This is a genomic window from Klebsiella pneumoniae subsp. pneumoniae HS11286 (assembly GCF_000240185.1).
In the GTDB taxonomy this organism is placed as follows: Bacteria; Pseudomonadota; Gammaproteobacteria; order Enterobacterales; family Enterobacteriaceae; genus Klebsiella; species Klebsiella pneumoniae.
This window is the reverse complement of record NC_016845.1, coordinates 4874016-4989358: the sequence shown is the minus strand read 5'-3', so window position 1 is coordinate 4989358 and position 115343 is coordinate 4874016. Positions and strand designations below refer to the sequence as shown.

Annotated in this window: 110 protein-coding genes (2 of these 110 cut by a window edge); 76 read left to right on the top strand and 34 right to left on the bottom strand. The window is 57.9% G+C overall.

What is annotated here, in order from left to right:
* From KPHS_49840 to KPHS_49810, 4 genes are all read left to right on the top strand, one after another.
* Positions 1 to 1046 carry the 3' portion of a cell division membrane protein gene (locus KPHS_49840; RefSeq protein YP_005229284.1) on the top strand. 478 nt of this gene lie to the left of the window's left edge, so only the last 1046 of its 1524 coding nucleotides appear in the window; its start codon lies off the left edge, out of view; the stop codon is at positions 1044 to 1046.
* Between the two features lie 2 nt (positions 1047 to 1048).
* Entirely contained in the window at positions 1049 to 1717 is a 669-nt protein-coding gene (locus KPHS_49830) for a cell division protein FtsE (protein ID YP_005229283.1), read from the top strand.
* Positions 1710 to 2765: a cell division protein FtsX gene (locus KPHS_49820; protein YP_005229282.1), complete on the top strand. Its 1056-nt coding sequence runs from the start codon at positions 1710 to 1712 to the stop codon at positions 2763 to 2765. Before KPHS_49830 ends, KPHS_49820 begins: the two co-directional genes overlap by 8 nt.
* A 269-nt stretch (positions 2766 to 3034) precedes the next feature.
* Entirely contained in the window at positions 3035 to 3889 is an 855-nt protein-coding gene (locus KPHS_49810) for an RNA polymerase factor sigma-32 (RefSeq protein ID YP_005229281.1), read from the top strand.
* A gap of 52 nt (positions 3890 to 3941) precedes the next feature.
* On the opposite strand, the gene KPHS_49800 is transcribed toward KPHS_49810, so the two are convergent.
* Positions 3942 to 5465: a GntR family transcriptional regulator gene (locus KPHS_49800; protein YP_005229280.1), complete on the bottom strand. Its 1524-nt coding sequence runs from the start codon at positions 5463 to 5465 to the stop codon at positions 3942 to 3944.
* Between the two features lie 118 nt (positions 5466 to 5583).
* On the opposite strand from KPHS_49800, the gene KPHS_49790 reads away from it, so the two are divergent.
* From KPHS_49790 to KPHS_49770, 3 genes are all read left to right on the top strand, one after another.
* On the top strand, positions 5584 to 6849 hold the full coding sequence (locus KPHS_49790; RefSeq protein ID YP_005229279.1) for a 4-aminobutyrate aminotransferase: 1266 nt from the start codon (positions 5584 to 5586) through the stop codon (positions 6847 to 6849).
* A 147-nt stretch (positions 6850 to 6996) separates the two neighbouring features.
* Positions 6997 to 8241 (top strand): aromatic amino acid transporter, encoded by a 1245-nt coding sequence (locus KPHS_49780; protein YP_005229278.1) that lies wholly within the window; start codon positions 6997 to 6999, stop codon positions 8239 to 8241.
* A 257-nt stretch (positions 8242 to 8498) separates the two neighbouring features.
* Positions 8499 to 9602 carry a high-affinity branched-chain amino acid transporter periplasmic binding component gene (locus KPHS_49770; protein YP_005229277.1) on the top strand — a complete coding sequence of 368 codons (1104 nt, stop codon included), beginning with the start codon at positions 8499 to 8501 and terminating at the stop codon, positions 9600 to 9602.
* Between the two features lie 393 nt (positions 9603 to 9995).
* Here KPHS_49770 and KPHS_49760 read toward each other — a convergent pair whose 3' ends face one another.
* Positions 9996 to 10379, bottom strand: a complete 384-nt coding sequence (locus KPHS_49760) for a putative acyltransferase (protein ID YP_005229276.1) — start codon at positions 10377 to 10379, stop codon at positions 9996 to 9998.
* A gap of 33 nt (positions 10380 to 10412) precedes the next feature.
* On the opposite strand from KPHS_49760, the gene KPHS_49750 reads away from it, so the two are divergent.
* Complete coding sequence (locus tag KPHS_49750) at positions 10413 to 10649, top strand: hypothetical protein (RefSeq protein YP_005229275.1); 237 nt, start codon at positions 10413 to 10415, stop codon at positions 10647 to 10649.
* Here the strand turns inward: KPHS_49750 and KPHS_49740 are convergent.
* The gene (locus KPHS_49740) at positions 10628 to 10771 is read right to left on the bottom strand and encodes a hypothetical protein (protein YP_005229274.1); all 144 of its coding nucleotides are present in this window, start codon (positions 10769 to 10771) and stop codon (positions 10628 to 10630) included. The two genes, KPHS_49750 and KPHS_49740, sit on opposite strands and share 22 nt — an antisense overlap.
* A gap of 31 nt (positions 10772 to 10802) precedes the next feature.
* Between KPHS_49740 and KPHS_49730 the strand changes: the two genes are divergently transcribed.
* From KPHS_49730 to KPHS_49620, 12 genes are all read left to right on the top strand, one after another.
* Positions 10803 to 11912, top strand: a complete 1110-nt coding sequence (locus tag KPHS_49730; protein YP_005229273.1) for a high-affinity branched-chain amino acid ABC transporter substrate-binding protein — start codon at positions 10803 to 10805, stop codon at positions 11910 to 11912.
* A 61-nt stretch (positions 11913 to 11973) separates the two neighbouring features.
* Positions 11974 to 12900 carry a high-affinity branched-chain amino acid transporter membrane component gene (locus tag KPHS_49720; RefSeq protein YP_005229272.1) on the top strand — a complete coding sequence of 309 codons (927 nt, stop codon included), beginning with the start codon at positions 11974 to 11976 and terminating at the stop codon, positions 12898 to 12900.
* A complete protein-coding gene (locus KPHS_49710; protein ID YP_005229271.1) occupies positions 12897 to 14174 on the top strand; it encodes a leucine/isoleucine/valine transporter permease subunit in 1278 nt (425 codons plus the stop codon). Before KPHS_49720 ends, KPHS_49710 begins: the two co-directional genes overlap by 4 nt.
* A complete protein-coding gene (locus tag KPHS_49700; RefSeq protein ID YP_005229270.1) occupies positions 14171 to 14938 on the top strand; it encodes a leucine/isoleucine/valine transporter ATP-binding subunit in 768 nt (255 codons plus the stop codon). The genes KPHS_49710 and KPHS_49700 overlap by 4 nt, the downstream gene beginning before the upstream one ends.
* A gap of 1 nt (position 14939) precedes the next feature.
* Entirely contained in the window at positions 14940 to 15653 is a 714-nt protein-coding gene (locus KPHS_49690) for a branched-chain amino acid transport system ATP-binding protein (RefSeq protein YP_005229269.1), read from the top strand.
* Positions 15654 to 15816: 163 nt separating this feature from the next.
* Positions 15817 to 16038, top strand: coding sequence for a type II toxin-antitoxin system Phd/YefM family antitoxin (locus tag KPHS_49680; RefSeq protein ID YP_005229268.1), 222 nt, complete (start codon positions 15817 to 15819; stop codon positions 16036 to 16038).
* The gene (locus KPHS_49670; RefSeq protein ID YP_005229267.1) at positions 16035 to 16403 is read left to right on the top strand and encodes a death -on-curing protein of phage P1; all 369 of its coding nucleotides are present in this window, start codon (positions 16035 to 16037) and stop codon (positions 16401 to 16403) included. The genes KPHS_49680 and KPHS_49670 overlap by 4 nt, the downstream gene beginning before the upstream one ends.
* 272 nt (positions 16404 to 16675) lie before the next feature.
* Entirely contained in the window at positions 16676 to 17992 is a 1317-nt protein-coding gene (locus KPHS_49660) for a glycerol-3-phosphate transporter periplasmic binding protein (protein ID YP_005229266.1), read from the top strand.
* A 106-nt stretch (positions 17993 to 18098) separates the two neighbouring features.
* Positions 18099 to 18986: a glycerol-3-phosphate transporter permease gene (locus KPHS_49650; protein YP_005229265.1), complete on the top strand. Its 888-nt coding sequence runs from the start codon at positions 18099 to 18101 to the stop codon at positions 18984 to 18986.
* Positions 18983 to 19828, top strand: a complete 846-nt coding sequence (locus KPHS_49640) for a sn-glycerol 3-phosphate transport membrane component (RefSeq protein ID YP_005229264.1) — start codon at positions 18983 to 18985, stop codon at positions 19826 to 19828. The genes KPHS_49650 and KPHS_49640 overlap by 4 nt, the downstream gene beginning before the upstream one ends.
* A 1-nt stretch (position 19829) precedes the next feature.
* The gene (locus KPHS_49630) at positions 19830 to 20900 is read left to right on the top strand and encodes a glycerol-3-phosphate transporter ATP-binding subunit (RefSeq protein ID YP_005229263.1); all 1071 of its coding nucleotides are present in this window, start codon (positions 19830 to 19832) and stop codon (positions 20898 to 20900) included.
* Positions 20897 to 21637: a glycerophosphodiester phosphodiesterase gene (locus KPHS_49620; RefSeq protein ID YP_005229262.1), complete on the top strand. Its 741-nt coding sequence runs from the start codon at positions 20897 to 20899 to the stop codon at positions 21635 to 21637. The genes KPHS_49630 and KPHS_49620 overlap by 4 nt, the downstream gene beginning before the upstream one ends.
* Positions 21638 to 21660: 23 nt before the next feature.
* Here KPHS_49620 and KPHS_49610 read toward each other — a convergent pair whose 3' ends face one another.
* Entirely contained in the window at positions 21661 to 21981 is a 321-nt protein-coding gene (locus KPHS_49610) for a DUF2756 family protein (RefSeq protein YP_005229261.1), read from the bottom strand.
* Between the two features lie 123 nt (positions 21982 to 22104).
* Here KPHS_49610 and KPHS_49600 point away from each other — a divergent pair, with 123 nt between their 5' ends.
* Positions 22105 to 23850 carry a gamma-glutamyltranspeptidase gene (locus tag KPHS_49600; protein YP_005229260.1) on the top strand — a complete coding sequence of 582 codons (1746 nt, stop codon included), beginning with the start codon at positions 22105 to 22107 and terminating at the stop codon, positions 23848 to 23850.
* An 89-nt stretch (positions 23851 to 23939) separates the two neighbouring features.
* Here the strand turns inward: KPHS_49600 and KPHS_49590 are convergent, their stop codons facing one another.
* Entirely contained in the window at positions 23940 to 24416 is a 477-nt protein-coding gene (locus KPHS_49590; RefSeq protein YP_005229259.1) for a putative acyltransferase, read from the bottom strand.
* A gap of 246 nt (positions 24417 to 24662) precedes the next feature.
* Positions 24663 to 25307 (bottom strand): polymer-forming cytoskeletal protein, encoded by a 645-nt coding sequence (locus KPHS_49580; protein ID YP_005229258.1) that lies wholly within the window; start codon positions 25305 to 25307, stop codon positions 24663 to 24665.
* Positions 25308 to 25571: 264 nt separating this feature from the next.
* On the opposite strand from KPHS_49580, the gene KPHS_49570 reads away from it, so the two are divergent.
* The 5 genes from KPHS_49570 to KPHS_49530 all read left to right on the top strand — a co-directional run bounded on the left by KPHS_49570 (position 25572) and on the right by KPHS_49530 (position 30587).
* Positions 25572 to 26609, top strand: a complete 1038-nt coding sequence (locus KPHS_49570) for a putative dehydrogenase (RefSeq protein YP_005229257.1) — start codon at positions 25572 to 25574, stop codon at positions 26607 to 26609.
* A 121-nt stretch (positions 26610 to 26730) separates the two neighbouring features.
* Complete coding sequence (locus KPHS_49560) at positions 26731 to 27426, top strand: pirin family protein (RefSeq protein YP_005229256.1); 696 nt, start codon at positions 26731 to 26733, stop codon at positions 27424 to 27426.
* Between the two features lie 114 nt (positions 27427 to 27540).
* A complete protein-coding gene (locus KPHS_49550) occupies positions 27541 to 28536 on the top strand; it encodes a gluconate (gnt) operon regulator (protein YP_005229255.1) in 996 nt (331 codons plus the stop codon).
* Between the two features lie 180 nt (positions 28537 to 28716).
* A complete protein-coding gene (locus KPHS_49540; protein ID YP_005229254.1) occupies positions 28717 to 29247 on the top strand; it encodes a gluconate kinase in 531 nt (176 codons plus the stop codon).
* Entirely contained in the window at positions 29247 to 30587 is a 1341-nt protein-coding gene (locus tag KPHS_49530) for a low-affinity gluconate transporter (RefSeq protein YP_005229253.1), read from the top strand. Before KPHS_49540 ends, KPHS_49530 begins: the two co-directional genes overlap by 1 nt.
* Here KPHS_49530 and KPHS_49520 read toward each other — a convergent pair.
* Complete coding sequence (locus KPHS_49520; protein YP_005229252.1) at positions 30584 to 30946, bottom strand: hypothetical protein; 363 nt, start codon at positions 30944 to 30946, stop codon at positions 30584 to 30586. The two genes, KPHS_49530 and KPHS_49520, sit on opposite strands and share 4 nt — an antisense overlap.
* A 103-nt stretch (positions 30947 to 31049) precedes the next feature.
* Between KPHS_49520 and KPHS_49510 the strand changes: the two genes are divergently transcribed.
* From KPHS_49510 to KPHS_49450, 7 genes are all read left to right on the top strand, one after another.
* Positions 31050 to 32156: an aspartate-semialdehyde dehydrogenase gene (locus KPHS_49510; RefSeq protein YP_005229251.1), complete on the top strand. Its 1107-nt coding sequence runs from the start codon at positions 31050 to 31052 to the stop codon at positions 32154 to 32156.
* Between the two features lie 238 nt (positions 32157 to 32394).
* Positions 32395 to 34581 carry a glycogen branching protein gene (locus KPHS_49500; protein ID YP_005229250.1) on the top strand — a complete coding sequence of 729 codons (2187 nt, stop codon included), beginning with the start codon at positions 32395 to 32397 and terminating at the stop codon, positions 34579 to 34581.
* Positions 34578 to 36554, top strand: coding sequence for a glycogen debranching protein (locus KPHS_49490; RefSeq protein YP_005229249.1), 1977 nt, complete (start codon positions 34578 to 34580; stop codon positions 36552 to 36554). Before KPHS_49500 ends, KPHS_49490 begins: the two co-directional genes overlap by 4 nt.
* A gap of 80 nt (positions 36555 to 36634) precedes the next feature.
* Positions 36635 to 37930 carry a glucose-1-phosphate adenylyltransferase gene (locus KPHS_49480; protein ID YP_005229248.1) on the top strand — a complete coding sequence of 432 codons (1296 nt, stop codon included), beginning with the start codon at positions 36635 to 36637 and terminating at the stop codon, positions 37928 to 37930.
* Positions 37930 to 39363: a glycogen synthase gene (locus KPHS_49470; protein YP_005229247.1), complete on the top strand. Its 1434-nt coding sequence runs from the start codon at positions 37930 to 37932 to the stop codon at positions 39361 to 39363. Before KPHS_49480 ends, KPHS_49470 begins: the two co-directional genes overlap by 1 nt.
* A gap of 17 nt (positions 39364 to 39380) precedes the next feature.
* Entirely contained in the window at positions 39381 to 41828 is a 2448-nt protein-coding gene (locus tag KPHS_49460) for a glycogen phosphorylase (protein ID YP_005229246.1), read from the top strand.
* A 259-nt stretch (positions 41829 to 42087) separates the two neighbouring features.
* A complete protein-coding gene (locus KPHS_49450; RefSeq protein ID YP_005229245.1) occupies positions 42088 to 42351 on the top strand; it encodes a type II toxin-antitoxin system RelE/ParE family toxin in 264 nt (87 codons plus the stop codon).
* Positions 42352 to 42712: 361 nt separating this feature from the next.
* Here the strand turns inward: KPHS_49450 and KPHS_49440 are convergent, their stop codons facing one another.
* Positions 42713 to 44221, bottom strand: a complete 1509-nt coding sequence (locus KPHS_49440; RefSeq protein ID YP_005229244.1) for a sn-glycerol-3-phosphate dehydrogenase — start codon at positions 44219 to 44221, stop codon at positions 42713 to 42715.
* A gap of 204 nt (positions 44222 to 44425) precedes the next feature.
* On the opposite strand from KPHS_49440, the gene KPHS_49430 reads away from it, so the two are divergent.
* The 3 genes from KPHS_49430 to KPHS_49410 are packed head-to-tail and all read left to right on the top strand — an operon-like array spanning position 44426 to position 46444.
* Complete coding sequence (locus KPHS_49430; RefSeq protein ID YP_005229243.1) at positions 44426 to 44755, top strand: thiosulfate sulfurtransferase; 330 nt, start codon at positions 44426 to 44428, stop codon at positions 44753 to 44755.
* Positions 44756 to 44805: 50 nt separating this feature from the next.
* A complete protein-coding gene (locus tag KPHS_49420) occupies positions 44806 to 45636 on the top strand; it encodes an intramembrane serine protease GlpG (protein ID YP_005229242.1) in 831 nt (276 codons plus the stop codon).
* A 49-nt stretch (positions 45637 to 45685) separates the two neighbouring features.
* Positions 45686 to 46444 carry a DNA-binding transcriptional repressor GlpR gene (locus KPHS_49410; RefSeq protein YP_005229241.1) on the top strand — a complete coding sequence of 253 codons (759 nt, stop codon included), beginning with the start codon at positions 45686 to 45688 and terminating at the stop codon, positions 46442 to 46444.
* 15 nt (positions 46445 to 46459) lie between these two features.
* Here the strand turns inward: KPHS_49410 and KPHS_49400 are convergent, their stop codons facing one another.
* Entirely contained in the window at positions 46460 to 49117 is a 2658-nt protein-coding gene (locus KPHS_49400) for a transcriptional regulator (RefSeq protein YP_005229240.1), read from the bottom strand.
* 672 nt (positions 49118 to 49789) lie between these two features.
* On the opposite strand from KPHS_49400, the gene KPHS_49390 reads away from it, so the two are divergent.
* Positions 49790 to 52180, top strand: a complete 2391-nt coding sequence (locus tag KPHS_49390; protein YP_005229239.1) for a glycogen phosphorylase — start codon at positions 49790 to 49792, stop codon at positions 52178 to 52180.
* 10 nt (positions 52181 to 52190) lie between these two features.
* Positions 52191 to 54284 carry a 4-alpha-glucanotransferase gene (locus KPHS_49380; RefSeq protein YP_005229238.1) on the top strand — a complete coding sequence of 698 codons (2094 nt, stop codon included), beginning with the start codon at positions 52191 to 52193 and terminating at the stop codon, positions 54282 to 54284.
* 102 nt (positions 54285 to 54386) lie between these two features.
* Here KPHS_49380 and KPHS_49370 read toward each other — a convergent pair whose 3' ends face one another.
* From KPHS_49370 to KPHS_49350, 3 genes are all read right to left on the bottom strand, one after another.
* Positions 54387 to 55703: a GntP family high-affinity gluconate permease gene (locus tag KPHS_49370; protein ID YP_005229237.1), complete on the bottom strand. Its 1317-nt coding sequence runs from the start codon at positions 55701 to 55703 to the stop codon at positions 54387 to 54389.
* A gap of 336 nt (positions 55704 to 56039) precedes the next feature.
* Positions 56040 to 56615, bottom strand: a complete 576-nt coding sequence (locus KPHS_49360) for a putative DNA uptake protein (RefSeq protein YP_005229236.1) — start codon at positions 56613 to 56615, stop codon at positions 56040 to 56042.
* 58 nt (positions 56616 to 56673) lie between these two features.
* On the bottom strand, positions 56674 to 57312 hold the full coding sequence (locus KPHS_49350; protein YP_005229235.1) for a putative gluconate transporter periplasmic gluconate-binding protein: 639 nt from the start codon (positions 57310 to 57312) through the stop codon (positions 56674 to 56676).
* Between the two features lie 122 nt (positions 57313 to 57434).
* On the opposite strand from KPHS_49350, the gene KPHS_49340 reads away from it, so the two are divergent.
* Both KPHS_49340 and KPHS_49330 read left to right on the top strand, forming a co-directional pair.
* Positions 57435 to 58160 (top strand): biotin biosynthesis, reaction prior to pimeloyl CoA, encoded by a 726-nt coding sequence (locus KPHS_49340; RefSeq protein ID YP_005229234.1) that lies wholly within the window; start codon positions 57435 to 57437, stop codon positions 58158 to 58160.
* A 120-nt stretch (positions 58161 to 58280) separates the two neighbouring features.
* Positions 58281 to 58550 carry a DUF1471 domain-containing protein gene (locus KPHS_49330; RefSeq protein ID YP_005229233.1) on the top strand — a complete coding sequence of 90 codons (270 nt, stop codon included), beginning with the start codon at positions 58281 to 58283 and terminating at the stop codon, positions 58548 to 58550.
* An 88-nt stretch (positions 58551 to 58638) separates the two neighbouring features.
* Here the strand turns inward: KPHS_49330 and KPHS_49320 are convergent, their stop codons facing one another.
* The 5 genes from KPHS_49320 to KPHS_49280 form a co-directional block, all read right to left on the bottom strand.
* On the bottom strand, positions 58639 to 58878 hold the full coding sequence (locus tag KPHS_49320) for a Putative Ferrous Iron Transport Protein C (Feoc) (RefSeq protein YP_005229232.1): 240 nt from the start codon (positions 58876 to 58878) through the stop codon (positions 58639 to 58641).
* A gap of 9 nt (positions 58879 to 58887) precedes the next feature.
* Positions 58888 to 61206: a ferrous iron transport protein B gene (locus KPHS_49310; protein YP_005229231.1), complete on the bottom strand. Its 2319-nt coding sequence runs from the start codon at positions 61204 to 61206 to the stop codon at positions 58888 to 58890.
* A gap of 28 nt (positions 61207 to 61234) precedes the next feature.
* Positions 61235 to 61372, bottom strand: a complete 138-nt coding sequence (locus KPHS_49300) for a ferrous iron transport protein A (RefSeq protein YP_005229230.1) — start codon at positions 61370 to 61372, stop codon at positions 61235 to 61237.
* 502 nt (positions 61373 to 61874) lie between these two features.
* Positions 61875 to 64205, bottom strand: coding sequence for an RNA-binding transcriptional accessory protein (locus KPHS_49290; RefSeq protein ID YP_005229229.1), 2331 nt, complete (start codon positions 64203 to 64205; stop codon positions 61875 to 61877).
* A 100-nt stretch (positions 64206 to 64305) separates the two neighbouring features.
* A complete protein-coding gene (locus KPHS_49280) occupies positions 64306 to 64779 on the bottom strand; it encodes a transcription elongation factor GreB (RefSeq protein ID YP_005229228.1) in 474 nt (157 codons plus the stop codon).
* 227 nt (positions 64780 to 65006) lie between these two features.
* Between KPHS_49280 and KPHS_49270 the strand changes: the two genes are divergently transcribed.
* Entirely contained in the window at positions 65007 to 65726 is a 720-nt protein-coding gene (locus tag KPHS_49270) for an osmolarity response regulator (RefSeq protein YP_005229227.1), read from the top strand.
* Positions 65723 to 67078 carry an osmolarity sensor protein gene (locus tag KPHS_49260; RefSeq protein ID YP_005229226.1) on the top strand — a complete coding sequence of 452 codons (1356 nt, stop codon included), beginning with the start codon at positions 65723 to 65725 and terminating at the stop codon, positions 67076 to 67078. Before KPHS_49270 ends, KPHS_49260 begins: the two co-directional genes overlap by 4 nt.
* Positions 67079 to 67155: 77 nt before the next feature.
* Here KPHS_49260 and KPHS_49250 read toward each other — a convergent pair whose 3' ends face one another.
* On the bottom strand, positions 67156 to 68778 hold the full coding sequence (locus KPHS_49250; protein ID YP_005229225.1) for a phosphoenolpyruvate carboxykinase: 1623 nt from the start codon (positions 68776 to 68778) through the stop codon (positions 67156 to 67158).
* 47 nt (positions 68779 to 68825) lie between these two features.
* Here KPHS_49250 and KPHS_49240 point away from each other — a divergent pair, with 47 nt between their 5' ends.
* On the top strand, positions 68826 to 68987 hold the full coding sequence (locus tag KPHS_49240) for a hypothetical protein (protein ID YP_005229224.1): 162 nt from the start codon (positions 68826 to 68828) through the stop codon (positions 68985 to 68987).
* 151 nt (positions 68988 to 69138) lie between these two features.
* Here KPHS_49240 and KPHS_49230 read toward each other — a convergent pair whose 3' ends face one another.
* Genes KPHS_49230 through KPHS_49200 form a run of 4 tightly spaced genes read right to left on the bottom strand, consistent with a single transcriptional unit; the run spans position 69139 to position 73313 of the window.
* Positions 69139 to 70023, bottom strand: a complete 885-nt coding sequence (locus KPHS_49230) for an Hsp33-like chaperonin (RefSeq protein ID YP_005229223.1) — start codon at positions 70021 to 70023, stop codon at positions 69139 to 69141.
* Between the two features lie 18 nt (positions 70024 to 70041).
* Positions 70042 to 70443, bottom strand: coding sequence for a ribosome-associated heat shock protein Hsp15 (locus KPHS_49220; RefSeq protein YP_005229222.1), 402 nt, complete (start codon positions 70441 to 70443; stop codon positions 70042 to 70044).
* On the bottom strand, positions 70440 to 71123 hold the full coding sequence (locus KPHS_49210; protein YP_005229221.1) for an HAD-superfamily hydrolase: 684 nt from the start codon (positions 71121 to 71123) through the stop codon (positions 70440 to 70442). Before KPHS_49210 ends, KPHS_49220 begins: the two co-directional genes overlap by 4 nt.
* A gap of 60 nt (positions 71124 to 71183) precedes the next feature.
* Complete coding sequence (locus KPHS_49200) at positions 71184 to 73313, bottom strand: putative dehydrogenase (protein ID YP_005229220.1); 2130 nt, start codon at positions 73311 to 73313, stop codon at positions 71184 to 71186.
* A 314-nt stretch (positions 73314 to 73627) separates the two neighbouring features.
* On the opposite strand from KPHS_49200, the gene KPHS_49190 reads away from it, so the two are divergent.
* Complete coding sequence (locus KPHS_49190; protein ID YP_005229219.1) at positions 73628 to 74194, top strand: putative NUDIX hydrolase; 567 nt, start codon at positions 73628 to 73630, stop codon at positions 74192 to 74194.
* Positions 74195 to 74247: 53 nt separating this feature from the next.
* On the opposite strand, the gene KPHS_49180 is transcribed toward KPHS_49190, so the two are convergent.
* Positions 74248 to 76677, bottom strand: coding sequence for a peptidoglycan synthetase (locus tag KPHS_49180; protein YP_005229218.1), 2430 nt, complete (start codon positions 76675 to 76677; stop codon positions 74248 to 74250).
* 247 nt (positions 76678 to 76924) lie between these two features.
* On the opposite strand from KPHS_49180, the gene KPHS_49170 reads away from it, so the two are divergent.
* The 11 genes from KPHS_49170 (at position 76925) to KPHS_49070 (ending at position 86875) form a co-directional block, all read left to right on the top strand.
* Positions 76925 to 77725 (top strand): hypothetical protein, encoded by an 801-nt coding sequence (locus tag KPHS_49170; protein YP_005229217.1) that lies wholly within the window; start codon positions 76925 to 76927, stop codon positions 77723 to 77725.
* On the top strand, positions 77709 to 78242 hold the full coding sequence (locus KPHS_49160) for a hypothetical protein (RefSeq protein ID YP_005229216.1): 534 nt from the start codon (positions 77709 to 77711) through the stop codon (positions 78240 to 78242). The genes KPHS_49170 and KPHS_49160 overlap by 17 nt, the downstream gene beginning before the upstream one ends.
* Positions 78232 to 78660, top strand: coding sequence for a hypothetical protein (locus KPHS_49150; protein ID YP_005229215.1), 429 nt, complete (start codon positions 78232 to 78234; stop codon positions 78658 to 78660). Before KPHS_49160 ends, KPHS_49150 begins: the two co-directional genes overlap by 11 nt.
* 305 nt (positions 78661 to 78965) lie before the next feature.
* On the top strand, positions 78966 to 80210 hold the full coding sequence (locus tag KPHS_49140) for an outer membrane porin (RefSeq protein YP_005229214.1): 1245 nt from the start codon (positions 78966 to 78968) through the stop codon (positions 80208 to 80210).
* A gap of 306 nt (positions 80211 to 80516) precedes the next feature.
* A complete protein-coding gene (locus tag KPHS_49130) occupies positions 80517 to 81002 on the top strand; it encodes a shikimate kinase I (protein YP_005229213.1) in 486 nt (161 codons plus the stop codon).
* Between the two features lie 166 nt (positions 81003 to 81168).
* Positions 81169 to 82152, top strand: coding sequence for a 3-dehydroquinate synthase (locus KPHS_49120; protein ID YP_005229212.1), 984 nt, complete (start codon positions 81169 to 81171; stop codon positions 82150 to 82152).
* A gap of 84 nt (positions 82153 to 82236) precedes the next feature.
* Positions 82237 to 83523, top strand: coding sequence for a cell division protein DamX (locus KPHS_49110; RefSeq protein YP_005229211.1), 1287 nt, complete (start codon positions 82237 to 82239; stop codon positions 83521 to 83523).
* Positions 83524 to 83601: 78 nt separating this feature from the next.
* The gene (locus tag KPHS_49100; protein YP_005229210.1) at positions 83602 to 84429 is read left to right on the top strand and encodes a DNA adenine methylase; all 828 of its coding nucleotides are present in this window, start codon (positions 83602 to 83604) and stop codon (positions 84427 to 84429) included.
* Positions 84430 to 84446: 17 nt separating this feature from the next.
* On the top strand, positions 84447 to 85124 hold the full coding sequence (locus tag KPHS_49090) for a ribulose-phosphate 3-epimerase (protein ID YP_005229209.1): 678 nt from the start codon (positions 84447 to 84449) through the stop codon (positions 85122 to 85124).
* Positions 85117 to 85878, top strand: a complete 762-nt coding sequence (locus tag KPHS_49080; protein YP_005229208.1) for a phosphoglycolate phosphatase — start codon at positions 85117 to 85119, stop codon at positions 85876 to 85878. The genes KPHS_49090 and KPHS_49080 overlap by 8 nt, the downstream gene beginning before the upstream one ends.
* The gene (locus KPHS_49070; protein YP_005229207.1) at positions 85871 to 86875 is read left to right on the top strand and encodes a tryptophanyl-tRNA synthetase; all 1005 of its coding nucleotides are present in this window, start codon (positions 85871 to 85873) and stop codon (positions 86873 to 86875) included. Before KPHS_49080 ends, KPHS_49070 begins: the two co-directional genes overlap by 8 nt.
* Before the next feature lie 72 nt (positions 86876 to 86947).
* Here KPHS_49070 and KPHS_49060 read toward each other — a convergent pair whose 3' ends face one another.
* From KPHS_49060 to KPHS_49040, 3 genes are all read right to left on the bottom strand, one after another.
* Positions 86948 to 88321, bottom strand: coding sequence for a siroheme synthase (locus KPHS_49060; protein ID YP_005229206.1), 1374 nt, complete (start codon positions 88319 to 88321; stop codon positions 86948 to 86950).
* Positions 88322 to 88474: 153 nt separating this feature from the next.
* Entirely contained in the window at positions 88475 to 88801 is a 327-nt protein-coding gene (locus tag KPHS_49050; protein YP_005229205.1) for a nitrite reductase small subunit, read from the bottom strand.
* Positions 88798 to 91341 (bottom strand): nitrite reductase large subunit, encoded by a 2544-nt coding sequence (locus tag KPHS_49040; RefSeq protein YP_005229204.1) that lies wholly within the window; start codon positions 91339 to 91341, stop codon positions 88798 to 88800. The genes KPHS_49050 and KPHS_49040 overlap by 4 nt, the downstream gene beginning before the upstream one ends.
* Here KPHS_49040 and KPHS_49030 point away from each other — a divergent pair.
* Both KPHS_49030 and KPHS_49020 read left to right on the top strand, forming a co-directional pair.
* Positions 91334 to 91504: a hypothetical protein gene (locus KPHS_49030; protein ID YP_005229203.1), complete on the top strand. Its 171-nt coding sequence runs from the start codon at positions 91334 to 91336 to the stop codon at positions 91502 to 91504. The genes KPHS_49040 and KPHS_49030 overlap by 8 nt on opposite strands.
* Positions 91505 to 91579: 75 nt before the next feature.
* Positions 91580 to 92902 carry a putative cytosine deaminase gene (locus KPHS_49020; protein ID YP_005229202.1) on the top strand — a complete coding sequence of 441 codons (1323 nt, stop codon included), beginning with the start codon at positions 91580 to 91582 and terminating at the stop codon, positions 92900 to 92902.
* Here the strand turns inward: KPHS_49020 and KPHS_49010 are convergent.
* On the bottom strand, positions 92899 to 94086 hold the full coding sequence (locus KPHS_49010; RefSeq protein ID YP_005229201.1) for an MFS transporter TsgA: 1188 nt from the start codon (positions 94084 to 94086) through the stop codon (positions 92899 to 92901). The two genes, KPHS_49020 and KPHS_49010, sit on opposite strands and share 4 nt — an antisense overlap.
* A gap of 276 nt (positions 94087 to 94362) precedes the next feature.
* On the opposite strand from KPHS_49010, the gene KPHS_49000 reads away from it, so the two are divergent.
* The 5 genes from KPHS_49000 (at position 94363) to KPHS_48960 (ending at position 97705) form a co-directional block, all read left to right on the top strand.
* Complete coding sequence (locus KPHS_49000) at positions 94363 to 94932, top strand: peptidylprolyl isomerase A (RefSeq protein ID YP_005229200.1); 570 nt, start codon at positions 94363 to 94365, stop codon at positions 94930 to 94932.
* Between the two features lie 106 nt (positions 94933 to 95038).
* Positions 95039 to 95206, top strand: coding sequence for a YhfG family protein (locus KPHS_48990; protein ID YP_005229199.1), 168 nt, complete (start codon positions 95039 to 95041; stop codon positions 95204 to 95206).
* Positions 95196 to 95798 carry a putative adenosine monophosphate-protein transferase Fic gene (locus KPHS_48980; protein YP_005229198.1) on the top strand — a complete coding sequence of 201 codons (603 nt, stop codon included), beginning with the start codon at positions 95196 to 95198 and terminating at the stop codon, positions 95796 to 95798. The genes KPHS_48990 and KPHS_48980 overlap by 11 nt, the downstream gene beginning before the upstream one ends.
* Before the next feature lie 32 nt (positions 95799 to 95830).
* Positions 95831 to 96394 carry a para-aminobenzoate synthase component II gene (locus tag KPHS_48970; protein YP_005229197.1) on the top strand — a complete coding sequence of 188 codons (564 nt, stop codon included), beginning with the start codon at positions 95831 to 95833 and terminating at the stop codon, positions 96392 to 96394.
* A gap of 90 nt (positions 96395 to 96484) precedes the next feature.
* Complete coding sequence (locus tag KPHS_48960; RefSeq protein YP_005229196.1) at positions 96485 to 97705, top strand: bifunctional N-succinyldiaminopimelate- aminotransferase/acetylornithine transaminase protein; 1221 nt, start codon at positions 96485 to 96487, stop codon at positions 97703 to 97705.
* Here the strand turns inward: KPHS_48960 and KPHS_48950 are convergent.
* Together KPHS_48950 and KPHS_48940 are read right to left on the bottom strand one after the other, a co-directional pair.
* Complete coding sequence (locus tag KPHS_48950; RefSeq protein ID YP_005229195.1) at positions 97695 to 99773, bottom strand: putative dienelactone hydrolase; 2079 nt, start codon at positions 99771 to 99773, stop codon at positions 97695 to 97697. The two genes, KPHS_48960 and KPHS_48950, sit on opposite strands and share 11 nt — an antisense overlap.
* A 51-nt stretch (positions 99774 to 99824) precedes the next feature.
* Complete coding sequence (locus tag KPHS_48940; protein YP_005229194.1) at positions 99825 to 100457, bottom strand: cAMP-regulatory protein; 633 nt, start codon at positions 100455 to 100457, stop codon at positions 99825 to 99827.
* Between the two features lie 414 nt (positions 100458 to 100871).
* Here KPHS_48940 and KPHS_48930 point away from each other — a divergent pair, with 414 nt between their 5' ends.
* Positions 100872 to 101168 carry an OsmC family protein gene (locus KPHS_48930; protein ID YP_005229193.1) on the top strand — a complete coding sequence of 99 codons (297 nt, stop codon included), beginning with the start codon at positions 100872 to 100874 and terminating at the stop codon, positions 101166 to 101168.
* A gap of 54 nt (positions 101169 to 101222) precedes the next feature.
* On the opposite strand, the gene KPHS_48920 is transcribed toward KPHS_48930, so the two are convergent.
* The 3 genes from KPHS_48920 to KPHS_48900 are packed head-to-tail and all read right to left on the bottom strand — an operon-like array spanning position 101223 to position 103303.
* On the bottom strand, positions 101223 to 102092 hold the full coding sequence (locus KPHS_48920) for a phosphoribulokinase (RefSeq protein YP_005229192.1): 870 nt from the start codon (positions 102090 to 102092) through the stop codon (positions 101223 to 101225).
* Positions 102093 to 102128: 36 nt separating this feature from the next.
* Positions 102129 to 102347, bottom strand: coding sequence for a YheU family protein (locus KPHS_48910; RefSeq protein YP_005229191.1), 219 nt, complete (start codon positions 102345 to 102347; stop codon positions 102129 to 102131).
* A complete protein-coding gene (locus KPHS_48900; protein ID YP_005229190.1) occupies positions 102344 to 103303 on the bottom strand; it encodes a putative enzyme with alpha/beta-hydrolase domain in 960 nt (319 codons plus the stop codon). Before KPHS_48900 ends, KPHS_48910 begins: the two co-directional genes overlap by 4 nt.
* A gap of 3 nt (positions 103304 to 103306) precedes the next feature.
* On the opposite strand from KPHS_48900, the gene KPHS_48890 reads away from it, so the two are divergent.
* Positions 103307 to 103507: a hypothetical protein gene (locus KPHS_48890; protein ID YP_005229189.1), complete on the top strand. Its 201-nt coding sequence runs from the start codon at positions 103307 to 103309 to the stop codon at positions 103505 to 103507.
* A gap of 62 nt (positions 103508 to 103569) precedes the next feature.
* Here KPHS_48890 and KPHS_48880 read toward each other — a convergent pair whose 3' ends face one another.
* Positions 103570 to 105474, bottom strand: a complete 1905-nt coding sequence (locus KPHS_48880; protein YP_005229188.1) for an ATPase — start codon at positions 105472 to 105474, stop codon at positions 103570 to 103572.
* A gap of 173 nt (positions 105475 to 105647) precedes the next feature.
* Between KPHS_48880 and KPHS_48870 the strand changes: the two genes are divergently transcribed.
* The 4 genes from KPHS_48870 to KPHS_48840 all read left to right on the top strand — a co-directional run bounded on the left by KPHS_48870 (position 105648) and on the right by KPHS_48840 (position 108896).
* Positions 105648 to 106211, top strand: coding sequence for a glutathione-regulated potassium-efflux system ancillary protein KefG (locus tag KPHS_48870; RefSeq protein YP_005229187.1), 564 nt, complete (start codon positions 105648 to 105650; stop codon positions 106209 to 106211).
* Between the two features lies 1 nt (position 106212).
* Positions 106213 to 108003, top strand: a complete 1791-nt coding sequence (locus KPHS_48860) for a glutathione-regulated potassium-efflux system protein (RefSeq protein YP_005229186.1) — start codon at positions 106213 to 106215, stop codon at positions 108001 to 108003.
* Between the two features lie 11 nt (positions 108004 to 108014).
* Complete coding sequence (locus KPHS_48850) at positions 108015 to 108215, top strand: putative cytoplasmic protein (RefSeq protein YP_005229185.1); 201 nt, start codon at positions 108015 to 108017, stop codon at positions 108213 to 108215.
* 93 nt (positions 108216 to 108308) lie between these two features.
* Complete coding sequence (locus KPHS_48840; RefSeq protein ID YP_005229184.1) at positions 108309 to 108896, top strand: FKBP-type peptidyl-prolyl cis-trans isomerase; 588 nt, start codon at positions 108309 to 108311, stop codon at positions 108894 to 108896.
* Between the two features lie 58 nt (positions 108897 to 108954).
* Here KPHS_48840 and KPHS_48830 read toward each other — a convergent pair whose 3' ends face one another.
* Positions 108955 to 109173 carry a protein SlyX gene (locus KPHS_48830; RefSeq protein ID YP_005229183.1) on the bottom strand — a complete coding sequence of 73 codons (219 nt, stop codon included), beginning with the start codon at positions 109171 to 109173 and terminating at the stop codon, positions 108955 to 108957.
* Positions 109174 to 109395: 222 nt separating this feature from the next.
* On the opposite strand from KPHS_48830, the gene KPHS_48820 reads away from it, so the two are divergent.
* The 8 genes from KPHS_48820 to KPHS_48750 form a co-directional block, all read left to right on the top strand.
* A complete protein-coding gene (locus KPHS_48820; RefSeq protein ID YP_005229182.1) occupies positions 109396 to 110226 on the top strand; it encodes an FKBP-type peptidyl-prolyl cis-trans isomerase FkpA in 831 nt (276 codons plus the stop codon).
* A gap of 168 nt (positions 110227 to 110394) precedes the next feature.
* Complete coding sequence (locus tag KPHS_48810; protein ID YP_005229181.1) at positions 110395 to 111117, top strand: putative regulator; 723 nt, start codon at positions 110395 to 110397, stop codon at positions 111115 to 111117.
* On the top strand, positions 111117 to 111503 hold the full coding sequence (locus KPHS_48800) for a sulfurtransferase complex subunit TusD (RefSeq protein ID YP_005229180.1): 387 nt from the start codon (positions 111117 to 111119) through the stop codon (positions 111501 to 111503). The genes KPHS_48810 and KPHS_48800 overlap by 1 nt, the downstream gene beginning before the upstream one ends.
* Positions 111503 to 111862 (top strand): sulfurtransferase complex subunit TusC, encoded by a 360-nt coding sequence (locus KPHS_48790; RefSeq protein YP_005229179.1) that lies wholly within the window; start codon positions 111503 to 111505, stop codon positions 111860 to 111862. Before KPHS_48800 ends, KPHS_48790 begins: the two co-directional genes overlap by 1 nt.
* Positions 111863 to 111929: 67 nt before the next feature.
* Positions 111930 to 112157, top strand: a complete 228-nt coding sequence (locus tag KPHS_48780; protein ID YP_005229178.1) for a sulfurtransferase complex subunit TusB — start codon at positions 111930 to 111932, stop codon at positions 112155 to 112157.
* 124 nt (positions 112158 to 112281) lie between these two features.
* On the top strand, positions 112282 to 112656 hold the full coding sequence (locus KPHS_48770; RefSeq protein YP_005229177.1) for a 30S ribosomal protein S12: 375 nt from the start codon (positions 112282 to 112284) through the stop codon (positions 112654 to 112656).
* Between the two features lie 96 nt (positions 112657 to 112752).
* Entirely contained in the window at positions 112753 to 113223 is a 471-nt protein-coding gene (locus tag KPHS_48760; protein YP_005229176.1) for a 30S ribosomal protein S7, read from the top strand.
* Positions 113224 to 113319: 96 nt separating this feature from the next.
* On the top strand, positions 113320 to 115343 hold the 5' portion of the coding sequence (locus KPHS_48750) for an elongation factor G (RefSeq protein ID YP_005229175.1). It continues 91 nt past the right edge of the window; 2024 of the gene's 2115 nt are visible here — the first part of the coding sequence; it begins with the start codon at positions 113320 to 113322; its stop codon lies off the right edge, out of view.

The following is a 115343-nucleotide window of genomic DNA, read 5'->3' as shown; positions in this document are numbered from 1 at the left end:
GCGATGAAGAGCTGGAAGCGCAGGCGCTGGCGGCCGAAGCGGCAGAAGAGGCGGCGGTAGTGGTGCCGGCGCCCGAGGACGAGGCGCCGCTTGAAGCGCTGGCTCAGGAGCAGGAAAAACCGACAAAAGAAGGTTTCTTCGCCCGCCTCAAACGTAGCCTGCTGAAAACGAAGCAAAATCTCGGTTCCGGATTTATCAGCCTGTTCCGCGGTAAGAAGATCGACGATGATCTGTTTGAAGAGCTGGAAGAACAGCTGCTGATCGCCGACGTCGGGGTGGAAACCACCCGCAAGATCATTACCAACCTGACGGAAGGCGCCAGCCGTAAGCAGCTGCGCGATGCGGAAGCGCTGTACGGCCTGCTGAAAGAAGAGATGGGCGAGATTCTCGCCAAAGTAGACGAGCCGCTGAACGTTGAAGGCAAAACGCCATTTGTTATTCTGATGGTCGGCGTGAACGGTGTGGGGAAAACCACTACCATCGGCAAGCTGGCGCGTCAGTTTGAACAGCAGGGTAAGTCGGTGATGCTGGCGGCGGGGGATACCTTCCGTGCGGCGGCGGTGGAACAGCTGCAGGTCTGGGGCCAGCGTAATAATATCCCGGTGATCGCCCAGCACACCGGCGCCGACTCCGCCTCGGTGATTTTCGACGCCATTCAGGCGGCGAAGGCGCGTCATGTTGACGTACTGATTGCCGATACCGCCGGGCGTTTGCAGAATAAATCGCACCTGATGGAAGAGCTGAAGAAGATTGTCCGGGTAATGAAAAAGCTGGACGTCGACGCGCCGCACGAGGTGATGTTAACCATTGACGCCAGCACCGGGCAGAATGCTGTTAGCCAGGCCAAACTGTTCCATGAGGCGGTAGGTTTGACCGGGATCACCCTGACCAAGCTGGACGGCACCGCCAAAGGCGGCGTGATCTTCTCGGTGGCCGATCAGTTCGGCATTCCGATTCGCTATATTGGCGTCGGCGAGCGTATTGAGGATCTGCGTCCGTTTAATGCGGGCGACTTTATTGAGGCACTTTTTGCCCGAGAGGATTAAGAATGATTCGCTTTGAACAAGTCAGCAAAGCCTATCTCGGTGGGAGACAAGCGCTGCAGGGGGTGACCTTCCACCTGCAGCCGGGCGAGATGGCGTTTCTGACCGGCCATTCCGGCGCAGGGAAGAGTACCCTGCTGAAGCTTATCTGTGGTATCGAACGGCCCAGCGCCGGGAAAATCTTCTTCAGCGGTCATGAAATCAGCCGTCTGAAGAGCCGTGAGGTGCCGTTCCTGCGCCGCCAGATCGGTATGATTTTCCAGGACCACCATTTGCTGATGGATCGTACCGTGTATGACAACGTGGCGATCCCGCTGATTATCGCCGGCGCCAGCGGCGATGATATTCGTCGTCGCGTCTCGGCGGCGCTGGACAAGGTTGGCCTGCTGGACAAAGCGAAGAATTTTCCCATTCAGCTCTCCGGCGGTGAACAGCAGCGCGTGGGAATCGCTCGCGCGGTGGTCAACAAGCCGGCGGTGCTGCTGGCGGATGAACCGACCGGCAACCTCGACGAGGCGCTCTCGGAGGGGATTTTACGTCTGTTTGAAGAGTTTAACCGCGTCGGGGTGACGGTACTGATGGCCACGCACGATCTGGGGCTTATCTCCAGTCGTCCGTACCGCGTGCTGACGCTTAGCGACGGCCATCTGCATGGAGGCATTCGGGGTGAATAAGCGCGACGCAATGAACCAGATTCGCCAGTTCGGCAGCAAGTTCGATCGCCTGCGCAACGCCGCGGGCGGCGGCGGCGGCGGGCGCAATGCGCCAAAACGGCCGAAAGCGGCGCCTAACCCGGCCTCGCGTAAGAGCAACGTATTCAACGAGCAGGTGCGCTATGCCTGGCACGGCGCGCTGCAGGATCTAAAAAGCACGCCGCTGGCGACCTTCCTGACGGTAATGGTCATCGCCATTTCGTTGACCCTGCCAAGCGTCTGCTACATGGTCTACAAAAACGTCAGCAGCGCGGCGTCCCAGTATTATCCCTCGCCGCAGATCACCGTTTATCTGGAAAAAACGCTGGATGACGATGCCGCGGCGCGGGTGGTGGGCCAGCTGCAGGCGGAGCAGGGCGTCGACAAGGTAAACTATTTGTCCCGTGACGAGGCGCTGGGGGAATTCCGTAACTGGTCTGGCTTTGGCGGCGCCCTGGATATGCTGGAGGAGAACCCGCTGCCGGCGGTCGCCATCGTGGTGCCGAAGCTGGATTTCCAGAGCACCGAGGCGCTGAATACCCTGCGCGATCGGGTATCGCGGATCCAGGGTGTCGATGAAGTGCGGATGGACGACAGCTGGTTTGCCCGTCTCTCCTCGCTCACCGGGCTGGTAGGACGCGTGTCGGCGATGATCGGCGTGCTGATGGTGGCGGCAGTGTTCCTGGTGATCGGCAACAGCGTGCGCCTGAGCATCTTCGCCCGCCGCGATACCATTAACGTTCAGAAGCTTATCGGCGCCACCGACGGCTTTATCCTGCGTCCGTTCCTCTACGGCGGAGCGATGCTGGGCTTTTCCGGCGCGTTTTTATCGCTGATCCTGTCGGAGATTCTGGTAATGCGCCTCTCGTCGGCGGTGACCGAAGTGGCGAAAGTCTTCGGCACCCAGTTTGAGCTGAGCGGCTTAGGCTTCGACGAGTGTCTGTTGATGTTGATCGTCTGCTCGATGATCGGGTGGGTAGCCGCCTGGCTGGCGACAGTGCAACATTTACGTCACTTTACTCCCGATTAATAAAAGCGTGATATAATCTTTCCCTGCTGCAATGAGTTCCTGTTCGCAGGGAAAGATACCGCAAGCTTGTTCCCCTTTTCCTGCCCTCACTTTTTCATCGTGGTGTCACATTTTGTGCGTAATTTATTCACACCGTTGCATGGAACTTGTGGATAAAATCACTGTCTGATACTAATGTGAGTGATATTCTCGTTGCTCATGAATGCTGGCATGCTTGTTGCCTGATGGGGACAAGAACGCGTCAGAAGATATCAATTGAGAGGATTTGAATGACCAAAGAAATGCAAACTTTAGCTTTAGCCCCCGTTGGTAACCTGGAATCGTACATCCGGGCCGCTAACACTTGGCCGATGCTGTCGGCTGATGAAGAGCGGGAGCTTGCTGAAAAGCTGCATTACCAGGGCGATCTGGAAGCAGCGAAAAAGCTGATTCTGTCTCACCTGCGCTTTGTTGTTCACATTGCTCGTAACTACTCGGGCTATGGCCTGCCGCAGGCGGATCTGATCCAGGAAGGCAATATCGGCCTGATGAAAGCCGTGCGTCGCTTCAACCCGGAAGTGGGTGTGCGCCTGGTCTCCTTCGCCGTGCACTGGATTAAAGCCGAAATTCACGAATACGTGCTGCGCAACTGGCGTATTGTGAAGGTCGCTACCACCAAAGCACAGCGTAAGCTGTTCTTTAACCTGCGTAAAACCAAACAGCGTTTGGGTTGGTTCAACCAGGATGAAGTGGAAATGGTGGCCCGTGAGCTGGGCGTGTCGAGCAAAGACGTCCGCGAGATGGAATCCCGTATGGCGGCCCAGGACATGACCTTCGACATGTCGTCCGACGATGAGTCCGACAGCCAGCCGATGGCGCCGGTCCTGTATCTGCAGGACAAAACGTCTAACTTTGCCGACGGCATCGAAGACGATAACTGGGAAGAGCAGGCGGCGAATAAGCTGACTGACGCGATGCAGGGCCTGGACGAGCGTAGCCAGGACATCATCCGCGCCCGCTGGCTGGACGAAGATAACAAGTCCACGCTGCAGGAACTGGCCGACCGCTACGGCGTCTCCGCAGAGCGCGTGCGTCAGCTGGAAAAGAACGCCATGAAAAAACTGCGTGCCGCTATCGAAGCCTGATACGCCACGCCTGCCTGATACCTGATATCAGGCTCCCCGATAACGCCCCGCCTCAGGTTGGGGCGTTTTGTTTTTCTGCGTCCTCCCGGAGCAGGAGCATCTGCGGGCAGTGCGTCTGCAGGCAGCCGAGTAAGACGCTGAACGCCGACGCCATCTGCTCTTCGGGCTGGCTGGCGAATCCCATCAGTAATCCTTTCTTGCGCGCCGCCGTCAGGTAGTAGCGCGACAGCGGCCGCACCAGAATGTGCCGCGCATTGGCCTCTCTGGCGATCGCCACATCGTCAGCCTCTGCGGGCAAATTGAGGATCAAATGCAGCCCGGCATTATCGCTGAAGTCAGACAGGGCGTACGGCATACAGTGCTGCTGGATAAGCTCAGTTAAAAAGGCGCGGCGACGGCTGTAGAGCAGCCGCATACGGCGGATATGGGCCGAATAGTGGCCGGCGGTAATAAACTCCGCCAGCGCCATCTGGATCAGCGAATGGCCGCCGCGGTAAAGCTCAGCATGGGCGTGCTTCAGGTCGCTGACCAGCGGCCGCGGGATCACCACGTAGCCCAGGCGCAGGCCGGGATAGAGCGTCTTGCTGAAGGTGCCGATATAGACCACCGGGGCGTCGGCGACCAGACCCTGCAGGGCGGGGATCGGCTGACCGGAAAAGCGAAACTCGCTGTCATAATCATCTTCGACGATCCAGCTCCCCTGCTGACGGGCGAGCGCCAGCAGCCGCTGGCGGCGCTCAAGGCTCATCACCGCGCCCAGCGGATACTGGTGGGAAGGCGTAACGAAGATCAGCCTCGGCGCATCGTCAACCGTCTCCGGCGGGCACAGGCCGTTGGCATCGACGGTCAGGGGCTCTGCCCGAACGTCGTTCATCGCCAGCACGTGGCGGATCCCCCAGTAGGAAGGCTCCTCCACCCACGCCAGATCGCCGTTATCACACAGCATGCGGGTGACCAGATCGATCGCCTGGTGGATCCCCTCGGTGATAAGAATTTGATCTGACTGACAGTGGACGCCGCGCGACACGCGCAGATAATCCACCAGCGCCTGCTGCAGTTCCGGAGTGCCGCCGTTGCAGCTATAGCTGAGCCGCTCCGGTTTGGGCCGACGGCTGATGCGGGCCTGGATCTTACTGAACAGCGGGTGGGGAAAGGCGTTAACGTCCGGCACGCCGGGTATAAACGCTCCCCACTGGCGCGGGCTGGCGCTGACCTGGCCGAGCAGATGTTGGCCTCGGCGTGAAAGATGCGCCGTCGGTGCTGCGATACTGCTGTTTTCTTGCTGACCTTTAGCCGTCAATGAGCTCTCAGGGGCGGTTTGGGCAACGAATGTTCCGCTTCCCCGACGGGAAACCACATATCCTTCCGCCAGCAATTGTTCATAAGTTGTTAATATGGTGTTTCTTGATACGCCAAGTTCGCCCGCCAGGTCCCGCGACGGCGGCAGACGGCTTTGCGGTGCCAGCGAACCGTCGAGGATCGCGCGGCGCAGCGCGTTATATAAGCGTTTGTGCAGAAGAGGATCCCGCTCTTCCTGCAGACGGACCAGCACCAGGTCACCCACCAGCGAACGCAATTGGATCCCTCAGATATTCAAAATTGGTACTCGATTATAGGGCCAACTCCTGTGTAAATAAACGACATCGTTTCTAATTTGTTGCGATAACGTGACATACACGACAGGAGATTCGCAGGTGAAAAGCTCAGAACTGAATCAACGTCGCCAGCAGGCGACGCCGCGCGGCGTAGGCGTAATGTGTAACTACTTTGTCGAGAAGGCGGAAAACGCCACGCTGTGGGATATCGAAGGCAATGAGGTGATCGATTTCGCCGCCGGGATCGCCGTGTTAAATACCGGTCACCGCCATCCGAAAGTGGTCGCCGCGGTTGCCGACCAGCTGCAGGCGTTCACCCACACCGCCTATCAGATTGTGCCGTACGAAAGCTATGTTTCGCTGGCGGAGCGTATCAACGATCTGGCGCCAATTGACGGGCCGGCAAAAACGGCTTTCTTCACCACCGGCGCGGAAGCGGTCGAGAACGCGGTGAAAATCGCCCGCGCTTACACCGGTCGTCCGGGGCTGATTACCTTCGGCGGCGGTTTCCACGGCCGTACCTTTATGACCATGGCCCTCACCGGTAAGGTCGCGCCCTACAAAATCGGCTTCGGGCCATTCCCGGGCTCGGTGTATCACGGCGTTTACCCCAATGCGGCGCATGGCGTGACCACCGCGGATGCGCTGAAAAGCCTGGAGCGCATTTTCAAAGCGGATATTGCGCCGGACCAGGTAGCGGCCATCATTCTCGAGCCGATCCAGGGGGAAGGCGGCTTTAACGTCGCGCCGGCCGATTTTATGCAGGCGCTGCGCGACCTGTGCGATACCCACGGCATTCTGCTGATCGCCGATGAAGTGCAGACCGGTTTCGCCCGCACCGGCAAGCTGTTCGCTATGCAGCACTATGAGGTGAAACCGGATCTGATGACGATGGCGAAAAGCCTCGCCGGCGGTTTCCCGCTGTCGGGCGTTGTCGGCCGCGCCGAGGTGATGGATGCGCCAGCCCCAGGCGGGCTGGGCGGAACCTATGCCGGTAACCCGCTGGCGGTGGCCGCGGCGCACGCGGTGCTGGATGTGATTGCCGAAGAGCAGCTGTGTCAGCGCGCTGAACAGCTGGGTAGCCATCTGCAGGAAGTGCTCAACCAGGCGCGCGCTACCTGCCCGGCGATCGTAGATGTCCGCGGCCGGGGGTCGATGGTGGCGGTGGAGTTTAACGATCCGCAAACAGGCGAACCGTCGCCGGAATTCACCCGCCTTGTGCAACAGAAAGCGCAGGAGAACGGCCTGCTGCTGCTGAGCTGTGGCGTCTACGGCAACGTGATCCGCTTCCTGTATCCGTTGACTATCCCCGACGCCCAGTTCTCGAAAGCGCTGGATATTCTGGCGCGCGTACTGAAGAGCTAACGTCTCCCCGGCGGGCTGCGGCGGCAGGGAAGCCGAACAGAAACAGGACGCCGCAGCCGGCTGTTTATGCTCAGCGTGAGTGGTTTATCACTCTGATATCACCTTTTTTCCGGCGGTGAAAACCGCCGGAGTAAAACGGAAAGTATTATGTCTGAAAACTCCACCTTTTCTCCCGTCCTCACCGGCCGGGAACGTACGGCTGTCCCTGCAAAATCTCTGAGCTTCGTCGAAGGGGTATCGATGATTGTCGGTACCAATATTGGCGCGGGCGTCCTCTCTATCGCCTATGCGTCGAGCAAAGCGGGCTTCTTACCGCTGCTGTTCTGGCTGGTGCTGGTGGGCAGCCTGACGACGGTGACTATGCTCTATGTCGCGGAATCCACGCTGCGCACCCGTAAACATCTGCAGCTCAGTGGATTATCGAAGCGCTACGTCGGCGGCTTTGGCGCGCTGATGATGTTTCTCTCCGTCTGCGTCAATAGCGTCGGGGCATTGACGGCGTATATGACCGGCAGCGGTAAGCTGCTGCACTCCCTGTTTGGCATCTCGCCGGCGCTGGGCAGCGTGCTGTTTTTCGTTCCGGCGGCAGGGGTACTCTACCTGGGGCTGAAGGCGATCGGCCGCGGTGAGAAATTTATCAGCATCGGCATGGTGGTGATGATCTCGGTGCTGGTGATTGCCACGCTGTTGAAAGATACCACCCGCGTCGGCTATCTGCTCGACGGCAACTGGCTGTATATGGTTCCGGTCTTCAACGTCGTGGCATTCTGCTTCTCGGCACAGTATATCGTGCCGGAGATGGCGCGGGGCTTCGCCGACAAACCGGAAAAATTGCCTAAAGCCATCATGGTCGGTATGGCGCTGACCTTTACCCTGCTGGCGCTGGTGCCGTTGTCGGTGATCTCGCTTAACGGTCTCGACAATATCTCGGATGTGGCCACCATCTCCTGGGGGCGGGCGCTTGGCGAATGGGCCTTCTTCTCAGCCAATCTGTTTGCGCTGTGCGCGATGCTGACCTCCTACTGGGGACTGGGCGGCAGCTTCCTGACCAATATCTTCGATCAGTTCCGCCTGGGGAATGACGAACAGCCCGCCCGGCGCCTGATGGTGCTGCTGGTGGTGGCGATCCCGCCGTTCGTACTGGCCTATAGCGGCATGGTCTCCTTCGTCAACGCGCTCTATTTTGCCGGGGTGTTCAGCGGCGTCATTTTATCGATTATGCCGATCCTGATGCTCAAGGGCGCCCGCCAGCGTGGCGATCTGACCCCGGGCTGGACCTGTCCGGCCTGGATGACCCATCCGCTTATCCAATGCTTCATTGTGTTGTTGTATCTTTGCAGCGCCGCCTACGCGATAGCATCCGCGGTGGGCTACCTACCCGCAGGCTGGTAATCAGGCTCTGTTTTGCACCGCGTCCGGTTCATGCTGGCGCGGTTTTTTTATTTGTCACTTATCTGTTACATAGCCCGCAATTTAGTCGTTTCAAATTCCTCAGAATGACGGTATGTTTAGCATAGTGTGCTGCAAAAGCGCGGGCAGCCCCCGGTTGATTAGCTATCATATGCTTTTCCTATCGGTATAAACAAAATAATGCGCTAATAAACAACATCACAACAAATGCAAAAACCATAATAATGGGGAGCCTCAGGATGAATATGAAGGGTAAAGCGTTACTGGCAGGATGTATTGCCTTAGTTATGAGCAGCGCGGCGCTGGCGGAAGATATCAAAATCGCGGTAGTCGGGGCGATGTCCGGCCCGGTGGCCCAGTACGGCGACCAGGAGTTTACCGGCGCAGAGCAGGCGGTAGCGGATATCAACGCTAAGGGCGGCATCAAGGGCAATAAGCTGCAGATCGTCAAATATGATGACGCTTGCGACCCGAAACAGGCGGTAGCGGTAGCCAACAAAGTGGTCAACGACGGCATCAAATACGTCATTGGTCACCTGTGTTCCTCTTCCACTCAGCCGGCGTCTGATATCTATGAAGACGAAGGCATTCTGATGATTACCCCGGCAGCGACTGCTCCGGAGCTGACGGCGCGCGGCTATAAACTGATCCTGCGCACCACCGGTCTGGACTCCGATCAGGGGCCAACCGCGGCGAAATACATTCTCGACAAAGTGAAGCCGCAGCGTATCGCAGTGGTACATGACAAACAGCAGTACGGCGAAGGTTTGGCCCGTGCGGTGCAGGATGGCCTGAAAAAAGGCGGGGCGAACGTGGTCTTCTTCGACGGGATCACCGCCGGTGAGAAAGATTTCTCCACCCTGGTGGCGCGCCTGAAGAAAGAGAATATCGATTTCGTCTACTACGGCGGCTATCACCCGGAAATGGGCCAGATCCTGCGTCAGGCGCGCGCCGCCGGTCTGAAAACCCAGTTTATGGGCCCGGAAGGCGTAGCGAACGTCTCCCTGTCTAACATCGCCGGCGAGTCGGCGGAAGGCCTGCTGGTAACCAAGCCGAAGAACTACGACCAGGTGCCGGCGAACAAACCGATCGTGGATGCGATCAAGGCGAAGAAACAGGATCCGAGCGGCGCCTTCGTGTGGACCACCTACGCGGCGCTGCAGTCGCTGCAGGCAGGCCTGAATCAGTCTGACGATCCGGCGGAAATCGCTAAATACCTGAAAGGCGCGACAGTAGACACCGTGATGGGCCCGCTGTCGTGGGATCAGAAAGGCGACCTGAAAGGCTTTGAGTTCGGGGTCTTTACCTGGCATGCGAACGGTACGGCGACCGACGCCAAATAATTTAACCGGCGCCTTTCACGCTGCAAATGCGTTGTCTGCGGCCCTCAACCCCGGTCACTTACTGATGTAAGCTCCCGGGGATTTCGGGTCTTGACGCCTTTTTGCAACGCGAAATGCTGGGTTAAATGGGGGGCGCCTTTCCCACTGCAAATGCGTTGTCTGCGGCCCTCAACCCCGGTCACTTACTGATGTAAGCTCCCGGGGATTTCGGGTCTTGACGCCTTTTTACAACGCGAAATGCTGGGTTAAATGGGGGGCGCCTTTCCCACTGCAAATGCGTTGTCTGACCCCGGTCGCGCTGCGCTTACCGGGGCTAGAGTCGCCAGGTAGCCCGGCTAAGCGAAGCGCCGCCGGGTTCTTCCTTGGTCATGCTCCGCTTATTGGGGCTACGGCTTAATGCTTTTCCCAACCATTCTGCTGGGCGCTAAAGCCGAGCGCCTGCATAAAGGCCGCCATCACGCCGCGGTCCTCCACCCCGTGGTCGGCGACGCGCCAGCTATTGATCGCCGGGTTATCACGCAACGTCTCTTCCACTAAGTATTGCCCGACGCCGCGGCGGCGGGTCACTTCACGCACGCACAGATCGCTAAGCTCACCTTCGACGCCGCGCAGGGTAACGCGCACGGCGCCCAGCAGGCGCTCGTTAAAGCGGGCGGCGTAGAGACGATGGTTTTCATCAAGGGTCAGCGTCGACAGATCCTGCGACGGCCAGATTTTCCCCAGATCAATGCGATCCTGATCGCTGAAGTGCTGTAAACGGATAATGGTCAGTTTCATGGGCGGCAAATCCAGTGCAAAACAGAGGCGCCAGTGTACCCAAAATTGCTGTCTGGCGGAGCGCTGTTTTTTGCGCGTACATCAGGGGATTCGTTTTCCTGGCGTTGTCAGGGTAGCGCAATCCGTCATGGATCGAAAAATAAGCAGAATTTTAACCTAATGTGCAGCGTTTTATTCCGCCTTATGTATCGTTATTTTATGCTGCAGGATGGACTTTTTTTTGTTTATCTTCACCAAAATACAGAATATTATCTTTGCTTAATCGACTGAAAAATAGAGGTTTTAATCTGTTTTTTAGTGAAAAACTGCGCTAAACCATTAAACTCAATGGTAAAAATGGCGTTGTTTAATAAAAGCACAGAATGCTTTTTAACCATAAAAATACAAAACATTTACACCACATCACGAACGGGGTTCTGCAGCATGAAAAGGAACGCGAAAACCATCGTCGCGGGCATTGTCGCATTAGCGATGTCGCACGCGGCGATGGCCAAGGATATTAAGGTCGCCGTGGTCGGCGCGATGTCGGGGCCGGTGGCCCAGTGGGGCGACATGGAGTTCAATGGCGCGCGTCAGGCGATTAAAGACATCAACGCCAGCGGCGGCATTAAGGGCGACAAGCTGGTGGCCGTCGAATATGACGACGCCTGCGATCCGAAGCAAGCGGTCGCGGTGGCCAACAAAATCGTCAACGACGGCATTCAGTACGTTATCGGCCACCTGTGCTCCTCTTCCACTCAGCCGGCTTCCGACATCTATGAGGATGAAGGCATCCTGATGATCTCCCCCGGGGCGACCAATCCGGAGCTGACCCAGCGCGGATACCAGTACATCATGCGTACCGCCGGCCTCGACTCCTCGCAGGGGCCGACCGCGGCGAAATATATCGTCGAGAAAGTCAAACCGCAGCGTATCGCCATCATTCATGACAAGCAGCAGTACGGCGAAGGGCTGGCGCGTTCGGTGCAGGACAACCTGAAGAAAGCCGGGGCCAACATCGTCTTCTTCGATGGCATCACCGCGGGGGAAAAAGATTTCTCCGCCCTGCTGGCGCGCCTGAAGAAAGAGAACATCGACTTCGTCTACTACGGCGGCTACTACCCGGAAATGGGCCAGATGCTGCGCCAGGCGCGCTCCGTCGGGTTGAAAACCGTGTTTATGGGGCCGGAAGGGGTCGGCAACGCCTCGCTGTCCAATATCGCGGGCGCCGCGGCGGAAGGCATGCTGGTGACAATGCCAAAACGCTACGATCAGGACCCTGCCAACAGCGCCATCGTCAACGCGCTGAAAGCGGAGAAGAAAGATCCGAGCGGACCGTACGTCTGGATCACCTATGCCGCCGTTCAGTCGCTGGCGCAGGCGATGGACAGAACCGGCAGCCAGCAGCCGCTGGATTTAATCAAAGATTTGAAAGCGCACGGGGCGAAAACCGTGATTGGGCCGCTGACCTGGGATGAAAAAGGCGATCTGAAGGGATTTGAGTTTGGTGTCTTCCAGTGGCACGCCGACGGCTCTTCGAGCGCGGCGAAATAAGCGCTGAAGACGAGTTATCCCTCCGCCTGCGAACCGCGGGCGGTTTGAAAAAGGTTACCTTATGTCCGAGCAGTTTCTCTATTTTCTGCAGCAGATGTTTAACGGCGTCACGCTGGGCAGTACCTATGCGTTGATCGCCATCGGCTATACGATGGTGTACGGCATTATCGGCATGATCAACTTCGCCCACGGCGAGGTCTATATGATTGGCAGCTATGTCTCCTTCATGATCATCGCCGCGCTGATGATGATGGGCATTGACACTAGCTGGCTGCTGGTCGCCGCCGGATTCGTGGGCGCCATTGTGATTGCCAGCGCCTACGGCTGGAGCATTGAGCGCGTGGCCTATCGGCCGGTGCGTAACTCCAAGCGCCTGATTGCGCTGATCTCCGCCATCGGGATGTCTATCTTCCTGCAGAACTACGTCAGCCTGACCCAGGGCTCCCGCGACGTGGCGCTGCCGAGCTTGTTTAACGGCCAGTGGGTCGTCGGCCACAGCGACAGCTTCTCCGCGACAATCACCACCATGCAACTGGTGATCTGGGTGGTGACCTTTATCGCCATGCTGGCCCTGACGCTGTTTATTCGCTACTCGCGGATGGGGCGCGCCTGCCGCGCCTGCGCGGAAGATCTGAAAATGGCCAGCCTGCTCGGGATTAACACCGACCGCGTCATTGCCCTGACCTTTGTCATCGGCGCAGCGATGGCGGCGGTGGCCGGCGTGCTGCTGGGGCAGTTCTACGGCGTGATTAACCCCTACATCGGCTTTATGGCCGGGATGAAGGCGTTCACCGCCGCCGTGCTCGGCGGGATCGGCAGTATCCCTGGCGCGATGATCGGCGGCCTGATCCTGGGTATTGCCGAGGCGCTCTCTTCCGCCTATCTCAGCACCGAATATAAGGACGTCGTTTCCTTCGCGCTGCTGATTCTGGTGCTGTTAGTGATGCCGACCGGCATTCTGGGCCGCCCGGAGGTGGAAAAAGTATGAAACCGATGCGAATTGCAATGGCGCTGCTCTCTGCCGTGATGTTCTTCATTCTGGCGGGCGTCTTTATGGGCGTGCAGCTGGAGCTGAACGGCACCAAACTGGTGGTCGATACCGCCGCCGATATTCGCTGGCAGTGGATCTTCATCGGTACCGCGGTGGTCTTTTTCTTCCAGCTGCTGCGGCCGCTGTTCCAGAAAGCGGTTAAGAACGTCTCCGGGCCGAAGTTTATTATGCCGGCGATTGACGGGTCGACGGTGAAGCAGAAGCTGTTCCTGATCGCCCTGCTGGTGATTGCCGTGGCCTGGCCGTTTATGGTGTCGCGCGGCACGGTGGATATCGCCACCCTGACGATGATCTATATCATCCTCGGCCTCGGGTTGAACGTGGTGGTCGGCCTTTCCGGCCTGCTGGTGCTGGGCTACGGTGGGTTCTATGCCATCGGCGCGTATACCTTTGCGCTGCTGAACCACTATTACGGTCTTGGCTTCTGGACCTGTCTCCCGCTGGCCGGCCTGGTCTCCGCGGCGGCCGGTTTCCTGCTGGGCTTCCCGGTGCTGCGTTTGCGCGGCGACTACCTGGCGATTGTGACCTTAGGCTTCGGCGAGATCGTGCGCATTCTGCTGCTCAACAATACCGAGATCACCGGCGGGCCGAACGGCATCAGCCAGATCCCGAAACCGACCTTCTTTGGCCTCGAATTTAGCCGCAGCGCCCGCGAAGGCGGCTGGGATACCTTCAGCAACTTCTTCGGCGTCAAATACGATCCCTCCGACCGGGTGATTTTCCTCTACCTGGTGGCGTTGCTGCTGGTAGTGCTCAGCCTGTTCGTCATCAACCGCCTGCTGCGAATGCCGCTGGGCCGGGCGTGGGAAGCGCTGCGTGAAGATGAGATCGCCTGTCGTTCGCTGGGCCTGAGCCCGACGCGCATCAAGCTGACCGCCTTTACCATCAGCGCCGCGTTTGCTGGCTTCGCCGGCACGCTGTTCGCCGCGCGCCAGGGCTTCGTCAGCCCGGAATCCTTTACCTTCGCCGAGTCAGCCTTTGTGCTGGCGATCGTCGTGCTGGGCGGGATGGGCTCGCAGTTCGCGGTGATCCTCGCGGCTATTCTGCTGGTGGTCTCGCGCGAGTTGATGCGTGACTTCAACGAATACAGCATGTTAATGCTCGGCGGCCTGATGGTGCTGATGATGATCTGGCGTCCGCAGGGGCTTCTGCCAATGACGCGCGTGCAGTTGAAGCTGAAAAACGGTCAGGCGAAAGGAGAGCAGGCATGAGTCAGCCATTATTATCCGTTAGCGGCCTGATGATGCGTTTCGGCGGTCTGCTGGCCGTCAACAATGTGTCGCTGGAGCTCAGAGAGCGCGAGATCGTCTCGCTGATCGGCCCCAACGGCGCCGGGAAGACCACCGTCTTTAACTGCCTGACCGGTTTTTACAAGCCCACCGGCGGCACTATTCTGCTGCGCGACCAGCACCTGGAAGGGCTGCCGGGTCAGCAGATTGCGCGGATGGGCGTGGTGCGGACCTTCCAGCACGTGCGCTTGTTCCGCGAAATGACGGTGATTGAAAACCTGCTGGTGGCGCAGCATCAGCAGCTGAAAACCGGGCTCTTCTCCGGCCTGCTGAAAACGCCGGCCTTCCGTCGGGCGCAGAGCGAAGCGCTGGACAGGGCCGCCACCTGGCTGGAGCGTATCGGCCTGCTGGAGCATGCCAACCGTCAGGCCAGCAACCTGGCCTACGGCGACCAGCGTCGGCTGGAGATTGCCCGCTGCATGGTGACCCAGCCGGAAATTCTGATGCTCGATGAACCGGCGGCGGGGCTGAACCCGAAAGAGACCAAAGAGCTGGACGAGCTTATCGCCGAGCTGCGTAACCATCACAACACCACCATCCTGCTTATCGAACACGATATGAAGCTGGTGATGGGCATTTCCGATCGCATCTACGTCGTGAACCAGGGAACACCGCTGGCCAACGGGACGCCGGAAGAGATTCGTAATAACCCGGACGTGATCCGCGCATACCTTGGTGAGGCATAAGATGGAAAACGCGATGTTAACTTTTGACAACGTCAGCGCCCACTACGGCAAGATTCAGGCGCTGCACAACGTCAGCCTGCATATCAAACAGGGCGAGATCGTCACGCTTATCGGCGCCAACGGCGCGGGGAAAACCACCCTCCTCGGCACGCTGTGCGGCGACCCGCGCGCCTCCAGCGGGCGCATTGTCTTTGACGGTAAGGATATTACCGACTGGCAAACCGCGAAGATCATGCGCGAGGCGGTGGCGATCGTTCCGGAAGGGCGGCGCGTCTTTTCGCGTATGACGGTGGAAGAGAACCTGGCGATGGGCGGTTTTTTTGCCGACCGCGATCAGTTCCAGACCCGCATCAAATGGGTGTATGAGCTGTTCCCGCGTCTGCATGAACGCCGTATTCAGCGCGCCGGCACCATGTCCGGCGGCGAGCAGCAGATGCTGGCGATCGGTCGCGCCCTGATGAGCCAACCGCGCCTGCTGCTGCTGGATGAACCGTCGCTGGGGCTGGCGCCGATTATCATTCAGCAGATTTTCGACACCATCGAGCAGCTGCGCGAGCAGGGAATGACGATCTTCCTGGTTGAGCAGAACGCCAACCAGGCGCTGAAGCTGGCCGACCGCGGCTATGTGCTGGAGAACGGCCACGTGGTGCTGGAGGACACCGGCGACGCGCTGTTGGCCAACGAGGCGGTGCGCAGCGCCTATCTTGGCGGTTAATTCATCGCAACCCGGCGTCGTTCATTTCGCCGGTTTGTAGCCCGGGCGAGGCGCTTGCGCCGACCCCGGGAGCCGATCGCACGAATACATTTAAAAGAGCCTGTTGGCTCTTTTTTTGTACATATATGTTGTACAATAAAAGAGTACAGCTTTGGAGGTTTTTATGAGAACGGTTAACTATAGCGAAGCCCGGCAAAATCTGGCCGATGTGCTGGAAAGCGCAGTGACAGGTGTACCTGTGACCATTACCCGTCGTGGGCATAAATCTGCAGTCATCATTAGTGCAGAAGAGTTTGAACGCTACCAGACGGCCAGAATGGATGATGAGTTCGCGGCTATCATGGCGGTTCATGGTGATGAGATCAGGGAGCTTGCGGATAAATGACGCTGCAGATTATCTCAGCGGAAGAGATAATACAGTTTCACGACAGGCTGCTCCGCGTCACGCCTGGCGTTGCCGGTATGCCCGATCCAGGGCGTGCCGAAGCGATAATGTATAGGGTGCTAAACAAAATTGAATATGAAGGTGTGACAGACGTGTGGCGACTCGCTGCGATGCATCTGCTGGCGATTTCTCGCGGTCATATATTTAATGATGGTAATAAGCGTACGGCACTGTTTATCACTCTGCTTTTTTTAAAGCGAAATGGAATTATATTGCCGGCGAATCCAGACTTCGTCGGCATGACCGTCGAGGCGGCAGCAGGGCAACTTACCCTGGAACAGATTGTCGCGCGCTTGCGCGGATGACGGTTAACTCGTTGCAACCCGGCGGCTTCGCCGGTTTGTAGCCCGGGCGAGGCGCTTGCGCCGACCCCGGGAGCCGACCGCACGAATATTATCCGTGTCTCAGCTCCCACTTTACTTCCCCCGTCCTTTCATCGGCTTGTCATCTCTCTGACCCGTTACTATCTTTTTTTTGTAATAAAAAAGTTATTTTTCTGTAATTCGAACATGTCATGTTACCCCGCGAGCATAAAACGCGTGAAATCGCGCATCCGGCACAACAAGAGAGATAACCGATGATATCGTTACGACATACAGCTTTAGGACTGGCGCTGAGCCTGGCTTTTGCCGGTCAGGCCCTGGCGGTTACCACCATCCCGTTCTGGCACTCAATGGAAGGCGAGCTGGGTAAAGAAGTGGATTCTCTGGCGCAACGCTTTAACGCGGCCAATCCTGATTACAAAATCGTTCCGGTATACAAAGGCAACTACGAGCAGAGCCTGAGCGCCGGTATTGCCGCCTTCCGTACCGGCAACGCGCCGGCTATCCTGCAGGTGTATGAAGTCGGCACCGCCACCATGATGGCGTCAAAAGCCATTAAGCCGGTCTACCAGGTGTTTAGCGAGGCGGGCATCAAGTTTGATGAATCGCAGTTCGTACCGACGGTGGCCGGGTATTACACCGATTCGAAAACCGGCCATCTGCTCTCCCAGCCGTTTAACAGCTCTACCCCGGTGCTCTACTACAACAAAGACGCCTTCAAAAAAGCCGGCTTAGATCCGGATCAGCCGCCGAAGACCTGGCAGGATCTGGCGGCCTACACCGCGAAGCTGAAAGCCGCCGGGATGAAGTGCGGCTACGCCAGCGGCTGGCAGGGCTGGATCCAGATTGAAAACTTCAGCGCCTGGCACGGTCTGCCGGTGGCCACGAAGAATAACGGCTTCGACGGTACCGACGCGGTTCTTGAGTTCAACAAGCCGGAGCAGGTGAAGCATATCGCGCTGCTCGAAGAGATGAACAAGAAGGGCGATTTCAGCTACTTCGGGCGTAAAGACGAGTCTACCGAAAAGTTCTATAACGGCGACTGCGCCATTACCACTGCCTCGTCCGGATCGCTGGCCGATATCCGCCAGTACGCCAAATTTAACTACGGCGTCGGCATGATGCCTTACGATGCCGACGTGAAAGGCGCGCCGCAGAACGCCATCATCGGCGGGGCCAGCCTGTGGGTGATGCAGGGCAAAGACAAAGAGACCTACACCGGCGTGGCGAAGTTCCTCGACTTCCTGACCAAACCGGAAAACGCCGCCGAGTGGCACCAGAAAACCGGCTACCTGCCGATCACTACCGCGGCCTACGATCTGACGCGTCAGCAGGGCTTCTATGATAAGAACCCGGGCGCCGATATCGCTACCCGCCAGATGCTGAACAAGCCGCCGTTGCCGTTCACCAAAGGTCTGCGCCTGGGCAACATGCCGCAAATCCGCACCATCGTCGATGAAGAGCTGGAGAGCGTGTGGACCGGCAAGAAAACCCCGCAGCAGGCGCTGGATTCCGCCGTGCAGCGCGGGAACCAGCTGCTGCGTCGCTTCGAGCAAGCGACCAAATCGTAATCTGTAACTTGCCCGGTGGCGCTGCGCTTACCGGGCCTACGATGTGCCCTATGTAGGCCGGGTAAGGCGTAGCCGCCACCCGGCATTGTTCAGGAACCCAATCTCAATGTCATCATCCCGTCCGGTATTCCGCTCGCGCTGGCTGCCCTATGTGCTGGTCGCGCCGCAGCTGATTATCACGTTGATTTTCTTTATCTGGCCCGCAGGCGAAGCGCTGTGGTACTCGCTGCAGAGCGTCGATCCCTTTGGCCTTTCCAGCCAGTTCGTCGGCCTGGATAACTTTGTTGCGCTGTTCCACGATCCGTACTACCTGGACTCGTTCTGGACCACCATAAAATTCAGCGCCCTGGTGACCGTCAGCGGCCTGCTCATTTCACTGTTTTTCGCCGCGCTGGTCGACTATGTGGTGCGCGGCAGCCGCTTTTATCAAACGCTGATGCTGCTGCCGTACGCCGTGGCCCCCGCCGTCGCGGCGGTGCTGTGGATCTTCCTCTTTAACCCCGGGCGCGGGCTGATCACCCATTTCCTCGGCGAGCTGGGCTACGACTGGAACCATGCGCAGAACAGCGGCCAGGCGATGTTTCTGGTGGTCTTCGCCTCGGTGTGGAAACAGATAAGCTACAACTTCCTGTTCTTTTTCGCCGCGCTGCAGTCGATTCCGCGTTCGCTGGTTGAGGCCGCCGCCATCGACGGCGCCGGGCCGATTCGTCGCTTCTTTAAGCTGGCGCTGCCGCTGATTGCGCCGGTGAGTTTCTTCCTGCTGGTGGTCAACCTGGTTTATGCCTTCTTCGACACCTTCCCGGTGATCGATGCCGCCACCGCCGGCGGCCCGGTGCAGGCGACCACCACTCTGATCTACAAAATCTATCGCGAAGGTTTCGCCGGGCTCGATCTATCCGCTTCCGCCGCGCAGTCGGTGGTGCTGATGTTCCTCGTCATTATCCTGACGGTGGTGCAGTTCCGTTACGTTGAAAGTAAGGTGCGTTACCAATGATTGAGAACCGTCGCGGGCTGACGATTTTCAGCCACACCATGCTGATCCTGGGTATCGCCGTCATTTTATTCCCGCTGTACGTCGCCTTCGTGGCGGCGACGCTGGATAACAAATCGGTATTTGAAACGCCGATGACGCTGATCCCCGGTGGCCATCTGCTGGAGAACATGAAGACCATTTGGATGAACGGCGTCGGCGTCAACAGCGCGCCGTTCTGGCTGATGATGCTCAACAGCTTCATCATGGCGTTCGCCATTACGGTCGGCAAAATCGTGGTGTCGATGCTTTCGGCGTTCGCTATCGTCTGGTTCCGCTTTCCGCTGCGTAACCTGTTCTTCTGGATGATCTTTATCACCCTGATGCTGCCGGTCGAGGTGCGTATTTTCCCGACGGTGGAGGTGATCGCCAACCTCAACATGCTCGACAGCTATGCCGGGTTAACGCTGCCGTTGATGGCTTCGGCCACCGCTACCTTCCTGTTCCGCCAGTTCTTTATGACCCTGCCGGACGAGCTGATTGAAGCGGCGCGTATCGATGGCGCTTCGCCGATGCGCTTCTTTCGCGACATCGTGCTGCCGCTGTCGAAAACCAACCTCGCCGCGCTGTTCGTCATCACCTTTATCTACGGCTGGAACCAGTATCTATGGCCGTTGCTGATTATTCAGGATGTGAATCTTGGCACCGCCGTCGCCGGTATTAAAGGCATGATCGCCACCGGCGAAGGTACTACCCAGTGGAATCAGGTGATGGCGGCGATGCTGCTGACCCTGATCCCGCCGGTCGTCATCGTTTTAGCCATGCAGCGCGCGTTTGTGCGCGGCCTGGTCGATAGTGAGAAATAAAATGGCTGGTTTAAAACTACAGGCAGTAAGCAAAAGCTGGGATGGCAAAACCCAGGTAATTCAACCGCTGACGCTGGACGTGGCGGACGGAGAATTTATCGTCATGGTCGGCCCGTCGGGCTGCGGGAAATCAACGCTGCTGCGGATGGTCGCGGGACTGGAACGGGTGACCAGCGGCGATATCTGGATCGATCGTAAACGGGTGACCGAGATGGAGCCGAAGGATCGCGGCATCGCGATGGTGTTCCAGAACTATGCCCTTTATCCGCATATGAGCGTGGAAGAGAACATGGCGTGGGGGCTGAAGATTCGCGGCATGGGTAAGGGATTGATCGCCGAGCGGGTGCAGGAGGCGGCGCGCATTCTTGAGCTGGATGGTCTGCTCAAGCGCCGCCCGCGGGAACTGTCCGGCGGCCAGCGCCAGCGCGTGGCGATGGGCCGCGCCATCGTGCGTGATCCGGCGGTATTCCTGTTCGACGAACCGTTGTCAAACCTCGACGCCAAGCTGCGCGTGCAGATGCGTCTGGAACTGCAGCAGCTGCATCGCCGCCTGAAAACCACCTCGCTGTACGTCACCCATGACCAGGTGGAGGCGATGACCCTCGCCCAGCGGGTGATGGTGATGAACAAAGGCGTTGCCGAGCAGATCGGCACCCCGGTGGAAGTGTATGAGAAGCCAGCCAGCCGCTTTGTGGCGAGCTTTATCGGCAGCCCGGCCATGAACCTGCTGGAAGGGCGCATCAGCGATGACGGCGGTCGCTTTGAGCTGGCGGGCGGCATGCAGCTGCCGACGAATCATGAGCACCGGCGCCACGCTGGGCGTAAAATGACGCTCGGTATCCGTCCGGAGCATTTTATCTTAAGCTCGCAGGCGCAAGGTGGTATTCCGCTGCTGATGGACACCCTGGAAATTTTAGGTGCCGATAACCTCGCTCACGGGCGCTGGGGCGAACAGAAGCTGGTGGTCAGACTGCCGCATCAGCAGCGCCCGGCGGCAGGCAGCACGCTATGGCTGCATCTGCCTTTGGAACATCTGCACCTCTTTGATGGTGAAACAGGAAAACGCGCATGAGTAACTGGCCTTATCCCCGCATCGTCGCCCATCGCGGCGGCGGTAAACTGGCGCCGGAGAACACCCTGGCGGCTATCGACGTCGGCGCCCGCTACGGGCACACGATGATTGAATTTGACGCCAAGCTGTCGAAGGACGGGCAGATCTTTCTGCTGCATGACGATAATCTCGAACGCACCAGCAATGGCTGGGGCGTAGCGGGCGAGCTGGCGTGGGACGATCTGCTGAAGGTCGATGCCGGTAGCTGGTTCAGCCGTGAATTTAAGGGCGAGCCGCTGCCGCTGCTCTCCCAGGTGGCGGAGCGCTGCCGTCGTCACGACATGATGGCGAATATCGAAATTAAGCCGACCACCGGGCTGGGGCCGCAGACCGGGAAAGTGGTGGCGCTGGCCGCGCGCGATCTATGGCAAGGCATGACCGCGCCGCTGCTCTCCTCTTTTGAAATCGACGCCCTGGAGGCGGCGCAGGAAGCCGCGCCCGAGCTGCCGCGCGGGCTGCTGCTGGATGAGTGGCGCGATGACTGGCGCGAATTGACCACCCGGTTGGGCTGCGTGTCGATTCACCTCAATCACAAACTGCTGGATGCGGCGCGGGTGGCGAGCCTGAAACAGGCCGGCCTGCACATTCTGGTGTACACGGTCAATAAACCCCAGCGCGCCGCCGAACTGCTGCGCTGGGGCGTAGACTGCATCTGCACCGATGCCATTGATGTCATCGGGCCGAATTTCCAGCCTTAAGACGGATTTGCGGCGGACGACCTTTACGGATTAGTCTGCCGCAGCATCCCACCGTTGTTATTTGGCCGCACCTGCTGCGGCGCATTCAGATTGCCGCCCTGGGCCGCACGCTGCTGATTAGTCTGCAGCTGGTTTTGCAAATGCTGCTGCTGCGAGCGGGTCTGATTGTTCAGATCCTGCTTCAGCATGCTTTGCTGCTGCTGTTGCTGCACCTTCATCTCATTTTGCATGCGCTGCTGGCTGGGGACCACGTAACCCGGCTGGTTAGGGTTGTTATTAATATTGATCGGCTGGGCTAATACGCCAAGCGGCATCAGCACCGCCAGAAACAGAATCGCTTTCATGGTTTTCTCCTCCCGTGCGTGGGATCACTTAAGTGTACCTCGAATCTGCCATAACAATGATTTTTTAGGAGTTATCAACCAGGCTTAAGCGGGGAATGAAACCTACCTTTCAGGAGTAAGACAATGATAAAAACAACAATATGGCGTCAGGTGGTCATCGCTGCGTTGCTGGCGGGGGGCAGCTTTACCGTCGCCGCCAATCCGCCACCGCCGCCGCCGGTCTCTTATGGCGTCGAGGAAGATGTGTTCCACCCGGTACGCGCCCGGCAGGGGATGGTGGCCTCGGTGGACGCGCTGGCGACCCGCGTCGGCGTGGATATCCTGCGCCAGGGCGGTAACGCTGTCGATGCGGCGGTAGCGGTAGGCTACGCGCTGGCGGTCACCCATCCGCAGGCCGGGAATATTGGCGGCGGCGGTTTTATGATGCTGCGGACTAAAGACGGCAAGACCACGGCGATCGATTTCCGCGAAATGGCGCCAGAGCAGGCCACCCGCGACATGTTCCTTGACGACCAGGGCAACCCGGACAGTAAAAAATCACTGACTTCGCATCTGGCCTCCGGCACGCCAGGCAGCGTCGCCGGTTTCTCCCTCGCGCTGGAAAAGTATGGCACCATGCCGTTGAACAAAGTGATCCGTCCGGCGATTAAGCTGGCGGAAGAGGGGTTTATCGTTAACGATGCGCTGGCGGACGATCTGAAGACCTACGGCAGCGAAGTGATCCCGCAGCATGAAAATAGTAAAGCGATCTTCTGGAAGAACGGCGAGCCGCTGAAAAAGGGCGATCGGCTGGTGCAGAAGAACCTCGGTAAGAGCCTGGAGCTGATTGCCGAGCACGGCCCGGACGCCTTCTATAAAGGGGCCATCGCCGACCAGATCGCTGACGAGATGAAAAAGCACGGCGGGCTAATCACCAAAGCCGATCTCGCCGGCTATAAGGCTGTGGAGCGTACGCCGGTTAGCGGCGAGTATCGCGGGTATGAGGTTTACTCTATGCCGCCGCCGTCCTCCGGCGGGATCCATATCGTGCAGATCCTCAATATCCTCGAAAACTTCGATATGCAGAAATATGGTTTTGGCAGCGCCGACGCCATGCAGGTGATGGCGGAGGCGGAGAAACATGCCTATGCCGACCGTTCCGAATATCTCGGCGATCCTGACTTCGTCAACGTGCCGTGGCAGGCGCTGACCAGCAAGGCTTACGCCAAAGCGATCGCCGCCGAGATTGATGTCAACAAGGCGAAGCCTTCCAGCCAGATCCGTCCGGGCAAGCTGGCGCCCTATGAAAGCAACCAGACCACCCACTTCTCGGTGGTCGATAAAGACGGCAATGCGGTGGCGGTGACCTATACACTGAATACGACCTTCGGTACCGGCATTGTGGCCGGTGATTCCGGCATTCTGCTCAATAACCAGATGGATGATTTCTCGGCGAAGCCCGGCGTGCCTAACGTCTATGGTCTGGTGGGCGGCGACGCCAATGCGGTGGAGCCGAAAAAACGCCCGCTGTCGTCAATGTCGCCGACCATTGTGGTGAAAGATGGCAAAACCTGGCTGGTGACCGGCAGCCCGGGCGGCAGTCGGATCATCACCACCGTACTGCAGATGGTGGTCAATACCATCGATTTCGGGATGAACGTCGCGGAAGCCACCAACGCGCCGCGTTTCCACCATCAATGGCTGCCGGATGAGCTGCGGGTGGAGAAAGGCTTTAGCCCGGATACCCTCAAGCTGCTGGAGGCGAAGGGGCAGAAAGTGGCGCTGAAAGAGGCGATGGGCAGTACCCAGAGCATCATGGTGGGGCCGGACGGCATGCTGTATGGCACCTCCGATCCGCGTTCGCCGGATGATTTAACGGCGGGGTATTGATGTGTTGCCCGGTGGCGCTGCTGCGCTTACCGGGCCTACAACGGTGCGAACGCAGGCCGGGTAAGGCGAAGCCGCCACCCGGCAACACGCTACTTCATTCTCGCCATATAATACGCATCCACATACTCACCGTTGCGCAGCGCGTAACGCCTGCCGGTGCCTTCGATCTCAAAGCCGTACTTCTTATACACCGCAATCGCCGGGGCATTATCGGCGAACACCGTCAGCTCAATACGCTCGACGCGCAGCCAGTTGTCGCACAGGTCGATCATCTCGCGCATCAGCGCGCTGCCGATGCCGCAACCCTGATGGCCGGCGGCAACCGCCATGCCAAAGGTTGCGACGTGGCTGCGCCGAGGGCGCGGCTCAACATGGAGAGACAGATGTCCGGCGACCTGCTCGTCCAGTGTCGCCACCAGATGAAAGGTATGGGGTCTGGGCTGTAGCTTCTCCTGCCAGGCTTCCATCGATGGATAGGGGATCTGTAGCGTGTCATGATAGACCTCCGGGTGCGCCATCAGCATATGTAAAGGTTCAGCATCGCGCGGTTCGGCATGGCGTATCACTATGTCACTCATTCCCTTATCCTCTTTTTGGTTACTGATTCCCCTTCACAATCTCTGACGGCGGCCGGGGAGTCAATGTTGTTTTTTGCAAAAAAGTAGACAAGTGCGAATGAGAATGATTATTATTGTCCTGCATTCAGGGAGACCCTTGCGGAAAGCCTGAAAGCACGACATTGCTCACATTGCTTCCAGTATTACTTTAGCCAGCCGGGTGCTGGCTTTTTTTTTGCTGCTATCTCAGGCGCTCTACGGCCTGACGGGCTCCGCGTCGGTTTTGGAGGGTGCGTCTGCTACCAGACCGAGAATATGACTTTTGTTCTCCGCGGCGGCCAGCATTTCAGCGCGACCGCTAAAAACGCCGCCTTTCTTGATCGCCAGCGCGCGATAGGCGAGAGTACCCTCCAGATGGCCGTGCTCCTCGATGGTGATGCTGTCGCCATGACACTGGCCCTGCACCTTGCCGTCAATTATTAGCTCCCGGCAGCTGACGTTGCCCTCCACCTGGCCTTCACGCATTACCTTAATCAAATGCTCTTTGGCCTCAATGTTGCCGGTGACCTGACCGTGGATATAGACATGGCCGCTGGCGACTATATTGCCGACGAAATGCACCCCGCTGGCGATGACCGTAGTCTCGTGTTTTTTGCTGGCGACCGCTTCGGGTTCTGGGTTAATTGCCGGAGGCGTGGCTGCTTCTGATATCTGAGGTTCCGTTTTATTTTTCTTAATAAACATCGCGTTAATCTTGTTCCGTTGGCTATGGAGGAGGAAAGCGATAAGCGCGCAGGCGGCCGCCAGGCGCGCCAGCGCGCTTGCATCGACAGACCAGGCGATCAGCGCGAGAAGCCAGAAAAAAAGGGCGCCGTTTATGGCGAGATACTGTTTGTCCATCAGCAGCGGCTGGCTACTCCGTTAGTCATCAGCAACCTCCTGGTTTGCTCTCCACTTATCCGCAGTTTTGCCATGGCGATCAAGGTTTTTTGCCGAAAACTGTTGATCTAATCACTTATTAATCAATAAGTTATTAATAATTACGTATGAGTGATACTCGAACTATTTTCCTAACGAATCTTCACTGCAAGCGAACAGAGAGGATGAAGTGAGGGACCGGCTTGCGCTATGGTTGAAGGTAGCTCATTAACTAAGGACAGCGTTATGACTCTGCACTGCGCATTTATTGGCTTTGGTAAAAGCACCACCCGCTATCACCTTCCTTACGTTTTGCACCGCAAAGACCGCTGGCAGGTAGCGCACATTTACCGCCGCCGGGCGAAGCCCGAGGAGCAGGCGCCGCAGTATTCCCATATTCATTTCACCAGCGACCTTGATGAAGTATTAAACGATCCACTGGTCAAGCTGGTGGTGGTCTGCACTCACGCCGACAGCCATTTTGAATATGCGAAAAAGGCGCTGGAGGCAGGAAAAAACGTGCTGGTGGAAAAGCCGTTCACCCCGACGCTGGAGGAAGCAAAAACTCTGTTTGCCCTGGCGAACAGCAAAGGTCTGACGGTGACGCCCTATCAGAACCGCCGTTTCGACTCCTGCTTCCTGACCACCAAAAAGGTGATTGAGAGCGGGAAACTCGGCGAACTGGTGGAGATCGAAAGTCATTTTGATAACTACCGCCCACTGGCGGAGACCAACCCCGGCGGTCCGCAAAACGGCGAGTTCTATGGCCTTGGCGTGCATACCCTGGATCAGATCATTTCGCTGTTCGGCCGCCCGGACCATGTCTCTTACGATCTGCGCTCGCTGCGCAATAAAGCCAACCCGGATGACACCTTTGAAGCCCAGCTGTTCTACGGCGATATGAAGGCCATCGTTAAGACCAGCCATCTGGTGCAGATCGATTACCCGAAATTTATCGTTCACGGGCACAAAGGTTCGTTTGTGAAGTACGGCATTGACCAGCAGGAGACCAGCCTGAAGGCCAATATCATGCCGGGCGAGCCGGGATTTGGCGCGGACGACAGCGTTGGCGAGCTGGTGTATGTCAACGAGGCAGGGGAGATGGTGCGCGAAGCGGTGCCGCTGGAGAGCGGCGATTATGGTCGGGTGTACGACGCGCTGTACGACACCCTCGTCAACGGCCAGCCGAATTACGTCAAGGAAACTGACGTTCTCACCAATATGGAGATCCTGCAGCGCGGCTTTGAGCAGCCTTCACCGGCCACCATTACCCTTACCCGATAAGTCAAATTGGCTCCTCTGCGCTTGTTCATATTTTTTGAACAGAGGAGTCAATTTTCACCCTCTATGATCGCCGGCGAAATGGGTCCACACTGACTCCATCGACAACATACGGGGGTGCAACATGATCTATTTACGCAAAGCGAACGAACGTGGCCACGCTAACCATGGCTGGCTGGATTCCTGGCATACTTTCTCTTTCGCCAACTATTATGACCCGAACTTTATGGGCTTCTCCGCCCTGCGGGTGATTAACGACGACGTCATCGACGCCGGTCAGGGCTTCGGTACCCACCCGCACAAAGACATGGAGATCCTGACCTATGTGCTGGAAGGGGCGGTGGAGCACCAGGACAGCATGGGCAACAAAGAGCAGGTGCCGGCGGGCGAGTTCCAGATCATGAGCGCGGGTACCGGGGTGCGCCACTCTGAGTACAACCCGAGCAAAACCGATCGTCTGCGTCTGTATCAGATCTGGATTATTCCGGAAGAAACCGGCATTACCCCGCGCTACGAGCAGCGCCGCTTCGACGCCGCCCAGGGCAAACAGCTGGTGCTGTCGCCGGATGCGCGAGATGGCTCGCTGAAGGTGTACCAGGATATGGAACTCTATCGCTGGGCGCTGCTGAAAGATGAGCAGTCGGTTCACCAGATTGCCGCGGAACGCCGCGTGTGGATCCAGGTGGTCAAAGGCGAAGTGACCATCAACGGTACTAAAGCCACCACCAGCGACGGTTTGGCCATCTGGGACGAGCAGGCGATTTCGGTTCATGCCGACAGCGATAGCGAGATCCTGCTGTTCGATCTGCCGCCGGTTTGATAGTTATCTGAGCCAGGTTAAATAAATTGCGCAGCCTTCCCTCATGTTAGGGAAGGTTGCGCTTTGTCCGTGATAAACTGAGAAAATGTTTCCCCGTTGATCACAGTCAGGACGATGAAAAAGAAAAGACCCGTACTTCAGGATGTAGCCGATCTTGTCGGCGTGACCAAAATGACGGTCAGTCGCTATTTACGCAACCCGGAGCAGGTCTCCGAAGCGCTGCGTGGCAAGATTGCCGTTGCCCTCGATGAACTGGGTTATATTCCCAATCGCGCCCCTGACATTCTTTCCAACGCCACCAGCCGCGCCATCGGCGTGCTGCTGCCGTCGTTAACCAATCAGGTCTTTTCGGAAGTACTGCGCGGTATCGAAAGCGTCACCGACGCCTTCGGCTATCAAACCATGCTGGCGCACTACGGCTATAAGCCGGAAATGGAAGAGAAACGCCTCGAATCGATGCTCTCCTGGAACATTGACGGCCTGATCCTCACCGAACGCACCCATACGCCGCGCACCCTGAAGATGATCGAAGTCGCCGGCATTCCGGTGGTGGAGCTGATGGACAGCCGGTCGCCGTGTCTCGATATTGCCGTCGGGTTTGATAACTTTGAAGCCGCCCGGCAGATGACCGCGGCGATCATCGCCCGTGGCCACCGCCATGTCGCCTATCTGGGGGCGCGTCTTGATGAACGTACTATCATCAAACAGAAGGGGTACGAGCAGGCGATGCTTGACGCCGGGATGACGCCCTACAGCGTGATGGTGGAGCAATCCTCGTCCTATTCTTCGGGGATTGAGCTGATGCGCCAGGCGCGCCGCGAATATCCACAGCTCGACGGCATTTTCTGCACCAACGATGACCTCGCGGTCGGCGCGGCGTTCGAGTGCCAGCGTCTGGGGCTGAAGATCCCCGATGATATGGCGATCGCCGGGTTCCACGGCCATGATATCGGCCAGGTGATGGAGCCGCGGCTGGCCAGCGTCCTGACCCCGCGCGAGCGAATGGGGCGCATCGGCGCCGAACGGCTGCTGGCGCGCATTCGTGGTGAAGCGATTACCCCTAAGATGTTAGATTTAGGTTTCACATTGTCACCGGGCGGATCAATTTAAACTGACAAGTTTGAAGTAGATCACACATATTCACATCTGGCACGAATGGATATTGCTTCTCCACAGGTCCGGCATGACAATGTTACCGATAACAGTTACCCGTAACAATTAACCGATACGCCGCCTTCGCGCTGGATGAGTCAGCCCCGGCGCGGCGTACCAGTCCAGTGGGAGGACGCTTTGAGCACGACTAACCATGATCACCACGTCTATGTCCTGATGGGCGTTTCCGGCAGCGGAAAATCCGCTGTCGCCAGCGAAGTGGCGCATCAACTGCATGCCGCGTTTCTTGACGGCGACTTTCTCCATCCGCGCAGCAATATCACCAAGATGGCCTCCGGCGAGCCGCTCAACGATGACGACCGCACGCCGTGGCTGCAGGCGCTAAATGACGCCGCGTTCGCCATGCAGCGTACCAACAAGGTGTCGCTGATCGTCTGCTCGGCGCTGAAGAAGAGCTATCGCGACATTCTGCGCAAGGGCAACCCGAACCTCTCCTTCATCTACCTGAAAGGCGATTTCGACGTGATCGAAAGCCGTCTGAAGGCGCGTAAAGGGCACTTCTTTAAAACCCAAATGTTGGTGACGCAGTTTGAAACGCTGCAGGAACCAGGCGCCGACGAGAGCGATGTGCTTATCGTCGATATCGACCAGCCGCTGGAAGGCGTGGTGGCCAGCACCATCGAGGTGATCAACAAAGGCAGTCACTAGTGAGTACTTTAACGCTTGTTTTAACAGCAGTCGGCTCGGTATTGCTGCTGCTGTTTTTAGTCATGAAGGCGCGAATGCACGCCTTCGTGGCTTTGATGGTGGTTTCTATTGGCGCCGGTCTCTTCTCCGGCATGCCGCTGGATAAAATCGCGGCGACGATGGAGAAAGGGATGGGCGGTACGCTGGGCTTCCTGGCGATCGTCGTCGCGCTCGGCGCGATGTTCGGTAAGATCCTGCATGAAACGGGGGCGGTCGATCAGATTGCCGTCAAGATGCTCAAATCCTTTGGCCACAATCGCGCGCACTATGCGATTGGTCTCGCCGGTCTCATCTGCGCGCTGCCGCTGTTCTTCGAAGTGGCGATCGTACTGCTGATTAGCGTCGCCTTCTCGATGGCGCGCCATACCGGTACTAACCTCGTGAAGCTGGTGATCCCGCTGTTTGCCGGCGTTGCCGCCGCCGCGGCGTTTCTGTTGCCTGGACCGGCGCCGATGCTGCTGGCGTCGCAAATGCACGCCGACTTTGGCTGGATGATCCTGATTGGCCTGTGCGCGGCCATTCCGGGGATGATTATCGCCGGTCCACTATGGGGCAACTTCATCAGCCGCTACGTCGAATTGCATATTCCTGACGACGTCACGGAACCGCATCTCGGCGAAGGCAAAATGCCCTCCTTCGGCTTCAGCCTGGCGCTGATCCTGCTGCCGCTGGTGCTGGTTGGCCTGAAAACCATCGCCGCGCGCTTTGTGCCGGTGGGTTCCACTGCCTACGAATGGTTCGAGTTTATCGGCCACCCGTTCACCGCGATCCTGGTGGCCTGCCTGGTGGCGATTTACGGTCTGGCGGTACGTCAGGGAATGGCGAAAGACCGGGTGATGGAGATTTGCGGCCACGCGCTGCAGCCGGCCGGGATTATTCTGCTGGTGATCGGGGCTGGCGGCGTCTTCAAGCAGGTGCTGGTTGACTCCGGCGTTGGCCCGGCGCTTGGTGAAGCGCTGACCGGAATGGGGCTGCCGATCGCTATTACCTGCTTCGTACTGGCGGCGGCGGTGCGTATCATTCAGGGCTCTGCCACCGTGGCGTGCCTGACGGCGGTCGGCCTGGTGATGCCGGTGATTGAGCAGCTGAACTACAGCGGCGCGCAGATGGCGGCATTGTCTATCTGTATCGCCGGCGGCTCGATTGTGGTAAGCCACGTGAACGACGCCGGCTTCTGGCTGTTCGGTAAATTTACCGGCGCCAGTGAAGCCCAGACGCTGAAGACCTGGACCATGATGGAAACCATCCTTGGCACCACCGGGGCGATTGTCGGTATGATCGCCTTCCAGCTGCTGAGCTAAGCCCGCTCATCTCCCGCTCGCGGGAAATAAAAAGCCAGGGTAACGCTGCTTACCCTGGCTTCTTTGCAATAAACCGCCCTTTTTCCCTCTTTTCCTTGCCAGCTATTGGCCCTTATTAGCGCTACGACGATGCTCGTATCCCTCGTCATCCCTTGCTGTGACTGGGTTTGTCGCTTTTTTTTGGCAAGCGGAAAAGCACCAGATTTCACGCTTAATCCATAATCAGGATCAATAAAATAGCGACGGAAAATATTCCATTCCCCGGGGGATTTCCCCGATAATCGTTGCGCTTTTGACGACGACCAGCGACGGTGGACAATGTGCAGGATAAGTTGCTTTTCTGATTGTTCAGCAATCATTGATTAATTTCACTTGCGACTTTAGCTGCATTTTGTAAGGTGAGGGATAATCCAGTTGGAAACTGGCCAGGCACAAACAGCACACACCTCGCAGGAATACGTTATGAAAAATGTTGGTTTTATCGGCTGGCGCGGAATGGTCGGCTCTGTTCTCATGCAACGCATGGTTGAAGAGCGCGATTTCGACGCCATTCGCCCGGTGTTCTTCTCTACCTCCCAGCTGGGACAGCCAGCACCGTCATTCGGCGGTAGCACCGGTGGCACGCTGCAGGATGCGTTCGATCTGGACGCGCTGAAGGCGCTGGACATTATTGTCACGTGCCAGGGCGGCGATTACACCAACGAGATTTACCCGAAGCTGCGCGCAAGCGGCTGGCAGGGTTACTGGATTGACGCGGCTTCTTCGCTGCGCATGAAGGACGATGCGATCATTATCCTCGACCCGGTTAACCAGGATGTGATCACCGCCGGCCTGAACAACGGCGTGAAAACCTTTGTCGGCGGCAACTGCACCGTCAGCCTGATGCTGATGTCCCTCGGCGGCCTGTTTGCTCAGGATCTGGTGGAGTGGGTCAGCGTGGCGACGTACCAGGCGGCTTCCGGCGGCGGCGCGCGTCATATGCGCGAGCTGCTGAGCCAGATGGGGCAGCTGCATAATCATGTGGCCGCGGAGCTGGCGGACCCGGCTTCCGCCATCCTGGATATTGAGCGCAAAGTGACGTCGCTGACCCGCAGCGGCGAGCTGCCGGTCGATAACTTTGGCGTACCGCTGGCGGGCAGCCTGATCCCGTGGATCGACAAACAGCTGGATAACGGTCAGAGCCGCGAAGAGTGGAAAGGCCAGGCGGAGACCAACAAGATCCTCGCCACCTCGTCCGTTATCCCGGTAGACGGCCTCTGCGTTCGCGTTGGCGCGCTGCGCTGCCACAGCCAGGCGTTTACTATCAAGCTGAAGAAAGATGTTTCTATCCCGACCGTTGAGGAGCTGCTGGCCGCGCACAACCCGTGGGCCAAAGTGGTACCGAACGATCGTGAGATTACCATGCGCGAGCTGACCCCAGCCGCGGTGACGGGCACCCTGACCACCCCGGTAGGACGCCTGCGTAAACTGAATATGGGGCCGGAGTATCTATCGGCCTTTACCGTTGGCGACCAGCTGCTGTGGGGCGCCGCGGAGCCGCTGCGCCGGATGCTTCGCCAGCTGGCGTAAGCCCAGGATGAACAGAAAGGGGGTCTTCAGGCCCCCTTTTTTTTTGCGTAATACAAGGAGTAAACGCGGATGTTAGATTTTTCCCCACGGAGGTAACTCAGCCTTGGCTATGCTTTAAGTAAGGAATTCCTTACCTGAAGGTGGGACGGAGCAGGAGGATGCTGAGAGCACTGCGCCGTTCAGGTCAAAAAAAGTCGCCAGTTACAGGAATGAGCGACACTTACAACAGGATGAAAGCATGTCTAATCATATTGATAGAGACGTGATTAATGCGCTAATCGCCGGTCATTTCGCGGATCCCTTTTCCGTGCTCGGCATGCACCGTACTGACGCCGGGCTGGAAGTGCGCGCATTATTACCCGATGCCACCGACGTGTGGGTTATTGAACCGAAAACCGGACGCAAAGTCGGCAAGCTCGAATGTCTCGACTCGCGTGGTTTCTTCAGCGGCGTCCTGCCGCGGCGTAAAAACGCTTTTCGCTATCAGCTGGCCGTCACCTGGCACGGGCAGCAGAATCTGATCGATGACCCTTATCGCTTTGGTCCGCTGTTGCAGGACCTTGACGTCTGGCTGCTGTCGGAAGGGACCCACCTGCGCCCTTACGAAACGCTGGGCGCGCACGCTGCCACCATGGACGGCGTCACCGGTACCCGTTTCTCGGTGTGGGCACCGAACGCCCGCCGCGTATCGGTGGTGGGGCAGTTTAACTACTGGGATGGCCGTCGCCACCCGATGCGGTTTCGCAAAGAGTCCGGGATCTGGGAGCTGTTCGTTCCCGGCGCGCACAATGGCCAGCTGTATAAATTCGAACTGATTGACGCCCACGGCAATCTGCGGGTCAAAGCCGACCCTTACGCCTTTGAGTCGCAAATGCGTCCGGAAAGCGCCTCGCTTATCTGCGATCTGCCGCCCAAAGTGGAACAGCCAGCGGACCGTAGAGCGGCGAACCAGTTTGATGCCCCGATCTCTATCTATGAAGTGCATCTCGGCTCCTGGCGCCGTCATACCGATAATAATTTCTGGCTGAGCTACCGCGAGCTGGCCGACCAGCTGGTGCCCTATGCGAAATGGATGGGCTTCACCCATCTCGAACTATTGCCGGTTAACGAGCACCCGTTCGACGGCAGCTGGGGCTATCAACCCACCGGGCTCTATGCGCCGACCCGCCGCTTCGGCACCCGCGACGATTTCCGTTACTTTATCAATGCCGCGCACGCCGCCGGGCTGAACGTCATTCTTGACTGGGTGCCCGGCCACTTCCCGGCGGATGATTTTGCCCTTGCCTCGTTTGACGGCACTTCGCTGTATGAGCACAGCGATCCGCGCGAGGGGTATCACCAGGACTGGAATACCCTGATCTACAACTACGGACGTCGGGAAGTCAGCAACTACCTGGTGGGTAACGCGCTGTACTGGATCGAACGCTTCGGCATCGATGCGCTGCGGGTCGACGCGGTGGCCTCGATGATCTATCGCGATTATAGCCGCAAGGCGGGAGAGTGGATCCCCAACGAATACGGCGGTCGGGAGAATCTGGAAGCCATTGAGTTTCTGCGCAACACCAACCGCATCCTTGGCGAACAGACTCCGGGCGCGGTCACCATGGCGGAAGAGTCCACCGATTTTACCGGGGTGACCCGTCCGCCAGCCGGCGGCGGCCTCGGTTTCTGGTTCAAATGGAACCTCGGCTGGATGCACGACACCCTGGATTACATGAAGCTCGATCCGGTGCATCGCCGCTACCATCACGACAAAATGACCTTCGGCATGCTCTACAACTACACCGAGAATTTTGTGCTGCCGCTCTCCCACGATGAAGTGGTGCACGGCAAAAAATCGATTCTCGACCGCATGCCGGGCGATGCCTGGCAGAAGTTCGCCAACCTGCGCGCCTACTACGGCTGGCTGTTCGCCTTCCCGGGGAAAAAGCTGCTGTTTATGGGCAATGAGTTCGCTCAGGGCCGCGAGTGGAACCATGACGTTAGCCTCGACTGGCATCTGCTGGAGGGCGGCGACAACTGGCACCACGGCGTCCAGCGGCTGGTGCGCGACCTGAACCATACCTACCGGCATCATAAAGCGCTGCACGAGCTGGATTTTGACCCCTACGGCTTCGAATGGCTGGTGGTCGACGACCATGAGCGCTCGGTGTTTGTCTTTGTACGCCGTGACCGGGCGGGCAACGAGATTATCGTCGCCAGCAACTTCACGCCGGTGCCGCGCCACGACTACCGCTTCGGCATTAACCAGCCGGGCCGCTGGCGCGAGGCGCTAAATACCGACTCCATGCACTATCACGGCAGCAATCAGGGCAATGGCGGCGTGGTGGAAAGCGACGCTATCGCCAGCCATGGCCGCGAACATTCGCTGTCGCTGACCCTGCCCCCGCTGGCGACGATCTGGCTGGTCCGGGAGGCGCAATGACCTCACTCGCGGCAGGCAAACCTGCGCCATTGGGCGCCAGCTATGACGGCAAGGGGGTGAATTTCGCCCTCTTCTCCGCCCATGCGGAGCGGGTGGAGCTGTGCGTATTCGACGAGCAGGGCAACGAGCAACGCTTCGATCTCCCGGCGCGCAGCGGCGACATCTGGCACGGCTGGCTGGCCGCCGCCGGGCCGGGCCTGCGCTACGGCTATCGGGTACATGGTCCCTGGGACCCGGCGCAGGGGCACCGCTTTAACCCGGCCAAGCTGTTGATCGATCCCAGCGCCCACCGGGTCGAGGGCGATCTGCCTGACGATGAGCGCCTGCACGGCGGCATGTGGCAGCCCGATCGCCGCGACAGCGCCGCGGTCGCGCCAAAATCGCAGGTGGTGGATCTGCGCTATGACTGGCGTGGCGATAAACCGCCGCGTACCCCATGGGGGGAAACGGTGATTTATGAAGCGCACGTGAAAGGGCTCACCTTGCTTAATCCGCAGCTACCGGAAGCCATTCGCGGAACCTATAAAGCGCTGGGCCACCCGGCGATGATCGCTTACTTCAAATCGCTGGGCATCAGCGCCCTTGAGCTGTTGCCGGTGGCGCAGTTCGCCAGCGAGCCGCGACTGCAGCGGATGGGGTTAAGCAACTACTGGGGCTACAACCCGTTGGCGTGGTTCGCGCTGGATCCGCGCTACGCCAGCGACCCGGATCGCGCCCTGGATGAGTTTCGCGATGCGGTTAAGGCGCTGCACGCCGCCGGTATCGAAGTGATTCTGGATATCGTGCTCAACCATAGTGCGGAAATCGATCTCGACGGGCCCACCGTCTCCCTGCGCGGAATCGACAACCGTAGCTATTATTGGGTAAGGGAGGATGGCGATTATCACAACTGGACCGGGTGCGGTAATACGCTCAATCTTAGCCACCCCGGCGTGGTGGAGTGGGCGCGCCAGTGTTTGCGCTTTTGGGTGGATGAGTGCCATGTCGACGGCTTTCGCTTCGACCTCGCCTCAGTGATGGGGCGGACGCCGGAATTCCGCCAGGATGCGCCGCTGTTCGAGGCTATCCGCCGCGACAGCGTGCTGTCGCAGGTGAAACTGATTGCGGAACCCTGGGATATCGGCCCGGGCGGCTATCAGATGGGTAATTTCCCACCGCTGTTCGCTGAATGGAATGACCATTTTCGCGATAGCGCCCGACGCTTCTGGCTACAGCAAAATGTCTCCCTGGGGGATTTTGCCCAACGTTTCGCGGCCTCCAGCGATCTCTTTGCCCGCGATGGCAAGCCGCCATCGGCGACGGTCAACCTGGTGACGGCCCACGATGGCTTCACGCTGCGCGACTGCGTTTGTTTCAATCAGAAACACAATGAGGCAAACGGGGAGGAGAATCGCGATGGGACTAACAATAACTACAGCAACAATCATGGTATAGAAGGATTAGAAGCGAATTTTGCGGTGATTGAACGGCGGCGCGCCAGCGCGCATGCGCTGCTGACGACGCTGCTGCTGGCTCAGGGGACGCCAATGCTGCTGGCGGGCGATGAACAGGGCCACAGCCAGCACGGTAACAATAATGCTTACTGCCAGGACAACGCCCTGACGTGGCTGGACTGGCGCCAGGCGAACCCGGGATTAACCGCCTTTACCGCGGCGCTGATCCACCTGCGGCGTCGTATTCCGGCGCTCACCCGCAACCGCTGGTGGCAGGAGGGGGATGGCAACGTCCGCTGGCTTAATCGCAACGCCCAGCCCCTGACTGCCGCGGAGTGGCAGCAGGGGGCCGCGTGTATGCAGATCCAGTTGTCGGATCGCTGGCTGCTCACGCTGAACGCCACCGCAGAGGTGGTCGATATGGTTTTACCCGAGGGGGAATGGCGCGCCGTTCCTCCATTCGCCGGAGAGGATAATCCGGTCATCATGGCTGTCTGGCATGGGCCCGCGCACGGAGTGTGCGTATTTCAAAGGTCGTAAGCCCTGAAGCTTTCGGTTGGACCCGTGGCGGCGGCGCGGCGGGATGAGCTGGAAAGCGGGGGTGTAAAAAGGAGTTAATCATGGTTAGGCTTGAAAAAAACGATCCGCTGATGCTGGCGCGTCAATTACCCATCAAATCCGTGGCGTTGATCCTCGCGGGCGGGCGTGGCACCCGGCTGAAGGATCTCACCATTAAGCGTGCGAAACCTGCCGTTCACTTTGGCGGCAAGTTCCGTATTATCGATTTCGCATTATCTAACTGCATTAACTCAGGGATCCGCCGCATCGGCGTTATTACCCAGTATCAGTCGCACACGCTGGTGCAGCACATCCAGCGCGGCTGGTCGTTCTTCAGCGAAGAGATGAACGAGTTTGTCGATCTGCTGCCGGCTCAGCAGCGCGTGCATGGCGAAAATTGGTATCGCGGCACGGCGGATGCGGTGACGCAGAACCTGGATATCATCAGCCGCTACAAGGCCGAGTACGTGGTGATCCTCGCGGGCGACCATATTTATAAGCAGGACTACTCGCGCATGCTGATCGACCATGTCGAAAAAGGGGCGCGTTGCACCGTGGCCTGCATGCCGGTGCCCATTGAAGAGGCATCCGCCTTCGGCGTCATGGCGGTCGACGAAAACGAAAAAATCATTGAGTTTGTCGAGAAACCCGCCAACCCGCCGGCGATGCCGACCGACCCGACCAAATCGCTGGCCAGCATGGGCATTTATGTCTTTGACGCCGCCTATCTTTATGAGCTGCTGGAAGAAGACGATCGCAACGAGAACTCCAGCCACGATTTCGGTAAAGACATCATTCCGAAGATCACCGAAGCTGGCATGGCTTATGCACATCCTTTCCCGCTCTCCTGCGTGCAGTCCGACCCGAACGCCGAACCTTACTGGCGCGACGTGGGGACGCTGGAAGCCTACTGGAAGGCTAACCTCGATCTGGCGTCAGTCACGCCGGAGCTGGATATGTACGACCAGAACTGGCCGATCCGCACCCATATGGAATCGCTGCCGCCGGCGAAGTTCGTGCAGGACCGCTCCGGTAGCCACGGCATGACCCTGAACTCGCTGGTTTCCGGGGGGTGCATTATCTCCGGGTCGGTGGTGGTGCAGTCGGTGCTGTTCCCGCGCGTGCGGGTGAATTCGTTCTGTAACATTGATTCGGCAGTCTTGTTGCCAGATGTCTGGGTGGGGCGCTCATGCCGCCTGCGTCGCTGCGTGATTGACCGCGCCTGTGTTATCCCGGAAGGAATGGTGATTGGTGAGAATGCGGAAGAGGATGCACGCCGCTTCTATCGCTCAGAGGAAGGTATCGTGCTGGTGACCCGCGACATGCTGCGGAAATTAGGGCACAAACAGGAGCGCTAATGCAGGTCTTACATGTATGTTCTGAGATGTTCCCGCTGTTAAAGACGGGCGGTCTGGCGGACGTCATCGGCGCACTGCCGGCGGCGCAAATCGCGGAGGGTATCGATACGCGCGTGCTGTTGCCGGCGTTTCCCGATATCCGTCGCGGCGTGGTGGATGCCCAGGTGGTGACCCGCCGGGATACCTTCGCCGGGCGGATCACGCTGCTGTACGGCCACTTTAACGGCGTGGGGATCTACTTGATAGACGCCCCGCATCTCTATGACCGTCCGGGGAGCCCTTACCACGATACCAACCAGCACGCTTATCCCGACAACGTCCTGCGCTTTGCGCTGCTGGGCTGGGTGGGAAGTGAAATGGCCAGCGGACTGGATCCGTTCTGGCGCCCGGATGTGGTGCATGCCCATGACTGGCACGCCGGCCTGACGCCGGCCTACCTGGCGGCGCGCGGACGCCCGGCTAAATCGGTGTTTACCGTGCACAACCTGGCGTACCAGGGGATGTTTTACTCCTGGCATATGAATGACATTGAGCTGCCGTGGTCGTTCTATAACATGCATGGCCTCGAGTTTAACGGGCAGATCTCGTTTCTCAAGGCCGGCCTCTACTACGCCGACCATATTACGGCGGTGAGCCCGACCTACGCGCGCGAGATCACCGAGCCGCAGTACGCCTACGGCATGGAGGGGCTGCTGCGCCAGCGCCATCATGAAGGTCGGCTGTCGGGAATTCTCAACGGCGTTGACGACGGTATCTGGAGCCCGCAAAACGATCTGCTGCTGCCGATGCGCTACGATCGCGACACGCTGGAGGAGAAGGCGGAGAACAAGCGTCAGCTGCAGATTGCCATGGGCCTGAAGGTCGATGATAAAGCGCCGTTGTTTGCCGTCGTCAGCCGTCTTACCAGCCAGAAAGGGCTGGACCTGGTGCTTGAAGCGCTGCCGGGTCTGCTTGAGCAGGGCGGCCAGCTGGCGCTACTGGGCGCCGGCGATCCGGTGCTGCAGGAAGGTTTCCTCGCCGCCGCCGCCGAACACCCGGGCAAAGTGGGTGTGCAGATTGGCTACCATGAGGCCTTCTCCCACCGCATTATGGGCGGCGCCGACGTCATTCTGGTCCCGAGCCGCTTTGAACCCTGCGGCCTGACCCAGCTGTATGGTCTGAAGTACGGGACGCTGCCGCTGGTGCGCCGCACCGGCGGTCTGGCGGACACCGTCGCTGACAGTTCGCTGGAGAATCTGGCCGATGGTCTGGCGACAGGGTTTGTCTTTGAGGACAGCAATGCGCTGTCATTGCTGCGCGCTATCCGTCGCGCCTTTGTCCTCTGGTCGCGCCCGTCGCTCTGGCGCTACGTGCAGCGTCAGGCGATGAATATGGATTTTAGCTGGCAGGTTGCCGCGAACTCCTATCGCGAACTTTATCAACGCTTGATGTAACCACTGGAGTCATTGTTATGAATGTACCCTTTAGCTATGCATCACCGACGCTGAGCGTTGAGGCGTTAAAGCATTCTATTGCCTATAAACTGATGTTTATCATCGGTAAAGATCCGGCCATCGCCAACAAGCATGAATGGCTTAACGCCACGCTGTTTGCCGTTCGCGATCGCATGGTGGAGCGCTGGCTGCGCTCCAACCGCGCGCAGCTCTCCCAGGAAGTGCGCCAGGTGTACTATCTGTCGATGGAGTTTCTGATCGGCCGCACCCTCTCGAATGCGCTGCTGTCGCTGGGCATTTATGACGATGTGAGCAGCGCGCTGGCGGAGATGGGGCTCGATCTCGAAGAGCTGATCGATGAAGAGAATGACCCCGGGCTTGGCAACGGCGGTCTGGGCCGCCTGGCGGCTTGCTTCCTTGACTCCCTGGCGGCGCTGGGTCTGCCGGGACGCGGTTACGGCATCCGCTACGACTACGGGATGTTTAAACAGAATATTGTCGATGGCCGGCAAAAAGAGTCTCCTGACTACTGGCTGGAGTACGGTAACCCGTGGGAGTTTGAGCGCCACAACACCCGCTATAAAGTGCGCTTCGGCGGCCGCATTCAGCAGGAAGGAAAGAAAACCCGCTGGATTGAGACGGAGGAGATCATTGCGGAAGCCTACGACCAGATCATCCCCGGCTTTGACACCGACGCCACCAACACGCTGCGTCTGTGGAGCGCGCAGGCCAGTAGCGAAATTAACCTCGGTAAATTCAACCAGGGCGACTACTTCGCCGCGGTAGAGGATAAAAACCACTCCGAAAACGTCTCCCGCGTGCTCTATCCGGACGACTCGACCTACTCCGGCCGCGAGCTGCGCCTGCGCCAGGAGTATTTCCTCGTGTCGGCCACGGTGCAGGATATCCTGAGTCGCCATTACATGTTGCATAAAACCTATGACAACCTGGCGGACAAGATTGCCATTCACCTGAATGACACCCACCCGGTGCTGTCGATACCGGAGCTGATGCGTCTGCTTATCGACGAACATAAGTTCAGCTGGGACGAGGCGTTCGAGGTGACCTGTCAGGTCTTCTCCTATACCAACCACACCCTGATGAGCGAAGCGCTCGAGACCTGGCCGGTGGATATGCTGGGTAAAATTCTGCCGCGCCATCTGCAGATTATCTTCGAGATTAACGACTATTTCCTCAAGACTTTGCAGGAGCAGTATCCGAACGATACCGACCTCCTCAGCCGCACCTCGATTATCGACGAGTCTAACGGCCGCCGTGTGCGGATGGCCTGGCTGGCGGTAGTGGTCAGCCACAAGGTCAACGGGGTGTCCGAGCTGCATTCCCGACTGATGGTGGAGTCACTGTTTGCCGAATTCGCCAAAATCTTCCCAATGCGCTTTATCAACGTGACCAACGGTGTGACGCCGCGCCGCTGGCTGGCGCTGGCCAACCCGCCGCTGTCGAAAGTGCTGGATGAGCATATCGGCCGCACCTGGCGGACCGATCTGAGTCAGCTTGATGAGCTGAAACAGCATATCGACTACCCGATGGTCAATCAGGCGGTGCGTCAGGCCAAGTTTGAGAACAAACAGCGGCTGGCCAGCTATATTGCCCAACAGCTCAATGTGGTGGTCAATCCGAAGGCGCTGTTTGATGTGCAGATCAAACGTATCCATGAATACAAACGCCAGCTAATGAATGTGCTGCACGTCATCACCCGCTATAACCGGATCAAGGCCGATCCGCAGGCCGAGTGGGTGCCGCGGGTGAATATTTTCGCCGGTAAGGCGGCCTCGGCCTACTATATGGCCAAGCACATTATTCACCTGATCAACGATGTGGCGGCGGTGATTAATAACGATCCGCAGATTGGCGACAAGCTGAAGGTCGTCTTTATCCCCAACTACAGCGTTAGCCTGGCGCAGCTGATCATTCCGGCGGCAGACCTGTCGGAACAGATCTCCCTCGCAGGCACTGAAGCTTCCGGCACCAGTAATATGAAGTTTGCCCTTAACGGCGCGCTGACTATCGGCACCCTTGATGGGGCAAACGTGGAGATGCAGGAGCACGTGGGCGAAGAGAATATCTTTATCTTCGGTAACACCGCGGAAGAGGTGGAGGAGCTACGTCGCAGCGGCTATAAACCACGCGAATATTACGAGCAGGATGAAGAGCTCCACCAGGCGCTGACGCAGATCGGTACCGGCGTCTTCAGCCCGGCAGAACCGGGGCGCTACCGCGACCTGCTGGATTCGCTGATTAACTTTGGCGACCACTACCAGGTTCTGGCGGACTATCGTAGCTATGTGGACTGCCAGGATCGCGTCGACGAGCTGTATCAAAACCCGGAAGAGTGGGCTTATAAGGCAATGTTGAATATTGCCAACATGGGCTACTTCTCTTCTGACCGGACGATCCAGGAGTACGCGAAATATATCTGGCATATCGACCCGGTAAGGCTGTAAGCCAGTCAATGCAACACCACACAACACAACGGGGCCATTTGGCCCCGTTGTGTTGTGTGGCGAACGTTTTATTCGGAAAAGTGCCGGGGAGGATTCAGGCTATTGCGGGAATATACTATTGACGTGAATTCGCCAGCAGTACGATAAATGCTCAATAAGTTTACGTTCATAGCCTATGTGGGATGTAGAAACGACGGATACGTTTGATGCCTGGTTCGAATTACAAAGTAGAGCTTTAAAAGAGGATATGTTGGCCACGATGCTCATCCTGTCTGAGTTTGCTCCGCAGCTTGGGCGCCCGTATGTTGATACGGTGAAAGATTCAACGTTTCAGAATATGAAAGAACTGCGGGTTCAGCATCATGGGCTCCCCATCCGCGCCTGTTTTGCTTTTGATCCTCTGCGGAAAGCTATCGTTTTATGTGTGGGCAATAAGGATGGCATGAATGAGAAACGTTTTTACAAAGAGATGATTACTCTGGCTGACAGAGAATTCAGCCAACACCTGACTAAGGAGCGATAATGGCCACGCTAAAAGAACTCATGGCGAAACAGAGTCCTGATAGCCAGCAGCGTATTGCAGCGAAAGCGGCAGAGATACGCCAGTCTGTCGCTTTAAACTTGCTTCGAGAAGAGTTGCAAATGTCGCAAACAGAGATGGCTGCGGCTATGGGGGTAAAGCAGCCAACGATCGCTAAAATGGAACAGGCTGATAACGACCCTCGGCTTTCGACCCTAAAACGCTACATTGCGGCATTGGGGGGAGAACTCAGTATAAATGTCACATTGCCGACTGGAAAAAAAGTCTCGTTTAATTTGTGAACAGGTATCCGGGCCAAGCGCAAGCCATAGCCCGGGTATTTCTCTCCTGGCGCCGCGCGATGTCAGGACGCTAACGACAGTTCAGACTTTCCCGCATGCTGCGCCAGCCATTCGCTGATGCGCGCCTGCTGCTCGGCAGTCAGCCACATGCCCTGTTTGGTACGACGCCAGATGGCGTCATCCAGGCTGCGCACCCACTCGTGCTCCACCAGATATTTCAGCTCGGCTTCATAAAACTCGTGGCCGAAATCTTCCCCGAGATCGCTCAGGGCGCTGGCTTCCTTCAGGATCCACTCGCTGTTGCTCCCGTAGGTGCGGGCATAATGGCGGGCCAGTGATTCACTGATGAACGGGAAGCGACGGCGCAGTTTTGCCGCGTAGTCGTCGCGGTCGCCGCCGATATCGCCGCCGGGGAGCACCGCGGTTTTGGTCCATGCCGGGCCGATCCCTTTGTAATAGGGGGTCAGTTTTTCCAGTGCATGCTCGGCCAGTTTGCGATAGGTGGTCAGCTTGCCGCCGAAGACGGACAGCAGCGGCGCCTGACCGTTCTCATCGTGAATATCCAGGGTATAGTCGCGGGTAATGGCCTGCGGCGAATCCGACTCGTCGTCGCACAGCGGACGGACGCCGGAGTAGGTCCAGACGATATCGTCCCGGCTGAGGGTCTTTTTAAAGTGCGCGTTATAGACGTTCAGCAGATAGTTGATCTCTTTATCATCAATGGCCACCGCTTTCGGATCGCCCTTATACTCGACGTCCGTCGTGCCGATGATAGAGAACTCATCCATCCACGGAATAACAAATACTATGCGTTTATCTTCGTTCTGCAGAATATAAGCCTGTTTCTGGGTATGCACCCGCGGCACCACGATGTGGCTGCCCTTGATCAGACGGATGCCGTAAGGCGAGCGCAGATGCATCCCTTCGTCGAAGAACTGTTTGACCCATGGGCCGGTGGCATTGACCAGGCCGCGCGCCTTCCAGGTAAACTTCTCACCGCTATCAATATCTTCCGCTTCCACCACCCACAGGCCATTCTCACGTTTCGCCGAGATAGCGCGGGTGCGGGTACGCACTTCGCCGCCTTTGCGGACGACCATCTGCGCGTTGGCCAGCACCAGGCGGGCATCGTCGACCCAGCAGTCGGAATATTCGAAACCGCGCACAATTTCCGGTTTAAGTACCGATTCTGCGCCAAAACGCAACCCGGTGGATCCCGGGAGGCTGGTGCGTTTGCCCAGATGATCGTACATAAACAAGCCGATACGGATCATCCATGCCGGGCGCAGATGCGGGCGATGCGGTAGGCGAAAGCGCATCGGGAAGGCGATATGCGGGGCCATTTTTAACAGCACTTCACGCTCGGCCAGCGCTTCGCTGACCAGACGGAACTCATAGTGTTCGAGGTAGCGTAGCCCGCCGTGGATCAGTTTGGAACTGGCGCTGGAGGTGGCGCAGGCGAGATCGCGCGCTTCCAGCATCAGTACGGATAAACCACGCCCGGCGGCATCTGCCGCGATACCGGCACCGTTGATGCCTCCGCCTATCACAATCAGATCTTTGGTTTCCACGTTCTTACCCTCTCACACTTTCGTTTAAGCTCATAAATGCTCGATATCGCTCACTATAGCAAACAAACGCGCTTTTGGTAACATCAAAAAAACATTTTGAAGTGATGGGTGTAACATATTGGCGTTTCTTTACCGCCTGACGGTACACTACAGGGTAAAATTGGGCCGGCCATCGCCCGTCATGACGAGAAAGAGAAGAGAATCATGGAACAGTTTGAATGCATCAATGTTGAAGAAGCGCACCAGAAACTGCATCAGCAGACGGCGGTACTGGTCGATATCCGCGATCCGCAAAGCTATGCGATGGGTCATACGCCGGGCGCGTTTCATCTGACCAACGATACGCTGGGCGCGTTTATGCGTGACAACGACTTTGACACGGCGGTGATGGTGATGTGCTATCACGGCAACAGCAGCAAGGGCGCCGCGCAGTATCTGCTGCAGCAGGGGTTTGATAAGGTCTATAGCGTTGACGGCGGGTTCGACGCCTGGCATCGCCATTTCCCGGCGGAAGTGGCGCGCGGGACGTTTTAACGACTGGCAGGTATACTATCCCCCTTTGTGTGGAATAAGCGATTCGCTGCATGTTAATGATTACCTCTTTTGCCAACCCGCGGGTGGCCCAGGCGTTTGTCGATTATATGGCGACGCAGGGGATTATCCTGACCATCCAGCAGCATACCCAGAGCGACGTCTGGCTGGCTGATGAGAGTCAGGCCGGGCGCGTCAGGGCTGAGCTGGCGCGTTTTCTCGAAAACCCGGCGGACCCGCGCTATCTGGCGGCGAGCTGGCAGTCCGGACAGACCAATAGCGGGTTGCGCTATCAGCGCTTTCCTTTCTTTGCCACGCTGCGGCATAACGCCGGTCCGTTCACCTGGGCGATTCTGCTGATCTGCATCGCGGTGTTCATCCTGCAAAATCTGCTGGGCGATCAGCCGGTGATGATTTGGCTGGCCTGGCCCTACGATCCTTCGCTGCAGTTCGAAGCCTGGCGCTATTTCAGCCATGCTTTCATGCATTTCTCGCTGATGCATATTCTCTTCAACCTGCTATGGTGGTGGTATCTTGGCGGCGCGGTGGAAAAGCGCATCGGCAGCGGCAAGCTGGTGGTGATCACCGTCATCAGCGCTCTGCTGAGCGGCTTCGTGCAGCACCAGTTTAGCGGCCCGTGGTTTGGTGGCTTGTCGGGCGTGGTCTACGCGCTGATGGGCTACGTCTGGCTGCGGGGCGAGCGCGATCCGCAGAGCGGTATTTATCTGCAGCGCGGGTTGATACTCTTCTCTTTAGTGTGGTTAATTGCTGGCTGGTTTGACGTTTTCGGCATGGCGATCGCCAACGGCGCGCACGTGGCTGGTCTGGCGACCGGCCTGGCGATGGCGTTTGTTGATACCTTACATGGGCGAAAACGCGCATAAAGACTTACCGACAGGGGTCGGGTAGGCGACATTTTTCCAGGGATATTTCATGAAACAAACACAACGTCATGACGCCATTATCGAGCTGGTAAAAAAACAGGGTTACGTCAGCACGGAAGAGCTGGTTGAGCAGTTCGCGGTAAGCCCGCAGACCATCCGCCGCGACCTGAACGATTTAGCCGAACAGAAAATGATCCTCCGCCATCACGGCGGCGCGGCGCTGCCCTCCAGCTCGGTCAACACCTCCTGGCACGATCGCAAAGCGACCCAGACGGCGGAGAAAGAGCGTATCGCCCGGCGGGTGGCCAGCGAGATCCCGGACGGGGCGACGCTGTTTATTGATATCGGCACCACGCCGGAAGCGGTGGCGCACGCCCTGCTCGATCACAACGATCTGCGGATTGTGACCAATAACCTTAACGTCGCCAACACGCTGATGGTGAAAGAGGACTTCCGTATTATTCTCGCCGGCGGCGAACTGCGTAGCCGGGACGGCGGGATCATCGGGGAAGCCACCCTCGACTTTATCTCGCAGTTCCGCCTCGACTTCGGCATTCTCGGCATCAGCGGCGTAGACAGCGATGGCTCGCTGCTGGAGTTTGATTATCATGAAGTGCGCACCAAGCGGGCGATCATTGAGAATTCACGCCACGTGATGCTGGTGGTGGACCATACCAAGTTTGGCCGCAATGCGATGGTCAACATGGGCAGCATCAGTATGGTCGATGCGGTCTATACCGACGTGCTGCCGCCGGCCGGCGTGCTGAAGGTGATCACTGATAACAACCTTCAGCTGGAGCTGTGCTAAACGGCAACGGCGTCGTCAGACGCCGTATCCCATCATCTTAAGCAACTGCTGGGCATGCTGTACCGCGTCCTGCCGGTGGGCGACGCCCAGTTTCTGATACAGGTTGCGAATGTGGGTCTTGATGGTGGTGGCCGCCACGTCAAGCTCGCCGGCAATCTGCTCGTTGCTGTAACCGGAATAGATTAAGCCAAGCACCTGCCACTCGCGCTGGGTCAGCGGGCTGGTGCGGATAAGCTCCGGCACCTCCGGATGATTCAGCAGTCGCTCGACGAACCCTTCGTCAAAGTGGGCGAATTTGTGGCGATGATGCTGGTTGATGTCGCGCAGAATACGCTGGGCGCGATGCTGCTCCAGCTCCGGCAACGTGTTCAACTGGATCAGCTGGCGCAGCTGCTGGGCCATCGCCTCGCCTTCAATCACAAAGTGGTTGATAAAACCGGTGCGGTTGGCGAGCGTCAGGGCTTCCAGCAGGGCTTTCTGCGCTTCGCTCTTGCGTCCTGACTGCCAGTACAGCTGGTTGAGCAGCAGCAGGTTGCGGTTGAGATCGCTCATCAAACGCAGCGAACGCGCATTTTCGTTCAGCTCTTCCAGCACCATTTCCGCCGGTTCGAAGTCGCCCAGCAGGATCTGCGCCCGGGCAATGTTGCGCCACTGGCTCTGCAGGAAGTGGTTGTTGGCGAACTCCGGCTTTGGCGTCTGGCGCAGCCAGTTGGCCGCCGCGGTTTTATCACCGGTCATCTGCCAGTAGATCACTCGCACCTTATCGGCGTTGGAGACCCAGTCGCTGTGATAGTGACCATTACCGAGCAGGTTTTCCAGCCGGTTCAGGTGGCTGCGGGCATTATCCAGATCGCCGCGCGCCAGTGAGCACTGGACCATCAGCGCCAGGCACTGCAGCTGCTGCTGCGGCTGATAGGTGGATAGCACGTCCATCCCCTGGCGGGCGCAAGCTTCAGCCTCGTCGAGGCGCGCCCATGCCCACAGCAGCTGAGAACGGATGCGCAGCAGGAACTCATGCATCGGCAACTGCTCAAGATGCTGTTCGCGTACCAGCTGGAAGGCTTTCTCCTGGCTCTCCCAGGCGGCCTGCAGGAAGCCCTGGGCGAAGAGGATTTCGCTTTGCTGAATGATGCTCCACAGGGCGTAATGCCATACGTCATGACGGCGGGCCATCTGTTCGGTCTGCTGCATCACGGCGAGGGATTTGGTCAGCTTTCCCTTACAATGGAGAACTTCGCCATGCACCGATGTGGCGACGATGCGGCTGTAATAGTTGGCCAGCGGCAGCTCTTCCAGGGCCACCATTGACAGACGTTCCGCCTCGTCCTGGTCGCCATCGTTAATCGCCACCTGCGCGCGCAGCGCGTTGAAGTCGCCATGCATCGCGGTGTCCATTTCCACACTCATCTCCTGCTCGGCGCGCGCCAGCAGGGTATTGACTTCGCTGTAGCGATGCTGGCTCTGCATCAGCCAGGCCTGGAGCAGGATCAGGCGCGGATTTTCCAGCAGATTGGACCATGGCAGCGCCGCCAGCGACTGCTCCAGTAGCCCCAGCTCGCTATGGTTAAACATGCCCCAGGCATGATTGAGCAAGATATCGCGCAGCATTTTGGCATCGCCGGCCGCCAGCGCATGGTGGATGGCCTCGCTGGGGAAACCTTGCGCCATCCAGCTTTCCGCGGCGGCGCGGTGGATCTCCGGTAGTTCAACCGCCAGCTCCCACTGACAGCGCTGGCGCAGGAAGCTGCCAAACAGCGGGTGATAGCGGAACCATTCGCCGGAATCATCCATCCGCTGCAGGAACAGCCCCTGGCGTTCGATCTCCTCCAGCTGCATCTGGCCATTCTCTTCGCCGGTGACGCGCACGATTAACGCGTCGTTCATTGAGCGCAGCAGAGAACTCTTCAGCAAAAAGTTGCGCGTGCGGGCGTCAACGTTATCCAGCACTTCATCCACCAGATAATCCGACAGATGGCTGGCGTTAATCCCGGCGAGGCGGCGGGCGGAGTGTTGGGCGGAGGAGTTATTCTGGCGGGCGGAGAGGGCGATGAGTTGTAGCGCGGTGGCCCACCCGGCGACATCGTCGCACAGCCGGCTACTGTCGTCGGCTTCGATAGGCGATGTCAGACGACAGTCGAAAAATTGTTTCGCCTCCTGGTGGGTAAAGGCCAGCTGCTGACTGCCAATCTCCAGAAGCTGATCGCGGACGCGCAGATTGGCAATGCCCAGCTGCGGCAGGTTACGCGACAGGACCACCAGGGTCATATTCTCCGGCTGATGGCGCAGGAAAAAGCGCATCGCGTCATGGATCACCGGATTATTGATCAGATGGTAATCATCAATGACGAGATACAGCGGGCGCTGCCAGTCGGCAAGTTCAATAAACAGCTGCGCAAAAAGAGAGGAGAGACTGGCGTACTGGCGTTTTTGCACCATCGCTTCACTGGCCGCGCAGTGGTTGCCGGTAGCCTGCTGAATCGCCGCGATCAGATAGCTGGCAAAACGCTCCTGCTGGTTGTCGCCTTCGTCCAGCGAAAACCACCCAAGATCGTTTTTACCCGCGGCCCACTGAGAAATGAGCGTTGTCTTACCGTACCCGGCAGGACTGGTGATCAGCACGAGACGATAATTGTTCGCGCCGGAAAGTTTCGCCAGTAAGCGCTCACGAACCACAGTGTGTTCAAGGCGGACCGGACGACTTAATTTGGACGGAATCAACATAGTTCTACATTTCGCTGTGCAAGAGAGAGGTTGCGATTTTTTTTGCGCTTCGTAATTAATATCTAATAAGGTCGGTGATTATGAAATTTATTGCAAGTTATGTCCGAAGTTTATGCTCTTGAATTTGCTCTATGTCACAAATTTTGACATTGGCTGAGAATGGGAAAAAATCGCAGGCAGGACTGGTCGGCCGCGGTTTTCAGGCGGTAGCTGGCGGAGTGTGGGTGGATTTATTTTACGCTAAGAGTAGTTGTTTGTTTTTATTAAATTATTGTCAGCGATTTCTTAGAAGTAATCTTTTTTGCGGGTCAATGCGATGAAAGGTGCTTATTTCTTCAGGGGCCTCTATTTATTTTGTTAATAACGTGGCGAGGAACTGGAAGATTTTTTACGCGTATTGGCCTGTAACAAATTTTTAGCTACCGGAGGTAACCTCTCAATTGTCATATCGCGGTGATTTTTACAGCATATTTTTGCCTTCTCGCCCACACTATAGTGTTCAGGATCACACTTTTCGCTCATCCCCGCCACTCCTCCCTGTCTAATCCCCGTCAGGATGAGGACGATGAATCGGGAGGTCGGCACACTAGCGCCATCGTTTTAGTAAAGGACCCGGATCTCATTATGTCACAGACTACATTTAACAAAGCTCAGTTTCAGGCTGCACTGACGCGTCAGTGGCAGCATTTTGGTTTACAGTCCGCTTCCGAGATGACACAGCGTCAATGGTGGCGCGCAGTCAGCGGAGCGTTGGCGGAACTCCTGGCGGCGCAGCCGGTAGCGAAACCGGCGCAAGGACAGCGTCACGTTAACTACATCTCAATGGAGTTTCTGATTGGTCGTCTGACCGGCAACAACCTGCTCAACCTGGGCTGGTACGAGGGCGTCAGCGACGCGCTGAAAGGCTACGATGTCAACCTCACCGATCTGCTGGAAGAAGAGACTGACCCGGCGCTGGGTAACGGTGGCCTGGGACGTCTGGCAGCCTGCTTCCTCGACTCCATGGCGACGGTGGGGCAGTCGGCGACCGGTTACGGTCTCAACTACCAGTATGGCCTGTTCCGCCAGTCATTTGACGATGGCCAGCAGATGGAAGCCCCTGACGACTGGGGGCGCAGCAGCTACCCGTGGTTCCGTCATAACGAAGCGCTGGATGTCCAGGTAGGTATCGGCGGGAAAGTCAGCAAAAACGGCGAATGGCAGCCGGCGTTCGTCATTACCGGCGAAGCCTGGGACCTGCCGGTGCTTGGCTATCGCAACAACGTCGCCCAGCCGCTGCGTCTGTGGCAGGCCAAACACGCTCATCCGTTCAACCTGACCAAATTCAACGATGGCGATTTCCTGCGCGCCGAGCAGCAGGGCATCGACGCGGAAAAACTGACCAAGGTGCTGTACCCGAACGACAACCATCAGGCCGGTAAAAAACTGCGCCTGATGCAGCAGTACTTCCAGTGCGCCTGCTCAGTGGCCGATATCCTGCGCCGTCATCATCTGGCAGGCCGCAAGCTGGCCGAACTGGCGGATTACGAAGTGATCCAGCTGAACGATACGCACCCGACCATCGCCATCCCGGAGCTGCTGCGCGTGCTGATCGACGAGCACCAGCTGAGCTGGGACGACGCCTGGGCGATCACCAGCAAAACCTTTGCTTACACCAACCACACCCTGATGCCGGAAGCGTTGGAATGCTGGGATGAGAAGCTGGTAAAAGCGCTGCTGCCGCGCCATATGCAGATCATTAAAGAGATCAACGACCGCTTTAAACAGCTGGTGGACAAAACCTGGCCGGGCGATAAGCAGGTCTGGGCGAAGCTGGCGGTGGTGCATGACAAACAGGTTCGGATGGCCAACATGTGCGTGGTGGGCGGCTTTGCTGTCAACGGCGTGGCGGCGCTGCACTCGGATCTGGTGGTAAAAGATCTGTTCCCGGAATATAACCAGCTGTGGCCGAACAAATTCCATAACGTGACCAACGGCATCACGCCGCGCCGCTGGATCAAGCAGTGCAACCCGGCGCTGGCCTCGCTGCTGGATGAGACGCTGAAAAAAGAGTGGGCCAATGACCTCGACCAGCTGATCAACCTGGAAAAATATGCTGACGATGCGGCGTTCCGTCAGACTTATCGCGATATCAAGCAGGCCAACAAAGTTCATCTGGCTGAGTTTGTGAAGCAGCGTACCGGGATTGAGATCAACCCGCAGGCGATCTTCGATATCCAGATCAAACGTCTGCACGAGTATAAGCGTCAGCACCTTAACCTGCTGCATATCCTTGCGCTGTACAAAGAGATCCGCGAAAACCCGCAGTCCGACCGCGTACCGCGCGTCTTCCTGTTCGGCGCGAAAGCGGCGCCGGGCTACTATCTGGCGAAAAACATTATTTTTGCCATCAATAAGGTAGCGGAAGCGATCAACAACGACCCGAAAGTCGGCGATAAGCTGAAGGTGGTCTTCCTGCCGGACTATTGTGTATCGGCAGCAGAAAAACTGATCCCGGCGGCGGATATCTCCGAGCAGATCTCCACCGCGGGTAAAGAAGCCTCTGGCACCGGCAACATGAAGCTGGCGCTGAACGGCGCGCTGACCGTCGGGACGCTGGATGGCGCTAACGTGGAAATCGCTGAGCAGGTGGGTGAGGAGAACATCTTTATCTTCGGCCACACGGTTGAAGAGGTGAAAGCCCTGAAAGCGAAAGGCTACGATCCGCTGAAATGGCGTAAAAAAGACAAGCTGCTCGATGCGGTGCTTAAGGAGCTGGAGAACGGCACCTACAGCAACGGCGACAAGCATGCCTTCGATCAGATGCTGCACAGCCTGCTGCAGGGCGGCGATCCGTACCTGGTGCTGGCCGATTTCGAAGCCTACGTAGCGGCGCAAAAACGGGTAGATGAGCTGTATCGCGACGAGGAGGCCTGGACCCGCGCGGCTATCCTCAACACCGCGCGCTGCGGCATGTTCAGCTCCGACCGCTCGATCCGCGATTATCAGCAACGTATCTGGCAGGCGAAACGCTAAAGGAAGGCCTATGGAGAGTAAACGCCTCGATAATGCCGCGCTGGCGGCGGGCATCAGCCCCAGCTATATCAACGCGCACGGCAAGCCGCAGTCTATCGCGGCTGTCACCAAACAGCGCCTGCTGGATGCGATGCATCGCTCTACCGCCGCCACGAAAGTGGCGGTTAACCCGCTGCCGAACGTGAAAATTTTCACTCACGGCAAAAAAATGTCGCTGCCGGTGGCAGGACGCGGTGAGTATCAGTGGATCCTGACTACTGAGGACGGTAAGCAGTATCAAGGGAAAACCCGCGGCGGCGAGACGCTGCCGCTGCCGGCCAAACTGCCGGAGGGGTACCACTCCCTGACCCTCACCCAGGAGGGGGAGCGCTGGCACTGCCGAACTATCGTCGCGCCAGCGCGCTGCTATGAGCCGCAGCCGCTGAAAGAGGGGAAAAAGCTGTGGGGCACCTGCGTGCAGCTGTATACCCTGCGCTCAGAGAAAAACTGGGGGATCGGCGATTTTGGCGATCTGCGGGCCATGCTGCCGGAAATCGCCCGCCGCGGCGGGTCGTTTATTGGCCTTAACCCGATTCATGCCCTCTATCCGGCGAACCCGGAGAGCGCCAGCCCCTATAGCCCGTCTTCACGTCGCTGGCTGAACGTTATTTATATCGACGTCAACGCGGTTGAAGATTTCCAGCGTAGCGAAGAGGCGCAGGCGTGGTGGCAGTCTCCGGCAACGCAGCAGGCACTGCAGGCGGCGCGGGAAACGGACGATGTGGATTATACCGCCGTCACTACGCTGAAAATGACCGCGCTGCGTATGGCGTGGAAACAATTCTCTCGTCGTGAAGATGAGCAGATGACAGCGTTCCGCGAGTTTGTTCTGCGCGAAGGGGAAAGCCTCTACTGGCAGGCGGCTTTCGATGCGCTGCACGCCTGGCAGGTACAACAGGACCCGCTGCGCTGGGGCTGGCCGGCCTGGCCGAAGGCCTTTCAGGATATCGACAGCCCGGAAGTGAAAGCCTTCTGCGTTGAGCATGAGGATGACGTCAGTTTCTATCTTTGGCTGCAGTGGCTGGCCTGGAGTCAGTTTGCCGCCTGCTGGGAAACCAGCCAGCGTGACGGCATGCCGATCGGCCTCTACCGCGACCTGGCGGTGGGCGTCGCCGAGGGCGGGTCGGAAACCTGGTGCGATCGTGAACTGTACTGCCTGAAAGCATCCGTAGGCGCGCCGCCGGATATTCTGGGCCCGCTGGGCCAGAACTGGGGCCTGCCGCCGATGGATCCGCATATCATTGCCGCCCGCGCCTATGAGCCGTTTATCGACCTGCTGCGCGCTAATATGCAGAACTGCGGCGCGTTGCGCATCGATCACGTGATGTCTGTGCTGCGTCTGTGGTGGATCCCGTATGGTGAAACCGCCGACCATGGCGCTTACGTTCAGTATCCGGTCGACGATCTGCTGTCGCTTCTGGCGCTGGAAAGCCAGCGTCATCGCTGCATGGTGATCGGTGAAGATCTGGGCACGGTACCGGTGGAGATCGTCAGCAAGTTACGCAACAGCGGCGTCTATTCTTATAAGGTGCTCTATTTTGAGAGTGATGCAGAGAAAACGTTCCGCGCGCCGGCGCTGTACCCGGAGCAATCAATGGCTGTGGCGACGACGCACGACCTGCCCACTCTCCGCGGCTACTGGGAAAGCGGCGATCTGACGTTAGGTAAAGCGCTGGGCCTCTATCCTGATGAGGTGGTGCTGCGCGGACTGTACCAGGACCGCGAGCTGGCGAAACAAGGACTGCTGGACGCGCTGCATAAGTACGGCTGTCTGCCCAAGCGCGCCGGCCATAAGGCCTCGCTGATGAGCATGACGGGGATCCTCAACCGGGGGATGCAGCGTTATATTGCCGACAGCAACAGCGCCCTGCTGGGCCTGCAGCCGGAAGACTGGCTGGAGATGGCGACGCCGGTTAACATTCCGGGCACCAGCACCGAGTACCCGAACTGGCGCCGGAAGCTGTCCGTCACCCTGGAGCAGATGTTTGCCGATGAACGGGTCAATAAGCTGATTAAGGATCTGGATAAACGGCGCAAGGCCGCGAGCAAGAAAGCCGCCTCCTGATAACTTCCTGCCGCGCGCTCCTCTGCGCGGCGAAGAGCATGTCCGATAAAAAAGGCCGGCCCGCTTCACGCGGACCGGCCTTTTTCTGTGGCGGGAGTGACCTTACACCACCATCCCCAGCAGCAGACAGCCCACCAGGCCGCAGACTGAGATAATGGTTTCCAGCACCGACCAGGACTTGATGGTCTCGCCGATGGTCAGGTTAAAGTACTCTTTGAACAGCCAGAAGCCCGGATCGTTGACGTGGGAGAAGATAACGCTGCCGGAGCCAACGGCGATAACCATCAGCTCCGGGCTGACGCCGGTGGTGGCGATCAGCGGCGCGGCGATCCCGCCCGCGGTGATGGCGGCCACGGTCGCCGAACCCAGCGCGATACGCAGCACCGCGGCGATAGACCACGCCATAAACAGCGGAGACATGTTCGATTCGTGCATGATAGAGGCGATGTATTTATCCATGCCGCTATCCACCAGCACCTGCTTGAAGGCACCGCCGCCGCCGATAATCAACAGCATCATGGCGATGATTTTAATCGAAGAGGTCAGGGTATCGTTGATCTGCTCCATGGAGCGGCCGCGGTTCAAACCGAAGGTGAACAGGGCAATCAGTACCGCAATCAGGGTGGCCATCACCGGGTCGCCGAAGAACTCGGCAATTGGCAGGAAGGCGTGGCCTTTCGGCAGGATCATCTCAGCCACGGCGCGCATCGCCATCAGGATCACCGGAACCAGCGAGGTCCAGACGCTGACGCCAAAGCCTGGCATCTCTTCTTCAGTGAACACTTTCGGGTTATGCAGGCCTTCCGGGATCGGCTTATCTATCCCTTTCAGGAAGCGCGCAAACACCGGTCCCGCCAGGATAACCGTCGGGATAGCCAGAATGGTGCCGTAGAGCAGCGTTTTGCCCATATCGGCATGGAAGATGGTGGCGATCGCGGTCGGACCCGGATGCGGCGGCAGGAAGCCGTGGGTGACGGAGAGCGCGGCTGCCATCGGTACGCCGACGTACAGCAACGGAATACGGGCCGAGGCGGCGATGGTGAACACCAGCGGCAGCATCAGCACGAAGCCCACTTCATAGAACAGGGCGAAGCCAACGGTGAAGCCGGTCAGGACCACCGCCCACTGAATATGCTTCTTACCGAACTTATTGATAAGCGTGGTGGCGATACGCTGGGCGCCGCCGCAGTCTGCCAGCAGCTTACCGAGCATAGCGCCGAAGCCCATGATCAGCGCGAGGCTGCCAAGGGTGCCGCCAACGCCGTTTTTGATGGAGACTATCACTTTATCCAGTGGCATACCCTGCATTAATCCGACGGCGAGCGCCACCAGAACCAGCGCAATGAAGCCGTTCATTTTGAAACGGATCATTAACAGCAACAACAGGGCAACCCCGATAGCAACGATGACTAATGGCATGATTTACCTGGCCTTAATTTGTTATGGGTAACGTCAAAGTTCGAACCTGTAGAGCATCCGCTCCGTCAGGGAGCAAAATAGTCTGGCACCGTAAACGCTTGCATTATCCTTACCCAGAGAAAGGATAGCTGGCTATTTTTTTGCCGGTGGCGCCTGAAGTGGATGATACGGGTAACATGTGAGGGTTGAGAATCACCTGACGGGGGAAAATGTTAAATATGAGACTTAAGTCATACTCTTTCCCCGGTTTTTGCCGGTCATTTAGCGGGAGATGTTGCGCGGTAACACAGAAAGGGCCAGGGAGGACCGGCGGCAGGGTGCCGCCGGGGGAAGGGCTTAGTAGTAGGAGTGCTCGCCGCGCTGGTGCTCGGTCAGATCGCGAACCCCTTTCAGCTCCGGAAACTCGTTCAGCAGCTGTTTTTCAATACCTTCTTTCAGGGTCACGTCGACCATCGAGCAGCCGTTGCATCCGCCGCCGAACTGCAGGATAGCCAGACCGTCGTCGGTGATCTCCATCAGCGATACGCGGCCGCCGTGGCCTGCCAGCTGCGGGTTAATCTGCGACTGCAGCAGGTACTCGACGCGCTCCATCAGCGGGGCATCGTCAGAGACTTTGCGCATTTTGGCGTTCGGCGCTTTCAGCGTCAGCTGCGAGCCGAGCTGGTCAGTGACGAAATCAATTTCAGCGTCTTCCAGATAGGGCGCGCTGAGCTCATCGACATAGGCGGTCAGCTGTTCAAATTTCAGCGCCGTGTCGGTGTCTTCCACCGCATCCGGTGGGCAGTAGGATACGCCGCACTCAGCGTTTGGGGTGCCGGGATTAATCACAAATACGCGAATTTGCGTCCCTTCTTCCTGATTTGCCAGCAGTTTGGCAAAGTGCGCTTGTGCAGCATCGGAAATACGGATCATAGCGTTGGCCTAATAGTTGACTATTTTACTGGGTTATAATACGCCCATCAGCGGGGGTCTACAAGGTACGGCACAAACACCATACCTGAACCGTCGCGGCGCCGTTTCGCAAAAGCAGGCGGGATATCTCGGCGACGGTGCTGCCGGTCGTGACGACATCATCCACCAGAGCGATATGGAGTCCCTGCACGGCAAATTCAAGCTGAAAGGCATTTTTCAGGTTCTGCCTGCGCTGGCGGGCATTGAGCGAATGTTGGACGGCGCCCGCTCGCTGGCGAGTCAGGCCTTCGCGATGCCAGACGCATCCTCGCCAGCGGGCTAACGGTCGGCACAGTTCGTCGCACTGATTATAACCCCGGCGCCAGCGACGGCGATGCCATAGCGGCACGCCGACCAGAGCGTCTACTGGCGGCAAATCGTCACGCTGCAGAAGGCGCTGCAGCAGCAGACGCGCGAGGGCGGCCCCCAGCTCCGGGCGATGGTGAAACTTCAGCTGCTGCACCAGACCGCTCAGCGGCGGGCGATAGTCATTGACCGCCACCAGCCGATGCCAGGGAGGCGGCTTTTGCAGGCAGCGGCCGCAGGGGTGACGGGATGCCGCCGCCGGCAGGCCGCACTGCGGGCAGAGCGGGGGACAGGCGAGCAGGGCGCGGCTGCAGCGGGAGCAGATCCCCCAGCGGGCGACTGCCAGCGGCATTTGGCATAGCCAGCATAAGCTGTGTGCTGTTAGCATATTTGGCCTTCTGTCCAGTAAAAAGAGAACGGTAACGGATGAACGACATCTGGTGGCAAACAATCGGCGAAGGAGATTGTCATCTTGTGCTGCTGCACGGCTGGGGGCTGAACGCTCAGGTATGGGATTGCATCACGCCGCAGCTGGCTTCGCATTTTACCCTCCACCTGGTGGATCTGCCGGGCTATGGCCGCAGCGGCGGGTTTGGGGCGATGTCGCTGGAGGCGATGGCGCAGCGGGTGCTGGAGCAGGCCCCTCCACAGGCGGTGTGGCTGGGCTGGAGCCTGGGCGGGCTGGTGGCCAGCCAGGTCGCGATTATGCGTCCGGAACGCGTGCAGGCGCTGGTGATGGTTGCCTCTTCCCCCTGTTTCGCGGCTCGTGACGACTGGCCCGGCATCAAGCCCGAGGTGCTGGCCGGATTTCAGCAGCAGCTGAGCGACGATTTCCAGCGCACCGTCGAGCGATTCCTCGCCCTGCAAACCATGGGCACAGAGAGCGCGCGTCAGGATGCGCGGGCGTTAAAGCAGGCGGTGCTCTCGCTGCCGATGCCTTCCGCCGAGGCGCTGAATGGCGGACTGGAGATCCTCAGAACCGTCGATCTGCGTCAGGCGCTGGTCAGGCTGCCGATGCCGTTTCTGCGGCTGTATGGCCGGCTGGATGGACTGGTGCCGCGCAAGATCGTCCCGTTGCTGGATGACCTGTGGCCGGAAAGCGAGTCAATCCTCTTCGATAAGGCCGCGCATGCGCCGTTTGTTTCCCATCCCGCGGCCTTCTGCGAGCCGCTGCTGGCGCTGAAGACGCGGCTGGGGTAATTTTTTTTGCCGCGCCATGGTAAAAGGGCCATTCCTAGCAATACTTAGGTTGTTACGGTGGTTGATTATTTCAATCCGCCACCGTGACCTACAATAACAACCTTATGGAGAGTAGAGGCTATGAAACTTGTTACAGGAATGGTTGCATCTCTGGTGATAGGCACCCTCTCTTTCGGCGCATTCGCCGCGAAAGAGATCCAAAAAGAAGACGTGGCGAAGATGAATCTGACCAAGGTCGGTAGCATTACGACCTCCAGGACGACGTCGCCGATGGACGCCCGACGCGATCTGTCGAAAAAAGCCGATGAGCTGGGTGGGAAATACTTTGTGGTGATTGCCGGGCAGAAAAACGAAAAAACCGTACACGCGAACGCTGACGTTTATAAATAATCCAGTCATAAGAAAACGGGCCTGCTGGCCCGTTTTTCATAGCTGTCTTACTCGTTTTACCTCGTTGCGCGACCTGGCCTGACTCCTTTCATCGCAGCGCCCACCACTCCTGCCGGCACGCCGCTTTCCCTTCAGGGCAACTTTTACAGCTGCCGGAGAGGCAGCCCTCGCTCGTTTCGCTGATCCGGACCACCTTACCCATGGCTTCCATGCGCTCAAGCATGGCGTCAATCAGCGGCTGAGGCGTCTGCAGGCGAGCACTGAGCTGTTTCGCCTCCATGCGGCCCTGCAGGGCCAGCATATCGCGGACTTCCATTAACGACGCCACAGTCCCTCCTTAGTGGCAATCGCCAGCCGGGCTGGAACAGCAGGAGGCCGGCGTTTTTCGCGTGGCCAGCAGCGAGACGTCCACCCGGCTGCGCGCCCGGCGCAACAGGCCGAAGAGCACCACGTTGAACAACACTACCGCCAGGATACACACCAGACTGTAGCGCGGGTGATCGCTAAAGCTAACGGTCTGGTAATAGAGCGTCGAGAGCGAATAGGCGATATTCAGCCCCCACAGGATGGAGAAGGTCATCCAGCCGCGGCTTGATTCGCGGGCGATGGCGCCCATCACCGAGATGCAGGGAATATAGAGCAGGACGAAGATCAGGTAGCTGTATGCCGCCGCTGCGCTGCCAAATTTACTGCCCATCACCCCCATGGCGCCGGTGGCCATTTCGCCATCGCCTTTGCTGGCTTCGATGGGGTTGGCCAGGACGCTGAGGCTGAAGGTGTCTTTCAGTCCCTGCCATGTCTCATCGACGGCGGCGAGCAGTTCTTCGCCGAGACTGAAGGTCTGCGGATTGAATTCCTCATTCTGGATATCTTCGGCGGTATAGAGGGTGTTCAGCGTACCCACTACCACTTCTTTCGCCATCGCGCCGGTAAACAGGCCGACGGTGGCCTGCCAGTTATCTTCATGCACGCCGATCGGTTTAAACACCGGCGTAATGACCCGGCTCACCGAGGCCAGCGCGGAGTCGTTGATGTTGTCGACGACCTTACCGCTCAGTGAGAAGCTGTTCAGCGCGCTGAGGAAGATGCTGACGATGACGATCACCTTCCCGGCGCGCAGCACAAAGCCTTTCAGGCGCTGCCAGGTCTGGATAATCAGGCTCTTGATATGCGGGACGTGGTACACCGGCAGCTCCATCACGAACGGCGAGGCTTCGCCGCGCATAATGGTGTGCTTCAACATCAGGCCGGTGAGGATGGCCATCACAATGCCCAGCACATAGAGCGAGAAGACCGCCAGCGCGCCGTTCTGACCAAAGAAGGCGGCCGCGAAGACGGCGAAGATCGCCAGCCGCGCGCCGCAGGACATAAACGGCGCCATCATAATGGTCATCAGACGCTCGCGCGGCGCGTCAAGGGTGCGGGCGCCCATCACCGACGGCACGTTGCAGCCAAAACCGACAATCAGCGGGACGAAGGATTTCCCCGGCAGGCCGAGGGCTTGCATCAGGCGATCCATCACAAAGGCGGCGCGCGCCATGTAGCCGGAGTCCTCAAGGAAGGAGAGAAACAGATACATCATGCCGATCTGCGGCACCAGCGGCAGCACGGTGTTGATACCGCCGCCGATCCCCTGGGCGAGGAACACGGTCAGCCAGTCCGGGAAGTGCAGGGTGTAACCCAGCCATTGAATGCCATGCACAAAGATCGCGACCGAGCCGGCATCGAAAATCGGCTGCAGCGCGCCGCCGATGTTGATCGCCAGCAGGAACATCAAGTACATGACAAAGAGAAAAATCGGCAACCCGAGGAAGCGGTTGAGGATCACTTTGTCCATCGCGGCGGTGAAGCGGCTTGGTTCGGCGGTCAGGGTATTGCTGACGGCGTCGCAAATGGCGGCGATGGTCTGATAGCGCGCGTCAGCGATGTGCAGCGCCGGGTCGTCGATCTCGTCGCTGAGATTCGCCAGAGCGATATCCAGTTTATCGGCAGCGTCGCCGGCATAGGCCCGGCTGTAGATATCGCCCTCCAGCATCTGCAGACCCAGCCAGCGCCGCTGCCGGGTCGGGATCTGCGCTGACATCTGCTGCGCCAGCAGGTCAGCTTCGCGCAGCAGCGGCTGCGGATAGTGGACCAGCTCAAGATCGCTGTTCGCCTGATGACGGTCGAGGGCGATCTTCAGCGCTTCGATCCCCCGTCCGCGAGTCGATACCAGCGGAATGACCGGGCAACCGAGACGGGCGGCGAGGGCGTCGATATCGATCCGCACCTGCTGCTTTTCGGCGATATCCAGCATGTTCAGCGCGACGACGCAGGGGATCCCCAGCTCGAGCAGCTGCAGCGTCAGATAGAGGTTGCGCTCGAGGTTGGAGGCATCGACCACGTTAATCAGCATGTCGGCGTCGCCGCTCAGGATGTAGTGGCAGGCAATCTGCTCGTCCAGCGAGGTCTGCGAGGAGATGGTGGTCAGGGAGTAGGTTCCCGGGAGGTCGACCAGCGTGACCTGGTGGTCAGTGGTGGCGAAAATCCCCTCTTTACGCTCAACGGTCACCCCAGCCCAGTTGCCCACGCGCTGGCGAGCGCCGGTCAGCTGATTAAATAAGGTGGTCTTGCCGGAATTAGGATTACCAATTAAACCAACGGTTAATTTTTGCATATTTCAGACTCTTGTGCCGGGCCAGCCGTTATTGTGCAACCGCTTCCAGTTCGATTAAGGCGAGATCTTTTTTGCGTAATACCAGACTGACGCGTCGGGTTTCAATATGAACAGGATCGCCGAGCGGCGCCACGCGAACCACATGAAAAGAGGAACCGGGCAGCATGCCGAGGGAGAGCAGTTTCTGACGGTATGCTGGGCTAATATCGCGAGAAAAACCGGTAATTTTCCACGCACTATCAGGTGTGAATTGCATAGGGCCTACTTGTCTATCGCTAACCGAAGAAGAATTTTCCGGACGCCTGGAGGCAGTTGCGCCGGGGACCGTAGCCAACGAAAAAAGAAAAAACGTTCTGTAATCGATGATAATGAGAATGGTTTTTATCATCAATACATATGATGCGCTGCAGGCTATTTTTAAAGTGAAAATCACCTTTTTATTGATATGCCGCAAAGTCAGCCTGTAATCAAAAATGCGCGAAATATTATTTCGGCGATCTAATGTTTAATTAAGGTTTCTGAAGTTAACGAAATGAAAATATTAATTTCGCTGCCTTTCAGGCGTGGAATAAAAGCAGGTTATCAGAAACAACTGAAGCTGTTTTGCGCGTGATGGCGATGGCCTGGTCATGAAAAAAAACTGCCCCTGAAAAAGGGGCAGGGAGAGTTTAGCGTTTTTTACCCATCGCTGCGGCGAGGGCATCCATCATCGCGCTGTTGCCGGCAGGCTGCGCCTCGCGACCGCGGGGTTTGGCGGCTTTTGCGGCCGGGCGGTTACCCTGCGGGCGCTCCTGACCACCGCCGCGGCGGGCGTGGCTGTCGCCCGGCTGCTCGTCGAGACGCATGGTCAGGGCGATACGCTTACGCGGCAGATCGACTTCCATCACTTTGACCTTGACGATGTCGCCCGCTTTCACCACGGTGTGCGGATCCTCAACAAACCGGTCAGAAAGCGACGAAATGTGTACCAGTCCGTCCTGATGAACGCCGATATCAACAAACGCGCCGAAGTTGGTGACGTTGGTGACGGCACCTTCCAGAATCATTCCCGGCAGCAGGTCATTCATGGTCTCCACACCATCGGCGAACTTCGCGGTCTTAAACTCCGGACGCGGATCGCGGCCCGGTTTTTCCAGCTCTTTGATAATGTCGGTGACCGTCGGGACGCCAAACTTCTCATCGGTGAAGTCCACTGCCTTCAGGTGGCGCAGCGCACTGCTATTGCCCATCAGATCTTTTAGCGCCTGCTGGGTGGCGGCCAGAATACGTTCGACCACCGGGTAAGCTTCCGGGTGAACGGTGGAGGCATCCAGCGGGTTGTCGCCGTGGTTGATACGCAGGAAGCCCGCGCACTGTTCAAAGGCTTTCGGCCCCAGACGGCTGACTTTCAGCAGCTGCTGGCGGTTCTGGAACTGACCATTCTCGTCGCGCCAGGCGACGATGTTCTGCGCCATCATGCGGGTCAGGCCGGCGACGCGGGTCAGCAGCGGAACGGAGGCGGTGTTCAGGTCAACGCCGACGGCGTTCACACAGTCTTCCACCACCGCGTCCAGCTTACGCGCCAGCTGGGTCTGGCTGACATCGTGCTGATACTGGCCGACGCCAATGGATTTCGGGTCGATTTTCACCAGCTCGGCCAGGGGATCCTGCAGACGGCGGGCGATGGAGACCGCGCCGCGCAGCGACACGTCGAGGTCCGGGAACTCCTGCGCCGCCAGCTCGGAGGCGGAGTAAACGGAAGCCCCGGCTTCGCTGACGATCACCTTCTGGGCGGTGACCTTTGGGAACTGCTTCTGCACGTCGAGGAAGAAACGCTCGGTTTCACGCGAGGCGGTACCGTTGCCGATGGCCACCAGCTCAACGTTGTACTTCTCACACAGCGCGGCGACGGCGACGGCCGCTTTGGCGGCCTGGCCGGTGTGGGGATAGATGGTATCGGTAGCGACCAGTTTACCGGTGGCGTCGACGACGGCCACTTTCACCCCGGTGCGCAGGCCCGGATCGAGTCCCATGGTGGCGCGCAGCCCGGCGGGCGCGGCCATCAGCAGATCGTGCAGGTTGCGGGCGAAGACGTTGATTGCCTCGTCCTCCGCGCGTTCGCGCACGGTGCCCATCAGCTCGGTTTCGAGATGCATCAGGACTTTGATCCGCCAGGTCCAGCTGACGACGCCTTTACGCCAGCTGTCCGCCGGGGCGTTATTCAGGCGCAGGCCCAGGTGGTCGATAATAATTTGCTCGCCGTGGCTCTCTTTCGGCGGCTCGTCAAACTGCGGGTCAGCGTTTAAAGAGAGCTGCAGGACGCCTTCGTTGCGACCGCGGAACATCGCCAGCGCGCGATGCGACGGCACGGTGGCGATCGGTTCATGGTGATCGAAGTAGTCGCGGAATTTAGCGCCTTCCTCTTCTTTACCGCTGAAGACGGTGGAGACCAGGTGGGCGTTTTTCCACAGATAGTCACGGACCTTCGCCAGCAGCGCGGCGTCTTCGGCAAACCGCTCCATCAGAATATAGCGCGCGCCGTCCAGGGCCGCTTTGCTGTCGGCTACGCCCTTATCGGCATCAATATATTTTGCGGCCTCCGCTTCCGGATCGTGGGCCGGTTCGTTCCACAGCAGGTCAGCCAGCGGTTCGAGCCCGGCTTCGATAGCGATCTGCCCGCGTGTACGGCGCTTCGGCTTGTAGGGCAGGTAGAGATCTTCCAGTTCGGTTTTGCTGAGCGTGGTGTTGATGGCTTTTTCCAGCGCGTCGGTCAGTTTGCCCTGTTCAGCGATGGATTTGAGGATCGCCTGACGACGGTCTTCGAGTTCGCGCAGATAGCCGAGGCGAGTTTCCAGATTACGCAGCTGCGTGTCATCCAGACCGCCGGTGACTTCTTTACGATAACGTGCAATAAACGGCACGGTGTTCCCTTCATCAAGCAGGCGAACGGCAGCTTCTACCTGTTCGGCTCTGGCCTGAAGTTCACCCGCAATAATGCGGCAGAGCGAATCATTCATCATGGCTTTTAATTCATCTTTAGGGTCAAAAAACAGGGACTAGTTATACGGACTGACGGCTAAAAATACCAGCCGCGCCGGGCGTCTCTCGGAAAGTTCTTGTCTATTTAACGTATTCGATCTCGTTGACATACCAGCTGGCTTCGCCCGCCGGCGTGTTGACGATGGCCAGATCGCCAACCTCTTTTTTTAACAGTGCGCGCGCCATCGGCGAGTCGATGGAGATATAGTCTTTGCGGCCAAAAATTTCATCGTAACCGACGATGCGAAAGCGCTTGATATCGCCTTCATCGTTTTCAATCTCTACCCAGGCGCCGAAGAAGACTTTACCTTCCTGTTGCGGCGAGTAATCGACGATTTTCAACTGTTCCAGACATTTGGTCAGATAGCGGACCCGGCGATCGATCTCCCGCAGGCGCTTTTTGTTGTACTGGTAGTCCGCGTTCTCGCTGCGGTCGCCGAGACTGGCGGCCCAGGTCACCTTTTTGGTCACTTCCGGACGCTCCTGGCGCCACAGGTAGTCCATCTCCTGCTTCAGTTTTTCATATCCCTCGCGGGTGATCAGCGGCGTTTTCATCGTGAGTTCAACCTTCTGACTGTCTGTCGTTGCGCACAATTTGTAGCGCGTAATAATACCGACAGGATAAATACTGTGTCTTATGATTAAATGTATACTTAACCTGCTGTTAAATATGCTTTGTAACAATTTAGCCTGGAATATATACCAGATTTAGCTGGTGAGCGCGCCGGGCTTTTTTGAGAATACGCACTGACTATTGCAGTGAACCTTTGGGAGTACAAACAATGCAAGAGAATTATAAGATTCTGGTTGTGGATGACGACATGCGCCTGCGTGCGCTGCTCGAGCGTTATCTGACCGAGCAGGGCTTCCAGGTTCGTAGCGTGGCGAACGCCGAACAGATGGATCGTCTGTTAACCCGTGAATCCTTCCACCTGATGGTGCTGGATCTGATGCTGCCGGGCGAAGATGGTCTCTCTATCTGCCGTCGTCTGCGCAGCCAGAGTAACCCGATGCCGATCATTATGGTGACGGCGAAAGGCGAAGAGGTCGATCGGATCGTGGGTCTGGAGATCGGGGCTGACGACTATATTCCGAAGCCGTTTAACCCGCGCGAACTGCTGGCCCGCATCCGGGCGGTGCTGCGCCGCCAGGCGAACGAGCTGCCGGGCGCGCCGTCGCAGGAAGAGGCGGTTATCGCCTTTGGTAAATTCAAACTGAATTTAGGCACCCGCGAGATGTTCCGTGAAGACGAGCCGATGCCGTTGACCAGCGGCGAATTCGCGGTCCTGAAGGCGCTGGTGAGCCATCCCCGTGAGCCGCTGTCGCGCGATAAGCTGATGAACCTCGCCCGCGGCCGCGAATACTCTGCGATGGAGCGCTCCATCGACGTACAGATCTCCCGCCTGCGCCGCATGGTGGAAGAGGACCCGGCGCATCCGCGCTACATCCAGACCGTCTGGGGTCTGGGCTACGTCTTCGTCCCGGACGGTTCTAAGGCATGAAACGCGTGCGCTTTTCGCCGCGCAGCTCCTTTGCTCGCACACTGCTCCTGATCGTCACCTTGCTGTTCGTCAGCCTGGTGACGACCTATCTGGTGGTACTGAATTTCGCGATCCTGCCGAGTCTCCAGCAGTTTAATAAAGTGTTAGCCTACGAAGTGCGTATGCTGATGACCGACAAACTGCAGCTGGAGGATGGCACCCAGCTGGTGGTGCCCCCGGCGTTTCGTCGTGAAATTTATCGCGAGCTGGGGATTTCGCTCTATTCCAATGAAGCGGCGGAAGACGCAGGCCTGCGCTGGGCGCAGCATTATGAATTCTTAAGTCAGCAGATGGCCCATCAGCTTGGTGGCCCCACAGAGGTGCGGGTAGAGGTCAATAAAAGCTCCCCTGTGGTGTGGCTGAAGACCTGGCTGTCGCCCAATATCTGGGTGCGGGTGCCGCTGACCGAGATCCATCAGGGCGACTTCTCGCCGCTGTTCCGCTATACCCTGGCGATCATGCTGCTGGCGATAGGCGGCGCCTGGCTGTTTATTCGTATTCAGAACCGCCCGTTGGTGGATCTGGAGCACGCGGCGCTGCAGGTCGGGCGCGGCATTATTCCGCCGCCGCTGCGCGAGTATGGCGCCTCCGAAGTGCGTTCGGTGACGCGAGCCTTTAACCATATGGCGGCGGGCGTGAAGCAGTTGGCTGATGACCGTACGCTGCTGATGGCCGGGGTCAGTCATGATTTACGAACCCCGCTGACCCGCATTCGTCTGGCCACCGAGATGATGGGCGAGCAGGACGGCTATCTCGCGGAGTCGATCAACAAAGATATCGAAGAGTGCAACGCCATCATCGAGCAGTTTATCGACTATCTGCGCACCGGGCAGGAGATGCCGATGGAGCTGGCGGATCTGAATGCGGTGCTGGGGGAAGTGATCGCTGCGGAGAGTGGCTATGAGCGGGAAATCGCCACCGCCCTGCAGGCCGGCGAAATTCCGGTACGTATGCACCCGCTGTCTATCAAGCGCGCGCTGGCGAATATGGTGGTCAACGCGGCCCGCTATGGCAATGGCTGGATCAAGGTCAGCAGCGGCAGCGAAGCGAGCCGGGCCTGGTTCCAGGTAGAAGATGATGGACCGGGGATTAAACCTGAGCAGCGGGAGCACCTGTTTCAGCCGTTTGTACGCGGCGACAGTGCCCGCAGCACCAGCGGCACCGGGCTGGGGTTGGCGATTGTTCAGCGTATTATCGACAATCACAACGGCCGGCTGGAGATTGGCTCCAGCGAACGCGGCGGGTTACTGATCCGCGCCTGGCTGCCGGTGCACCGGATGCTGGCGCCGATGAAACCCGCCAGGGAGAGCTGATCGCGCCCGCGGTTAGCTGCTCAGGATGTTGCACAATAAAAAGCCGGGCAAGCCCGGCTTTTTCACCTTTGCGCCCGTTAGCGCTGCGGTCCTGCCGCCACCAGCGCGGCGCCCGCTGGCGTATCGGTATACTTCTCAAAATTCTCAATAAACAGCTTCGCCAGCTGGTCGGCTTTTTCCTGCCACTGCTCCGGGGAACCATAGGTGCTGCGCGGATCGAGGATGTGGGTATCCACGCCCGGGAGCGCCGTCGGGATCTGCAGGTTAAACATCGGCAGGGTAAAGGTCTCCGCGTTGTCCAGCGAGCCATTGAGGATGGCGTCGATGATCGCGCGGGTATCTTTAATCGAGATGCGCTTGCCGGTGCCGTTCCAGCCGGTATTGACCAGATAAGCCTGCGCGCCAGCCGCCTGCATGCGTTTGACCAGCACTTCGGCGTACTGCGTCGGGTGCAGCGACAGGAAGGCGGCGCCGAAGCAGGCGGAGAAGGTTGGCGTGGGTTCGGTTACGCCGCGCTCGGTGCCGGCCAGTTTGGCGGTAAACCCGGACAGGAAATGGTACTGCGTCTGGTCGGCGGTCAGGCGGGAGACCGGCGGCAGGACGCCGAACGCATCGGCCGTCAGGAAGATCACTTTGGTAGCGTGACCCGCTTTAGACACCGGCTTAACAATGTTGTCGATGTGGTCGATGGGGTAGGAGACGCGGGTATTTTCGGTCTTTGAACCGTCATCGAAATCGACCGTGCCGTCGGCGCGTACCACCACGTTTTCCAGCAGGGCGTTGCGGCGGATGGCGTGATAGATATCTGGCTCGGCCGCTTCAGAGAGCTTGATGGTCTTGGCGTAGCAGCCCCCTTCGAAGTTAAACACGCCGTCGTCATCCCAGCCATGTTCGTCATCGCCAATCAGGCGGCGTTTCGGGTCGGTGGAGAGGGTGGTTTTGCCGGTGCCTGAGAGGCCGAAGAAAATGGCGACATCGCCTTTCTCGCCGACGTTGGCTGAGCAGTGCATGGAGGCGATGCCCTTCAGCGGCAGCAGGTAGTTCATGATCGAGAACATCCCTTTCTTCATCTCGCCGCCGTACCAGGTGCCGCCGATCAACTGAATGCGCTCGGTGAGGTTGAAGGCGACGAAGTTTTCCGAATTGAGGCCCTGCTCTTTCCACTGCGGATTAGTGCATTTCGCGCCGTTCATCACGATGAAGTCGGGCTCGAATTCAGCCAGCTCTTCATCGCTCGGACGGATGAACATGTTTTTAACGAAGTGCGCCTGCCAGGCCACTTCGGTAATGAAACGTACGCTGAGACGGGTATCGGCGTTGGCGCCGCAGAAAGCGTCGACGATAAACAGGCGTTTACCGGACAGTTGCTGGGTCACCAGCCCTTTCAGATGCTGCCAGGTTTCCTGCGAAAGCGGCTTGTTGTCGTTTTTACCTTTGCCTTTATCGGACCACCAGACGGTGTCGCGGGTGGTGTCGTCGCGCACGAGATACTTATCTTTCGGAGAACGACCGGTAAAAATGCCCGTGTCGACGGCGATAGCACCCAGAGTGGTTAATACGCCACGTTCGTAGCCTTCCAGGTTCGGGTCGAGCTCTTCCTGAAACAACATGTCGTAGCTGGGGTTGTGGACGATATCCTGGACGTCATTGATACCATAAGCCTTGAGATCCTGCGGGGTTAAACCATGATTAACGCGCATGTCACTGCTCCTTAGCCAAGATGTACTGCTGTAAATTGTAGGGTTAATTGCCGGGTATTGACCGCGACCAGGCTCATAGATTTACGTATCTCGACATTCCTCAGAATGACGATAAAAACGGTGACTCCTGTCACGAAGTGGAGTGGATTATCTCAGGAAATGGACGGATGGTGGGGTTAGATGTTTCTCAATGGTTAAAAAGTAATTAAAAAAACTGCTGAAATGTGAATGTAATCGCTTTCCTGAAATTAAATTACGTAACTCTTTCAGGGAAAATCGATTCAACTCGCGAATAAATTAAAAGTCAGGCACAACGCGACAAACAACATTGCCGCCCTGTGCCTGAGAAAGATGCGGGGATTAATGAACCTGCGGATCGGCCGGAGAGGCGTTATTACGGATCTCGGCAATATCCATGGCATTGAAGATATAGTGGTTACCGCAGTAGTCGCAGTGCATATCAATTTCGCCTTCGTCGGCGAGGATGCTATCAATCTCTTCATCCGGCAGCGTCTTCAGCGCGCCGGCGCAGCGTTCGCGGGAGCAGGTGCACTTGAACTCCACGCTCTGCGGGTCGTAGACCGTGACTTCTTCTTCATGGTACAGACGCCACAGCACATCATTTGCCGGCAGGGTGAACAGCTCTTCCGCCTTAATGGTCTCGGTAAGCGTCGCCAGGTGCTCGAAGTCGGCAGTCTGGGCATCCTGCGCCGGCATCACCTGCAGCAGCATCCCGCCCGCCATCGGCTGGCCTTCATGATCGCCGGTGCGGATGATAAGGCGCGTCGGCAGCTGCTCTGAACGCTGGAAATAATCTTCCAGGCAGGCGGCCAGCGTATCGCCTTCCAGACCGACCACGCCCTGATAGCGCTCACCTTCTTCCGGAGAGATGGTAATGACCAGGTAGCCGTTGCCGACCATCGTTTTCAGATCCGCATCGTCCGCAATCTCGCCCTGCACGCGCGCGACGCCGCGCAGCTGCTGCTGGTTATTGCCGTTGATCACCGCCAGCTGTAAAGGGCCATCCCCCTGCAGCTGCACGGTAATGTCGCCGGCAAACTTCAGCGTCGCGGTCAGCAGACTGGTGGCGACCAACAGCTCCGCCAGCACCGTTTTGACCGGTTGGGGATAGGTGTGATTCGCCAGAATCTGTTCCAGGGTTTCCGACACCGTCACCAGCTCGCCGCGCACGGCATAGTTTTCAAACAGATAACGATGTAATTGATCGTGTTGAGTCATAATCATCTCTCTTTCTGGCGCGAGTTATTCACTCTCGCCGTGTTTAAATCTCATCAGGTCGCGGCGCTCTTTCTTGTCCGGACGTCTGTCAGGGTGCGGCATGGTCAGGGCGTTCATTTTGCGCGCCAGGGCCATTTTTTCACGCTTCTCGATACTCTCCGCCGTCTCTTCATACAGGTTGACGGCTTCGCTTGCCGGGCGGCGCTGTTCGGTAATGCCGATAATGCGCACCGTCCGCTCGTCGTTGCCCTGGCGCAGCGTCAGCATGGCGTCGAGTTCGACGATTTTTCCGGGTTTGCTACGTTGTCCGTTGTAATGCACCTTGCCGCCTTCAATCATTTCCCGCGCCAGCGCGCGGGTTTTGTAAAAGCGGGCGGCCCAAAGCCATTTGTCCAGTCTGACGGTTTCGGTGGGCTTCTCTTTCATCGCCTCTCCTTCGGGGTAAGCGAAGGGATCAGTCGTCGGTAATCATTCAGCCCCGGATGGCGCAGATACTGCTTTTCCGCCAGTCCGGAGTCAGGATTGGTAATACCCAGGCAGTAACGAATGCCAAACTCCCTCGCGGCATCCAGTATCGCCTCGCTGTCGTCGACAAACAGCGTTTTGTGCGCCTCAAGGCCAGTTTCCTCCGCCACGGCGCGCCACAGACGCTGATCCTCTTTCGGATAACCAAATGTGTGGGTGGAAAGTAATAAATCAAGGTGCGCGTCCAGGCCGGTGTGTTTGAGCTTCACCGCCAGATTGTGGGGATGGGCATTGGTCAACAGAATGCGTCGCTTACCGCAGGCCTTGAGCGCATCAAGGAACGGCACGGTATCCTCGCGCAGCGTGGCGCGCGGACCTTGTTCGCTGGTCATCGCACAAATATCCAAACCCAGGCGCTCGCTCCAGTAATCCAGACAGTACCAGTTTAGCGTATGCTGCACGGCGTGATACTCCTGGCGCATGGCCTCTTTCGCCTCCTGCAAATTGAGGCCGCGGGCGGCCCCCCAGGTTTCAGGCACCAGCGTTTGCCAGAAGTAGTTGTCGAAGGCGAGGTCCAGGAGCGTGCCGTCCATATCCAGCAGAACGGTATCGACCTCCTGCCAGGCGATATCAAAGTGCATGATGACTCTCCAGCGAGCGGAAAATGGGCGACAGGGTATCACACCCTGTCGCCGGGAAAATTAATCTTGCGAGTCAGATGAGGGGAGCAAAACCGGATTAAGGCAGCTTTCGTAATATTTCTGAATCTCTTCCATACGCTGACGATGGCGTTGATAACGACGCAGGGCCTGCACGGCGTGGTAAGCCATGCACCCCACCATTGACAGCAGCAGCAGGGTGATGCCCAGATAACGCCACAGGCCGCTGCGGTCGGGGATGCGATGCAGGTTGATATGCTGCGTGCCGTTGGCGTCAGTAAACAGGTTGGTAACGATACCTTCGGCATGGAAGGGGGTATGCATGAGCATACCGGCCAGCCGCCGCAGTTCGCCCCACTGCTCATGGGCCGGATAATCATACAGACTCACCGCCGGCCACGGCTGATTGACCAGTACGCTGCCCTCATCGCTGGCGATAAGAAAACCGCCGGGAGCCGGGCTGTTCAGCGCCTGCGCGGCCCGCGAGGTTTCGCGTATCACAAAGGGCGCGGTTGAGGTGGTCACCAGATTCTCCAGCGACTCGGCGCTGACCGGCCGCAGCAGCACGTTCACGCCATCCAGCTTGCCGGCGGTGGCGCGCTTGGTTAACGTTTCCCAGTTACGGGTATTGCCAAGATTGACCAACGCATTCTTCAGCCGCAGGCAATCATCCTTTGCCGAGCAGAGATCGTTAGTTTTCTGCACGATATCGCCGAAATCATCCAGTAGCACCATGCCTGATTTCTGAATGGCGGAGCGTAGGGCAGGGCTGACGCGGGAATCATCGTCGGTTTCCGGGTGCAGCTGGCGCTGGACGGACTGCATCAGGGCGGTCGCTTTGCTGACAATGTCAGACTCCGGCAGCGGCAGAGGAGGGGCGTCGTTCCACACAATCTGTGAACAATCGAAAGGCAGGAACGGCGAATCCTCTTTGGCGGACCAACTGCCCGGCGTGCGGATGTTACACATCCCGGTACCGGTCAGGCGCAGCGTATCGCCAATGCGCACATGGGCTTTTTCCAGCTGGCTGACGGTAGTGGCTTCAATCGTTTGCGCGCCCTTCAGCCACGACAGGGTGAACTTAAACGGCATATTCAACGGTACGCTGGCCCACAGCATAATCACCACCACCAGGGCGCCGGCGGCGATAATCGCGCTGCGTAGCCAGTACTGCAGCGGGAAGTTTTTCACTTCATCATGAAGCGACAGGTAGCGTCCCTGACGGGCCACGTGGCGGTTGAGATAGATATCAATATCGGTCTGCTGCCCCAGGTCCTGGGCAATCCAGGGTTGCCAGTGGCGAGGATAGATGAGATCGATAATGCCCAGCGAGATGTTATTGATTTGCTCCTGATCGTTTTCGCCAAACAATCCCCAGCGCTTAGGGACGCCCCGCAGGCAATGGATTTCGCGCAGCGCGGCGCGACGCGGCGGGGCATAAATCCCCCACAGTCCGGCGGCGAGCAGCAACAAACCTGCGGCGACCAGCCAGGGGGTAAAGACAGCTGGCCCAATCAGGCTGAAATAAAAGAACAGAAAGGAGGCGACGATCAGGATCGCTTCGCGCAGCCCGTCCGGGCGATTCAGAGCGTGTTCTTCAGGCGTTTCCCGACGGATCTGCCGCAACTCTACCTGCTCGCTCTCTTCGCCGCGAATGGAGGCCTGGGTGGCCGAAGCGCGTTCCAGGGCGTAGCTTTGCGCTTCCTGGCGATAGTCGCTCAGGCTATGACCGTTAAGGGTGATAACCAGCGGCAGGCTGTCGGTGGGGATCAGCTCGACGCTGTTTTCATCGTTGATATGCTGTTCCCAGAACGGCGGCAGATGAACTTCAACCGAATCGAGGAAATAGCGCCATTTATTCGGCGCGTCGGTGGTGATCCCGTAGCGGGTGATGGCGCGTGTCACCGCATAGACGGTATCACTCTGTTCGTTCAGCGCCAGAGCGACAGGCGCGCTGGTCGCACCGGACGCCGGCACCTGCTGGGCGTGGCTCAACTCGGCAACATACTTCTCAATAGCCTGGCGCTCATCCGCAGGAAGCTGCCGCGTGGTAGCGTCGCTAAAGGCGAGCAGTAGGGGGAGTCGGCGGCGTCTGGCGTGAGCGCGATACCACCATCCGATGAGCAATACGCAGATTAGCAGAGCTGTAAGGAATATCAGAAAGGTGCCCATGCCCATCCCATCAAAGTTATTTTTTTCTTACGAAATCGTCGGTGAACGTGAAGACTAACGTCAAGCTGCAGTGTTAGCGGCGCACCTGTTTACAGGGTAGTGAATATGTCATGCAGCAGCGCACAAGCTTACCAAAAACGTTAAAGCGCAGAAATCGGTAAATTCTCAAAGCGAATTCAAGCTATTGACTTTTTTATCTTTATTACTTTTCCCCCTGCAGGGAAAAGGTTACAACTCTGTAAATAAGTAGCAATTTGGATTGCCGAAAGCGTGTTGCGTATCGCACAATGACTGCTTAATCACAGCATAGACCGATGACAATGAGCAAATCATTACAAAAACCCACCATTCTCAATGTTGAAACTGTCGCCCGTTCGCGCCTCTTTAATGTCGAAAGCGTCGATCTGGAGTTCAGCAACGGTGTGCGTCGCGTTTATGAACGTATGCGGCCTTCCACCCGTGAAGCGGTGATGATTGTGCCGATTGTGGATGATCACATTATTTTGATTCGTGAGTATGCCGTGGGGACGGAGTCCTACGAGCTGGGCTTCTCCAAAGGGCTGATTGATCCAGGTGAAACCGTGGATGAAGCGGCCAATCGCGAGCTGAAAGAAGAGGTTGGCTATGGCGCCAATAAGCTGACGTTTTTGAAGAAGCTCAGTATGGCCCCCTCCTACTTCTCCAGCAAAATGAATATCATGGTGGCGGAAGATCTCTATCCGGAGTCACTGCCGGGCGATGAACCTGAGCCGCTACCGCAGGTGCGCTGGCCGCTGGCGCAGCTGATGTCGCTGCTGGATGAAGAAGATTTTAATGAGGCCCGTAACGTCAGCGCGCTGTTTTTAGTGCGGGAATGGCTGCAGGCCCAGGGCCGACTCTGAACGAGCGTCCACGCTAAGCAGCAATAAAAAAGCGCCCGCAGGCGCTTTTTTTGTCAGAACAATTCGTGGGTTTCACCGCCGCCGTCAGTCAGGGTGGTGCCCACCTCACGGACTGCCTGCTGGGTGGGCTGGGTTCCTTCAATAAAGTACTCCGCCCGGCTATTGCCCCCATTCGCCAACTGACCGGTGCTGCGGTCGATATTCACCGTGACGATACCCGGCGGCGGAGTTAACGGTTCTTCCGGAACGCCTTCCAGCACGCTCTTCATAAAGCTGTCCCAGGCCGGCTGGGCGCTTTTGGCACCGCCTTCATAGCCAGAGATCTGATCTTTAATCGCTCCGGAGGCGGTGGTCCGGCCAAGATCGCGACGATGATCGTCAAAGCCGATCCAAACCGAGGTCACCACGCCCGGTCCGTAGCCTGAGAACCAGGCGTCCTTCGAGCTGTTGGTGGTCCCGGTTTTCCCACCGATGTCATGCCGCTGCAGATCGCGTCCGGCGCGCCAGCCGGTGCCCATCCAGCCCGGCTCGCCAAAGATGTTGCTGTTCAGCGCGCTCTTGATCAGGAAGGCCAGCGGTGTGTTAATCACATGCGGCGCGTATTCCTGTGCGCCGCTCTGCGCGACCAGCGACTGGTTGGCCTGCTCCAGCTGCGGCTGCGGCGGCACGTTGCCATTCTGCGGTTCCGCGGAGGTGGCGACATCTTCCACATCCTTGTTTTCCAGCACGTTGGATTTTGGCGTATCGCCGTAAATTACCGGTAAATCACACTGCGGACAGGCAATTTTCGGACGCTCCTCGAAGAGGACCCCGCCCTGATCGTTCTCAATCTTACTGATAAAGAAAGGATTGACCAGGAAGCCGCCGTTGGCCATCACCGAATAACCGCGAGCGACCTGCAGGGGCGTAAAGGAGGCTGAGCCCAGCGCCAACGATTCCGTGTGGACAATGTTCTGCGCCGGGAAGCCAAAGCGCTGCAGGTACTCGGCGGCGTAGTCTACGCCCATGGCGCGCATAGCGCGCACCATCACCACGTTTTTCGACTGCCCCAGGCCCTGGCGTAAACGAATCGGACCGGCATACTGCGGCGGCGAGTTCTTCGGCCGCCAGTCGGAACCTGCGCCCGCATCCCAGCGCGAGATCGGCACATCGTTGAGCATACTTGCCAGCGTTAAGCCTTTATCCATCGCGGCGGTATAGAGGAACGGTTTAATGTTGGAGCCGACCTGGCGCAGCGCCTGGGTGGCGCGGTTGAATTTGCTCTGGTTAAAGTCAAACCCGCCGACAAGGGCAATAATCGCGCCGTTTTGCGGGTTAATGGAGACCAGCGCTGAGTTGACGTCCGGGAGCTGGGACAGCCACCAGCTGTCACCCACCTTGCGTACCCAGATCTGCTGCCCGGCCTGCACAACGTCGTTGACTTTACGCGGGGTCGCCCCTTGCTGCGTATCAGAGATAAAGCGACGGGCCCAGCGCACGCCCTCCATCGTCAGCGAAACGGAGTTGCCGTTAGCCAACAGCGCGACAGCCTCCTGGGCATTCGCGGAGGTGACCACCGCCGGGAAAAGCGGACCGTAGCCAGACTGACGCTTCAGCGAATCGACGATCTTCTTCGTCTCCCACGGCGTTTCACCGACTTTCCACAGTACGCTGGCCGGGCCGCGGTAGCCGTGACGCATATCGTAATCCAGCACGTTATTGCGTACCGCCTGCTGGGCCGCCTGCTGGTTTTTACGGGTAATGGTGGTGTAGACCCGATAACCGTCTTCGTAGGCCTGCTCACCGTAGCGATTCACCATCTCCTGGCGCACCATTTCACTCAGGTAAGGGGCGGAGAAGGCGATTTTCGGCGCGTGATAGCTGGCGTCGATGGGTTCGCTGCGCGCCTCATCGTATTGCGCCTGGGTGATGTATCCTTCGCTCAGCATACGCGACAGCACCACGTTGCGACGGGCGGTCGCGCGATCCATCGAATAGAGCGGGTTAAAAGTGGAAGGCGCTTTCGGCAGACCGGCAATCACCGCCATCTCACTCAGGGTCAGCTGGTCGATAGGTTTGCCAAAATAGACCTGCGCCGCGGCGCCGACGCCATAGGCGCGGTAGCCGAGGTAGATCTTGTTCAGATACAGCTCAAGGATTTCATCTTTATTCAGCAACTGCTCGATGCGGATGGCCAGAAAGGCCTCTTTAATCTTACGCATCAACGTCTTCTCGGGGCTGAGAAAGAAGTTACGCGCTAACTGCTGGGTGATGGTGCTGGCGCCCTGGGAGGCGTGGCCTGAAAACATCGCCACGCTGGCGGCGCGGAAAATACCTACCGGATCGACGCCGTGGTGCTCATAGAAGCGGCTGTCTTCGGTGGCGATAAACGCTTTCACCAGCTCGGGGGGAATTTGCTGCAACGTCACAGGGATACGGCGCTTTTCGCCGTACTGCGCAATAAGCTCACCGTCGGCGCTATAGACCTGCATCGGGATCTGCAAACGCACATCCTTCAGGGTTGCGACGTCGGGGAGTTGCGGCTCTATGTATTTGTAGAGGCCAAAAATCGAGCCTGCTCCCAGCAGTACGCAACAGACTGCAAGGATCAATAGATACTTTACGAACTTCACCGGTGTTTTCCCATTTAGTTTTATTTGGGCAGTTTATAAACAAACGCGCGGTAGTATAAAGGCAAGCCAGGTGCATTGATATAGCCGGGCAGTTTTGCCGGATAAGGAGATCGTAAGCATGGCTTTCAGAAACTGGCGGCTTGGAATGCATATCCAACAGGATAGCATTGCCATTGTCGCGCTATTGCATGAACGTTCACACTGGGCGCTGCGCCGCTGGTGGCGTATCCCATTGCCGCCGGGGCTGGTACGTCAGGGAATGGTGGCGGACGTCAGCGCACTCGGTTCGCGGCTGGCCGCCTGGCGGCGGGAGCTACCGGCGCAGCATCAGGTTAGTATCGCCTTTCCCGCGGTGCGCACACTGCAAAAGCGTCTTCCGTATCCCCAGTTCGCCTTGCGGGAGCGGGAACAGGCGACGTGGGTAGCCAGCGCCATGAGCCAGCAGCTGGCAATGCCTGCCTCCGCGCTATGTATTGATTATGCGCCCACCTCGCGGGATGACGGCTGGCAGGTTACGGCGGCGCAGCGGCTGGATATCAATGTTCTGCGGGAGCTGGCAGGGCGGCTGCGGCTGCGGGTGGCGGCCATCGTACCGGATGCCAGTGCGCTCGGCGCCTTTTTCCCCTGGATGACTGCGGCAGACCAGGGCCTGGCGTGGCGGGATGAAAAGCACTGGCTGTGGGCGACCCGTGAGGCCTGGGGCAGTGACGCCTGCGCTGATGTCGGGTCCTTAAGCCAGCTGGCGGGGCAGCTTCAGGTTCCGCTGCGCCTGTGTATTGACGCGGGCGATGAGGCCAGTCGCTTTGATGTCTGGCAAGTGATTCACCGTCGGCAGCCCCCGCTGCCAGCCGATGGCGATCGTTACGCCATTGCCCTTGGGCTGGCGCTGGGAGGCGGGCGGAATGACGCATGTCGTTAATCTTCTTCCCTGGCGCGACCTGCGTCGCCGCCAGCGCCTGCGCTACGTCCTGTTGTTAACCATCGGCATTGTGCTGCTGGGCGGGATGGGCCTGCTGGTGAGCCGAACGGCGCGTCTGCAGCGCGACTTCCTGGCGACGCTTCACACGACGGCCGACGCGCAGCTGCTCGCTTCGCTTAAGCAGCGCGAGCAGGCGATGCGTGAGGCGTGGCAGCAGCATCAACGGCAGCGCCAGCAGTACCAGCGCAGATCGGCGATCGCCGCCTGGCAACCCAGGCTGCAGGTGCTGGCGGCAGATCTGCCCGCGCAGGCGTGGCTGACGCGGCTGGAGTACCAGGGCGTACTCCTCACGCTGGACGGCCTGGCCCTTAACCTGCAGGCGCTAACCAGCGTGGAGGCTGCGCTGACTCGCGTCGCGGGATTCGCGCCGGCAAAAGCCGGCGGGACCCAGCGCGACGCCGAGGGGCGTTGGCAGTTCAGTTTTACCCTGACGGGAGCGCGCGCTGATGCGGATTAACCTTCGGGGCGCCTGGACGGGGCTGCCGATCCTGCTCGCAATGGGGCTGTCGGGAGGCGGCGTGGCGCTCTGGCGCGATCTGCGCCCTCCGCAGGCGGCGGTAACCCGTGATGCGGCGTTGCAAACGCAGTGGCGGCGGATCATGGCGCTGCGCATCCCCGGCGAGGAAAATCCCGGGGCGCGCATCGACACGCAGTCATTTTCGCCCATAGCCATTCCGCTCTCCGGAGCGAAGCTTATCGCCTGGCGTCCGCAGGGAAGCGGCGGCGAGATGGAGCTGACCCTGTCCTGGTCAACGGTACCCGCGCTTTTTTCCTGGCTGGCGCGCTGCGGGATGAATCCGCGTTCGTTTTCGCTGGGCCGTGAGGCGCAGACGCTCCGCCTGCGACTGCTGCTGGAGGCGGAAGATGAGCGGTAAACGCTGGATCTTCCTGTGGCTACCGCTGTCGCTGCTGGCGGCCGAGCGTGACCCTTTCCAGCCGGTTGAGGATCCCTGCCGCACGGCGCAGCTTTCGCAATGGCGCTATGGCGGGGCGGTTGGGGATGAGGCTGGCTGGACGGGGTTTCTGCAGGATGGGAACGGAAAGTGGCGACGGGTACGCATGGATGAGCAATTGCCCACGGGCTGGCGGGTGAGCCGGCTGACGGCCGGTGAGCTGGACATCGTCACGTCTTCGGGATGTGAACCGCCAGCGTGGCGCTGGCAACGTGAAGGGAAACAACATGATGCGATGGATAAGCCTGCTGCTTCTGCTGCTGCCGCTGGCGGTGGCCCCCGCCGCCCGCAATGATAAACCGGTTTCGCTGGTGATTGACGATGCGCCAGTGGCCCAGGTGCTGCAAGCCCTGGCCGAAATGAACCATAAAAACCTCGTCGTCGCGCCGGACGTCAGCGGCACGCTCTCCCTGCGTCTGCAGAAGGTTCCCTGGAGCCAGGCGCTGCGGGCGGTAGCGGATAGCGCGGGTCTCTCTTTGCAACAGCAGGGGACGGTCATCTACGCGCACACTCAGGCCTGGCAAAAGGCAAATCAGGCGCAGCGTGAAGCCGAACAGGAGAAACGCCTGCAGAACCTGCCCCTGCAGGCGGAGAGCGTGACCCTGCACTTTGCCGACGCTGAGGAGCTGGCTAAAAGCGGCGGAAAGCTGCTCAGCGCCAGGGGACACCTGATGGCGGACAAGCGGACTAATCGGCTGCTGATCCGCGATGATGCCCGGCACCTGCCGGCGTTGAAGGCCTGGGCGCAGGAGATGGATCTGCCGGTCGGCCAGGTGGAGCTGGCCGCCCATATCGTGTCGATGAGCGAAACCAGCCTTCGTGAGCTGGGGGTGAAGTGGCGGCTTGCGGAAGCCGGAAGCCCGCCAGGCTCCGGGCAAATCACCACCCTAAGCAGCGATGTATCGGTAAACGATGCCAGCACCCGCGCAGGGTTTAACATCGGCAAGATCAACGGTCGCTTGCTTGAGCTGGAGCTATCCGCGCTGGAGCGCAAGCAGCAGGTCGAAATTATTGCCAGCCCGCGTTTATTGGCCTCCCACATGCAGCCTGCCAGCATCAAGCAGGGAAGCGAGATCCCCTATCAGGTTTCCAGTGGCGAAAGCGGCGCCACTTCGGTGGAGTTCAAAGAGGCGGTGCTGGGCATGGAGGTCACGCCGACGGTGCTGCAGCAGGGAAGAGTGCGGCTTAAGCTGCGAATAAGCGAGAATACGCCAGGCCAGGTGCTGAAGCAGGAAAACGGCGAAGCGCTGGCCATCGATAAGCAGGAGATAGAGACCCTGGTGGAAGTTCGCAGCGGCGAGACTTTAGCGTTGGGCGGCATCTTTTCGCAGAAAAACAAAACCGCCCGCGACAGCGTCCCGCTGCTTGGCGATATCCCGGTACTGGGACGTCTGTTTCGTCGTGACGGGAAAGATAATGAACGTCGCGAACTGGTTGTCTTTATTACGCCACGGATTCTGGCAGTACGTTAAGCAGGTTTTTCATGCTAAACACGTTTCAGGTGTTTGACGTGAGGACGGATTTAGCATACAAGGGGTACCGATTTGAGAGTCGGGTACGACATCAATCCTCCCTTTATTGTCCGGCGATTTTATTCAGTTGCCAAACCAGCCGGAGTATTGAGATAATTTTTAGTCTGACTCTCGCTCTATTGCATATGAGGTTTCAGTTCATGCCCTGCGGCGCTGGGTGTCTGCGAAGCGGGTTTATCATTAACGAATAGTCTTAGTAGTACCGAAAAAATGGCAGAGAAACGCAATATCTTTCTGGTTGGGCCTATGGGTGCCGGCAAAAGCACTATTGGGCGCCAGTTAGCCCAACAGCTCAACATGGAATTTTACGATTCTGATCAAGAGATTGAGAAACGCACTGGCGCTGATGTGGGCTGGGTCTTCGATGTTGAAGGCGAAGAAGGCTTCCGCGACCGTGAAGAGAAAATTATCAATGAGTTGACGGAAAAACAGGGGATTGTGCTGGCGACTGGCGGCGGCTCTGTAAAATCCCGTGAAACGCGTAACCGTCTCTCCGCCCGCGGCGTGGTGGTCTACCTGGAAACTACGATCGAGAAGCAGTTGGCCCGTACGCAGCGCGATAAAAAGCGTCCTTTGCTACAAGTCGATGCGCCGCCTCGTGAAGTGCTGGAAGCGCTGGCTGACGAGCGTAACCCGCTGTATGAAGAGATCGCCGATGTGACTATCCGCACAGACGATCAGAGTGCGAAAGTCGTCGCGAACCAGATTATTCATATGCTGGAAAGCAACTGATTCTGGCTTAATAAAAGTGCGTCAGAGTAATAGTCATTGAGGTGGATGTCGCGTTATGGAGAGGCTTACTGTTACCCTCGGGGAACGTAGTTACCCGATTACCATCGCGGCTGGTTTGTTTAACGATCCAGCTTCCTTCCTGCCACTCAAGTCGGGCGACCAGGCTATGCTGGTCACCAACGAAACGCTGGCGCCGCTTTATCTGGATACCGTCCGCTCTGCGCTGGAGCAGTCAGGGGTCAACGTTGACAGCGTCATTCTGCCAGACGGCGAGCAATACAAAAGCCTGGCGGTGATGGATACCGTGTTTACTGCGCTGTTGCAAAAACCACATGGCCGCGACACCACTCTGGTGGCGCTTGGCGGGGGGGTGATCGGTGATTTAACCGGTTTCGCCGCGGCAAGCTATCAGCGCGGCGTGCGTTTCATCCAGGTCCCTACCACCCTGTTGTCGCAGGTCGACTCGTCGGTCGGCGGCAAAACCGCAGTGAACCACCCTCTCGGCAAAAACATGATTGGCGCCTTCTGGCAGCCGGTTTCCGTGGTAGTTGATCTTAACTGTCTGAAAACTCTGCCGAAGCGCGAGCTCGCTTCCGGACTGGCTGAGGTCATCAAGTACGGGGTGATCCTGGATGGTGAATTCTTCAGCTGGCTGGAAAACAACATTGATGCGCTGCTGGCGCTGGACGATACCGCCATGGCGTACTGCATTCGCCGCTGCTGTGAACTGAAAGCGGAGGTTGTGGCAGCCGACGAGCGTGAAACCGGGTTACGTGCTTTACTCAATCTTGGACATACCTTCGGCCATGCTATCGAAGCGGAAATGGGCTACGGTAACTGGCTGCATGGCGAAGCGGTGGCGGCAGGTATGGTGATGGCGGCACGCACGTCCGAACGGCTGGGGCAGTTCCGCGCGCAGGATACTCAGCGCATTATCGATCTGCTCAAGCGTGCAGGCTTACCGGTACGCGGCCCGCAGGAAATGAGTGCGCAGGCGTATTTGCCCCATATGATGCGCGATAAAAAGGTACTGGCTGGCGAAATGCGGCTGGTGCTCCCGCTCGCAATAGGAAGCAGCGAGCTGCGCGGCGGAGTGCCGCACGATGTGGTTCTTGGCGCGATTGCTGATACTCAGCAGGCGCAACAATAAGAAGGTCTGGCCGCGTTCGCGCGGCGTTATCATTTCGGGTGATGTGCAATAATCGTGAGCATAAGCCTTTTAGTGGGGTGTTAAATGGATGATTTCAAACCAGAAGACGATATGAAAGCCGATCGCAACGATCGTCGTGCTGGTCGTTCCCGTCAGTCTTCCGAGCGTGATGCCGATCCGCAGATCAATTTTGACGATGTTGATCTTGATGCCGATGAAGGCCGTCCGACGCGCGCTGGTAAGGCCCGTCGCGAGCGTGAAGAGGAAGAGTTCGAAGAAGAACTGGATGCGCAAGACGAGGAGATGCTCGAAGAGCAGCCTGTAGAGCGTCGTCCGCGCAAGCGTAAAAAAGCGCCGGCCAAACCGGCCTCCCGCCAGTACATCATGATGGGTGTGGGGATTCTGGTGCTGCTGCTGTTGATCGTGGGTATCGGTTCCGCACTGAAATCGCCATCATCTTCCAGCCAGCAGACCGCTTCCGGCGAGAAGAGCATTAATCTGTCTGACGACCAGTCCGCCAGCATGCCTGCTGCGGGCCAGGACCAGACTGCCGCCGCTAACAGCACCTCACAGCAGGACGTAACGGTACCGCCTATTGCCGCGAACCCGACGCAGGGCCAGGCAGCGGCTGCGCCGCAGGGCCAGCAGCGTATCGAAGTTCAGGGCGATCTGAACAATGCGTTGACCCAGCAGCAGGGCCAACTGGACGGCGCCGTGGCTAACTCGACGCTGCCGACTGAACCGGCTACCGTCGCGCCAATCCGGAATGGCGCCAATGGCACCGCGGCGCCGCGCCAGGCGACCGAGCGTCAGACAGCAGCGACCCCGCGTCCGGCTGAACGTAAGCATACCGTTATCGAAGCGAAGCCGCAGTCGAAGCCACAGGCCGTGGCGAAAACGCCGGTAGAATCGAAGCCGGTCCAGCCGAAGCATGTTGAAAGCACGGCGACCACCGCTCCGGCGAAAACGTCCGTCAGCGAAAGCAAACCGGTGGCCACCGCTCAGAGCAAACCGACCACGACGACCGCAGCGCCAGCGGCAACGGCAGCTGCGGCAGCGCCGGCAGCGAAGAGCGGGAAGACGGCAGGTGACGTCAGCTCAATGAAAACTGCGCCGTCGGGTCACTATACTCTGCAGCTCAGCAGCTCCTCTAACTACGACAACCTCAACAACTGGGCGAAGAAAGAGAAGCTGGATAAATATGTTGTCTATGAAACGTCGCGTAACGGCCAACCATGGTACGTGCTGGTGAGCGGTATCTATGCATCGAAAGATGAAGCGAAACGTGCTGTCACCTCGCTGCCGGCGGACGTGCAGGCGAAAAATCCATGGGCAAAACCGCTGCATCAGGTTCAGGCTGACCTGAAATAATGCCGTGGGGTAGTCTTAAGCGCAGGATGCTGTCGGAGCTTTCTCCACAGCCGGAGAACGTGTAATTAGTTAGGCAGCATGAAAAAGAATCGCGCTTTTCTGAAGTGGGCAGGGGGAAAGTTCCCCCTGCTTGACGATATTAAAAAGCATTTGCCGGAAGGCGAGTGCTTGATCGAGCCCTTTGTGGGCGCCGGGTCGGTATTTCTTAATACCGACTTTTCTCGTTATATCCTCGCGGATATCAACAGTGACTTAATCGGCCTGTACAACATCGTCAAACTGCGCACCGACGAATACGTCGCCGCCGCCCGTGAGATGTTTACCCCGGAAAATAACGTCGCTGAGCGCTACTACCTGTATCGTGATGAATTTAACCAAAGCCAGGATCCGCTGCGTCGCGCGGTGCTGTTCCTGTATTTGAACCGTCACGGCTACAATGGCCTGTGCCGCTACAATCTGCGCGGCGAGTTCAATGTGCCGTTTGGCCGTTATAAAAAGCCCTATTTCCCCGAAGCTGAGCTCTATCATTTCGCCGAGAAGGCGCAAAACGCCGAGTTTTACTGCGAATCTTACGAAGAGTGCATGCAACGTGCGGATAGCCGCACAGTGGTGTATTGCGATCCGCCCTATGCGCCGCTAACGGCGACGGCGAACTTTACCGCCTACCACACCAACAGTTTCAACCTGGAACAACAGGTACTGCTGGCGCAAAAGGCGGAATCGCTGATGAAAAAGCGCATCCCGGTGCTGATTTCCAACCACCGCACGCCGCTGACGCAGGAATGGTATAAAAACGCGGCAGAAACGCATATTGTGAAGGTGCGGCGCAGCATCAGCAGCAACGGTGGTACGCGTAAAAAGGTGGACGAGCTATTAGCGCTCTACCGTCCGCCTAAGACCAAATAAATTTCAAGGAGATGCGGATGAAGCAGTATTTGATTGCCCCTTCGATTCTGTCGGCTGATTTTGCCCGTCTGGGTGAGGATACCGCGAAGGCGCTGGCGGCGGGTGCGGATGTCGTGCACTTCGACGTTATGGACAACCACTACGTGCCAAACCTGACGATTGGCCCGATGGTGCTGAAGTCACTGCGTAATTACGGTATTACCGCGCCAATCGACGTTCACCTGATGGTGAAGCCGGTCGACCGCATCATTCCTGATTTTGCCGAAGCCGGCGCCAGCATTATCACCTTCCATCCGGAAGCCTCCGAACACGTCGATCGCAGCCTGCAGCTTATCAAAGAGCACGGCTGTAAAGCGGGCCTGGTGTTTAACCCGGCGACGCCGCTGAGCTACCTCGATTACGTGATGGATAAGCTGGACGTGATCCTGCTGATGTCGGTTAACCCGGGCTTTGGCGGCCAGTCCTTTATTCCCCAGACGCTGGATAAACTGCGTGAAGTGCGCCAGCGCATCGATGCGTCCGGCTACGACATCCGCCTCGAAGTGGATGGCGGCGTGAAAGCCAGCAATATCGGCGAAATCGCCGCGGCGGGTGCGGATATGTTTGTTGCCGGTTCGGCGATCTTCGGTCAGCCGGACTACAAGCAAGTCATTGATCAAATGCGTAGTGAATTAGCGAAGGTGAGTCATGGATAAATTACAGGCGATCCGCGGCATCGCATTTGATCTCGACGGCACGCTGGTGGACAGCGCGCCGGGTCTAACCTCGGCGGTTGATAACGCCCTGTACGCCCTGGAGCTGCCGGTGGCGGGAGAAGAACGCGTTATCACCTGGATCGGTAACGGCGCCGATGTCCTGATGGAGCGGGCGCTGACCTGGGCTCGTCAGGAGCGAGCAACGTTACGTGCGGCGATGGGTAAGCCTTCCGTCGACGATCATGATATTCCGCAAGACGAGCAGCTGCGCATTTTGCGTAAACTGTTTGACCGCTATTACGCCGAAGCGGCGGAAGAGGGCAGTTTCCTGTTCCCGGCGGTGGCCGATACGCTCGGCGCGCTGTATGCCAAAGGCCTGCCGCTGGCGCTGGTTACCAATAAGCCGACGCCGTTTGTCGCCCCGCTGTTGGACGCGCTCGATATTGCGAAATATTTTACCGTGGTGATTGGCGGCGATGACGTGCAGAATAAAAAGCCGCATCCGGAACCGCTGCTGCTGGTGGCGGAAAAGCTCTCTCTGGCTCCAGCCGAGCTGCTGTTTGTCGGCGATTCGCGCAATGATATTCAGGCGGCCAAAGCGGCAGGCTGCTGCTCTGTTGGTCTGACCTACGGTTATAACTATGGTGAACCGCTTGCGCTGAGCGAGCCGGACTATCTCTTCGACCAGTTTAACGAACTCTTACCCGCTCTCGGGTTACCGCACAGTGAAACTCAGGAATTGAAACATGACTAAGCCCATCGTTTTTAGTGGCGCACAGCCCTCAGGTGAACTGACCATTGGCAACTATATGGGTGCGCTGCGTCAGTGGGTAAACATGCAGGACGATTACCACTGCATCTATTGCATCGTGGACCAGCACGCCATCACCGTGCGCCAGGATCCGCAGCAGCTGCGCAAGGCGACGCTGGACACCCTGGCGCTGTATCTGGCCTGCGGCATCGACCCGCAGAAAAGCACTATCTTCGTGCAGTCGCACGTGCCGGAACATGCCCAGCTAGGCTGGGCGCTGAACTGCTACACCTATTTCGGCGAACTGAGCCGCATGACTCAGTTTAAAGACAAGTCAGCGCGCTACGCGGAGAACATCAACGCCGGTCTGTTTGATTATCCGGTACTGATGGCCGCTGACATTCTGCTGTACCAGACCAACCAGGTTCCGGTGGGCGAAGATCAGAAACAGCACCTTGAGCTAAGCCGCGATATCGCCCAGCGTTTTAACGCCATCTACGGCGATATTTTTAAAGTGCCTGAGCCGTTTATCCCTAAATCCGGCGCGCGCGTGATGTCGCTGCTGGAGCCGACGAAAAAGATGTCCAAGTCCGACGACAACCGCAACAACGTCATCGGCCTGCTGGAAGATCCGAAATCGGTGGTCAAGAAGATTAAACGTGCGGTCACCGACTCCGACGAGCCGCCGGTAGTGCGTTACGATCTGAAAGAGAAAGCGGGCGTCTCCAACCTGCTGGATATCCTCTCCGCGGTTACCGGGAAAACTATTCCTGAGCTGGAACAGCATTTTGAAGGCAAAATGTATGGCCACCTGAAAGGCGAAGTCGCCGAAGCGGTATCGGGCATGCTGATTGACCTGCAGGAGCGCTATCACCGTTTCCGTAACGACGAAGCGTTTCTCAATCAGGTGATGAAAGACGGCGCGGAAAAGGCCAGCGCGCGGGCTTCTCAAACCCTGAAAGCGGTATACGAAGCGGTTGGCTTTGTCGCCAAGCCGTAAGCGACGCAACAGCTAAAAGGGCGGGATGATATCCCGCCCTTTTTTATGCCTGTCGCTTTATGGGAGGCAAGGTTAATGGTTCGAAAACCAGTTCAGTTTATCCCGCAGACCGACCACGCGGCCGACGATGATCAGCGCCGGGCTGGCCATCTGCTGCGCCAGAATATCCAGTTGTCCTAAGGTGCCGCTGACCACTTTTTGCGTCACAGCGGTGCCGTTCTCGACGATGGCGGCGGGCATATCTTCAGCCATGCCGTGAGCGATAAGCTTCTCGCGGATCGCCGGCGCCTGGTTCAGACCCATGTAGAACACCAGGGTTTGCTTCTCCACCGCCAGGTTCGCCCAGTCCAGCTCGCCGCCGGTTTTCAGGTGGCCGGTGACCAGGCGGACGCCCTGGGCGAAATCGCGATGTGTTAACGGGATCCCCGAATAAGCGGAGCAGCCGGAGGCGGCGGTAATGCCAGGCACAACGGAGAAGGGGATGCCCGCCTCGCAAAGCGTCTCCAGCTCTTCCCCCCCGCGGCCAAAGATAAAGGGATCGCCGCCTTTCAGCCGGACCACGCGTCTTCCTTTTTGCGCTTCGCGCAGCAGGATCTGGTTGATCTCCTCCTGCGGGACGCAGTGGTAGCCTGAGCGCTTGCCGACGAATACCCGATCGGCATCGCGGCGCACCAGATTCATGATGTCATCGGAGACCAGCCGATCATAGACCACCACGTCAGCCTGCTGGATCTGCTGCAGGCCTTTGAGCGTGAGCAGCCCGGCGTCACCGGGGCCGGCGCCAACCAGCACCACCTCGCCGCGATGCTCCAACGGCTCCGTCAGTAACTGCTCAGTGGTATCCGCGACTGCCTGCCGATCGTCATTAGCCAGCGACTGCGCCAGACGGTCGTTAACAAACAGCTTCTCCCAGAAGCGGCGACGCTCGCCTACGGTGGCAAACTGCTGCTTAACCCGCGCGCGCAGATGGCCGGCATAGCGGGCCAGCTGGCCGAGATGCAGGGGCAGAATTGACTCCAGTTTCTCGCGCAGCAGGCGCGCCAGAACCGGTGATGTCCCGCCCGAGGAGACGGCGACCATCAGCGGCGAGCGATCGATTATCGACGGCATGATAAAGCTGGCCTGGCGCGGGGCATCCACCACGTTACAGAAGATACGCCGCGCTTCGGCCGCCTCGCTAACCTGCTGGTTGACCGTCTCATCATCAGTAGCCGCGATGGCCAGCCAGCAGTTATCCAGCAGCGAGGGGATAAACTCCCCCTGCACCAGAGTTAGCATCTGTGAATCAGCCCACACCTGAAACTGGGGCGTGAAGTCGAGCGCATTGACCGTGACGTTAGCGCCAGCATCCAGCAGCAGACGGGCTTTGCGTTCGGCGACATCCCCGCCGCCAACCAGTAAACAATCGCGCTGGCGCAACTGGCAGAATATGGGTAAGTGATCCACAGAATAACCTCATAAAAATAAGGGGTAGAAAACGAGTGGTCGTAGAATAGCAGCAAAGGTAATACAAAACATGCGACATATCCCGCACTCATGCGCTGTCGGTCAGAACTGTTACTTATATCTCCCCCCGTGGCCGGGGGGAGGGAGAAGGACTTACGCTTTAAGCTGAACGTGTCCGTCTTTCACGCGGGCGTCGAAGCGGGCGATAGAGTGGCTGGCATCTTCCATGCACAGGCCGTCGCTCAGGCGGAAGCGCTGTTTTTTCAGCGGGCTGGCGACCCATAGCGCGCCGTCATGCTCGGCGATAATCCCGCGAGACAGTACGCTGGCGTTGAAGAACGGATCAATGTTGCTGATGGCGAATACTCTGTCGTCATGGTAGGGACGGAAGATCGCCACCTGCTGCTGACCGAGCAGGGCGCAGACGCCGGTGGCCGGCAGGATGTCGTCGATGCTGCAGATATTTACCCACTGGCTCATGCTTTTTCCTCCACCAGAGTAACCGGGATACGCTCATACGGCGTGGCCGGGCGGTGCTGGTCACGTTCCGGCACCACCTGAACGTTCGGGTCGCGCTGGTCGCTGTTGATAAAGTGTTTGAAGCGGGTCTGCGCCGCCGGATTGTTGACGGTCTCGGTCCACTCGCAGGCGAAGGCGGCGCGCAGGCGAGCCAGCTCTTCTTCCAGATGGTCGTTCAGACCGAGCTTGTCATCGATGATGACGCTGCGCAGATAGTCGATACCGCCTTCCATATTGTCCAGCCACGGGGCAGTGCGGGTCAGCTTATCGGCGGTGCGGATGTAGAACATCATAAAGCGGTCGAGATATTTGATGAGCGTATCGCGATCGAGGTCCGCGGCCAGTAGATCGGCGTGACGCGGCTTCATCCCGCCATTACCGCACACGTACAGGTTCCAGCCTTTCTCGGTGGCGATGATCCCGACGTCTTTGCCCTGAGCCTCGGCACATTCGCGGGTGCAGCCGGAGACGCCGAACTTCATTTTGTGCGGGGTGCGGATGCCTTTGTAGCGGTTTTCCAGTTCCACGCCGAAGCCGACGCTGTCGCCAACGCCGTAGCGGCACCAGGTGCTGCCGACGCAGGTTTTCGCCATTCGCAGCGCTTTGGCGTAGGCGTGGCCGGTTTCGAATCCCGCTTCAATCAGCTGCCGCCAGATCTCCGGCAGGTCGTCTTTCTGCGCGCCAAACAGGCCGATGCGCTGAGAGCCGGTGATTTTGGTGTACAGATTGAATTCACGGGCGATACGGCCCACGGCGACCAGCCCTTCCGGCGTGATTTCGCCGCCAGCTGAGCGCGGGATCACCGAATAGGTACCATCTTTCTGAATGTTGGCGAGGAAGTTGTCGTTGCTGTCCTGCAGCGGCGTGTGCTGCGGCTTGAGGATGTACTCATTCCAGCAGGAGGCCAGTAGGGAACCGACGGTCGGCTTACAGACTTCACAGCCGTAGCCCTGACCGTGTTTTTCCAGCAGTTCGTCGAAGGTTTTAATGCCTTCCACGCGGATCAGGTGGAACAGCTCCTGACGGGAGTAAGCGAAGTGTTCGCACAGATTGTTGTTGACCTCGATGCCCTGTTTCGCCAGCTCGGCGTTGAGCACCTGAGTGACCAGCGGAATACAGCCCCCGCAGCCGGTCCCGGCTTTGGTTTCCGCTTTCAGCGCCGCCACGGTGTGGCAGCCTTTGTTGATAGCGGCGATCAGGTCGCCTTTGCTGACGTCAAAGCAGGAGCAGATCTGCGCGCTGTCCGGCAGTTTATCGACGCCGATCGATGGCTTGCCGCTGCCGGCGTGGGCCGGGAGGATCAGCGAATCCGGGTTTTCCGGCAGCTCGATGGCGTTGAGCACCAGCTGCAGCAGATTGCCGTAGTCGCTGGTGTCGCCGACCAGCACCGCGCCGAGCAGCGTTTTGTTGTCGGCGCTGACGATCAGGCGCTTATAAACTTCTTTGCTTTCGTCGAGATAGACGTAGCTACGGGCGCCCGGCGTGCGGCCGTGGGCATCGCCGATCCCGCCCACGTCCACACCCAACAGCTTCAGCTTGGCGCTGAGGTCGGCGCCGGTGAAGCTATTTTCACTGCCGAGGAGATGGTCGACGGCCACCTGGGCCATTTTATAGCCGGGGGCGACCAGACCGTAGACGCGGTTGTTCCAGCTGGCGCATTCCCCGATGGCATAGATATCCGGATCGGAGGTCTGGCAGCTATCGTTGACCATGATGCCGCCGCGCTGGGCGACCGCCAGCCCGCACTGGGTGGCCAGCTTATCGCGCGGGCGGATCCCGGTTGAGAAGACGATGAAATCGACCTGCAGCTCGCTACCGTCGGCGAAGTGCATGGTTTTGCGCGCCTCGGTGCCCTGCTGAACAATCTCTTTGGTGTTTTTGCTGGTGTGAACTTTCACGCCCATGCTTTCGATTTTGCGCCGCAACTGCTCGCCGCCCATCTGGTCGAGCTGTTCGGCCATCAGCATCGGCGCGAATTCGATAACATGGGTTTCCACGCCGAGGTTTTTCAACGCGCCGGCCGCTTCCAGTCCGAGCAGGCCGCCGCCGACTACCGCGCCGCGTTTGCTGCGGCGAGCGCAGGATTCGATGGCGTTAAGATCTTCAATAGTGCGATAGACGAAGCAATCCTGGGTTTCCGCGCCTTTAATCGGCGGGATCCACGGGTATGAGCCGGTCGCCATAATCAGCTTGTCGTAGAACACGGTACGCCCGGCGCTGGAGTGGATCACTTTCTCCTGGCGGTTGATGGTGATCGCCCGTTCGCCGACCAGCACCTTGACGCCGTGTTTCTCATAGAAACCTTCGCGTACCAGCGACAGTTCTTCCGCAGTGTGATGGGAGAAATAAGACGACAGGTGGACGCGGTCGTAGGCGATACGCGGTTCTTCACAGAACACGGTAATGTCGAACTGTCCGGCAGGCGCCTTATCGAGAAGCTCTTCGATAAAGCGATGGCCAACCATGCCGTTACCGATAATAGCGATTCTGACTTTGCTCATTTTTGCCTCGATTTCTTTTCTATTACCGCCTACCTTAACGATTCAGCCATCAGGCTTATTGATGCAAATCAATGACAACTTCACCTACCACTTAATGGGTATGCGTTTGATTTGTCAGTATTTTTATAAGTCATGGAAAACGCTGACTTTTCCTTTTTGCTGATTTTGTGTACAAGAATTGGGTAAGCCGCGATTGGGGTTAGACAGAAAACAAGCCGTATTGAATAGAGAGGGTGATATGACAGCAGCGCCGCTTTGGTTGATTCAGAACGTACGCCTGGCAGACCGCGACGGCCTGTGGCAAATAGCCATTGATAAGGGCCGCTTTGGCGAGATCACGCCGATGGGGGAGGCGCACGATGAAAGCTACGAGGTATTGAACGCTCGCGGCGGGCTAGCGATCCCGCCTTTTATCGAGCCGCATATCCATCTGGATACCACCCAGACGGCCGGCGAGCCGAACTGGAATCAGTCCGGTACTCTGTTCGAGGGGATTGAGCGCTGGGCGGAGCGGAAAGCGCTGCTCAGCCATGAGGACGTCAAAGCCCGGGCGTGGAAAACCCTGAAGTGGCAGATCGCCAATGGCGTGCAGTTTGTCCGCACTCATGTCGATGTTTCCGATCCCACGTTAACGGCGCTGAAGGCGATGCTGGAGGTCAAACAGGAGGTGGCGCCATGGGTCGAGTTACAGATTGTCGCTTTCCCACAGGAGGGGATCCTCTCTTACCCCAACGGCGAGGCGCTGCTGGAGGAGGCCCTCAAGCTGGGGGCGGACGTCGTCGGGGCGATCCCGCATTTTGAGTTCACCCGTGAATATGGTGTGGAATCGCTGCATATCGCCTTCCGTCTGGCGCAGCAATATGACCGCCCACTGGATATTCACTGCGATGAAATTGACGATGAGCAGTCGCGCTTTGTTGAAACCGTTGCCGCGCTGGCGCTGAAAGCGGGGATAGGGCCGCGGGTAACGGCCAGCCATACCACCGCTATGCACTCCTATAATGGCGCTTATACCTCGCGTCTGTTCCGCTTGCTTAAGCTCTCCGGCATCAACTTTGTCGCCAATCCGCTGGTGAATATTCATCTGCAGGGCCGGTTTGACGACTACCCGAAGCGACGGGGCATTACCCGGGTGAAGGAGCTGTTGGCGGCGGGGATCAACGTTTGCTTTGGTCATGATGACGTCTTTGACCCGTGGTACCCGCTGGGGACCGGCAATATGCTGCAGGTCCTGCATATGGGGCTCCATGTTTGCCAGCTGATGGGCTACCAGCAGATCAACGACGGCCTGCAGCTTATCACCGACAACAGCGCCCGCACGTTTGGCCTCGAGGATTACGGCATTGTCAGCGGCAACCCGGCTAACCTGATCATTCTCCCGGCGGAGAATGGCTTTGAGGCCGTCCGCTGCCAGGTGCCGGTGCGCTGGTCAATTCGCCAGGGAAGGGTGATCGCGACCACCCAGCCGGCGCAAAGCTGGATCCAAACTGACCGCGGTGGCGAGGAGCTTTCTTTTATGAGGAACAGCCCCCTTGCGGATGCAAAGGGGCCGAAGGCTTAGTGAGACGCCGCCTGAGCGTTGTTCTGGCGATGACGGGAGACGAAGCCGAGGATAAAGCACATTACGAATACCACGGCATAGAGGCCGTTAGCGGTGTGTAGCGCGGCCAGGGGACCGCTGGCCGCCACAATCGGGCCGGTGACCACGAAAGTGAGCATGGTGCCGATGGTGCCGCAGGTGAGGATAAAGTTCACCAGCTTCGGCGAAGCGACCCGCGTCTGCTGCGAACCGAGCGTAATGATCGAGGTGTAAATGGCGCTGGAGAAGAAGCCCAGGGTCAGAATAAACCACGGCATATGCTCCGGCGAACCATTGATAAACAGGTACATCAGCACCGTCGCGAGCCCGGCGAGGACGGTTAAGATACGCTGCAGGTCGAAGAAGCGCAGGATGAAGCTGAATGACCACATGCCGATCATGTAGGACATCCAGAAATCGCTCACCAGTTTACCGGCGTCGCCGAGGCTCATGCCCAGGCTCTTTGCATATTCCGGTACCCAGGAGATAAAGCCCAGCTGACCGAGGATGTAGCACAGCGCCGCAACGGAGAGGAACAGTACGCCAATGCCCCACTTCTCTTTCACCACCGGCTGGCTGTTTTCACTCTGGGCTTTTTTGCCCAGCACCGGGAAATCACAGCCGAAAGTCAGGACGAAAATAGCGACATACACCAGACCAATACAGGCGTAGACCCAGTACCACTCGATGCTGCGCGCCAGCAGGACGGCGGCGACCATCGGGAAAATCATGCCCGCCATGCTAAAGAAGGAGTCGGTAAACAGCAGACGCGCCCCGCGCTGACGGCCTTCATACATATGGGTGATCAGGAAGGTCCCGATCGACATGGTGATCCCGCTCACCAGGCCAAGAACGAACATTGACGCGGAGAACAGCGCCAGGCTGTGGCTGAGCATCAGGCCGGCCACCGCCAGCACCATCAAAATAAAGCCAAAGCGCAGCTGAGTTTTCAGCGGCACGATTTCCATCAGCCAGGCATTGAGGAAGATAGAGATAAGAATACCGGCGTTCAGAAAGGTAAAGGTGTTGCTCATACTGGAAACGGGCAGATGGAAATAATCCGCAATGTTACCCATCACCATCCCGGTGACGATCACCAACGCGCCGGTCAGGGCGTAGGAGAAGAAGCTGATCCATGTGAGCTTAATACGGTTGCTGTTAGTCATGACTGGCCTGTGAATAGAAAGGTAAAGCGCGTTGACGCTGCGCCGGGCGGACAGATTTTATTCATTCAGGTGATGTAATTAAATGTTTATTGTGAAATGGGTTATCTTTTGCATGTTTTAATGTGATCTGCATCACGCTTGTTCGCTACAAAGGAGATCGTTTGCGCGGTTACAATTATTACAGCTAAGTAAAATTTGGTAAAAGGCTGGCCCAGGATGCAAAGGCTCTTTAGAATCAAGGCACTCGCTTTTATTCTGCTCCGTTAAGGAATTTCCATGCTCAAATCAACACTGGCGGCGATGGCTGCCGTTTTCGCTATTTCAGCGTTCTCCCCGGCCATGGCGGCAAAGGGCGATCCGCATGTGCTGCTGACCACTTCGGCAGGTAACATTGAGCTTGAGTTAAACAGCCAGAAAGCCCCGATTTCCGTGGATAACTTCCTGAAGTACGTCAACAGCGGCTTCTACAACAACACCACCTTTCACCGCGTGATCCCGGGATTCATGGTGCAGGGCGGCGGCTTTAACGAACAGATGCAGCAGAAGCAGCCTAACCCGCCGATCAAGAATGAAGCAGACAACGGCCTGCGCAACACCCGCGGCACCATCGCGATGGCGCGTACCGCCGATCAGGATAGCGCCACCAGTCAGTTCTTCATCAACGTGGCGGATAACGCCTTCCTCGACCATGGCCAGCGCGACTTTGGCTATGCGGTATTCGGCAAAGTGGTGAAGGGGATGGATGTTGCGGATAAGATCTCTCAGGTCCAGACCCATAACGTTGGTCCGTACCAGAATGTGCCGACCAAACCGGTCGTTATCCTCTCTGCGAAAGTGCTGCCCTAATCCTCCCGCGGCGCGGTGGTCTATCGCCGCGCCCGGTCACCTCCCGGCATAACCTGAAATTGCTGCTTATACTTGTGGCACACAGGGGACGATAAGGGGGGCGACGATGCGTCCACTCACCGATAAGCAAAAATCCCGACTCTGGGAACAGACACGCAATACCAATTTTCAGGCCAGCCGTCGCCTTGAAGGCGTGACGGTGCCGCTGGTTACGCTGACTGCCGAAGAGGCGCTGGCGCGTCTGGCGACGTTGCGGAGGGAGTATGAGCGATAAATTCGGCGATGAACGCGATCCTTATCTCTATCCGGCGCTGAACGTGTTGCGCAACCGTCTCGGCATCCGCCAGGCTAAAAATCTGCAGCAGGCCGCCTTTGAGATGACAGCGCTGCGGGCGGCCACTCTGCCGCTGGGCCCGCGGGTACGCGGCTTACCCTATCTGTGCGCTATTCATCACCAGTTGTATCAGGATCTGTTTGACTGGGCGGGCCGCTTGCGTGAAGTGAACCTCTACCTGGGCGATACGCCATTCTGCCACTTTGCCCGGATCGAGGAGGAGGGGAATGCCCTGATGCAGGCCCTTGAGCAGGAGGATTATCTCAGTGGCCTGCCGCGCGATACCTTCATCGAACGCCTGAGCTGGTTCTATGGTGAAATTAATGTGCTGCACCCTTTTCGTCTTGGCAATGGCCTGACCCAGCGTATTTTCTTTGAACAGCTGGCGATACATGCCGGCTACCTTCTTAACTGGCGTGACGTTGACCCCGCCGGCTGGAGTGCGGCCTGCCAGCAGAGCGCGATGGGCGATCTGGCCCCGCTGGTGGCGATCTTTCGCAAAGTGGTAAGCGAAGCGCGGGAATCTGAGTAGAATAGCCCGGTTTTGATTGTTCCGGAGCCGCTATGATCCTGCTTATCGATAACTATGACTCTTTCACCTGGAATCTGTATCAGTACTTCTGCGAACTGGGGGCGGAAGTACTGGTCAGGCGCAACGATGCGTTGACGCTGGAGGAGATAGCGGCGCTGGCGCCGGAGAAAATCGTGATCTCGCCAGGCCCCTGCACGCCGGATGAGGCGGGGATTTCCCTCGCGGTTATCCGCCACTATGCCGGAAAAACGCCGCTGCTGGGCGTCTGTCTCGGGCATCAGGCGATCGCCCAGGCGTTTGGCGCGACTATCGTGCGGGCGGCCCAGGTGATGCATGGCAAAACCTCGCTTATCGAGCATAACGGCGAAGGGGTGTTTCAGGGGCTGAATAATCCCCTGACGGTGACCCGCTATCACTCGCTGGTGATTGACCCGCCGACGCTCCCGTCCGAGTTTAACGTCACTGCCCGCAGCGCCAGCGGTGAGATTATGGGGATCCGTCACCGCGAATGGGATCTCGAGGGCGTGCAGTTTCATCCGGAAAGCATCCTCAGCGAGCAGGGCCATCAATTGCTGGCCAACTTTTTGAAACGGTGATTTTCAGTTGCTATTGACTGATTTTTTATGCATATTTTGTGATTAGATTATCATAATCGCATCTGCGTAACGAAGAGGGATGGGCAAGACATGGCAACTGAACAACCGGCAATCACCCGCGCCACATTCGATGAAGTTATTTTGCCAATTTATGCACCGGCAGAATTCATCCCGGTGAAGGGGAAAGGCAGCCGCGTCTGGGATCAGCAGGGGAAAGAGTATATCGATTTCGCCGGCGGTATCGCGGTGACGGCGCTTGGCCATTGCCATCCGGCGCTGGTGGCGGCGCTGCATCAGCAGGGCGAAACGCTGTGGCACACCAGCAACGTCTTTACCAATGAGCCGGCGCTGCGTCTGGGACGTAAACTTGTCGAGGCTACCTTCGCCGAGCGCGTGGTGTTTATGAACTCCGGCACCGAAGCCAATGAAACGGCCTTTAAGCTGGCGCGTCACTATGCGGTGACCCGCCATAGCCCGTATAAAACCAAAATCATCGCCTTCCATAATGCCTTTCATGGCCGCTCCCTGTTTACCGTTTCCGTCGGCGGTCAGCCGAAGTATTCCGATGGTTTCGGCCCAAAACCGGCGGATATTGTCCATGTTCCCTTCAACGATCTGCAGGCGGTAAAAGCGGTGATGGATGACCACACCTGCGCGGTGGTGGTGGAGCCGATTCAGGGCGAAGGCGGCGTGACGGCGGCCACGCCGGCTTTCCTGCAGGGACTGCGCGAGCTGTGCGATCAGCACCAGGCGCTGCTCGTCTTTGATGAAGTACAGTGTGGTATGGGGCGTACCGGATCGCTGTTCGCCTATATGCACTACGGCGTGACCCCGGATATTCTGACCAGCGCCAAAGCGCTGGGCGGCGGCTTCCCGGTCAGCGCCATGCTGACCACCCACGAGATCGCCAGCGCCTTCCATGCGGGCTCCCATGGCTCAACCTACGGCGGCAACCCGCTGGCCTGCGCGGTCGCCAACGCCGCCTTCGATCTGATCAATACCCCGGCGGTGCTGGATGGCGTGAGCGCGAAGCGCGAACTGTTCGTCAAACACCTGCAGCGGCTGGATGCCGAGTTTGATCTGTTCAGTGATATACGCGGGATGGGCCTGCTGATCGGCGCGGAACTCAAGCCGCAGCACAAAGGCCGCGCGCGTGATTTCCTATATGCCGCGGCCGACGCCGGCGTCATGGTGCTCAACGCCGGGCCGGACGTGATGCGTTTTGTTCCCTCGCTGATCATCGACGAGCAGGATATTGCCGAGGGGATGGCGCGCTTTGCTCAGGCCGTGGCAAAGGTGATTAACGGCTGATCTTCCGCAGCCAGATGCCATGGTGCGGCCGCTGACGCCATGCCACTGATGAAATGGTGTGCATGGTATTCAGATGGCCCAGAATGCGTTGCAGATGCTGCTCCAGGGTGCTTAACGGACCGATCGGCGCCTCGCTTTCCGGCGACTCCATAATATTGGCATCCCCTGCGCTGCCGGGACCATCGCTGTCCAGCCGCTGCTGGCAGCGCTGCAGCGCAATCTCACAGGATTCGAGATAGCGCTGGGCAAGATCCGGGGTCAGCATCGTATGCTCCCGGGCCAGGGTGGTCATAGCGTTGATGTGTTCGACGATAAACTGGCTGTGCGTCACCCACAGCTTCATATCTTCCAGATAGTGGGTATTAAACCCGGGTTCCTGCATCGCCTGATTCAGGGAGTTGTAGAGCGCGTTGTGCGCCTGGTTGACGCGCATGCGTTGATAGGCCAGCGCGGGGGCTTTTGGATCGGCGCTGAGGATCAGGCGAATCGCCTGCTGGTCGGCCTCCAGCGCATCGTGGGCATTTTTTTTCAGCAGGCCGCTCTGCCACTGCGGCCACAGCCAGACCATCCCGCCGAAGGCGATCAGGCAGCCGATAAGGGTGTCGATCAGCCGGGCGATAATAAACTGTTCCCCGTTGAGCGTCAGCAGCTGCAGGGTATACACCGCCGTCACCGTAAAGCCTACCATCGCCCAGCCATAGTGTTTGCGAATGATCAGATAGCTGAGCAGGGTAATCAGCAGCATCCCGCTCAGGGTGTAGCTCTCCGGAACGTGAAAATGCAAGGTAAGCCCGGCGATCGTCAGGCCGGCGAGCGTTCCCGCCGCCCGGTGAACAATACGCACCCGGGTGGCGCCATAGCCGTTCTGGGTGACGAAAAGCACCGTCATCAGGATCCAGTAGGGCTTAGGCAAGTGCAGGGCGTTGCCCATCAGGCTGGCGACGCTCAGCATCACGCTGATGCGGGCGGCATTGCGCAGCGCGGGAGATTTTAGCGACAGGTAGTTCTTTAGCGCGGGAAATAGCGGTAAACGACGCTCTTTGTCGGCCATCAGGTCCCGGGCATACAGCGGGCGCTGGGTATGCAGCACCCGGGCGATGCGGCTGAAGTGCCAGGCGCAGAAGTGGCCGACCGGGTTATCCGGATGTTGTCTGGCGATCTTTTCCAGAGCCTCGATCTGTTTATCCATCTGAAAGCGCTTTGGAAAGCGATGATAGAGCATGTCATCCGCCAGCACGCGCAGGCGGGCGGCGACGGTCTGCGCGTTCCAGCGGATCACCGCTTCGGCATGGCTGCGTTCCACCAGCTTTTGCACCTCTTCCGGCTGATGCAGGCTGACCGAAATATGCTCCTGCAGATCCAGCCCCATCTGAAACGCCCGCAGCAGGCGCTTATGATCGTTGCGTTGGTTAGCGGCCAGCATATGCATCTGCTGATAGCACTGAGTAATCAGATCGACCACTTTCTGCTGGCGGGTGAGCAGCGGCGGCAGGGCGGTCGAGGGATCGGTATGCTGGGTCAGCAGGCTGTATTTGGCTTCACAGTAGTCCGCCAGCTCCCGGTAAAGCAGGCTAAGCGACTCCCGTAGCGGCTGTTCGCGCCACAGCCAGAACCAGAACCAGTTAAACACGCCGTACCACAGCGTGCCGAAGGCGTAGATCAGCAGCGGCTCCCAGATGGGCATATTGCCCGCCAGGCTCAGGGTAAAGATGGCGGCGATCAGCGACGCGGGCAGCAGCCGCGCGTGCAGCGAACTGATCTCCGCGGTAACGCCGAGCAAGAGCGCCAGGCCGCTGAGAATAAACGGCAGGGGTATCGCCTGGGCAAGCAGCAACTGCACCACCAGACTGCATCCGGCAAACAGGCAGCCGCCGATAATCAGGCGTTTGAAAAAGCGCTTATGCGGGGTATCAAGACCGGCAATGTTGCAGCAGGCGGGGACTAAGGAAAATAACAGCCCCTGCTGGAGATGGCCGAGCAGAAGACCGATGGCCACGGGCAGACACAGCACCAGCGTTTGCCGCAGTGCATAGTTGACTTCCGGGTGGTAAATCAGCCTGCGCCACATGAGGGAAAAACAAAAACGGCGTACTGCGGGAGCAATACGCCGCTTAGCAACTTAACGGGTGCCGTAGACGACGATGGTTTTACCGTGCGCGGAAATCAGGTTCTGATCTTCCAGCATTTTCAAAATACGACCAACGGTTTCACGAGAGCAGCCGACGATCTGACCAATTTCCTGGCGGGTAATTTTAATTTGCATACCGTCCGGGTGGGTCATGGCATCCGGTTGCTTCGCCAGGTTCAGCAGCGTCTGGGCGATACGGCCCGTCACGTCGAGGAAGGCCAGGTTGCCCACTTTCTCAGACGTGACCTGCAGACGGCGAGCCATTTGCGAAGAGAGACGCATCAGAATGTCCGGGTTCACCTGGATCAGCTGACGGAATTTCTTATAAGAGATTTCGGCCACTTCACATGCGGTTTTCGCCCGTACCCAGGCGCTACGTTCCTGACCCTCTTCAAACAGGCCTAATTCACCGATGAAATCGCCCTGGTTGAGGTAGGAGAGGATCATCTCTTTACCTTCTTCATCCTTGATGAGTACAGCCACGGAGCCTTTAACGATGTAGTACAGCGTTTCTGCTTTTTCACCCTGGTGGATCAGCGTGCTCTTTGATGGGTACTTATGAATGTGGCAATGAGACAAGAACCATTCAAGGGTAGGGTCTGTTTGCGGTTTGCCAAGCACCATGCGCGGTTATCCTCTGTTATAAGCTATCTCCGGGCGCCGACACTACACGGCGTCCGGGCATGCAATCGTATTGTTTCCCTATACCTGGGAAGCTGGCTGATGATTTTTCGACAGCCCGTAATGTGAACTCCTCTGCATACATGCAGTACATCAATGTATTACTGTAGCATCCAGACTGTTTTAGCATAGCTTTCGCCGCATGTCTCCTGGTGTCTCGCTTCAGCATGACGCAGGTCGCCTTCCGTTGCGAGAATTGTTATGTGCGCGTAATCTGACAGGAATATTGCGATACTGGAGTTAAATTTTATGCAAGCGCGTGTGAAATGGGTAGAAGGGTTAACCTTTATCGGGGAGTCCGCATCGGGACACCAGATTCTGATGGATGGCAACTCCGGGGATAAGGCTCCCAGCCCGATGGAGATGGTGCTGATGGCGGCGGGCGGTTGCAGTGCGATCGATGTGGTCTCCATTCTGCAAAAAGGTCGTCACGACGTGACCAATTGCGAAGTGAAGCTGACCTCCGAGCGTCGCGAAGAGGCTCCGCGTCTGTTCACGCATATTAATCTGCATTTTATCGTCACCGGCAAGGCGCTGAAAGATGCCGCGGTCTCCCGGGCGGTGGACCTGTCGGCAGAGAAATACTGCTCGGTGGCGCTGATGCTGGAAAAAGCGGTGAACATCACCCACTCCTATGAAGTGATCGAGGCGTAGTCTTCGCCTGCCGTTGTATCGAATCTCAACCCCGGCCAGGCCGGGGTTTTTTGGTTAGCCTATCTTACGGCCTTCCATCAGGCGCTCGACCAGCGGCGTCATGATAAGCTCCATCGCCAGCCCCATTTTACCGCCCGGCACCACCAGGGTGTTCATGTGCGAGATAAACGAGCCCTGCAGCATCGCCAACAGCCAGGGGAAATCGATATTCTGCAGATTGCGGAAATGGATCACTACAAAGCTCTCGTCCAGCGAGGGGATCGCTTTGGCGGCAAACGGGTTGGAGGTGTCCACCGTCGGCACGCGCTGAAAGTTGATATGGGTGCGGGAAAATTGCGGGGTAATGAAGTTGATGTAATCTTCCATCGAGCGGACGACCGAGTCCATCACCGCCTCCCGGGAGTGGCCGCGTTCGCTGGTGTCGCGAATAAGCTTTTGGATCCACTCGAGGTTAACGATAGGCACCACCCCGACCAGCAGGTCGACATGGCTGGCGACATCATGCTGCGGCGTGACAACCCCGCCGTGCAGCCCCTCATAGAACAGCACGTCTGTCGGCTCCGGCAGCGGCTGCCAGGGGGTAAAGGTCCCCGGCACCTGATTCCACGGCACGGCTTCGTCATAGGTGTGGAGATATTTCCGCGACTGACCTTTGCCGTGGCGACCATAGTCGACAAAGGTCTGCTCCAGCAGGCCGAAGTCGTTCGCCTCCGGGCCAAAGTAGCTGATATGTTTACCCTGATCCCGCGCCTTACGGATCGCCATGTCCATTTCCGGGCGGGTGTAGCGATGAAAGCTATCGCCTTCCACCTCCGCGGCGTGCAGGTTTAGCTGCGCGAAGATTTTGCGAAAGGCAAGGCTGGTGGTGGTAGTGCCCGCGCCGCTGGAGCCCGTGACGGCGATCACCGGATGTTTGGCAGACATAACAACTCCCTGGTTAAACGATGTAGTGGCGTCGCCTTAGCCGTTAAACAGCGCGCGCGGCATAATATTGACCGTCTCATGCAGTTCCGACCACACAAGGACCGCCTCTCCGCGTTTCAGCTGCTGTTTTACATCGGCGACTTTATCGGCAAGTGAACGTTCATGTTCACCATAATCGGTGCCTTCACGTAACACAAAGCTTTCAATCAGGTTATCCAGCGTTTCGGGATCCAGATCCTGCCAGGGAATAATCATGCGGGAACCTCCAGCCAGCGGTTTAACCAGTCGGGAATGCGTCTTTCCAGCCACATCTCCGGTTTACGCAGAGTGCCGCTGACAAAGCCAACGTGGCCGCCTTGCTCGGTCAATTGATACTCTACGTTCGCGGGCAGTTGCTCCTGCGGCGGAATAGAGTGGTGATCCATAAACGGATCGTCTTTCGCGTGAATGATGAGCGTCGGCTTAGTGATATCGCTGAGCCGCGGCATGGCGCTGCATTGCCGGTAATAATCCAGCGCATCGGCAAAGCCATGGATTTTGGCGGTGATCATATCGTCAAATTCCCGGATGCGGCGCATCCCTTTGAGCTGGCGTAAATCGACGGGCAGCGAGCCCGGGTACGCTTTCAGCTTGCGTGAAGCGTTGGCTTTTAACAGATTGAGCAGATAGCGCTGATAAACCCGCGAGAAGCCCTTATCCATATGATAGCTGCAGGCTTCGAGCATGAAAGGCGCGGAGACGATCACCGCCGCATCCAGCGGGCAGCGGTCGCCTTCCTCTGCCAGCAGGCAGCCCAGCATATTGCCGCCCAGCGAATAGCCGACGGCCGCGGTCGGCGCGGGACCAAACTCGCGCTTCAGCCAGTGCAAAAACCAGGTGCCATCTTCCGTTTCGCCGGAGTGATAGATGCGGTGATTGCGGTTAGGTTCGCCGCTGCAGCCGCGGAAATGCATCACCACGCCCAGCCAGCCGCGCTGCATCGCCGCGTGGATCAGACCATGGGCGTACGGGCTGTGCAGACTGCCTTCCAGGCCGTGAAAAACGACGAGGCGCGGCTTATGGCGCGCCTGGTGCGGGTCTTCGCTCCAGGCCAGATCGACAAAATCGCCGTCCGGCAGCTCAAGGCGCTGCCAGTGCGGGGTAAAGCGCAATTTACGGCGAATCAGCCGCGGCAGCATGGTTTGCAGATGACGATTGCCCACGCCGCGCATCGGATGGAACTCACGCGAATCGTTTTCGGGGGGCGTCATGTCTGTGGGGATGATTTCAACCATAGCACCAGAACAATTAATAAACGTGATGATGACTATACCGCGCAGGGCATGCAGGGGGTTAGCCAATATGTGGTCTTGCGGCCAGTGACGCCAGCTTACAGCAAAAACAAATCATTGATGTCGCTGATGGCCAGACCATGAAGAGGGCAGAAACCCACCCTGCCAGCGGCAGCGTACGCGCAGGCAGGATGAAGAGGAAGAGTTTAGCCTTCCTGAAGCATGCGCTCCAGCTGCTCCTGGGCCTCCAGCCAGGCCATCTCGCACTCCTCCAGCCCGGTCTTCGCGCTGGCCTGCTGCTGCAGGCATTCGGTCAGCTCGGCTTTACGTGAGGCGTCATAAAGCTCACTGTCGCCAAGTTTTTCTTCCGCACTGGCCAACTGCGCGTTGAGCTTGTCCATCTCTTTTTCCAGACGGGCGATCTCTTTGCGCAGCGGTTGGGTCTGGCTGCGCAGCTCCGCTTCCCGACGCTTCTGATCTTTGCGCGCCTGGGCGCTGTTGCCGCTCTCTTTTGGCGGCTCGCCGCTCTGGGACTCCTGTTTTTGCGAGTCGCTGAGCCACTGCTGATAATCTTCCAGATCGCCGTCGAACGGCTCGACTTTACCATCGTGGACGAGGTACAGATCGTCAGTGGTGGAACGGATCAGGTGCCGATCGTGCGATACGACCACCAGCGCCCCTTCAAAGTCGATCAGCGCTTCGGTTAAGGCCTGACGCATATCGAGGTCAAGGTGGTTGGTCGGTTCATCGAGCAGCAGCAGGTTAGGGCGCTGCCAGACGATCAGGGCCAGTACCAGGCGCGCCTTTTCTCCACCGGAGAAGCGGCGGGTTTCTTCGCTCACCTTATCGCCCTGGAAACCAAAGCCGCCGAGATAATCACGCAGCTTCTGCTCCAGCTCCTGCGGCGCCAGACGCGCCAGGTGCTGCAGCGGCGACTCATCGGCGCGCAGGAATTCCAGCTGATGCTGGGCGAAGTAGCCGAGCTTGATGCCTTTCGCGAGGCCGATCTCGCCGCTTACGGGCTGGAGCTCGCCTGCCAGGAGCTTAATCAGCGTCGACTTCCCGGCGCCGTTGCGGCCCAGCAGGCCGATACGCGAGCCCGGCACCAGGTTAAGCTTGATGGAGTCGAGAATAATACGCTCGCCGTAGCCGGCGCTGACTTTCTCCATCTTCAGCAGCGGGTTAGGCAAGCTCTCCGGCTGGCGGAAGCTGAAGTGGAACGGGTTATCCACGTGCGCCGGAGCGATAAGCTCCATCCGCTCCAGCATTTTGATCCGGCTTTGCGCCTGCTTGGCCTTGGTGGCTTTGGCACGGAAGCGATCGATATAGCTTTGCAGGTGCGCGACGCGCTGCTGCTGGCTTTCGTACATCGCCTGCTGCTGAGCGAGGCGGGTGGCGCGCTGCACTTCAAACGAACTGTAGTTGCCGGTGTACTCAAACATTGTCTGCTGTTCGATATGGATAATTTTGTCGACGATAGGATCGAGAAAATCGCGATCGTGGGAGATGAGGATCAGCGTTCCCGTATAGCCCTTCAGCCACTTCTCCAGCCAAATCACCGCATCGAGATCGAGGTGGTTAGTCGGTTCATCGAGCAGCAGCAGATCGGAGCGGCAGATCAGCGCCTGGGCGAGGTTAAGGCGCATACGCCAGCCGCCGGAAAAATCGCTGACCGGCCGCTCAAGCTGTTCATTGCTGAAACCCAGACCGTGCAGCAGGCTGGCGGCGCGCGAACGGATCGTCCAGGCGTCGATGGCGTCCAGCTTACCGTGGACGGTGGCGATAGCATGACCGTCGTTGCGTTCGTTAGCCTGCTGGAGCGCGGCCTCCAGCTGGCGATACTCTCGATCGCCGTCAATGACATAATCGATTGCCGGCTGCGGTAGCGCCGGGGTTTCCTGATTCACCCAAGCCAGCTGCCAGTTGCCGGGAAAGGTCATACTGCCGCCGTCAGCGCTTATCTCGTTTTTCAAAAGCGATAGCAGCGTCGATTTCCCGCAGCCGTTTTTCCCCACCAGACCGACCTTTTGGCCAGGATTGATGGTAGCGGTGGCGTTGTCCAGCAGGACGCGTACGCCGCGACGAATTTGTAACGAGGAGAAAACAATCATAAGGCGCCGTATGTTCAGACTATGTTAATTTGTCATTATGATAATGTAGTGTGGAAGCGAATCGCTTCACCGGGCCGCCATGGTAGCCCAAAACGAAGACGATACACAAAGTCATTCTGGCTGTGTCAAAACGCCGGGGCTGTGCAGGCCGCCAGAAGACCTACGGGAGGGGAATGATGTCTCAGACAGCGAAAGTGTTGCTGCTGTATGCCCACCCAGAATCTCAGGATTCCGTGGCCAACCGGGTTTTATTAGAGCCGGCCTTACAGTTGCCGAACGTCACCGTGCACGATCTCTACGCGCACTATCCGGATTTTTTTATCGATATTGCTTACGAACAGGACCTGCTGCGCCAGCATGAGGTGATTGTTTTCCAGCACCCTTTATATACCTGGAGCTGTCCGGCGCTGCTTAAGGAGTGGCTGGATCGTGTGTTAAGCCGCGGCTTCGCCAGCGGCGCCGGAGGGAACGAACTGGCGGGAAAGTACTGGCGCAGCGTGATCACTACCGGCGAGCCTGAGAGCGCCTACCGTCGCGATGCTAATCGCTATCCGATGAACGATATTTTACGTCCTTTTGAACTGACCGCCGGCATGTGCCGTATGCACTGGATGAGCCCCATTATCGTCTACTGGGCCCGGAGGCAGCAGCCAGAGGAGCTGCGCAGCCGCGCCCTGGCCTACCGGGACTGGTTGGCCAACCCCATCGCCGCCGGAGGTGTCCATGGCGGGATCTGATTTGCTGCTGGCGGGGGTGTTGTTTTTGTTCGCGGCCGTCATCGCCGTCCCTCTGGCTTCAAGACTGGGGATTGGCGCGGTGCTGGGCTATCTGCTGGCCGGGATCGCCATTGGTCCGTGGGGGCTCGGGTTTATCAGCGATGTGGATGAAATTCTCCATTTCTCTGAGCTCGGCGTAGTGTTTCTGATGTTTATCATCGGCCTGGAGCTCAATCCCGCCAAGCTATGGCGACTGCGGAGCTCCATCTTCGGCGTTGGCGCGGCGCAGGTGATGCTCAGCGCGGCGATCCTCGGTGGGTTGCTGATGACGACCGGGTTTTCATGGCAGGCGGCGGTGGTCGGCGGGATCGGCCTGGCGATGTCTTCCACCGCCATGGCGCTGCAGCTGATGCGTGAGAAGGGAATGAGCCGCAGCGAAGCGGGACAGCTAGGCTTTTCGGTGCTGCTGTTTCAGGATCTGGCGGTGATCCCGGCGCTGGCGCTGGTGCCCCTGCTGGCCGGTTCAGCGGATGAGCATGTGAACTGGTTGACGGTCGGCATGAAGGTCCTGGCCTTTGCCGGGATGCTGATTGGCGGACGCTATCTGCTGCGGCCGGTGTTCCGTTTTATCGCCAGCTCGGGGGTCAGGGAGGTGTTCACTGCCGCCACGCTGCTGTTGGTCCTCGGATCTGCCCTGTTTATGGAGGCGCTGGGGCTGTCGATGGCGCTGGGCACCTTTATTGCCGGCGTGCTGCTGGCGGAAAGTGAGTATCGCCACGAACTGGAGATCGCTATCGATCCGTTCAAGGGGCTGCTGCTCGGGTTGTTCTTTATTTCCGTCGGCATGGCGCTGAACCTTGGCGTACTGTATACCCATCTGCTGTGGGTGGCGGTGAGCGTGGCGGTGCTGGTGGCGGTAAAAATGCTGGTGCTCTATCTGCTGGCCCGTCTCTATGGCCTGCGAAGTTCCGAGCGGATGCAGTTCGCGGGCGTATTAAGCCAGGGCGGCGAGTTCGCGTTTGTCCTCTTTTCGCTGCCCGCCTCTCAGCGGTTGTTTCAGCACGACCAGATGGCGCTGCTGCTGGTGGCGGTAACGTTGTCGATGATGACGACGCCGCTGCTGATGAAGGGGATAGATAAGCTATTGTCGCGACGGCTGAACCCGGCGGACGATACCGGTGAGGCGCCGTGGGTGGAGGATGACAAGCCGCAGGTGATTATTGTCGGGTTTGGTCGCTTTGGTCAGGTCATTGGTCGCCTGCTGATGGCCAATAAGATGCGTATTACGGTACTGGAGCGGGACATCAGCGCGGTAAATCTGATGCGCAACTATGGCTATAAAGTCTATTTTGGCGATGCCACCCAGCTGGAGCTGCTGCGCTCGGCGGGAGCGGAAGAGGCGCAGTCGATCGTCATCACCTGTAATGAGCCAGAAGATACCATGCGGCTGGTGGAAATGTGTCAACAACACTTTCCACATCTGCATATTCTGGCCCGCGCTCGCGGGCGCGTTGAGGCGCATGAGCTGCTGCAGGCCGGCGTGACGCAGTTTTCTCGTGAAACTTTCTCCAGTGCGTTGGAGCTGGGGCGCAAAGCGCTCATCACCCTCGGGATGCATCCTCACCAGGCCCAGCGCGCGCAGCTGCACTTCCGACGCCTCGATATGCGAATGCTGCGCGAGCTAATGCCAGTGCATACTGATACGGTACAGATATCACGCGTGCGGGAGGCCCGGCGCGAACTGGAAGAGATTTTCCAGCGCGAAATGCAGAAAGAGAGCCGGCAGCTGGACGGCTGGGACGAGTTTGAATAAAGGTAAATCTTATGGCAGTGCGTAAACGTTTTATTGCCGGGGCGAAATGTCCGGCGTGCCAGGCGCAGGATTCGCTGGCAATGTGGCGTGAGAATAATGTCGATGTTGTTGAGTGCGTTAAGTGCGGTCATCAGATGCGTGAGGCAGATAAAGAGGCCCGTGAGCATGTACGCAAAGAGGAGCAGGTGATTGGCATTTTTCATCCCGACTAGCGTTATCCGTCGGCTTTTTTTAAGCTAAAGGGTACACGGCAGCAGAATTCCGCTACAATCTGCGCCACTATTCTTCCCATCTCAGGAGATATCATGAAAGTAGCAAAAGACCTGGTGGTCAGCCTGGCCTATCAGGTACGTACAGAAGACGGTGTGTTGGTTGATGAGTCTCCGGTAAGCGCGCCGCTGGATTACCTGCACGGTCACGGCTCCCTGATTTCCGGCCTGGAAAACGCGCTGGATGGCCACGAAGTGGGCGACAAATTTGACGTTGCCGTCGGCGCTAACGACGCTTACGGTCAGTATGACGAAAACCTGGTGCAGCGTGTACCGAAAGACGTCTTCATGGGCGTTGATGAACTGCAGGTTGGCATGCGCTTCCTGGCGGAAACCGATCAGGGTCCGGTACCAGTAGAAATTACTGAAGTTGAAGACGACCACGTTGTGGTTGATGGCAACCACATGCTGGCTGGCCAGAACCTGAAGTTTAATGTGGAAGTCGTCGCCATCCGCGAAGCGACTGCGGAAGAGCTGGAGCACGGTCACGTGCACGGCGCGCATGGCCACGATCACGATCATGACCATGGTCATGACGGTTGCTGCGGCGGCCACGGCCACGATCATGGTCACGACCATGGTAAAGGCGGCTGCGGCGGCCACGGTGGCTGCGGCTGCCACTAATCTTTGCGCTTCGGCACGAAGACGACAAAAAAGCGGGGAAACCCGCTTTTTTTACGCCTCAATAGTGCGGCGGTGGCGTTTCTTCCGCCTGGGAGGCGATATGGGAGGGTTGGGTCGCCTTCAGCTTCTCGATCATCAGACGCATATGCTCCCGCATCTTCGCCATCTCGATCTCGTGGGCGGTCACGGTTTTGTTGAGGTCTTCGATGGTGATTTCCTGAAACGCCAGCCGGCTTTCCAGCTCCGCAAGGCGCGTTTCTAATGTGCTATCGTGCATGGGTAACCTCTTTAGTCTGATCCTGCGGGCGGATTCTACTTAAGTTTCCCCTGGCGCGCAGCATCGCTGCGCCGTACAGGAAACTTATTCATACAAAAATAGTCCTAAAAGAGGCGATATTCAGGAACGTCCGTATGTAGATTTTAACGGCAACGTTCTATAGTACGTTTTTTGCTTTTTACGATAACCCTGGGGTGAGAGGCCCCGGCCCTGGAGAAATGGATGAAATCACTGTTTAAAGTAACGCTGCTGGCGGCCACAATGGCCGTCGCCCTGAATGCACCGTTGACCTTCGCTGCAGATACGGCAACGAAGGCAGCCCCGGCGGCTGAGAGTAAATCGGCATTTAAAAATGACGATCAGAAATCGGCCTATGCGCTGGGCGCGTCCCTGGGGCGTTACATGGAAAACTCCCTGAAAGAACAAGAGAAACTGGGCATTAAGCTGGATAAAGCCCAGCTGATCGCCGGCGTACAGGACGCGTTTGCCGATAAGAGCAAACTGTCCGACCAGGAGATCGAACAGACTCTGCAGGCCTTTGAAACGCGCGTGAAGACCGCGGCTCAGCAGAAAATGGAAAAAGACGCCACTGAGAACGAAGCCAAAGGCAAAGCGTTCCGTGACAGCTTTGCCAAAGAGAAGGGCGTGAAAACCTCAAAAACTGGCCTGCTGTATAAAGTCGAGAAAGAAGGCGCTGGCGATGCGCCGAAAGACAGCGATACCGTGGTGGTAAACTACAAAGGTACCCTGATCGACGGTAAAGAGTTTGATAACTCTTATACTCGCGGCGAGCCGCTCTCTTTCCGTCTCGACGGCGTGATCCCGGGCTGGACTGAAGGCCTGAAGAACATCAAGAAAGGCGGCAAAATCAAGCTGGTTATTCCGCCGGACCTGGCCTACGGTAAAACTGGCGTCCCGGGCATCCCGGCCAACTCTACGCTGGTCTTTGATGTAGAACTGCTGGATATCAAACCGGCGCCGAAGGCAGATGCACAGCCGGAAGCCGCAGGCGATGCGAAAGCCGCGGACGCGAAAGCTGACGCTAAGAAGTAATCAGGTTCAGGCCGCCGTCTCGTCAGAGGCGGCGGCTTTTTTATTGAGCGCAGATATAATTAAAACTGGAAAGATCCTCAGGCGCTGTATTACTTTAGATAGCTTAATAATGATGATGAGCCTGCCCTGACAATAACGACAGGCTCCTGAAAAGGAGTGCTTTTTTTCATGTCCAGGTCGCTTTTAACCAATGAAACCAGCGAGCTTGACCTGCTGGATCAACGTCCCTTTGACCAGACCGATTTCGATATTCTCAAATCTTATGAAGCGGTAGTGGACGGGTTGGCGATGCTCATCGGTTCGCACTGTGAAATCGTGCTGCATTCTTTGCAGGATCTGAAATGCTCTGCCATCCGTATCGCCAATGGTGAACATACCGGCCGCCAAATCGGTTCACCGATTACCGATCTTGCGCTGCGCATGCTGCACGATATGACGGGCGCCGATAGCAGCGTTTCCAAATGCTACTTTACCCGTGCTAAAAGCGGCGTACTGATGAAGTCGGTGACGATTGCCATTCGCAACCGCGATCACCGGGTGATTGGTCTGCTGTGTATCAACATGAATCTGGATGTGCCGTTTTCCCAGATCATGAGCACCTTTATTCCGCCAGAAACGCCTGAAGTGAACTCGCCGGTGAACTTTGCTTCTTCGGTAGACGATCTGGTCGCCCAGACGCTGGAGTTCACCATTGAAGAGGTGAATGCCGATCGCAGCGTGTCTAACAATGCGAAAAACCGTCAAATCGTGCTGAATCTCTACGAGAAAGGGATCTTCGATATTAAAGACGCTATTAACCAGGTAGCCGATCGTCTGAACATCTCCAAGCACACCGTCTACCTCTATATTCGCCAGTTCAAAAGCGGCGATTTCCAGGGGCTGGATAAGTAATGCGTTTTGCCCTCACGGTGACCGGCCCAGCCTATGGCACGCAGCAGGCGAGCAGCGCCTGGCAATTTGCCCAGGCCGTGCTGCAGGAAGGCCATGAGCTGGCGTGCGTTTTTTTCTATCGCGAAGGCGTGCTTAACGCTAACCAGTTGACGGCGCCCGCCAGCGATGAGTTCGATCTGGTGCGCGGGTGGCAATCCCTCCACGATGAGCACGGCGTCGCGCTGCATATCTGCGTGGCGGCCGCCCTGCGTCGTGGCGTAACGGACGAACGCGAAGCGCAACAGCTCGCTCTGCCTGGCCACAATTTGCAGCCGGGTTTTACCTTGAGCGGGCTCGGCGCGCTAGCGGAAGCGGCGCTTACTTGCGATCGGATGGTGCAGTTCTGATGAAACGTGTGGCTTTTGTACTTTCCTCTGCGCCGCACGGCAGCGCCGCCGGCAGGGAAGGCCTCGATGCCTTATTAGCAACCTCCGCGCTCACCGACGATATTGGCGTGTTTTTTGTGGGCGACGGCGTGTTTCAGCTGTTACCCGAACAGCGGCCTGGCGCTGTGCTGGCCCGCGACTACATCGCTACCTTTAAATTGCTGTCGCTATATGATATCGACCAGTGCTGGCTGTGCGCCGACTCAGCGCGAGAGCGCGGCCTGGATCCCGCGACCCCGTGGGTGGTGGATGTCGAATGCCTGGCGCCGGATGCCCTGCGCGCCCGTCTGCATGAATTTGATGTGATTTTGCGTTTCTGAGGCCCCCATGCTCCATACGCTCAGTGTTTCCCCCTGGCATGCCGACATCGCAGCGATGCTTCGTTTGATGGAGCACGGCGACGATCTGGTACTACTGTCTGACGGCGTCACCGCGGCCATCGCCGATGGTCGCTTCCTTGAGATCCTGCAATCCGCCCCCATAACCCTATACGTGCTGCAAGACGACGTTGACGCCCGCGGGCTGGCTGGTCAAATTGCGGACAGTGTCGGCAGGGTTAGCTATACTGATTTCGTCAGACTCACAGTCAAACATGCCGGTCAGTTGGCCTGGTGATGGCGGGATCGTTGTATATTTCTTGACACCTTTTCGGCACCGCCCTAAAATTCTGCGTCCTCATAATATATGAGGCGATTTATTACGTGTTTACGAAGCAAAAGCTAAAACCAGGAGCTATTTAATGGCAACAATTAACCAGCTGGTACGCAAACCACGCGCGCGCAAAGTTGCAAAGAGCAACGTGCCAGCGCTGGAAGCCTGCCCGCAGAAACGTGGCGTATGTACTCGCGTATATACCACCACTCCTAAGAAACCGAACTCCGCACTGCGTAAAGTTTGCCGTGTGCGTCTGACTAACGGTTTCGAAGTCACCTCCTACATCGGTGGTGAAGGTCACAACCTGCAGGAGCACTCCGTGATCCTGATCCGTGGCGGTCGTGTTAAAGACCTTCCGGGTGTTCGTTACCACACCGTTCGTGGTGCGCTTGACTGCTCCGGCGTTAAAGACCGTAAGCAGGCTCGCTCCAAGTACGGCGTGAAGCGTCCTAAGGCTTAATGGTTCTCCGTTAAGTAAGGCCAAACTGATTTATCTTAATGTCATACTAAACTCTTAGAGTTTTGGACAATCCTGAATTAACAACGGAGTATTTCCATGCCACGTCGTCGCGTCATTGGTCAGCGTAAAATTCTGCCGGATCCGAAGTTCGGATCAGAACTGCTGGCTAAATTTGTCAATATCCTGATGGTAGATGGTAAAAAATCTACTGCAGAAACTATCGTATACAGCGCGCTGGAGACCCTGGCTCAGCGTTCTGGTAAATCTGAACTGGAAGCCTTCGAAGTTGCGCTCGAAAACGTGCGCCCGACTGTCGAAGTTAAGTCCCGCCGCGTAGGTGGTTCTACTTATCAGGTTCCAGTTGAAGTTCGTCCGGTCCGTCGTAATGCCCTGGCAATGCGTTGGATCGTTGAAGCTGCTCGTAAACGCGGTGATAAATCCATGGCTCTGCGCCTGGCGAACGAACTCACTGATGCTGCAGACAACAAAGGTACTGCAGTTAAGAAACGTGAAGACGTTCACCGTATGGCCGAAGCCAACAAGGCGTTCGCTCACTACCGTTGGTAATCCCTTCGGAGTCATAGTCACCAGGCGGGCGCTTCAGATGAGTCGCCCGCTCTGGATAACTTAACTGAACGCCTAAAGAAATAAACGAGGAATCAAATGGCTCGTACAACACCCATCGCACGCTACCGTAACATCGGTATCAGTGCGCACATCGACGCCGGTAAAACCACTACTACCGAACGTATTCTGTTCTACACCGGTGTAAACCACAAAATCGGTGAAGTTCATGACGGCGCCGCTACCATGGACTGGATGGAGCAGGAGCAGGAACGTGGTATCACCATCACTTCCGCTGCGACTACTGCATTCTGGTCTGGTATGGCCAAACAGTATGAACCGCACCGCGTAAACATCATCGACACCCCGGGGCACGTTGACTTCACTATCGAAGTAGAACGTTCCATGCGTGTTCTTGATGGTGCGGTAATGGTTTACTGCGCAGTTGGTGGTGTTCAGCCGCAGTCTGAAACCGTATGGCGTCAGGCAAACAAATATAAAGTTCCGCGCATCGCGTTCGTTAACAAAATGGACCGCATGGGCGCTAACTTCCTGAAAGTTGTTGGTCAGATCAAAACCCGTCTGGGCGCGAACCCGGTTCCGCTGCAGCTGGCAATTGGTGCTGAAGAAGGTTTCACCGGCGTTGTTGACCTGGTGAAAATGAAAGCCATCAACTGGAACGATGCAGACCAGGGCGTAACCTTCGAATACGAAGATATCCCGGCTGACATGCAGGACCTGGCTGATGAATGGCACCAGAACCTGATCGAATCCGCAGCTGAAGCTTCTGAAGAGCTGATGGAAAAATACCTGGGTGGTGAAGAACTGACTGAAGAAGAGATCAAAAAAGCTCTGCGTCAGCGCGTTCTGAACAACGAAATCATCCTGGTAACCTGTGGTTCTGCGTTCAAGAACAAAGGCGTTCAGGCGATGCTGGATGCGGTAATTGATTACCTGCCATCCCCGGTTGACGTACCTGCGATCAACGGTATCCTGGACGACGGTAAAGATACCCCGGCTGAGCGTCACGCAAGCGACGACGAGCCGTTCTCTGCACTGGCGTTCAAAATCGCTACCGACCCGTTCGTGGGTAACCTGACCTTCTTCCGCGTGTACTCCGGTGTGGTTAACTCTGGTGATACCGTACTGAACTCCGTGAAAGCTGCACGTGAGCGTTTCGGTCGTATCGTTCAGATGCACGCTAACAAACGTGAAGAGATCAAAGAAGTTCGCGCGGGCGACATCGCTGCTGCTATCGGTCTGAAAGACGTAACTACTGGTGACACCCTGTGTGACCCGGATGCGCCGATCATTCTGGAGCGTATGGAATTCCCTGAGCCGGTAATCTCCATCGCCGTTGAGCCGAAAACCAAAGCTGACCAGGAAAAAATGGGTCTGGCTCTGGGTCGTCTGGCTAAAGAAGACCCGTCTTTCCGCGTATGGACTGACGAAGAGTCTAACCAGACCATTATCGCCGGTATGGGTGAGCTGCACCTCGACATCATCGTTGACCGTATGAAGCGTGAATTCAACGTTGAAGCGAACGTCGGTAAACCTCAGGTTGCTTACCGTGAAGCGATTCGCGCGAAAGTTACCGATATCGAAGGTAAACACGCCAAGCAGTCTGGTGGTCGTGGTCAGTACGGTCACGTTGTGATCGACATGTACCCGCTGGAGCCGGGCTCTAACCCGAAAGGTTACGAGTTCATCAACGACATCAAAGGTGGTGTAATTCCTGGCGAATACATCCCGGCCGTTGATAAAGGCATCCAGGAACAGCTGAAAGCTGGTCCGCTGGCAGGTTACCCGGTAGTTGATATGGGTATCCGTCTGCACTTCGGTTCTTACCACGACGTTGACTCCTCTGAGCTGGCGTTTAAACTGGCTGCGTCTATTGCCTTTAAAGAAGGCTTTAAGAAAGCAAAACCAGTTCTGCTTGAGCCGATCATGAAGGTTGAAGTAGAAACTCCGGAAGAGAACACTGGTGACGTTATCGGTGACTTGAGCCGTCGTCGCGGTATGCTGCGCGGTCAGGAATCCGAAGTAACCGGCGTTAAGATCCACGCTGAAGTACCGCTGTCCGAAATGTTCGGTTATGCAACTCAGCTGCGTTCTCTGACCAA

Bases quoted from the DNA above. Each gene is read 5' to 3' on its own strand.
- KPHS_49830 (YP_005229283.1), top strand. From the start codon at position 1,049: ATGATTCGCTTTGAACAAGTCAGCAAAGCCTATCTCGGTGGGAGACAA.
- KPHS_49810 (YP_005229281.1), top strand. From the start codon at position 3,035: ATGACCAAAGAAATGCAAACTTTAGCTTTAGCCCCCGTTGGTAACCTG.
- KPHS_49780 (YP_005229278.1), top strand. From the start codon at position 6,997: ATGTCTGAAAACTCCACCTTTTCTCCCGTCCTCACCGGCCGGGAACGT.
- KPHS_49770 (YP_005229277.1), top strand. From the start codon at position 8,499: ATGAATATGAAGGGTAAAGCGTTACTGGCAGGATGTATTGCCTTAGTT.
- KPHS_49760 (YP_005229276.1), bottom strand. From the start codon at position 10,379: ATGAAACTGACCATTATCCGTTTACAGCACTTCAGCGATCAGGATCGC.
- KPHS_49740 (YP_005229274.1), bottom strand. From the start codon at position 10,771: ATGTTTTGTATTTTTATGGTTAAAAAGCATTCTGTGCTTTTATTAAAC.
- KPHS_49730 (YP_005229273.1), top strand. From the start codon at position 10,803: ATGAAAAGGAACGCGAAAACCATCGTCGCGGGCATTGTCGCATTAGCG.
- KPHS_49720 (YP_005229272.1), top strand. From the start codon at position 11,974: ATGTCCGAGCAGTTTCTCTATTTTCTGCAGCAGATGTTTAACGGCGTC.
- KPHS_49710 (YP_005229271.1), top strand. From the start codon at position 12,897: ATGAAACCGATGCGAATTGCAATGGCGCTGCTCTCTGCCGTGATGTTC.
- KPHS_49700 (YP_005229270.1), top strand. From the start codon at position 14,171: ATGAGTCAGCCATTATTATCCGTTAGCGGCCTGATGATGCGTTTCGGC.
- KPHS_49690 (YP_005229269.1), top strand. From the start codon at position 14,940: ATGGAAAACGCGATGTTAACTTTTGACAACGTCAGCGCCCACTACGGC.
- KPHS_49680 (YP_005229268.1), top strand. From the start codon at position 15,817: ATGAGAACGGTTAACTATAGCGAAGCCCGGCAAAATCTGGCCGATGTG.
- KPHS_49670 (YP_005229267.1), top strand. From the start codon at position 16,035: ATGACGCTGCAGATTATCTCAGCGGAAGAGATAATACAGTTTCACGAC.
- KPHS_49660 (YP_005229266.1), top strand. From the start codon at position 16,676: ATGATATCGTTACGACATACAGCTTTAGGACTGGCGCTGAGCCTGGCT.
- KPHS_49650 (YP_005229265.1), top strand. From the start codon at position 18,099: ATGTCATCATCCCGTCCGGTATTCCGCTCGCGCTGGCTGCCCTATGTG.
- KPHS_49640 (YP_005229264.1), top strand. From the start codon at position 18,983: ATGATTGAGAACCGTCGCGGGCTGACGATTTTCAGCCACACCATGCTG.
- KPHS_49630 (YP_005229263.1), top strand. From the start codon at position 19,830: ATGGCTGGTTTAAAACTACAGGCAGTAAGCAAAAGCTGGGATGGCAAA.
- KPHS_49620 (YP_005229262.1), top strand. From the start codon at position 20,897: ATGAGTAACTGGCCTTATCCCCGCATCGTCGCCCATCGCGGCGGCGGT.
- KPHS_49610 (YP_005229261.1), bottom strand. From the start codon at position 21,981: ATGAAAGCGATTCTGTTTCTGGCGGTGCTGATGCCGCTTGGCGTATTA.
- KPHS_49600 (YP_005229260.1), top strand. From the start codon at position 22,105: ATGATAAAAACAACAATATGGCGTCAGGTGGTCATCGCTGCGTTGCTG.
- KPHS_49580 (YP_005229258.1), bottom strand. From the start codon at position 25,307: ATGGACAAACAGTATCTCGCCATAAACGGCGCCCTTTTTTTCTGGCTT.
- KPHS_49570 (YP_005229257.1), top strand. From the start codon at position 25,572: ATGACTCTGCACTGCGCATTTATTGGCTTTGGTAAAAGCACCACCCGC.
- KPHS_49560 (YP_005229256.1), top strand. From the start codon at position 26,731: ATGATCTATTTACGCAAAGCGAACGAACGTGGCCACGCTAACCATGGC.
- KPHS_49550 (YP_005229255.1), top strand. From the start codon at position 27,541: ATGAAAAAGAAAAGACCCGTACTTCAGGATGTAGCCGATCTTGTCGGC.
- KPHS_49520 (YP_005229252.1), bottom strand. From the start codon at position 30,946: ATGATTGCTGAACAATCAGAAAAGCAACTTATCCTGCACATTGTCCAC.
- KPHS_49510 (YP_005229251.1), top strand. From the start codon at position 31,050: ATGAAAAATGTTGGTTTTATCGGCTGGCGCGGAATGGTCGGCTCTGTT.
- KPHS_49500 (YP_005229250.1), top strand. From the start codon at position 32,395: ATGTCTAATCATATTGATAGAGACGTGATTAATGCGCTAATCGCCGGT.
- KPHS_49490 (YP_005229249.1), top strand. From the start codon at position 34,578: ATGACCTCACTCGCGGCAGGCAAACCTGCGCCATTGGGCGCCAGCTAT.
- KPHS_49480 (YP_005229248.1), top strand. From the start codon at position 36,635: ATGGTTAGGCTTGAAAAAAACGATCCGCTGATGCTGGCGCGTCAATTA.
- KPHS_49470 (YP_005229247.1), top strand. From the start codon at position 37,930: ATGCAGGTCTTACATGTATGTTCTGAGATGTTCCCGCTGTTAAAGACG.
- KPHS_49460 (YP_005229246.1), top strand. From the start codon at position 39,381: ATGAATGTACCCTTTAGCTATGCATCACCGACGCTGAGCGTTGAGGCG.
- KPHS_49450 (YP_005229245.1), top strand. From the start codon at position 42,088: ATGCTCATCCTGTCTGAGTTTGCTCCGCAGCTTGGGCGCCCGTATGTT.
- KPHS_49430 (YP_005229243.1), top strand. From the start codon at position 44,426: ATGGAACAGTTTGAATGCATCAATGTTGAAGAAGCGCACCAGAAACTG.
- KPHS_49420 (YP_005229242.1), top strand. From the start codon at position 44,806: ATGTTAATGATTACCTCTTTTGCCAACCCGCGGGTGGCCCAGGCGTTT.
- KPHS_49410 (YP_005229241.1), top strand. From the start codon at position 45,686: ATGAAACAAACACAACGTCATGACGCCATTATCGAGCTGGTAAAAAAA.
- KPHS_49390 (YP_005229239.1), top strand. From the start codon at position 49,790: ATGTCACAGACTACATTTAACAAAGCTCAGTTTCAGGCTGCACTGACG.
- KPHS_49380 (YP_005229238.1), top strand. From the start codon at position 52,191: ATGGAGAGTAAACGCCTCGATAATGCCGCGCTGGCGGCGGGCATCAGC.
- KPHS_49370 (YP_005229237.1), bottom strand. From the start codon at position 55,703: ATGCCATTAGTCATCGTTGCTATCGGGGTTGCCCTGTTGTTGCTGTTA.
- KPHS_49360 (YP_005229236.1), bottom strand. From the start codon at position 56,615: ATGATCCGTATTTCCGATGCTGCACAAGCGCACTTTGCCAAACTGCTG.
- KPHS_49350 (YP_005229235.1), bottom strand. From the start codon at position 57,312: ATGCCGCTGGCAGTCGCCCGCTGGGGGATCTGCTCCCGCTGCAGCCGC.
- KPHS_49330 (YP_005229233.1), top strand. From the start codon at position 58,281: ATGAAACTTGTTACAGGAATGGTTGCATCTCTGGTGATAGGCACCCTC.
- KPHS_49310 (YP_005229231.1), bottom strand. From the start codon at position 61,206: ATGCAAAAATTAACCGTTGGTTTAATTGGTAATCCTAATTCCGGCAAG.
- KPHS_49300 (YP_005229230.1), bottom strand. From the start codon at position 61,372: ATGCTGCCCGGTTCCTCTTTTCATGTGGTTCGCGTGGCGCCGCTCGGC.
- KPHS_49290 (YP_005229229.1), bottom strand. From the start codon at position 64,205: ATGATGAATGATTCGCTCTGCCGCATTATTGCGGGTGAACTTCAGGCC.
- KPHS_49280 (YP_005229228.1), bottom strand. From the start codon at position 64,779: ATGAAAACGCCGCTGATCACCCGCGAGGGATATGAAAAACTGAAGCAG.
- KPHS_49270 (YP_005229227.1), top strand. From the start codon at position 65,007: ATGCAAGAGAATTATAAGATTCTGGTTGTGGATGACGACATGCGCCTG.
- KPHS_49260 (YP_005229226.1), top strand. From the start codon at position 65,723: ATGAAACGCGTGCGCTTTTCGCCGCGCAGCTCCTTTGCTCGCACACTG.
- KPHS_49250 (YP_005229225.1), bottom strand. From the start codon at position 68,778: ATGCGCGTTAATCATGGTTTAACCCCGCAGGATCTCAAGGCTTATGGT.
- KPHS_49230 (YP_005229223.1), bottom strand. From the start codon at position 70,023: ATGATTATGACTCAACACGATCAATTACATCGTTATCTGTTTGAAAAC.
- KPHS_49220 (YP_005229222.1), bottom strand. From the start codon at position 70,443: ATGAAAGAGAAGCCCACCGAAACCGTCAGACTGGACAAATGGCTTTGG.
- KPHS_49210 (YP_005229221.1), bottom strand. From the start codon at position 71,123: ATGCACTTTGATATCGCCTGGCAGGAGGTCGATACCGTTCTGCTGGAT.
- KPHS_49200 (YP_005229220.1), bottom strand. From the start codon at position 73,313: ATGGGCACCTTTCTGATATTCCTTACAGCTCTGCTAATCTGCGTATTG.
- KPHS_49190 (YP_005229219.1), top strand. From the start codon at position 73,628: ATGACAATGAGCAAATCATTACAAAAACCCACCATTCTCAATGTTGAA.
- KPHS_49170 (YP_005229217.1), top strand. From the start codon at position 76,925: ATGGCTTTCAGAAACTGGCGGCTTGGAATGCATATCCAACAGGATAGC.
- KPHS_49160 (YP_005229216.1), top strand. From the start codon at position 77,709: ATGACGCATGTCGTTAATCTTCTTCCCTGGCGCGACCTGCGTCGCCGC.
- KPHS_49150 (YP_005229215.1), top strand. From the start codon at position 78,232: ATGCGGATTAACCTTCGGGGCGCCTGGACGGGGCTGCCGATCCTGCTC.
- KPHS_49140 (YP_005229214.1), top strand. From the start codon at position 78,966: ATGATGCGATGGATAAGCCTGCTGCTTCTGCTGCTGCCGCTGGCGGTG.
- KPHS_49130 (YP_005229213.1), top strand. From the start codon at position 80,517: ATGGGTGCCGGCAAAAGCACTATTGGGCGCCAGTTAGCCCAACAGCTC.
- KPHS_49120 (YP_005229212.1), top strand. From the start codon at position 81,169: ATGCTGGTCACCAACGAAACGCTGGCGCCGCTTTATCTGGATACCGTC.
- KPHS_49110 (YP_005229211.1), top strand. From the start codon at position 82,237: ATGGATGATTTCAAACCAGAAGACGATATGAAAGCCGATCGCAACGAT.
- KPHS_49100 (YP_005229210.1), top strand. From the start codon at position 83,602: ATGAAAAAGAATCGCGCTTTTCTGAAGTGGGCAGGGGGAAAGTTCCCC.
- KPHS_49090 (YP_005229209.1), top strand. From the start codon at position 84,447: ATGAAGCAGTATTTGATTGCCCCTTCGATTCTGTCGGCTGATTTTGCC.
- KPHS_49080 (YP_005229208.1), top strand. From the start codon at position 85,117: ATGGATAAATTACAGGCGATCCGCGGCATCGCATTTGATCTCGACGGC.
- KPHS_49070 (YP_005229207.1), top strand. From the start codon at position 85,871: ATGACTAAGCCCATCGTTTTTAGTGGCGCACAGCCCTCAGGTGAACTG.
- KPHS_49050 (YP_005229205.1), bottom strand. From the start codon at position 88,801: ATGAGCCAGTGGGTAAATATCTGCAGCATCGACGACATCCTGCCGGCC.
- KPHS_49040 (YP_005229204.1), bottom strand. From the start codon at position 91,341: ATGAGCAAAGTCAGAATCGCTATTATCGGTAACGGCATGGTTGGCCAT.
- KPHS_49020 (YP_005229202.1), top strand. From the start codon at position 91,580: ATGACAGCAGCGCCGCTTTGGTTGATTCAGAACGTACGCCTGGCAGAC.
- KPHS_49010 (YP_005229201.1), bottom strand. From the start codon at position 94,086: ATGACTAACAGCAACCGTATTAAGCTCACATGGATCAGCTTCTTCTCC.
- KPHS_49000 (YP_005229200.1), top strand. From the start codon at position 94,363: ATGCTCAAATCAACACTGGCGGCGATGGCTGCCGTTTTCGCTATTTCA.
- KPHS_48990 (YP_005229199.1), top strand. From the start codon at position 95,039: ATGCGTCCACTCACCGATAAGCAAAAATCCCGACTCTGGGAACAGACA.
- KPHS_48980 (YP_005229198.1), top strand. From the start codon at position 95,196: ATGAGCGATAAATTCGGCGATGAACGCGATCCTTATCTCTATCCGGCG.
- KPHS_48970 (YP_005229197.1), top strand. From the start codon at position 95,831: ATGATCCTGCTTATCGATAACTATGACTCTTTCACCTGGAATCTGTAT.
- KPHS_48960 (YP_005229196.1), top strand. From the start codon at position 96,485: ATGGCAACTGAACAACCGGCAATCACCCGCGCCACATTCGATGAAGTT.
- KPHS_48950 (YP_005229195.1), bottom strand. From the start codon at position 99,773: ATGTGGCGCAGGCTGATTTACCACCCGGAAGTCAACTATGCACTGCGG.
- KPHS_48940 (YP_005229194.1), bottom strand. From the start codon at position 100,457: ATGGTGCTTGGCAAACCGCAAACAGACCCTACCCTTGAATGGTTCTTG.
- KPHS_48930 (YP_005229193.1), top strand. From the start codon at position 100,872: ATGGAGATGGTGCTGATGGCGGCGGGCGGTTGCAGTGCGATCGATGTG.
- KPHS_48920 (YP_005229192.1), bottom strand. From the start codon at position 102,092: ATGTCTGCCAAACATCCGGTGATCGCCGTCACGGGCTCCAGCGGCGCG.
- KPHS_48910 (YP_005229191.1), bottom strand. From the start codon at position 102,347: ATGATTATTCCCTGGCAGGATCTGGATCCCGAAACGCTGGATAACCTG.
- KPHS_48900 (YP_005229190.1), bottom strand. From the start codon at position 103,303: ATGCGCGGCGTGGGCAATCGTCATCTGCAAACCATGCTGCCGCGGCTG.
- KPHS_48890 (YP_005229189.1), top strand. From the start codon at position 103,307: ATGGAACTCACGCGAATCGTTTTCGGGGGGCGTCATGTCTGTGGGGAT.
- KPHS_48880 (YP_005229188.1), bottom strand. From the start codon at position 105,474: ATGATTGTTTTCTCCTCGTTACAAATTCGTCGCGGCGTACGCGTCCTG.
- KPHS_48870 (YP_005229187.1), top strand. From the start codon at position 105,648: ATGATGTCTCAGACAGCGAAAGTGTTGCTGCTGTATGCCCACCCAGAA.
- KPHS_48850 (YP_005229185.1), top strand. From the start codon at position 108,015: ATGGCAGTGCGTAAACGTTTTATTGCCGGGGCGAAATGTCCGGCGTGC.
- KPHS_48840 (YP_005229184.1), top strand. From the start codon at position 108,309: ATGAAAGTAGCAAAAGACCTGGTGGTCAGCCTGGCCTATCAGGTACGT.
- KPHS_48830 (YP_005229183.1), bottom strand. From the start codon at position 109,173: ATGCACGATAGCACATTAGAAACGCGCCTTGCGGAGCTGGAAAGCCGG.
- KPHS_48820 (YP_005229182.1), top strand. From the start codon at position 109,396: ATGAAATCACTGTTTAAAGTAACGCTGCTGGCGGCCACAATGGCCGTC.
- KPHS_48810 (YP_005229181.1), top strand. From the start codon at position 110,395: ATGTCCAGGTCGCTTTTAACCAATGAAACCAGCGAGCTTGACCTGCTG.
- KPHS_48800 (YP_005229180.1), top strand. From the start codon at position 111,117: ATGCGTTTTGCCCTCACGGTGACCGGCCCAGCCTATGGCACGCAGCAG.
- KPHS_48790 (YP_005229179.1), top strand. From the start codon at position 111,503: ATGAAACGTGTGGCTTTTGTACTTTCCTCTGCGCCGCACGGCAGCGCC.
- KPHS_48780 (YP_005229178.1), top strand. From the start codon at position 111,930: ATGGAGCACGGCGACGATCTGGTACTACTGTCTGACGGCGTCACCGCG.
- KPHS_48770 (YP_005229177.1), top strand. From the start codon at position 112,282: ATGGCAACAATTAACCAGCTGGTACGCAAACCACGCGCGCGCAAAGTT.
- KPHS_48760 (YP_005229176.1), top strand. From the start codon at position 112,753: ATGCCACGTCGTCGCGTCATTGGTCAGCGTAAAATTCTGCCGGATCCG.